Source organism: Noviherbaspirillum agri (assembly GCF_054780595.1).
The window spans coordinates 1-115,343 of record NZ_BAAGWA010000010.1 but is presented as its reverse complement, the minus strand read 5'-3'; the positions used below and the strand labels follow the sequence as shown (position 1 = coordinate 115,343).

At 61.5% G+C, this 115,343-nt stretch carries 95 protein-coding genes (1 of these 95 running past the window's edge); 50 read left to right on the top strand and 45 right to left on the bottom strand.

Annotated elements, in window-relative coordinates; genetic code table 11:
- From ACYVIA_RS16645 to ACYVIA_RS16635, 3 genes are all read right to left on the bottom strand, one after another.
- On the bottom strand, window positions 1-319 hold the beginning of the coding sequence (locus tag ACYVIA_RS16645; protein WP_460842735.1) for a hypothetical protein. The gene continues 347 nt to the left of window position 1, outside the view; 319 of the gene's 666 nt are visible here — the first part of the coding sequence; it begins with the start codon at window positions 317-319; the stop codon falls past the left edge of the window.
- 28 nt (window positions 320-347) lie between these two features.
- Window positions 348-1,436: an SGNH/GDSL hydrolase family protein gene (locus ACYVIA_RS16640; RefSeq protein WP_460842734.1), complete on the bottom strand. Its 1,089-nt coding sequence runs from the start codon at window positions 1,434-1,436 to the stop codon at window positions 348-350.
- 415 nt (window positions 1,437-1,851) lie between these two features.
- A complete protein-coding gene (locus tag ACYVIA_RS16635; protein WP_460842733.1) occupies window positions 1,852-4,674 on the bottom strand; it encodes an EAL domain-containing protein in 2,823 nt (940 codons plus the stop codon).
- Between the two features lie 310 nt (window positions 4,675-4,984).
- Between ACYVIA_RS16635 and dmeF the strand changes: the two genes are divergently transcribed.
- From dmeF to ACYVIA_RS16620, 3 genes are all read left to right on the top strand, one after another.
- Window positions 4,985-5,953 (top strand): CDF family Co(II)/Ni(II) efflux transporter DmeF, encoded by a 969-nt coding sequence (dmeF, locus tag ACYVIA_RS16630; RefSeq protein ID WP_460842731.1) that lies wholly within the window; start codon window positions 4,985-4,987, stop codon window positions 5,951-5,953.
- Window positions 5,954-6,142: 189 nt separating this feature from the next.
- Entirely contained in the window at window positions 6,143-6,943 is an 801-nt protein-coding gene (locus tag ACYVIA_RS16625; protein ID WP_460842730.1) for a dioxygenase family protein, read from the top strand.
- A 133-nt stretch (window positions 6,944-7,076) separates the two neighbouring features.
- On the top strand, window positions 7,077-7,685 hold the full coding sequence (locus tag ACYVIA_RS16620; RefSeq protein ID WP_460842728.1) for a trimeric intracellular cation channel family protein: 609 nt from the start codon (window positions 7,077-7,079) through the stop codon (window positions 7,683-7,685).
- A 74-nt stretch (window positions 7,686-7,759) separates the two neighbouring features.
- Here the strand turns inward: ACYVIA_RS16620 and ACYVIA_RS16615 are convergent, their stop codons facing one another.
- The 6 genes from ACYVIA_RS16615 to ACYVIA_RS16590 are packed head-to-tail and all read right to left on the bottom strand — an operon-like array spanning window position 7,760 to window position 13,299.
- Window positions 7,760-9,058 (bottom strand): hypothetical protein, encoded by a 1,299-nt coding sequence (locus tag ACYVIA_RS16615; RefSeq protein ID WP_460842726.1) that lies wholly within the window; start codon window positions 9,056-9,058, stop codon window positions 7,760-7,762.
- 27 nt (window positions 9,059-9,085) lie between these two features.
- Entirely contained in the window at window positions 9,086-10,858 is a 1,773-nt protein-coding gene (arsA, locus tag ACYVIA_RS16610; RefSeq protein WP_460842791.1) for an arsenical pump-driving ATPase, read from the bottom strand.
- A gap of 22 nt (window positions 10,859-10,880) precedes the next feature.
- Entirely contained in the window at window positions 10,881-11,249 is a 369-nt protein-coding gene (gene arsD, locus ACYVIA_RS16605; RefSeq protein ID WP_460842724.1) for an arsenite efflux transporter metallochaperone ArsD, read from the bottom strand.
- 23 nt (window positions 11,250-11,272) lie between these two features.
- Window positions 11,273-12,352, bottom strand: a complete 1,080-nt coding sequence (gene arsB / locus ACYVIA_RS16600) for an ACR3 family arsenite efflux transporter (protein ID WP_460842722.1) — start codon at window positions 12,350-12,352, stop codon at window positions 11,273-11,275.
- A gap of 45 nt (window positions 12,353-12,397) precedes the next feature.
- The gene (locus ACYVIA_RS16595) at window positions 12,398-12,898 is read right to left on the bottom strand and encodes an arsenate reductase ArsC (protein WP_460842720.1); all 501 of its coding nucleotides are present in this window, start codon (window positions 12,896-12,898) and stop codon (window positions 12,398-12,400) included.
- A gap of 47 nt (window positions 12,899-12,945) precedes the next feature.
- On the bottom strand, window positions 12,946-13,299 hold the full coding sequence (locus ACYVIA_RS16590) for an ArsR/SmtB family transcription factor (protein WP_460842718.1): 354 nt from the start codon (window positions 13,297-13,299) through the stop codon (window positions 12,946-12,948).
- A gap of 583 nt (window positions 13,300-13,882) precedes the next feature.
- Here ACYVIA_RS16590 and glgA point away from each other — a divergent pair.
- Window positions 13,883-15,430 carry a glycogen synthase GlgA gene (gene glgA, locus ACYVIA_RS16585; protein WP_460842716.1) on the top strand — a complete coding sequence of 516 codons (1,548 nt, stop codon included), beginning with the start codon at window positions 13,883-13,885 and terminating at the stop codon, window positions 15,428-15,430.
- A 192-nt stretch (window positions 15,431-15,622) separates the two neighbouring features.
- On the top strand, window positions 15,623-17,743 hold the full coding sequence (gene glgX / locus ACYVIA_RS16580) for a glycogen debranching protein GlgX (protein ID WP_460842714.1): 2,121 nt from the start codon (window positions 15,623-15,625) through the stop codon (window positions 17,741-17,743).
- A 59-nt stretch (window positions 17,744-17,802) separates the two neighbouring features.
- On the opposite strand, the gene ACYVIA_RS16575 is transcribed toward glgX (ACYVIA_RS16580), so the two are convergent.
- From ACYVIA_RS16575 to ACYVIA_RS16565, 3 genes are all read right to left on the bottom strand, one after another.
- Window positions 17,803-19,701, bottom strand: a complete 1,899-nt coding sequence (locus ACYVIA_RS16575) for a bifunctional diguanylate cyclase/phosphodiesterase (protein WP_460842712.1) — start codon at window positions 19,699-19,701, stop codon at window positions 17,803-17,805.
- Between the two features lie 353 nt (window positions 19,702-20,054).
- Window positions 20,055-20,543: a hypothetical protein gene (locus ACYVIA_RS16570; protein ID WP_460842711.1), complete on the bottom strand. Its 489-nt coding sequence runs from the start codon at window positions 20,541-20,543 to the stop codon at window positions 20,055-20,057.
- Between the two features lie 80 nt (window positions 20,544-20,623).
- The gene (locus ACYVIA_RS16565; protein ID WP_460842709.1) at window positions 20,624-21,064 is read right to left on the bottom strand and encodes an acyl-CoA thioesterase; all 441 of its coding nucleotides are present in this window, start codon (window positions 21,062-21,064) and stop codon (window positions 20,624-20,626) included.
- Between the two features lie 629 nt (window positions 21,065-21,693).
- Here ACYVIA_RS16565 and gstA point away from each other — a divergent pair.
- Window positions 21,694-22,305 (top strand): glutathione transferase GstA, encoded by a 612-nt coding sequence (gstA, locus tag ACYVIA_RS16560; RefSeq protein ID WP_460842708.1) that lies wholly within the window; start codon window positions 21,694-21,696, stop codon window positions 22,303-22,305.
- Window positions 22,306-22,557: 252 nt separating this feature from the next.
- Window positions 22,558-22,908 carry a DUF7668 domain-containing protein gene (locus ACYVIA_RS16555; RefSeq protein ID WP_460842706.1) on the top strand — a complete coding sequence of 117 codons (351 nt, stop codon included), beginning with the start codon at window positions 22,558-22,560 and terminating at the stop codon, window positions 22,906-22,908.
- A 222-nt stretch (window positions 22,909-23,130) separates the two neighbouring features.
- On the opposite strand, the gene ACYVIA_RS16550 is transcribed toward ACYVIA_RS16555, so the two are convergent.
- Both ACYVIA_RS16550 and ACYVIA_RS16545 read right to left on the bottom strand, forming a co-directional pair.
- Complete coding sequence (locus ACYVIA_RS16550) at window positions 23,131-23,664, bottom strand: hypothetical protein (protein ID WP_460842704.1); 534 nt, start codon at window positions 23,662-23,664, stop codon at window positions 23,131-23,133.
- Window positions 23,665-24,017: 353 nt separating this feature from the next.
- Window positions 24,018-25,568 carry an alpha-amylase family glycosyl hydrolase gene (locus ACYVIA_RS16545; RefSeq protein ID WP_460842702.1) on the bottom strand — a complete coding sequence of 517 codons (1,551 nt, stop codon included), beginning with the start codon at window positions 25,566-25,568 and terminating at the stop codon, window positions 24,018-24,020.
- Between the two features lie 398 nt (window positions 25,569-25,966).
- Between ACYVIA_RS16545 and ACYVIA_RS16540 the strand changes: the two genes are divergently transcribed.
- The 7 genes from ACYVIA_RS16540 (at window position 25,967) to treY (ending at window position 44,037) form a co-directional block, all read left to right on the top strand.
- Window positions 25,967-29,308 carry an alpha-1,4-glucan--maltose-1-phosphate maltosyltransferase gene (locus ACYVIA_RS16540; protein WP_460842700.1) on the top strand — a complete coding sequence of 1,114 codons (3,342 nt, stop codon included), beginning with the start codon at window positions 25,967-25,969 and terminating at the stop codon, window positions 29,306-29,308.
- 28 nt (window positions 29,309-29,336) lie between these two features.
- Entirely contained in the window at window positions 29,337-32,717 is a 3,381-nt protein-coding gene (gene treS, locus ACYVIA_RS16535) for a maltose alpha-D-glucosyltransferase (protein WP_460842698.1), read from the top strand.
- Between the two features lie 68 nt (window positions 32,718-32,785).
- Window positions 32,786-35,074: a 1,4-alpha-glucan branching protein GlgB gene (gene glgB / locus ACYVIA_RS16530; RefSeq protein WP_460842696.1), complete on the top strand. Its 2,289-nt coding sequence runs from the start codon at window positions 32,786-32,788 to the stop codon at window positions 35,072-35,074.
- Window positions 35,075-35,085: 11 nt separating this feature from the next.
- Window positions 35,086-37,245 (top strand): glycogen debranching protein GlgX, encoded by a 2,160-nt coding sequence (glgX, locus tag ACYVIA_RS16525; protein WP_460842694.1) that lies wholly within the window; start codon window positions 35,086-35,088, stop codon window positions 37,243-37,245.
- Window positions 37,232-39,034 carry a malto-oligosyltrehalose trehalohydrolase gene (gene treZ, locus ACYVIA_RS16520; RefSeq protein WP_460842692.1) on the top strand — a complete coding sequence of 601 codons (1,803 nt, stop codon included), beginning with the start codon at window positions 37,232-37,234 and terminating at the stop codon, window positions 39,032-39,034. The genes glgX (ACYVIA_RS16525) and treZ overlap by 14 nt, the downstream gene beginning before the upstream one ends.
- The gene (gene malQ / locus ACYVIA_RS16515; RefSeq protein WP_460842689.1) at window positions 39,031-41,172 is read left to right on the top strand and encodes a 4-alpha-glucanotransferase; all 2,142 of its coding nucleotides are present in this window, start codon (window positions 39,031-39,033) and stop codon (window positions 41,170-41,172) included. Before treZ ends, malQ begins: the two co-directional genes overlap by 4 nt.
- Window positions 41,173-41,175: 3 nt before the next feature.
- Window positions 41,176-44,037, top strand: coding sequence for a malto-oligosyltrehalose synthase (treY, locus tag ACYVIA_RS16510; protein ID WP_460842687.1), 2,862 nt, complete (start codon window positions 41,176-41,178; stop codon window positions 44,035-44,037).
- Window positions 44,038-44,092: 55 nt separating this feature from the next.
- Here the strand turns inward: treY and ACYVIA_RS16505 are convergent, their stop codons facing one another.
- Complete coding sequence (locus ACYVIA_RS16505) at window positions 44,093-44,749, bottom strand: TetR/AcrR family transcriptional regulator (RefSeq protein WP_460842685.1); 657 nt, start codon at window positions 44,747-44,749, stop codon at window positions 44,093-44,095.
- Window positions 44,750-44,932: 183 nt separating this feature from the next.
- Between ACYVIA_RS16505 and ACYVIA_RS16500 the strand changes: the two genes are divergently transcribed.
- Complete coding sequence (locus tag ACYVIA_RS16500) at window positions 44,933-46,609, top strand: acyl-CoA dehydrogenase family protein (protein ID WP_460842683.1); 1,677 nt, start codon at window positions 44,933-44,935, stop codon at window positions 46,607-46,609.
- A 113-nt stretch (window positions 46,610-46,722) separates the two neighbouring features.
- Here the strand turns inward: ACYVIA_RS16500 and ACYVIA_RS16495 are convergent, their stop codons facing one another.
- On the bottom strand, window positions 46,723-47,448 hold the full coding sequence (locus tag ACYVIA_RS16495; protein ID WP_460842681.1) for a Crp/Fnr family transcriptional regulator: 726 nt from the start codon (window positions 47,446-47,448) through the stop codon (window positions 46,723-46,725).
- Window positions 47,449-47,628: 180 nt separating this feature from the next.
- On the opposite strand from ACYVIA_RS16495, the gene ACYVIA_RS16490 reads away from it, so the two are divergent.
- Window positions 47,629-48,720 (top strand): sensor histidine kinase, encoded by a 1,092-nt coding sequence (locus ACYVIA_RS16490; RefSeq protein WP_460842679.1) that lies wholly within the window; start codon window positions 47,629-47,631, stop codon window positions 48,718-48,720.
- Between the two features lie 75 nt (window positions 48,721-48,795).
- Here ACYVIA_RS16490 and ACYVIA_RS16485 read toward each other — a convergent pair whose 3' ends face one another.
- Window positions 48,796-49,563 (bottom strand): Crp/Fnr family transcriptional regulator, encoded by a 768-nt coding sequence (locus ACYVIA_RS16485; RefSeq protein WP_460842677.1) that lies wholly within the window; start codon window positions 49,561-49,563, stop codon window positions 48,796-48,798.
- Between the two features lie 251 nt (window positions 49,564-49,814).
- Here ACYVIA_RS16485 and ACYVIA_RS16480 point away from each other — a divergent pair, with 251 nt between their 5' ends.
- The 6 genes from ACYVIA_RS16480 (at window position 49,815) to ACYVIA_RS16455 (ending at window position 56,772) form a co-directional block, all read left to right on the top strand.
- Window positions 49,815-49,937, top strand: coding sequence for a hypothetical protein (locus ACYVIA_RS16480; protein ID WP_460842676.1), 123 nt, complete (start codon window positions 49,815-49,817; stop codon window positions 49,935-49,937).
- A gap of 110 nt (window positions 49,938-50,047) precedes the next feature.
- Window positions 50,048-50,404 (top strand): hypothetical protein, encoded by a 357-nt coding sequence (locus tag ACYVIA_RS16475; protein WP_460842674.1) that lies wholly within the window; start codon window positions 50,048-50,050, stop codon window positions 50,402-50,404.
- Between the two features lie 784 nt (window positions 50,405-51,188).
- Complete coding sequence (locus ACYVIA_RS16470; RefSeq protein WP_460842672.1) at window positions 51,189-52,442, top strand: putative Na+/H+ antiporter; 1,254 nt, start codon at window positions 51,189-51,191, stop codon at window positions 52,440-52,442.
- A gap of 245 nt (window positions 52,443-52,687) precedes the next feature.
- Window positions 52,688-53,128 (top strand): universal stress protein, encoded by a 441-nt coding sequence (locus tag ACYVIA_RS16465; RefSeq protein WP_460842670.1) that lies wholly within the window; start codon window positions 52,688-52,690, stop codon window positions 53,126-53,128.
- Window positions 53,129-53,436: 308 nt separating this feature from the next.
- Window positions 53,437-56,028, top strand: coding sequence for a bifunctional diguanylate cyclase/phosphodiesterase (locus tag ACYVIA_RS16460; RefSeq protein ID WP_460842668.1), 2,592 nt, complete (start codon window positions 53,437-53,439; stop codon window positions 56,026-56,028).
- 480 nt (window positions 56,029-56,508) lie between these two features.
- The gene (locus ACYVIA_RS16455) at window positions 56,509-56,772 is read left to right on the top strand and encodes a DUF504 domain-containing protein (RefSeq protein WP_460842667.1); all 264 of its coding nucleotides are present in this window, start codon (window positions 56,509-56,511) and stop codon (window positions 56,770-56,772) included.
- Between the two features lie 186 nt (window positions 56,773-56,958).
- On the opposite strand, the gene ACYVIA_RS16450 is transcribed toward ACYVIA_RS16455, so the two are convergent.
- From ACYVIA_RS16450 to ACYVIA_RS16435, 4 genes are all read right to left on the bottom strand, one after another.
- Window positions 56,959-57,219, bottom strand: a complete 261-nt coding sequence (locus ACYVIA_RS16450; protein ID WP_460842665.1) for a hypothetical protein — start codon at window positions 57,217-57,219, stop codon at window positions 56,959-56,961.
- A 427-nt stretch (window positions 57,220-57,646) separates the two neighbouring features.
- Window positions 57,647-58,219: a hypothetical protein gene (locus ACYVIA_RS16445; RefSeq protein ID WP_460842664.1), complete on the bottom strand. Its 573-nt coding sequence runs from the start codon at window positions 58,217-58,219 to the stop codon at window positions 57,647-57,649.
- Window positions 58,220-58,448: 229 nt separating this feature from the next.
- Complete coding sequence (locus tag ACYVIA_RS16440; protein ID WP_460842662.1) at window positions 58,449-58,751, bottom strand: BON domain-containing protein; 303 nt, start codon at window positions 58,749-58,751, stop codon at window positions 58,449-58,451.
- 277 nt (window positions 58,752-59,028) lie between these two features.
- Window positions 59,029-60,159 carry a hypothetical protein gene (locus ACYVIA_RS16435; protein WP_460842661.1) on the bottom strand — a complete coding sequence of 377 codons (1,131 nt, stop codon included), beginning with the start codon at window positions 60,157-60,159 and terminating at the stop codon, window positions 59,029-59,031.
- On the opposite strand from ACYVIA_RS16435, the gene ACYVIA_RS16430 reads away from it, so the two are divergent.
- Both ACYVIA_RS16430 and ACYVIA_RS16425 read left to right on the top strand, forming a co-directional pair.
- Window positions 60,125-60,535 carry a hypothetical protein gene (locus ACYVIA_RS16430; protein WP_460842659.1) on the top strand — a complete coding sequence of 137 codons (411 nt, stop codon included), beginning with the start codon at window positions 60,125-60,127 and terminating at the stop codon, window positions 60,533-60,535. The genes ACYVIA_RS16435 and ACYVIA_RS16430 overlap by 35 nt on opposite strands.
- 416 nt (window positions 60,536-60,951) lie before the next feature.
- A complete protein-coding gene (locus tag ACYVIA_RS16425) occupies window positions 60,952-61,893 on the top strand; it encodes an L-lactate dehydrogenase (protein ID WP_460842657.1) in 942 nt (313 codons plus the stop codon).
- Between the two features lie 63 nt (window positions 61,894-61,956).
- On the opposite strand, the gene ACYVIA_RS16420 is transcribed toward ACYVIA_RS16425, so the two are convergent.
- Window positions 61,957-62,556 (bottom strand): type 1 glutamine amidotransferase domain-containing protein, encoded by a 600-nt coding sequence (locus ACYVIA_RS16420; protein ID WP_460842655.1) that lies wholly within the window; start codon window positions 62,554-62,556, stop codon window positions 61,957-61,959.
- 300 nt (window positions 62,557-62,856) lie between these two features.
- Here ACYVIA_RS16420 and ACYVIA_RS16415 point away from each other — a divergent pair, with 300 nt between their 5' ends.
- Window positions 62,857-64,011 carry an MFS transporter gene (locus ACYVIA_RS16415; RefSeq protein ID WP_460842653.1) on the top strand — a complete coding sequence of 385 codons (1,155 nt, stop codon included), beginning with the start codon at window positions 62,857-62,859 and terminating at the stop codon, window positions 64,009-64,011.
- A 52-nt stretch (window positions 64,012-64,063) separates the two neighbouring features.
- Here ACYVIA_RS16415 and glf read toward each other — a convergent pair whose 3' ends face one another.
- Window positions 64,064-65,215 (bottom strand): UDP-galactopyranose mutase, encoded by a 1,152-nt coding sequence (glf, locus tag ACYVIA_RS16410; RefSeq protein ID WP_460842651.1) that lies wholly within the window; start codon window positions 65,213-65,215, stop codon window positions 64,064-64,066.
- Between the two features lie 651 nt (window positions 65,216-65,866).
- On the opposite strand from glf, the gene ACYVIA_RS16405 reads away from it, so the two are divergent.
- On the top strand, window positions 65,867-66,367 hold the full coding sequence (locus ACYVIA_RS16405; RefSeq protein WP_460842649.1) for a hemerythrin domain-containing protein: 501 nt from the start codon (window positions 65,867-65,869) through the stop codon (window positions 66,365-66,367).
- A 213-nt stretch (window positions 66,368-66,580) separates the two neighbouring features.
- Here ACYVIA_RS16405 and ACYVIA_RS16400 read toward each other — a convergent pair whose 3' ends face one another.
- A complete protein-coding gene (locus tag ACYVIA_RS16400) occupies window positions 66,581-66,994 on the bottom strand; it encodes a bacteriohemerythrin (RefSeq protein WP_460842646.1) in 414 nt (137 codons plus the stop codon).
- 250 nt (window positions 66,995-67,244) lie between these two features.
- On the opposite strand from ACYVIA_RS16400, the gene ACYVIA_RS16395 reads away from it, so the two are divergent.
- From ACYVIA_RS16395 to ACYVIA_RS16385, 3 genes are all read left to right on the top strand, one after another.
- Window positions 67,245-67,709: a lysozyme inhibitor LprI family protein gene (locus ACYVIA_RS16395; protein WP_460842644.1), complete on the top strand. Its 465-nt coding sequence runs from the start codon at window positions 67,245-67,247 to the stop codon at window positions 67,707-67,709.
- Window positions 67,710-67,867: 158 nt separating this feature from the next.
- Window positions 67,868-68,086, top strand: coding sequence for a hypothetical protein (locus ACYVIA_RS16390; RefSeq protein WP_460842642.1), 219 nt, complete (start codon window positions 67,868-67,870; stop codon window positions 68,084-68,086).
- Between the two features lie 89 nt (window positions 68,087-68,175).
- Window positions 68,176-68,529, top strand: coding sequence for a DUF1294 domain-containing protein (locus tag ACYVIA_RS16385; RefSeq protein WP_460842640.1), 354 nt, complete (start codon window positions 68,176-68,178; stop codon window positions 68,527-68,529).
- A 42-nt stretch (window positions 68,530-68,571) separates the two neighbouring features.
- Here ACYVIA_RS16385 and ACYVIA_RS16380 read toward each other — a convergent pair whose 3' ends face one another.
- Genes ACYVIA_RS16380 through ACYVIA_RS16365 form a run of 4 tightly spaced genes read right to left on the bottom strand, consistent with a single transcriptional unit; the run spans window position 68,572 to window position 73,041 of the window.
- The gene (locus tag ACYVIA_RS16380) at window positions 68,572-70,194 is read right to left on the bottom strand and encodes an NAD(P)-binding protein (protein ID WP_460842638.1); all 1,623 of its coding nucleotides are present in this window, start codon (window positions 70,192-70,194) and stop codon (window positions 68,572-68,574) included.
- A 1-nt stretch (window position 70,195) separates the two neighbouring features.
- Window positions 70,196-71,203: a thiamine pyrophosphate-dependent enzyme gene (locus ACYVIA_RS16375; RefSeq protein WP_460842636.1), complete on the bottom strand. Its 1,008-nt coding sequence runs from the start codon at window positions 71,201-71,203 to the stop codon at window positions 70,196-70,198.
- Window positions 71,204-71,210: 7 nt separating this feature from the next.
- The gene (gene porA, locus ACYVIA_RS16370; RefSeq protein WP_460842634.1) at window positions 71,211-72,464 is read right to left on the bottom strand and encodes a pyruvate ferredoxin oxidoreductase; all 1,254 of its coding nucleotides are present in this window, start codon (window positions 72,462-72,464) and stop codon (window positions 71,211-71,213) included.
- Complete coding sequence (locus ACYVIA_RS16365) at window positions 72,457-73,041, bottom strand: 2-oxoacid:acceptor oxidoreductase family protein (RefSeq protein WP_460842632.1); 585 nt, start codon at window positions 73,039-73,041, stop codon at window positions 72,457-72,459. Before ACYVIA_RS16365 ends, porA begins: the two co-directional genes overlap by 8 nt.
- Before the next feature lie 415 nt (window positions 73,042-73,456).
- Between ACYVIA_RS16365 and ACYVIA_RS16360 the strand changes: the two genes are divergently transcribed.
- The 3 genes from ACYVIA_RS16360 to ACYVIA_RS16350 all read left to right on the top strand — a co-directional run bounded on the left by ACYVIA_RS16360 (window position 73,457) and on the right by ACYVIA_RS16350 (window position 75,184).
- The gene (locus ACYVIA_RS16360; RefSeq protein ID WP_460842630.1) at window positions 73,457-73,942 is read left to right on the top strand and encodes a hypothetical protein; all 486 of its coding nucleotides are present in this window, start codon (window positions 73,457-73,459) and stop codon (window positions 73,940-73,942) included.
- A 329-nt stretch (window positions 73,943-74,271) separates the two neighbouring features.
- Complete coding sequence (locus tag ACYVIA_RS16355; RefSeq protein WP_460842629.1) at window positions 74,272-74,547, top strand: YgaP family membrane protein; 276 nt, start codon at window positions 74,272-74,274, stop codon at window positions 74,545-74,547.
- Between the two features lie 259 nt (window positions 74,548-74,806).
- On the top strand, window positions 74,807-75,184 hold the full coding sequence (locus ACYVIA_RS16350; protein WP_460842628.1) for a four-helix bundle copper-binding protein: 378 nt from the start codon (window positions 74,807-74,809) through the stop codon (window positions 75,182-75,184).
- Between the two features lie 139 nt (window positions 75,185-75,323).
- On the opposite strand, the gene ACYVIA_RS16345 is transcribed toward ACYVIA_RS16350, so the two are convergent.
- The 7 genes from ACYVIA_RS16345 to ACYVIA_RS16315 form a co-directional block, all read right to left on the bottom strand.
- Entirely contained in the window at window positions 75,324-75,761 is a 438-nt protein-coding gene (locus ACYVIA_RS16345; protein WP_460842625.1) for a bacteriohemerythrin, read from the bottom strand.
- Window positions 75,762-76,174: 413 nt separating this feature from the next.
- Window positions 76,175-76,696, bottom strand: a complete 522-nt coding sequence (locus tag ACYVIA_RS16340) for a septal ring lytic transglycosylase RlpA family protein (RefSeq protein ID WP_460842624.1) — start codon at window positions 76,694-76,696, stop codon at window positions 76,175-76,177.
- A gap of 161 nt (window positions 76,697-76,857) precedes the next feature.
- On the bottom strand, window positions 76,858-78,105 hold the full coding sequence (locus ACYVIA_RS16335; RefSeq protein WP_460842622.1) for a metal-dependent hydrolase: 1,248 nt from the start codon (window positions 78,103-78,105) through the stop codon (window positions 76,858-76,860).
- Between the two features lie 229 nt (window positions 78,106-78,334).
- Window positions 78,335-79,516 (bottom strand): peptidase M48, encoded by a 1,182-nt coding sequence (locus ACYVIA_RS16330; RefSeq protein WP_460842620.1) that lies wholly within the window; start codon window positions 79,514-79,516, stop codon window positions 78,335-78,337.
- Between the two features lie 12 nt (window positions 79,517-79,528).
- A complete protein-coding gene (locus ACYVIA_RS16325) occupies window positions 79,529-79,795 on the bottom strand; it encodes a DUF5985 family protein (protein ID WP_460842618.1) in 267 nt (88 codons plus the stop codon).
- On the bottom strand, window positions 79,792-80,052 hold the full coding sequence (locus ACYVIA_RS16320) for a DUF5985 family protein (protein WP_460842616.1): 261 nt from the start codon (window positions 80,050-80,052) through the stop codon (window positions 79,792-79,794). The genes ACYVIA_RS16325 and ACYVIA_RS16320 overlap by 4 nt, the downstream gene beginning before the upstream one ends.
- Before the next feature lies 1 nt (window position 80,053).
- Window positions 80,054-80,443, bottom strand: coding sequence for a hypothetical protein (locus tag ACYVIA_RS16315; protein ID WP_460842614.1), 390 nt, complete (start codon window positions 80,441-80,443; stop codon window positions 80,054-80,056).
- A gap of 386 nt (window positions 80,444-80,829) precedes the next feature.
- On the opposite strand from ACYVIA_RS16315, the gene ACYVIA_RS16310 reads away from it, so the two are divergent.
- From ACYVIA_RS16310 to ACYVIA_RS16280, 7 genes are read left to right on the top strand one after another with little or no spacing between them, the layout of a single operon-like run.
- Complete coding sequence (locus ACYVIA_RS16310) at window positions 80,830-81,471, top strand: thermostable hemolysin (protein WP_460842612.1); 642 nt, start codon at window positions 80,830-80,832, stop codon at window positions 81,469-81,471.
- A complete protein-coding gene (locus ACYVIA_RS16305; RefSeq protein ID WP_460842610.1) occupies window positions 81,452-82,939 on the top strand; it encodes an AMP-binding protein in 1,488 nt (495 codons plus the stop codon). Before ACYVIA_RS16310 ends, ACYVIA_RS16305 begins: the two co-directional genes overlap by 20 nt.
- A 1-nt stretch (window position 82,940) precedes the next feature.
- The gene (locus ACYVIA_RS16300) at window positions 82,941-83,615 is read left to right on the top strand and encodes a TenA family transcriptional regulator (RefSeq protein ID WP_460842608.1); all 675 of its coding nucleotides are present in this window, start codon (window positions 82,941-82,943) and stop codon (window positions 83,613-83,615) included.
- Between the two features lies 1 nt (window position 83,616).
- The gene (locus ACYVIA_RS16295; protein WP_460842607.1) at window positions 83,617-84,414 is read left to right on the top strand and encodes an SDR family oxidoreductase; all 798 of its coding nucleotides are present in this window, start codon (window positions 83,617-83,619) and stop codon (window positions 84,412-84,414) included.
- 45 nt (window positions 84,415-84,459) lie between these two features.
- On the top strand, window positions 84,460-85,101 hold the full coding sequence (locus ACYVIA_RS16290) for a tetratricopeptide repeat protein (RefSeq protein WP_460842605.1): 642 nt from the start codon (window positions 84,460-84,462) through the stop codon (window positions 85,099-85,101).
- A gap of 48 nt (window positions 85,102-85,149) precedes the next feature.
- A complete protein-coding gene (locus ACYVIA_RS16285) occupies window positions 85,150-85,815 on the top strand; it encodes a response regulator (RefSeq protein WP_460842603.1) in 666 nt (221 codons plus the stop codon).
- Window positions 85,812-87,233, top strand: a complete 1,422-nt coding sequence (locus tag ACYVIA_RS16280) for a sensor histidine kinase (protein WP_460842601.1) — start codon at window positions 85,812-85,814, stop codon at window positions 87,231-87,233. The genes ACYVIA_RS16285 and ACYVIA_RS16280 overlap by 4 nt, the downstream gene beginning before the upstream one ends.
- A gap of 123 nt (window positions 87,234-87,356) precedes the next feature.
- On the opposite strand, the gene ACYVIA_RS16275 is transcribed toward ACYVIA_RS16280, so the two are convergent.
- Window positions 87,357-88,196 carry a universal stress protein gene (locus ACYVIA_RS16275; protein WP_460842599.1) on the bottom strand — a complete coding sequence of 280 codons (840 nt, stop codon included), beginning with the start codon at window positions 88,194-88,196 and terminating at the stop codon, window positions 87,357-87,359.
- 282 nt (window positions 88,197-88,478) lie between these two features.
- On the opposite strand from ACYVIA_RS16275, the gene ppsA reads away from it, so the two are divergent.
- Window positions 88,479-90,905: a phosphoenolpyruvate synthase gene (gene ppsA, locus ACYVIA_RS16270; RefSeq protein WP_460842597.1), complete on the top strand. Its 2,427-nt coding sequence runs from the start codon at window positions 88,479-88,481 to the stop codon at window positions 90,903-90,905.
- A gap of 92 nt (window positions 90,906-90,997) precedes the next feature.
- Here the strand turns inward: ppsA and ACYVIA_RS16265 are convergent, their stop codons facing one another.
- The 4 genes from ACYVIA_RS16265 to ACYVIA_RS16250 all read right to left on the bottom strand — a co-directional run bounded on the left by ACYVIA_RS16265 (window position 90,998) and on the right by ACYVIA_RS16250 (window position 95,348).
- The gene (locus tag ACYVIA_RS16265) at window positions 90,998-91,387 is read right to left on the bottom strand and encodes a CBS domain-containing protein (RefSeq protein WP_460842595.1); all 390 of its coding nucleotides are present in this window, start codon (window positions 91,385-91,387) and stop codon (window positions 90,998-91,000) included.
- 132 nt (window positions 91,388-91,519) lie between these two features.
- A complete protein-coding gene (locus tag ACYVIA_RS16260; RefSeq protein WP_460842593.1) occupies window positions 91,520-91,981 on the bottom strand; it encodes a CBS domain-containing protein in 462 nt (153 codons plus the stop codon).
- A 124-nt stretch (window positions 91,982-92,105) separates the two neighbouring features.
- Window positions 92,106-92,426 carry a hypothetical protein gene (locus tag ACYVIA_RS16255; RefSeq protein ID WP_460842592.1) on the bottom strand — a complete coding sequence of 107 codons (321 nt, stop codon included), beginning with the start codon at window positions 92,424-92,426 and terminating at the stop codon, window positions 92,106-92,108.
- A gap of 75 nt (window positions 92,427-92,501) precedes the next feature.
- Window positions 92,502-95,348, bottom strand: coding sequence for an AMP-binding protein (locus tag ACYVIA_RS16250; protein ID WP_460842590.1), 2,847 nt, complete (start codon window positions 95,346-95,348; stop codon window positions 92,502-92,504).
- A gap of 105 nt (window positions 95,349-95,453) precedes the next feature.
- Between ACYVIA_RS16250 and ACYVIA_RS16245 the strand changes: the two genes are divergently transcribed.
- On the top strand, window positions 95,454-96,773 hold the full coding sequence (locus tag ACYVIA_RS16245; RefSeq protein WP_460842587.1) for an MFS transporter: 1,320 nt from the start codon (window positions 95,454-95,456) through the stop codon (window positions 96,771-96,773).
- 32 nt (window positions 96,774-96,805) lie between these two features.
- The gene (locus ACYVIA_RS16240; protein WP_460842585.1) at window positions 96,806-97,849 is read left to right on the top strand and encodes a DUF2279 domain-containing protein; all 1,044 of its coding nucleotides are present in this window, start codon (window positions 96,806-96,808) and stop codon (window positions 97,847-97,849) included.
- An 89-nt stretch (window positions 97,850-97,938) separates the two neighbouring features.
- On the opposite strand, the gene ACYVIA_RS16235 is transcribed toward ACYVIA_RS16240, so the two are convergent.
- Window positions 97,939-98,421, bottom strand: a complete 483-nt coding sequence (locus ACYVIA_RS16235; RefSeq protein WP_460842583.1) for a flavodoxin family protein — start codon at window positions 98,419-98,421, stop codon at window positions 97,939-97,941.
- A 348-nt stretch (window positions 98,422-98,769) separates the two neighbouring features.
- Here ACYVIA_RS16235 and ACYVIA_RS16230 point away from each other — a divergent pair, with 348 nt between their 5' ends.
- Window positions 98,770-99,219, top strand: a complete 450-nt coding sequence (locus tag ACYVIA_RS16230) for an Hsp20/alpha crystallin family protein (RefSeq protein WP_460842581.1) — start codon at window positions 98,770-98,772, stop codon at window positions 99,217-99,219.
- 605 nt (window positions 99,220-99,824) lie between these two features.
- On the opposite strand, the gene ACYVIA_RS16225 is transcribed toward ACYVIA_RS16230, so the two are convergent.
- The 3 genes from ACYVIA_RS16225 to ACYVIA_RS16215 all read right to left on the bottom strand — a co-directional run bounded on the left by ACYVIA_RS16225 (window position 99,825) and on the right by ACYVIA_RS16215 (window position 102,164).
- On the bottom strand, window positions 99,825-101,123 hold the full coding sequence (locus ACYVIA_RS16225; protein WP_460842580.1) for an RNA polymerase sigma factor: 1,299 nt from the start codon (window positions 101,121-101,123) through the stop codon (window positions 99,825-99,827).
- A complete protein-coding gene (locus ACYVIA_RS16220) occupies window positions 101,123-101,536 on the bottom strand; it encodes a VOC family protein (RefSeq protein WP_460842578.1) in 414 nt (137 codons plus the stop codon). Before ACYVIA_RS16220 ends, ACYVIA_RS16225 begins: the two co-directional genes overlap by 1 nt.
- 271 nt (window positions 101,537-101,807) lie before the next feature.
- Window positions 101,808-102,164 (bottom strand): YciI family protein, encoded by a 357-nt coding sequence (locus ACYVIA_RS16215; protein WP_460842576.1) that lies wholly within the window; start codon window positions 102,162-102,164, stop codon window positions 101,808-101,810.
- A gap of 190 nt (window positions 102,165-102,354) precedes the next feature.
- On the opposite strand from ACYVIA_RS16215, the gene ACYVIA_RS16210 reads away from it, so the two are divergent.
- The 5 genes from ACYVIA_RS16210 (at window position 102,355) to ftsH (ending at window position 112,371) form a co-directional block, all read left to right on the top strand.
- The gene (locus ACYVIA_RS16210) at window positions 102,355-102,705 is read left to right on the top strand and encodes a hypothetical protein (protein WP_460842574.1); all 351 of its coding nucleotides are present in this window, start codon (window positions 102,355-102,357) and stop codon (window positions 102,703-102,705) included.
- Window positions 102,706-102,957: 252 nt separating this feature from the next.
- Entirely contained in the window at window positions 102,958-104,214 is a 1,257-nt protein-coding gene (locus ACYVIA_RS16205) for a metallophosphoesterase family protein (protein WP_460842789.1), read from the top strand.
- Between the two features lie 7 nt (window positions 104,215-104,221).
- Window positions 104,222-107,680, top strand: coding sequence for an AAA family ATPase (locus tag ACYVIA_RS16200; RefSeq protein ID WP_460842571.1), 3,459 nt, complete (start codon window positions 104,222-104,224; stop codon window positions 107,678-107,680).
- Window positions 107,681-107,784: 104 nt separating this feature from the next.
- Window positions 107,785-110,154: a DNA polymerase II gene (locus tag ACYVIA_RS16195; RefSeq protein ID WP_460842569.1), complete on the top strand. Its 2,370-nt coding sequence runs from the start codon at window positions 107,785-107,787 to the stop codon at window positions 110,152-110,154.
- 354 nt (window positions 110,155-110,508) lie between these two features.
- Window positions 110,509-112,371, top strand: a complete 1,863-nt coding sequence (ftsH, locus tag ACYVIA_RS16190) for an ATP-dependent zinc metalloprotease FtsH (protein WP_460842567.1) — start codon at window positions 110,509-110,511, stop codon at window positions 112,369-112,371.
- A gap of 169 nt (window positions 112,372-112,540) precedes the next feature.
- Here ftsH and ACYVIA_RS16185 read toward each other — a convergent pair whose 3' ends face one another.
- Window positions 112,541-113,344: a dienelactone hydrolase family protein gene (locus ACYVIA_RS16185; protein ID WP_460842565.1), complete on the bottom strand. Its 804-nt coding sequence runs from the start codon at window positions 113,342-113,344 to the stop codon at window positions 112,541-112,543.
- Window positions 113,345-113,467: 123 nt separating this feature from the next.
- Between ACYVIA_RS16185 and ACYVIA_RS16180 the strand changes: the two genes are divergently transcribed.
- Together ACYVIA_RS16180 and ACYVIA_RS16175 are read left to right on the top strand one after the other, a co-directional pair.
- Window positions 113,468-114,439 carry a GlxA family transcriptional regulator gene (locus ACYVIA_RS16180; protein WP_460842563.1) on the top strand — a complete coding sequence of 324 codons (972 nt, stop codon included), beginning with the start codon at window positions 113,468-113,470 and terminating at the stop codon, window positions 114,437-114,439.
- Window positions 114,440-114,696: 257 nt separating this feature from the next.
- The gene (locus ACYVIA_RS16175) at window positions 114,697-115,224 is read left to right on the top strand and encodes a DUF421 domain-containing protein (protein WP_460842562.1); all 528 of its coding nucleotides are present in this window, start codon (window positions 114,697-114,699) and stop codon (window positions 115,222-115,224) included.
- Window positions 115,225-115,343 lie beyond the last annotated feature (119 nt).

Below are 115,343 nucleotides of genomic sequence, written 5' to 3'. Positions count from 1 at the left end.
CGACATAGAACGAGAGGTCTCGTGTTGGGTCTGCATCCCCCTCCACATGTTCCGGCGCTTCTGCCGACGGATCCTGCGACGTGGGATGCACAGGGATGGGCGGGGGCGTCCAGGTGGCGAAGTTGTCGCGCTCCGACGAGGCGGGAGAAGAACTGGATGCTGCGGTGCCGTCATCCTCGGCGGACGACCTGAACAGGAAAAGAAGGCTGACTACGCCCAGCGCGAGCGCGATGGCGAGATAGCCGAAGGACGGGCGCCAGCCGCCCCGGTCTTCAACCGGGCTGGGCCGTTGCTTTCCGGAGCGGCGTGGCGTTTTCATGGATTACTGCCCCCTGATTCCAGACAGATTACGGTGCTGACGGATTGAAGGTCGACAGGCCCCAGCCAAGGCGCTCATGGCCGTACCGGTTCCATATCGGGTTCTTGCCATCGGTAAACGACGTGTAACGCGCCGCGCCCGATCCCGTGCTGCCGCCCCACAGGCCGGCCGTGACAGTCCCGCCCGTGTAGGTCGGATGCGTGTCATCGGACTGGATGTAGTCATAGCTGCTGGTGGCGGAGACGAAATGCGTGTTGGAGTCGCGGATCGTCGAACGCAATGCGGTGGTGATGCGATTCACGTAGTCTGCCTCGCTCTCGCCAGCGACGTAGCGCAGTGCCTCGGAGTCGATCTTGCCGTCGCCGTTGCTGTCGTAGTCCGCCCCCATGTACTGCGCAAACGCGTCTACGCAGGCAAAGCCCTTTTGCCGCGCGTAGTCGCACATCGCGAAGTTCATCTTCGCAATGTAGGGCAGCAGCGTGTTTTGCATGTTCACCGTCGCGCCGGTCGATGCACTCTTGCAGGAGCTTTGCACGTTGTCGGCGGCATAGCCCGGGTAGTGCAGGTTGGAGATCACCTTGAGCTTGGTGCCGGCATAGGCATTGGCATTGATGTAGTCCATCGCCCTCGCCACATAGGTCTTGCAGTTGTTCAACGCCGTATCCAGCACGCCGGTATTGCAAGTGCCAGTCTGGTTCTTGAACGCCGTGCGCGCCTGCAGGCCGTCGTTGCCGCACATCTCGAACGCCACCACGCGGGTCGCGCTGTGCTGCATGTAGGACCGTTCGGCCACGATCTTGTTATTGTAGACGTCGGACGCGACCGCGCCAGACTTGGTGCGGCGCACCTGCTCCATGTCCGCATTCCACAGCGCTGAAAGATACTCGGACTGCACCACGGGACCGGCATACTTTGCCGCGTTGCTGATCGAGCCGTTGTAGCCGGCGAAGATCGAGTCGCCGTAGGACACCACGCGGTACTTGGTCGTGGTGCCGGAGCGGTCGACGGTCCAGGAAGCGTTCTGGTTCAGCGTGTTCGCCGCTGCTTCCGATCCGACGGCGAGTAGTGCAAGGACAGGCATCATCCTGCGCAACGTAGTGCGCACTCTTTTGTTCATGTTTGTCTCCATTAGTTAAATTTTTCTTCAATACCTGAACGACCGGACCTCGCCATGACGCACCGCCGTCGATCAGCTGAACGGACAAGTGGTACTGAGGAGTTCCATGAACGAATATAAAGGAATGAAATTTGCGCACGATGAGGCCACATCATGTCGATGGAGTGCGGGTGATATTGATCAATTGACTTTGGAGAGCCAATTCGCCGACACGAGTGAAAGGAGGAGGCAATCAGTGGTATAGGCGTCTGCTGCGTCACAGCATGCGGGCGAGCGCGATCAAACCTGTTGGCGTGGTGCGACAGGATTTGGATCTCTGTTTGTGTTTTGTAAGCGCAGCGGCGAGTGCGCTTTTACCGTGCGCTCGCCACATACATGCCGAAGATTTCATCGCGGTGGAGAACGAGCACGCCTGTCAGTGATACAACTGGCGCGGGTCCGCCTGCCGATACCAGTCGACGAACTGGCCTGCGGTCATCGGCGGGCTGATCAGATAGCCTTGTCCGAGGTCGCAGTCGCGCTGGCGCAAGAGATCAAGTGCGTCTTCCGACTCGATGCCTTCGGCGACGACTTCGACACTGAGCCGTTTGGCGAGCGCGATGACGGTTTCCGCAATTGCGAGCGAGCGCTCGTCGGTGTCGATGTTGCGGATGAAGGACTGGTCGACTTTCAGTTTGTCGATGGGAAATTGCGACAAATAGCTGAGGCTGGAATAACCGGTGCCGAAATCGTCGAGCGAAATGCGCAGGCCGAGCTGCTTGAGCCCGGCGAGGGTCTTGGCCGCTTCCTCGACCTGTTTCATCACGGTGCTTTCGGTGACTTCCAGCTCCAGGTAGGACGGGTCGATCTCCGAGGCGGCGACCGCGTCTGCCACCTTCCGGGAGAAGTCGCGTGCGCGGAACTGGATGGGCGAGACGTTGACCGCGACACGGATGGGGGGCAGGCCCTGGCGGCGCCATTCATGGTGCTGGCGGCATGCTTCTTCAATCACCCACTGGCCGAGCTGGTTGATGAGGCCGCTTGCCTCGGCAGCCATGATGAATTCGCCCGGCATGATCACCTCGTCATTGACCTGCCGCCAGCGGATCAGCGCTTCTGCGCCGGAAACATGGCCTGACTTCGTGTCGATGATGGGCTGGTAGAACAGCTCGAAATTGTTTTCGTCGATGCTCTGCCGCAGCTTTTGCTCCAGCGTAAATACGCGTTGCGTATTGGTGTTGATTTCCGGTGTGAAGAATTGATAAGTGTTCCGTCCGTTGGCCTTGGCGTGGTACATCGCCGCGTCGGCGTGCCGGATCAGCACATCGACAGAGGATCCGTCGGTGGGGAAGACGCTGATGCCGATGCTGGGGGACGTACGCAGCTCGAGGCCGTTGACGTGGTAGGGCTCGGACAGCCGTTCCAGAAGATGCTTGGCGGCGCGGGCGATATCCTGTTCTTCCTGCACGTTGGTCAGCAGGGCGATGAACTCGTCGCCGCCCAGCCGGCCCACGAGGTCACTGCTGCGTACGCTGGTTTCGAGGCGTCGTGCCACTTCCTTGAGCATGAGGTCGCCGGTTTCGTGCCCGTAGGTATCGTTGATCGGCTTGAAGCGGTCAAGGTCGAAAAACAGCACGGCAATCTTGTGCTTGCCGCGTTTCTCCGAGGCGATCAGGTGTTCGCCCAGCTCATAGACCAGTGCCCGGTTGGGCAGTCCCGTCAGCGGGTCATGCCGGGCGGCGTGCAGCACTTGCTGCTCCGCTTTTTTCTGTTCCGTAATGTCGACCGAAAAAGAACAGATGCCGAATGGATCCGCCGTGTTCAGGTAGCTGACCGGAAATTTGATCGTGTGGTAGGTGCGTTGTATACCGTCCCGATGGCGCATTTCCTGTTCAAGATGGAGAGGGCCGCCGATTTTGAGGGCATCAAGGTCGCTGCTACGAATTTCCGCAGCGATGTCGGGGGCGTACAGTTCTGCAATGTTATGCCCGACCATGGGCGAAAGCGCGGCATCGGAAATCCGCTCCAGCACCTTGTTGGCAAGAATGACATTGCCATTCAGGTCGCGGATGGAAACGAGCACAGGCGAGTTGTCGAGAATGCTCTGCAGTTGCGATCGCTCGCGCAACAGGTCGTCCTCGATCTGCTTGCGCACGGTGATGTCGGAAACAAAGCTGACCGCGAGGCGCCCGGACGGCGTATCCGTCATGCTCAGGCTGGCCTCGATCGGGAAGACGGTGCCGTCATGGCGCAAGCCTTTCAGTTCCATACCGACACCCATCGGGCGCGGATAGCTTTCAGCAAAGTAGGCTTTGCGCTGATCGACATGGCGCCTGCGCGAACTTTCGGGGATCAGTATTTCGATCGGCTGGCCGACGAGGAAATCGCGCGTATAGCCGAACATGTTTTCCGCAGTCCGGTTGACCAGGCGTATCCGTCCGTCCTCGCCGATTCCGATGACCGCCTGCGTAGCGGATTCGAGCAGCGCGCGCGACGTGTGTTCGCTTTCCTCCAGCGATAGGTGCAGCTCATGTTCCTTCGTGCGATCGCGCGTGATTTTCGAAAAGCCGCGCAGTTTACCGGTGTCGTCACGCACGGCCGTGAGGCTGATTTCCGCCCAGAACCGGCTGCCGTCCTTGCGCACGCGCCACTCCTGCCGTGAGACATATCCCTGTCTTTCCGCTTCTTCCAGCAGTTGTTGCGGATGGCCGGCGGCGCGGTCTTCCTCGGTATAGAAGATCGAAATCGGCTTGCCGATGATCTCGCCCGACGTGTATCCGTTGATTCGCTCGGCACCCTGGTTCCAGCTCTCGATGCAGCCGCGGGGGCTGACAAAGAAGATCGCGAGGTCGCGCGCGCCCTGGATGACGAGCCGGAAGCGCTCCTCGCTTTCGCGTATCGCCTTGCGCGACTTGTCGACCCAACCGCCGAGCAGGCTGATGCATGCGCCGATCACGGAGAAGACGGCAATCCGCACGGCATCTGCCGGCACGAATCCCTTTAGCGTGAGCGCGGGCTCGATGAAAAACACAGGGCCGACCAGCGCCCCAAGCGCGGTAGCGAAGATTGCTGGCCGAAAGCCGCCATACATGGCAGAAATGGCGATCGGCAGCGTAAAGATCAGCATCGGCGCATTCGATTGCAGGACAGGTTGCAATAGATAGCGCGCGCCAGTGGCAGCGAGGACGAGAACGAAAGCCAGCAGGTAGGGATGGCGGCGGTTTTCGGGAAAGAGCGTTCTCAGGCTGGTAAGCGGCATCGAAGGGGTCTGGCTGGTTGTTTGTCTTGCACCAATCTCTCGCTTTGGCCGGAATCCGGGCGGTAGGTTCATTTTGTCAATGGAATCGCAGGCACATCCGCGATACGCGCAATCCGGTGACTTTTTCTGGATGAATGAAGTCCATTGATTGATGGGGCGCAGATGGGGCAGCCAATGCGTGTGCCACGCAGAAATGCGACAATCCCTGCCTGCGCGGCGGCCTGCCTCCGCTGTGCGCGATAGCCGCGACTAAGGTTGCTCCCGATGCCGTTGTTTTTCTTTTAACTCGTTCGTTCTTCAGGTTGTTCAAGTGCCTCCAGACAAACTTTCCCAATGGATCCACGACCACGTCTTCGACGAGGGCAGTCATGCAGCCGAGCGCAGCACGCGGCTGGTGATGTGGATCACCCTTGTAGCGATGGTCGTCGAGATTGCGGCCGGCTGGTGGTTCAACTCGATGGCATTGCTTGCGGATGGCTGGCATATGAGTTCGCATGCGCTGGCGATCGGGCTGAGCGCATTTGCCTATTCTGCCGCACGCCGCTATGCGCGCGACCCGCGTTTTGCATTCGGGACATGGAAGATCGAGGTGCTCGCCGGATACACAAGCGCGGTGTTCCTGCTTGGCATTGCCGCCATGATGGTGGTCGGTTCCGTCGAGCGACTGCTGTCGCCGCAGTCCATCCATTACCAGGAGGCGATGATCGTTGCCGCGATCGGCCTGGCGGTGAACGTACTCTGCGCCTTCATTCTCGGCGGTGCGCACGACCATCATCACGGGCACGGTCACCATCACGATCACGATCATCATCACGCTCCCCATGACCACGGTGGCCATCACCACCATGACCTGAACCTGCGCTCGGCCTATATACATGTGATTACGGACGCCGCAACATCCGTGCTCGCAATCATCGCGCTGGCCGGCGGCTGGCTCTATGGATGGGCATGGCTGGACCCGGCCATGGGGATCGTCGGTGCCGTGCTGGTGGCGATATGGGCAAAGAACCTGATTGCAGACACCGGCAAAGTGCTGCTCGACCGCGAAATGGACCATCCCGTTGTCGACGAAATTCGCGAAGCGGTTGAAACCGGGCAGGAGAGGAATGACACTCACATTGTCGACCTGCGCGTATGGCGGGTGGGCAAAAAGTCCTATTCCTGCGCCATCAGCGTGGCGACCGGCGACCGGACGTTGACGCCGGACGTATTGCGGAAGCGTCTTGCTGTGCATGAGGAAATCGTCCATGCGACGATCGAGGTCAACTACTGCGCGTGATACGGCAGACATGGCCGATACAGCAGATATTGATTCGACCGCGCTATGTTGAATTGTTCCCTCTCCCCCGGCCCCTCTCCCGCAAGCGGGAGAGGGGTGCGAGAGCGGGGCAAATTCATGGCGGATCAGTAAAACGTACGCGCCAGCGCGTCGCCGATAGTGAGAGTGAAGAGAGAAAGAGGAGATCGCATGTCAAGGATGCCCACACTGTTCATTTCGCATGGCTCCCCGATGCTGGCCATCGAGGACACGCCGGCGCGCGTCTTCCTGCAGGGGCTGGGCAAGACGCTGCCCCGGCCGCGCGCCATTGTGGTTTTCTCCGCCCACTGGGAGTCGATCGGCGCGCCGTCGGTCAGCCTCGCATCGCAACCGGAGACCATCCATGACTTTGGCGGCTTCCCGGATGCGCTGTATGCGATCCGGTACCCGGCGCCCGGCGCACCGGACGTGGCGATGCAGTCCGCTAGCCTCCTGGAGCAGGCGGGCTATGAGGTGAGGCGCAGCGACACCCGCGGCCTGGACCATGGCGCATGGGTGCCGCTGCGGCTGATGTACCCGACGGCGGACATTCCCGTCACGCAGGTTTCGCTGATCCGCAACGCCACACCGGCCGATCATGAAAAGCTCGGGCGCGCGCTTGCCAGCCTGCGCGACGACGGCGTGCTGATCATCGGTTCCGGCTCGCTCTCGCACAACCTGTCGGAGTTCCGCGGCCACCACGTCGATGCCGAGGTGCCGTCGTGGGTCAGTGAATTCAGCGAATGGATGAACGCGGCACTGTGCGAGGGTCGACACGCCGATGTGCTCGACTACCGCAGCAAGGCGCCGCATGCTGCGCGCAACCATCCGACGGAGGAACATCTGCTGCCGCTGTTTGTGGCGATGGGAGCAGGGGCCTTGGACGCCGCAACCGAGGGCGGCAAGGCGCAGCGGATCCATTCGAGCGTGGAATACGGTGTGCTGGCAATGGACGTGTACGCGTTCTCCTGAACAGCGGCAGCGGGTGTCATGCCGGCGGCGGCGCTCCCGCATGTCCGCAGCAAGAAACAGCAGGCACTAAACAATAAGAAACAAGTAATAAAACAGCAGAAAGGGATGCATGGCAATCGGGGTTCAGACGGGGATGAGTACCCTGTTGCAGGTAATCGAAGTAATGGGGATCGTGGCATTCGCCTTTTCCGGCTTTGTCGAGGCGCGCCGCAAGGACATGGATCTGGTCGGCGTATTCACGGTGGCCTTCATCACCGCATTCGGGGGAGGCACCTTGCGCGACCTGCTGCTCGACCGGCGGCCGCTGTTCTGGGTCGAGCACCAGGAGTATTCGCTGCTGGTATTCGGGCTGACGCTGGTGATCTCGCCGTTCGCGCGGCACCTGCAGTTTTCCTTCTCCGAGCGGCTGATCGTCGTTGCCGACGCGCTGGGGCTCGGCTTGTTCAGTGCGGTCGGCGCATCGCTTGCACAGGATTTCGGCATGCCGATCTTTGTGGCAGCGATGATGGGCGTCATCACGGGTATTTTCGGCGGCGTCCTGCGCGATGTGCTGTGCAATGAAATCCCGCTCGTGTTCCGGCGCGGTCATCTCTATGCAACCTGTTCCTTCATCGGTTGCTGGACTTACTTGCTGCTGAACCAGTTCGGCGCACCCGAAGTGGTGAGCCTGTTCAGCAGCATCTTCATGACCGTGGCACTGCGGCTTGCTGCAGTGCGCTTCAACCTGCGCCTGCCGGTTTGACGATCGGTGTCATCCTTGCCGAACAAGGCGGTGCAGGTGCAAACATGCTGCACTACGCGTTCTGGCAGGCGTTCTCATAAGGGTGCAAGAAACACCGGCGCAAAACCGCCGCCGGGTGTGCGGAAGTTGGTTGTCTGTCCTTCGTAGAGGCGGGCAGCGACCAGCTGGACGGTGTCCTTGTACACATAGGCGCGCACGTCGAGCTTCAGATCGACCTGGCCCTGGTCATTGCTGACCAGCCGCAGGCTGGGCGGCACCAGCGCCTGCGCGACATAGTTACCGGCGACGATCTCTTCCCACACACGCCGCGTGAGCTTGTCGCCACGATAGGCGGCCTTGCTGCCAAAGCCATGCGACGGTTTGAAGAAGAGATGACGCCGGCGCGTCCACAGCTCGTCGGCATGTTCCGGTGTGACTGGCTCGGTGCGCGGCACACCCGCCTGCAGAATTGCCCGGGTATCCGCGTCTGCGCCAAGTTGTTCGAGAAGCGCCTCGTCACTCAGCATCGCGAGGTTGCGCTTGTCCGCATACAGCGCGTGCGCATGCGGATGCGGCGTGACGACGACCGCGCCGGATTCGTATGCGCGGTGCAGCGCATCGTGCGATGCATCCTCCAGGTAGAAGTCGGTCACGCGGTTGTAGACCATGTCGATCGGCAGGCCGCCGTGCCAGAGGCGCCCGTCGCGCCATTCCAGCAGGCGTGCGTCTGCCACCACCGCCTCGATGCCGAAGCGTTCGAACAGGCGCGCGAAGAGTTGAAACTCGGGGTACAGGTATTGCTCGCCCGGCGCGTCGTCGATGATGGCGATGCGCGACAAGGGCGCATCACCGCGCTGCAGCCGCCATTCTTCGGCAAACATGTTCCAGATTGTGCGATCCGCTTGCGACAGGTCGCCAGTCGCCTGGTACAGCGCTTCCATTTGGGCGCAGCAGGCCTGCTGCGCGCGGGCCAGCGCGGTATTGAGCAACGCGCCGCCGGCATTGGTGTTGATCTCGATGAGCTGCGGTCCGGTTTCGCCGAGATGAAAGTCGTATCCCATGAAGACGCTGCGCGGGCCGTAGGCCGCGGCAGCAATGGCCGGCGCGCGTGCCAGCACCAGATCGCGGTACGCCGGCAACGCCACAAGCTTTTCCACTGCCGCGATGACGCCCTTGATCCGGTCAAGCTGCTGCGGCGACATGAAGACCGCCGTGCTCGAGAACAGGTGCGGGCGGCTTGTTGCAATCTCGTCGGACAGCCCGGCAAGCGAAGGTTCTGCCTCGAGCTGCCGGCGCAGCTTGTCCGGATCGAGGGTGCGGCAGGCGCACGCGCGATTCAGGCTTTCGGCTGAAACTTGGTGGGCGATGTGGGTTGCTTCTGTCACTTGTTCCATGTTGGCCTCGCGCGTGGTAGGGGTTCGCTAATCGCGAACGATCTGCTGCAATCCTTTAACACCAGTCGGCCGTTCAGCAAGCCACGGGATCAGTGCGCAGCGTGTTGCCAGTGCGTCGGCCACCTCACGTATATAGGGCTGTTCGTATCGCCCGCGTTCGGCAAGCACCGGATCGCTGCTGCCGCTGGCAAGCAGGCTCTGGTTGATGACCCAGCCGTAGGGATGAATGCCGGCGCGCTGCAGGTCCTGCTGCAGCCGTTGCGCTTCGTGTACCGGCGTTGCCTCGGGCAGCGTCACGATCAGCACATGCGTGGTGCTCGCGTCCCGCAGGCGGGGCAGCAGTTCGCGCACCGCCTCGGGGACGTCGCCGTGGGTGCGCAGCACCTCGCGGTGGTAGGCCTCGGCCGCATCCAGCAGAAGGATCGTATGGCCGGTCGGCGCTGTGTCGAGCACGACGAAGCCGTCGGCAGCGGCAGCGGCAGCGACTGCGCGGGCGAAGGCACGGAACACGGCGATCTCTTCCGTGCACGGCGAACGCAGATCTTCTTCGAGCATCGCGCGGCCGTTGGCATCGAGGTTCTTGCCCGCCTTGTCGAGGATTTCTTCGCGGTAGCGTGCGACCTCTGCAGCTGGATCAATGCGTGACAAGGTCAGGCCGGGGACCGTTTGCCCGATGGTGGCATCGATGTGCGCCGCCGGATCGGTCGTCGACAGCATGACCTTGTGGCCGCGCCGCGCAAGTTCCAGCGCGACTGCTGCGGCCACGGTGGTCTTGCCGACGCCTCCCTTGCCCATGGTCATGACAAGGCCGCGACCGGCTTCGGCGATTCCGTCGATCAGCGGCAGCATTCCACCGGGCAGGGCGGCATCCGACGTGCCGCTTTTCTGGCGAGCCGCTACATGCGTCGTGTCTGGTGCCGGCGGATGCAGCATCGCGCGCAGCGCATCAAGGCCGGTGCAGCCGCGTGCGATAAAAGGTGTCTCGCTGAGCGGCAGTTGCGCCAGTCCTTCCGGCATTGCGGTAAGCGCCTCCTGTGCACGCCGCGTCATGGCATCCGCAATCGCATCGCCCGGTGCGCCGGCATGGAAAACACCATTGATCGCCAGTGTCTGGTTGCGCAGTCCGAGCGCGGCCAGTTCTGCCCGGGTGCGCTCCGCCTCGCGCAGCGCGACGGCATCGGGACGGGCGACGAGAATGACTGTGGTCGATTGCGGATCGGCGAGACGTGCCACCGTTGCCACGTAAAGGCTCTTTTGCTTCTCCAGTCCTGCGAGCGGGCCGAGGCAGGATGCGCCGCCGGTCGTGGAGGAGATAAACTCGTCCCATGCCGATGGCAGCGTCAGCAGGCGCAAGGTGTGACCGGTCGGCGCCGTGTCGAAGATCACATGGTCGAAACCGGCGGTCGCCTGCGGGTCGCCCAGCAGCTTGGAGAATTCGTCGAAGGCGGCGATCTCCACGGTGCAGGCGCCGGAAAACTGTTCCTCCATGCTGGCGATGGCCGCTGGCGGCAGGATGCCGCGGTACGGGCCGACCATGCGCTCGCGATAGGCATGCGCTGCGGCCTCGGGATCGATGTTCAGCGCAAAAAGGCCGGGCGCACCACCCATTTCCGTCGGCGTCTGCGACAGCGGCGTGCCAAGCACTTCATCGAGGTTGGAGGCCGGATCGGTGCTGACGACAAGCACGCGCTTGCCGGCCTCAGCCAGCGACAGCGCGGTGGCACAGGACAGCGAGGTCTTGCCGACACCGCCCTTGCCGGTAAAAAACAGATAACGCGTCGAAACGCTTGGTAGTGCCATCATCGCCTCCGCAGCAGTCGGTTCAGCAGCAGCCTGATTTGGGATCGCAGCAGCCGCCGGAAGCCGCAACCTTGATCACGGGTTTGGCGGATGCCAGTCCAAGCTTCTGCGCTAGCTGGGCGCGGGTCGGGTAGATGCCCGTCATGGCAATCTGGCCATCAACGACGATCACCGGCAGGCGATCCATGCCGGCTTCCATTTCCTTGATGACGGCCGGATTGGCGGCGAAGGCCTGCGGTGATTGGGACAGGTTGTGGCGTTCGACGGTGAGGCCTTGTTCCGCCAGCCATTGCAGGTCCGCATTAAATTGGACCAGTGTCTGGTCGACGTCGACGCCGCATACGCCGGTCGGGCAGCACATCGCGGGTTCGAAGATTTCGAGTTTTTTCATGGTTGCTTCCTTGTTTTCATTAATCAGGATTCTGTTACTGGCGCTTCGTACCAGCCGCGCGTGCGGTTGACGATGTTCACGACCAAGAGCATCGCCGGCACTTCGATCAGCACGCCGACCACAGTGGCCAGCGCCGCGCCGGATTCGAACCCGAACAGGCTGATCGCCGCAGCAACCGCGAGCTCGAAGAAGTTGGAGGCACCGATCAATGCCGACGGACAGGCGACGGAGTGTTTCTCGCCGACCTTGCGGTTGAGCCAGTAGGCAAGAGCGGAGTTGAAGAACACCTGCAGCAGGATCGGGACGGCAAGCAATGCGATCACCAGCGGCTGGCGCAGGATGGCATCGCCCTGGAAGGCGAACAGCAGCACCAGCGTCAGCAGCAAGGCGGTGATCGACCATGGTTGGATGCGCGCCAGCGCCGCATCGAAGGTCGTCTGCCCGCGTGCAAGCAGCATGCGGCGCAGCACCTGCGCGATGATCACCGGGACCACGATGTAGAGGATCACCGACGTGATCAGGGTTTCCCACGGTACCGTGATGCTGGACACGCCGAGCAGCAGCGCCACCAGCGGCGCAAAGGCAAACACCATGATCAGGTCGTTCAATGCCACCTGCGACAGGGTGAAATACGGATCGCCGTCGGTCAGGCGGCTCCACACGAAGACCATTGCGGTGCACGGCGCTGCCGCCAGCAGGATCAGGCCGGCCACATAGGAATCGAGCTGTTCGGCCGGCAGGTAGGGCGCAAACCAGTGTCGGATAAAGATCCAGCCGAGCAGTGCCATCGAAAACGGCTTCACGCCCCAGTTGATGAACAGCGTGACACCGATGCCTTTCGCATGTGCGCGCACCTTGTGCAGCGCGCCGAAGTCGATTTTCAGCAGCATCGGGATGATCATCACCCAGATCAGCATCCCGACCGGCAGGTTGACCTTGGCGATCTCCATCGCGCCGACCGCCTTGAAGAGGTCAGGGAACGATTGCCCCAGCAGGATGCCGACGACGATGCACAATGCGACCCAGGCACTGAGGTAGCGCTCGAAAAAGCTCATGGATGCGCCCACCGCGCGCTTGGCGGTCACTTCACACTGCGCGGACATGGCGGACTACTCCAGTTGCAGAGTTGGGATTGCTATTACTGTGACTCATACGGCTGTTTCTCCGATGGCCTTGATCCCCTTCTGGATTGCGTTCTTTTCCAGCATGCCGATCGGCAGGTTCACGAAAGTGTTGACCCGGCCCATGATCTGGCGGAACACCTTGGAAAACGCTGCGCGCTTTTCTTCGTCCGTGCCCTCGACCGCAGCCGGATCCTCGAAGCCCCAGTGCGCCGACATCGGGTGGCCGGGCCAGTAAGGGCATTGCTCGCCAGCGGCGTTGTCGCAGACGGTGATGATGAAGTCCATCTGCGGCGCGCCGGGCGCCGCGAATTCGTCCCAGCTCTTGCTGCGCAGATTGTCGATCGGATAGCCGGTTGCCTCGACTTGCTCGATGGCGAAGGGATTGACCTTGCCGCCTGGCTTGCTGCCCGCGCTGAAGCCGCGGAAGCGGCCTTGGCCCATGGTGGTCACCAGCGCTTCGGCCATGATGCTGCGTGCGGAGTTGCCGGTGCAGAGAAAGAGAACGTTGTAGGTCTTGTCGGTCATTGTGTTGCCTTCGTTTTTTCCTGGTTGATTACGTACTTGGTGGCAAGTCAGGCTGCCTTACCTTTGGGAGGAGAATCCGGGGCGCATGCCGGCCCACATGGGGTTGCGACGCATGGGGTGCCGTTGCAGCAGTTCTCCGTGAGGAATGCCAAAAGCGCGTTCATCGTGTCGAAATTTGCTGAATAGATCACAAAGCGCCCATCCTGCTTGGGTGAAATGAGACCCGCGTGAGTGAGCTCCTTCAGGTGGAAGGACAGGGAAGAGGGCGCGAGGCCCAAGTGCTCGCCAATCTTGCTGGCGACCATGCCTTGCGGCCCGGCCTGTACCAGCAGGCGGAACACGGCGAGGCGGGATTCCTGTGCGAGAGCGGCGAGTGCCGAGATAACGTTTTTCGTTTCCATGGTTCGAGAATAGTGGAAATATCGAAATTAAACAACCCCGAGGGCTTATCTGCCTCGGCCAAAGCAGGAGCAGGTGCGGACACGCCGAGGCGCCATTTGCGCCATAGGCGCGACGCTCATGCGAATTGAGGCAAGTCCGGCAGTCAGACAAGGCCTTTCCGCCCTGGATTGGGGCGGTGTGCGACGAGCGCCAGACCGCCATGGCGGGGCGGAGTTGCGACCGTTTCACATCCGCACTGATAGCACACGCGTCCACAACCACGTCGTTTCCGTTCGGCCAGCCAAACGGCAGACAGAGCGCGTGTACCTGCAAACATGCACGACGCAGCGCGCAGCGGCACAACTCGACAGTGATGCGCCGCGCTTGTCATCGCATCATCAAATTGATTTTTCACAGGAGCCCGCGTCGTCGCAGGCCGTATTGTTGAGTCGCCTGCGGAATCGGCTGACTCAGCGCGATGCCGTCAGTGCGCTTCGCAATGCAGAATGCTTGCGCGGCCTTGCTGCGTGCATGCGCGAGCGAGGTCATGCGGAACGGCAAACCTGTGAATCTCGCCTATCCATCACTCCAGGAGCGATCACGTTGAACGCACGCGTTCTCATCGTAACGTCAGAAGCTGTTCCCTTGATAAAAACCGGCGGCCTTGCCGATGTCATTACTTCCCTGGCACGCACACTGCGCGCACGGGGCATCGATGCCACCGTGATGATGCCGGGCTATCCGGCGGCGCTTGACCAGGCAAAGGGCCTGCAGGATGCGGGCGTGTTCCCGGATCTGCCTGGCGGCCCCGGGCGCCTGATGCACGGCGTGATGCCGGACTCCGGCCTGCCCGTCGTGCTGTTGCGCACGCCCGGATTTGAACGCCGGACCGACAATCCGTATGTAGATAAAGACGGGGAGGAGTACAGCGACAATGCCTTGTGTTTCGCCGCACTGGCGCATGCGGCCGCGCGCATCTGCACCGGCCGCACGGTGCTGCCGGCGCCGCACGTGGTGCATGTGAACGACTGGCATGCCGGGCTTGTGCCGGCGCTGCTTCGCCTCGATCCGGGCAACAAGGCCGGTTCGCTGTTCACCATCCACAACCTTGCTTTCCAGGGAAACTATCCGTTGTCGCTCGCCGGCGTGCTCGGCATTCCGGATGCGATGTGCGAGGCCGACGGCATGGAGTTCTGGGGGCTGCTCAGTTTTCTGAAAGCCGGCCTGCGTTTTGCGGACCGCATCTCGACCGTCAGCGCAACCTACGCCCGCGAAATACTAACGCCGCGTTTCGGGCATGGCATGGAAGGATTGCTCAACGAGCGGCGCAGCGACCTGCTTGCCATACGCAACGGCGTCGACATTGGGACGTGGAATCCGGAGAGCGATGCGTTGATTGCGCGGCAGTTCAGCCTGGATGACATGCGCGGAAAACCCCACTGCAAGCGGGAGCTGCAGTTGCTGTTCAACTTGCCGCCCGATCCGTTTGCACCGGTGCTGGCCGTGGGCAGCCGGATCACGCACCAGAAGATGGCCGATGTGGCGCAGGCATCGTTGCCGGAAGTGTTGCAGCAATACCCGCGTGCGCAGTGCGCGGTGCTTGGCTGCGGCGACCATCGCTACGAAAAAGGATTTGTTGAGCTCGCGGAACGTTTCCCCGACCGCGTTGCCGTATATATCGGGTATGACGAACGCCGCGCGCATGCGCTGCACGCCGGTGCCGACATGTTGTTGCACGGCAGCCGCTTCGAACCTTTCGGCCTGACGCCGCTGTACTCCATGCGCTATGGAACGATTCCGATTGCGTCGCGCGTGGGCGGCATCATCGACACGGTGGTTGACGCCGGCCTGTCGGGCACGCCGCCGGATGATGCCAGTGGCATCCTGTTCGACGGCGAGGAGGCATTCGCCATGACAGCAGCGGTGAGCCGCGCTTTCGAGCTGTACGCCAACCCGAACCAGTGGCATGCGATGCAGCGCAACGCGATGTCCGCCGATTTTTCGTGGGAAGAGCCGACGGAGAAATATATCGCGGCCTATCGAGACATCGCGCCTGCAGCGGCCAGGGCACTGTTTGTTCCACGGCCCGTGCTGCAAGCGCATGAGGCCGCGGCGGCGAATGTGGCGGAGTACCTCCCGAAATCTGCCTGAGGGTGTGGCGCGCTCGCAGCAGCGTAGTTTTAGCGTTCGGTGACGGCGCAACTGAGTAAACAGAACAACGCAGAACAACGCAGAACAAGGCAGAGCAAAGCAGAAAACAAAGCAGAACGAAGGAGAACAACCGCCGCAGCATGCCGAGCGGGCAGGTTGCCGAGAGACGCGTAATGCAAGGAAAGCCAGGCCATGTTCTTTGAGATACCCGATCGCCTGTTGACCGGGCGACCTTTTCCGCTGGGCGCCACCTACGACGGGCAGGGCGTCAATTTTGCTGTGTTTTCCGCTAACGCCACGCGCGTCGACCTGTGCATTTTCGATGCAGCCGGACGCAAGGAAGTCGGGCGGCTGCCCTTGCCGGATTGCACGGACGAGGTCTGGCACGGTTATCTTCCGGAAGCAGGCCCTGGGCTGCTGTACGGTTTCCGCGCGCACGGCCCCTACGATCCGCACCGCGGACACCGCTTCAACCCCAACAAGCTTCTGCTGGATCCGTATGCCCGCCTGCTGAGCGGCCCCTTGCGCTGGTCGGATGCGCTGTTCGGCTATCGCCTCGGATCGCCGCGCGCCGACCTGAGCTTCGACCGTCGCGACAGTGCGCCGGCGATGCCCAAGGCGGTGGTGCAGGAAGAGGTGTTCAACTGGGCAGACGATCACCGGCCCTATGTGCCCTGGTCGAAGACCGTCATCTACGAGGCGCATGTGCGCGGCATTTCCATCCTGCGCAATGACTTGCGTGCGGATCTGAACGGCACGTTCGCCGCCTTGGGCAACCCGCGCTTCATCGAGCACCTGCACAAGCTGGGCGTGACGACGCTGGAACTGATGCCGGTCAACGCCTTCATGCAGGATCGCTTCCTGCTGGAAAAGGGCTTGCGCAATTACTGGGGCTACAGCCCGCTGTCGTTCTTTGCGCCGGAACCGGCCTATCTGTCACGCGGCGGCCTGAACGACATGCGCCTCGCGGTGCGCCGCCTGCATGCGGCCGGGATCGAAGTCATCCTCGACGTGGTGTACAACCACACCAGCAGCGGCAATGAGCTGGGGCCGACCGTCTGCTTCCGCGGGCTCGACAACGCCAGCTACTTCCGGCTCGTGCCTGGCAACGAGCGCTATTACATCAACGAGACGGGATGCGGCAATACGCTCAACATCTCGCATCCGCGCGTGCTGCAGATGGTGATGGACTCGCTGCGCTACTGGGCGGAGTCGTTCCGCATCGATGGGTTCCGCTTCGACCTCGGCGCAACGCTGGGCCGTGAAGGTACCGGCTTCGATCCCGGCTCGGGCTTTTTCGATGCGATCCTGCAGGACCCGGTCCTGTCGCGGCTGAAGCTGATTTCCGAGCCGTGGGACATCGGGCCGGGCGGTTACCAGCTCGGCAACCATCCGCCACGCTTTGCGGAATGGAATGACAAGTTCCGCGACGGCATGCGCCGCTTCTGGCGCGGCGATTCCGGCATGCGCGGCGACTTCGCCGCACGCCTGAGCGGCTCTGCGGATCTGTTCAATCACCGGCATCGCAAGCCCTGGGCATCGATCAACTACGTTGCCTCGCATGACGGCTTCACCTTGCAGGATGTTGTCAGCTATACCGAAAAGCACAACGACGCCAATGGCGAGAACAACAACGACGGACATTCGGAAAACTACAGCGCCAACTGGGGTGTGGAAGGACCGACGGAGGATGGCGCCATCCTCGACCTGCGCAACCGTGTGCGGCGCGCGATGCTCGCGACCGTGATGTTCGCGCAAGGAACGCCGATGCTGCTCGCCGGCGACGAGTTCGGCCGCTCGCAACAGGGCAACAACAATGCCTATTGTCAGGACAACGAGATCTCGTGGGTGGACTGGACGCTCGCGCAGTCGCCGGATGGCCAGTCCCTGATCGAGTTTGTCGGCAGGCTCGGCACCTTGCGGCACACCTTCAAATCCCTGCAGTCGCACCACTTCCTCAGAGGAGAGGATCTCGGCGGCGGCCTGCGCGACGTGATTTGGTACGACGAACGCGGCGTAGAGATGACGGCCGAAGCATGGCAAAACCCGGAAGCGCGTGCACTCGCCGTGCAGCGCGCCTGCATCAATGACTCAGGCCGGGAGGAACGGCTGCTGATGCTCGTCAACGCCGCGCACGAGCCGATCAGTTTCAGCATTCCGGAGCCGCAGCGAAGCTGGTTCCTGCTCCTCGACACGGCGACGGAAGAGACGGTGAGTCGCGAGGTGAAAGAGGCGGTGATCGAGGTACAGGGACGCAGCGTCGTGTTGCTGGCGAACTATGTGCCCAAGGCCCTGCGCAACGGCAGCTCCTGACGCTGTCACATCCGGAAAGACATCGACTTCGCGGTAACGACATGGCGACGCTGTAGCGATCAAACCGCCGCTGTGTGCACCTGAATCTGGTTGCGACCGGCCTGTTTTGCCTGGTACATCGCCCTGTCTGCGCAGCGGGTGAGGCTGGCCTCATCCTGTCCGTCGCTCGGATAGGTGGCGATGCCGAGGCTGCCGGAAATGTTCAGTGTGTGTCCGTCGATGTCGAATGGCGTATTCAGCTGGCGCAGGATGTTGTCCGCGACCGTGACGGCATCGGCCTCCACCGTAATGCTTGGCAGTAGCACGACAAACTCGTCGCCCCCGACGCGCGCGACGGTATCGGACTCCCGCAGGCAGCCACGTACCCGTGAAGCTACGGCCTTGAGCAGCAGGTCGCCCACCTCATGGCCGTAGGTGTCGTTCACCGGCTTGAACTTGTCGAGGTCGAAGTAAATCACTGCGAGCGAACCATTCTCGCGTCGTGCCTTGAGCAGTGCCTGCCGTAAGCGATCGTTATACAACGCGCGGTTGGGCAGGTCAGTAAGCGGGTCATGCTGGGCAAGGTGGCGGATCAGCTCTTCGCGCTCCTTGCGCTCGGAAATGTCGCTGTAGGTGCCGACCACGCGCTGCGGGTGGCCCTTCTTGTCGCGCTTGACCACCATGCCGCGCGCAAGTATCCACCTCCAGCTACCGTCGCTGCCCTGAGTGCGATGCTCGATGATGTAGGAAGGCGTCTTCCCATCCAGATGCGCACGAAGCGCCGCGCGGACGAGTGGAAAATCGTCCGGATGCACCAGCTGTTGCAGGGCCTCCACCGTCCCGGGAAGGAATTCTTCATCCCGGTGCAGGACTTCACGGCCGCGCTTGGACAGATGCACGATGTTGTTGTGGAGATCCCAGTCCCAGACGCCGTCACCCGAACCCTCCAGTGCGAAGTTCCAGCGCGCCTCGCTTTCCTTCAATGCCGCCAGTGCCTTCGCACGCTGCCGCGCGGCGTACACCGCTATGTATCCCAAAATGATGAGCAGCGCGGATATGCCAGCGCCGCCGAGCACATACATCCGTTTCTGCATGTGGAAGCGCGCCAATGCGGTGTCCATGGATTTGCCAACCACGACGACCAGCCCGTATCGCGGTAAGGTACGCCATGCATATAAACGTTCGACGCCGTCCATCTCGGAGGCGCGCCGGTAGTGGCCGGTGAGCAGTGAGTTCGCTTTCTCGAACTGGGGGCCGCTCAGGATCCTGCCGGTAGCATTGCCCTCTGGAAGTTGCGGCGACCGCGAGAGGATGATCCCACCTGAGCGCACGACAGCAATCGCCGCATCGGGCCCCAGATCGATCTGCTGATAGAAGCGCGAGAAATAACTCGGCGAGACGGAGACAACGATCACTCCATCGAATTCGCCGGAGGGAGAGTGGAGCGGGCGCGTGAACTGCACCGACCACTTATTTGATACGCGCCCCAGGATGGGCTCGCTGATGAACAGGCGGTCGGCGCCGCCGCTGAGTCGATGGATGCGAATGTGGTCTCGGTCACTGAGGTCGATCGGCTTTGCCTTCGGATCGGCGCTGGAGAAAACGAGCTTGCCTTCTTTATCAGTGATCGCAACCTGGAAAAAGATGTTGCCTTCAAGATGAGCGCGCAGGCGTTCGACAATGGTTCGGAAATCACTGCGGCTGAAGAGCCAATGCGTGCGAAGTCCGATCAGCGACAGGTCAATCGTGTTGACAGACGAATTGACTTCCTCTGCAAAGGCGTGTGCGAGATTGTGTGTATCCGTCTTGCTCTCGGTTTCGGCAATCGAGCGAAGATGCCCCACCTCGAAATAGACCATGCTCCAGACGAAGGGCAGCGTGAAAAGCAGAAAAACCGCAAGTTGAAGACTGAGCGGGAGGCGCAAGTAGGCCCGGGGTGCTGAAAACGGCAGCCCCCGGTGAGTTTTAAGAATCTTCATGAAGTATTACGGCGTGTTCCTTGCCTGCTTCCGGCATTGTTGTGGTTTTTGAAAGTGCCTGTGATGCGGCGGCGGGAAGAAAGCGAGGACAGTTATCTTATGGCAAGGATTCTAGAGGAATTTCAGGGATCGCGTCAGCGGGACAAGTCAAGAAAACGGCAATGGACGAGCGTGTAGTGAGGGCATGTGCTGCGGACAAAAGCGTGTGATAGAAGCCCGAGCCTGCCTTCAGCCTGTCGTGACGATAAGCCTCTTCGCGCCGGAGTTTATCGGAATGCAGGACGAGCCACAGGGCCTCCGCCCGGTGACTCTCTCAAGGTATTGACGTTGCCTCCACAGTCGCCGGGCAATGATTACGCGCCCCAGCCCTCGTTGATGCAGCGGATTCCAGTCACCGGGACTTTCTCGAAGCGCTCCGTCTCCAGGTTGACTTTGTAGGCGTTGCGTACACTGGTAAACCAGTCGGTATTCGTGATCTTCACGATCGCCAGGATCGCCTCGTCCTGCACGCCATTCTGTTCGCACAGACCATAAGCAATATCGTGGCCGTGCGGGATGTCCTTGATCGACATCTGGTCGGTCACCGTCCAGCGTGCCTTCTTCGGATCACTGCGGGGCGCCGCCTTGCCGAGGTACAGCAGATGCACACCGCGCTTGCGCAAGATGCCGATGCTGTACTGGCAGACATTCTTTTCTCCGACCGTTTTGGAAATGCATGCGCCTCCGCCATCCCGAAACCCGGTGGGATAGGGTGGCACGACGGAGCCGACAAGGTTTTCTGCCTGGCCCACACCGGTAATAAGCATCAGCACGACGCCGAGCAGGGTGGTCATTTTTCTCATGGTTGTTCTCCCGCTAATTGATCCACAATTTGTTTCGACAACGCCAGTCGTGCTTTCCTGCTGACTGCACCGTCGGCCGGTCAGTTGCCGGTTTCGGCCAGTGCCGACACATAGGCATCGATGAACTCCTGCGGCATCCGGCGCACGCGCCCGCTGCTCAGCTGGATGCAGACCAGCTCCCACCGGCCGCGCAGCACTGTTGCACCATCCGCCGGGCGAATGACCTGGAAGCGGCGTTCCATCGACACATTGCCTTCCTCGCCCACCAACCAGGTGCCGAGCATCAGCTCTTCGCCCTGATACGTCGGGAGCAGGTAGTCATACTCGCTGCGACGGATCGCCATCGCGCGGTCGAGGCGGCGATAGTCGTCCAGGTTCAGGCCGAGATGCTCGGAATGCGACCAGGCGACCTGTTCACACCACTTCACATAAACGGCGTTATTGGTGTGATTGAGACCGTCGATGTCGCCGGCTTGCGGCACGACGGTCAGGGTATGAGGGTTGGGGTAGTCCCAGTTCAAGGGAAGCTCCTGCAGTGGAGGCGGGCGGGGCACGCCGCGCGCCGTTAAGGAGCCGTCATTGTAGCCAATCGGAAAGCCGATCAGGCGAGGGTGTTGCAAGGCGGCATTTGCGGTGCAGGAAGCGCCCCGGCTTGTAATTGTGGCAAGCGCCTGAGAAAGGCTGGCCAAGCAACAGACATCGGTTGCAGGCAGTGGAGCGTCGCAGTCGTGCGCTGGAGCTGCAAGGTGCGCTGCTCAAAAAATCCGCCTGCCCTGGTGATGCGCAGTACGGTAGGGCGGAAAAGCGCAGCGCCTTCCGCCGCATGCGCAGCAGTGCGAAGAGAGAGTGACGGTAAAGAAGTAGACGTCGCCCATGCCGCAGTTTCGGCAGAAATCTGTCGTGAGCGGAGTGTGCCAAGGAGCCGCATGCGGCGGAAGGCGCTGCGCTTTTCCGCCCTACAGCCCTGTGACAGGCTGGCAGAACAGGTAAGACTGCACGGGCAAGACTGGAGGGAGGACATTGCGAGGCACGCATCGCAGTGGCGCTTGCCGCTGCAAGATACCGAAACGTCATTGCCAGTATGATGAGCCTTTTCCGCGGCGTCGTCCGAGTACCACACGTAACGCCGCCCCCCACTGAAAGGAAGGCCATGAAACTGTATTACGCTCCAGGCGCCTGCTCGATGGCGCCGCACATTGTGGCACTGGATGCCGGTCAGAAGCTCGATCTCGTCAAGGTAGATATCCCGAACAAGAAGACCGAGCATGGCGACGATTACTGGAAGATCAATCCCAAGGGCTACGTGCCTGCGCTCGTACTCGATAACGGCGAGGTCCTGACCGAAGTGCCCGCGATCTGCCAGTACATTGCAGACCATCATCCGGAGGCCGGGCTCATTTCTCCCTTCGGCAGCATGCAGCGTTACCAGGAAATGGCAGCTCTCAATTTTGCCGCGACCGAAGTGCACAAGCAGATCGGCGCGCTCTTCAATCCGGCGTTGACGCCGGACATGCGGAACGTGCAGATCGGCGCCATCTCACACCGTCTGAAAACCTTGGACAAGATGCTCGAGGGACGCGACTACATCATGGGCGACCGCTACACGGTGGCCGACGCCTACCTGATCACAGTCCTCAACTGGACCGGGTATCACAAGGTCGATGTCAGTCCATGGCCGAACATCCAGAAGTACATGTCGCGCCTGAATGGCCGCGAGAACGTGCGCAAGGCAATGGTCGAGGAAGGGCTGGTCAAGCAATAGGCTTTCGTACCGGACGCACCCGGCATCTGTTTCAGCAGTCAGCCGGTAGGGCGAAAGAACGCAGCGCCGTCTGCCGCTCATCATGCTCCGGCATGCGCCGCGCACGCGAGAGTGCCGCCGAAACTGCGTCCCGGTCGAGGCCTGCTTCTTTGCCGTCAATCTCCTTGGGGCGCTACACTTTTCCGTCCCCACGGTCCTGCATTGACGGTCCCCGGTGCGCAGAGCGCACCCTACATCTGCTGACGAGGTGACATGACAACGACCGATTCACGCATTCAACGCACCATTAGCCTAATACTGAACTGGCTGGTGGCAGGCGACTATGTGGCCATTGAACGGTTCACGCAAGGTGTGCGGTTGCCGACGTCAGAATTGCAACAGGCAATCGTCGACTACGGGCGGACACTCATCATGCCACCCGCGTCCGCGCTTGATAACCTCGACATCATCGAGATCGAGAATTCGTCTCCCCGCGCCTGGTCCGTGGTAGCCGATCTGTGGACAGAAGAAGAAGGCCGCAGCGATTTGTCGCTGGTATGCACGTTGATTGACCAGCCAGGCGACCTGCTGGCGGTAGAGGTCGACGATTTACGTGTCCTTTAACCCGGTAACCCGATAGGGCGGAAAAGCGAAGCGCCTTCCGCCGCATGCGACCCACTGGCTCATGCGGCTAACGTCGGAGTATTGTCGCAACTGTGTTCCGACCGGGACCCACTTCTTTATCGTCACTCTCATTGAACACCACAGCGCATGCGGCGGAAGGCGCTTCGCTTTTCCGCCCTACGGTCCTGTAAAGCGACGTCGGTTTGGGCGACTTGTTAGCCTTCAACCGTGCTCGACGCGGTAATCGCCGAGTTTCGGATCGTACTGCAGCCGGACCCAACTCGCTTGGTCTTCGGCGACCAGGTGAAAGATGCGTTGAATCTCAGGCACCGCCACACGGAAAATGGCCTTCTTCCTTTCAAAGTCTGAGCACAACAGTACGTGCGACCAATTCCGCGACTCATCTCGCTCCGCGTAGATTGCACCAGCATGGACAAACTGGTTAGAAATGAAGCCGAGCGATACGCTTGTATTTGAGCCTTGGTCAAAATGGTAAAGCTCGTCGACAAACGCAGCATTCAGAACGGTTATCTTCTCTCCATTCCACGGATATCTGGCCACTGGGATGCGGAGCTGCTGCAGCTTTGTGGACAACTTGTTCCGTTCTAGGAGCACTCGAACCATAAAGAATGAAATCATCAACTCTTTTTCGAAGTTGACGGCAGTCCTCTCAGTCCAGCGCTTGGGGGCGCGCACGGGTTGAAGGCGGCGAGCATGCGCCAGCAAGTCTTCTTTCCAGTAGCGTGATTCGATCATTGAAGGCCATCTGATTAATTAAACAGGCACCCGGTGTCCGATATACACCGAGCTCATCCGCTAAGTGCGGCGCTACACCCGCTGTAACCCTGCACGCAACGGTAATCTCCCCTTAACGCGGCGACATATACAGATATGACCAAACCGCGCTTTCCGAAAGCCTTTCGGCGCTAACGGACTGCCCGCAGTGTAAAGGCGGTTTCGACGAAATGTCTATATGGAAACTGGGCGCGCATTGAGCGACGTGCTTCGAGCGGAAGCGATATGCCGCACACGGCGAGAGGGGAAGCCATCACTGCCGGGCCCTTGAGGATACCGGCAGTGTGTGGTTCAGGAGAAACAGTGAAAGGGAGTTAACCCTGCAGGATGCAGAACCCGCTCACACCCAGCGATGCGGTGCCATCTTCGACACGAGCATGCTGCCCAAGCAGCATCTCTGTCATATGAACGTCCCGCACCATTTTCGGAAATACATCCATATTGAACAGGCAGACCAGCATGCTGCCTTCATGCGTGCGGGAGAAGGCAAGCACGCCTTCCGGTGCATCGAGCAGCGTGATCTTCCCTTTGCTGAGTTCCGGCCGTGACTTGCGCAGCGCGATCATGTCGCGGGCAAAGCGCAGCACGGAGTCCTGCCGCGCGTCCTGCTTTTCGACGTTCATGTCGATGTGGACGGGATCGACCGGCAGCCACGGCTCGCCTTGGCTGAAGCCGCCGTGCTTGGCGTAGGTCCAGGGCATCGGCGTGCGGCAGCCGTCGCGGCCTTTGAATTTGGGCCAGAAGGAGATGCCGAAGGGATCGCGGATGCGCTCAAAGGGGACATCGGATTGCGGCAGGCCGAGTTCTTCTCCCTGGTACATGCAGATGTCGCCGCGCATGCAGAGCAGCAGCGCGAGCATTTCCTTTGCGGTGTCGTCACGGTCGCGGCCGTTTTGCCAGCGCGAGGCGACGCGCGGCTTGTCGTGGTTGCTCATCGCGTAGCACGCGGAGCTGAAGGGATGGATATGTTCTTCCAGCGTGGCGATCACGTTGCGCACATAGGCGGCGCTGCTGTCCGGGCGCATCAGCGCAAAGCTGTAGGCGGAATGCAGGCGCCCGGGCTGCGTGTACTGGCCCATCAGCTTGAGCGGATCGACACCGCCGACTTCGGCGAGGCTGAATGCGCCGTAGGCGTCGAGCAGCTTGCGGATGCGTTCGAGGAAGGGAAGCATTTCCGGGCGGCCCTGGTCGTACACATGGACCTGGAAGCCGTAGGGGTGCAGTGCATCCCCCGGATTTGGCCGCGGCGGGTTGTTGCGCAGCATCTCATCCTGAAAGACGTGATTGCAGGCATCGAAACGGAAGCCTGACACGCCCATATCCAGCCAGAAATCCATTTCCGCCAGCACCGCATCCTGCACCGCCGGATTGTGCATGTTCAGGTCCGGCTGGCTGGACAGGAAGGAGTGGTAGTAATACTGCCGGCGTTCCGCATCCCAGCGCCAGGCCGGACCGCCGAAGACGGATACCCAGTTGTTGGGCGGGCTGCCGTCCGGTTTCGGGTCGGCCCACAGGTACCAGTCGGACTTGTTGTTCTCGCGCGCGCGGCTCAGCTTGAACCAGCTGTGCTCTTCCGAGGTATGCGAGATCACCATGTCGACGATGACGCCGATCTCGAGTGATTTCGCACGCTTCATCAGGCTCTTGAAGTCCGCCATCGTGCCGAAGATGGGATCGACGGCGCGGTAGTCGGCGACGTCATAGCCGAAGTCCTTCATCGGCGACTTGAAGAAGGGGCTGATCCAGATCGCGTCGACGCCGAGACTCTTTATATAGGGGAGCTTTTGCTCGATGCCGGCGAGGTCGCCGATGCCATCGTTGTTGGTGTCGAAGAAGCTGCGCGGGTATACCTGATAAATGATCATCTGCTGCTCACAATTGCAATTCGGCCCGGCCGGCATGGGCCGTGCCGGGCTTCAACGTGTTTCTTGTTTCTTTACAGAGAGCTTTCCAGGATGAAAGCACGTGTGACATGACTATCTGTTGATGCGCGGAATTTCGCAATGTCGGACAGGAAAGAAAACGCACTTTTGTGCACCGACAGCAACTGGCGCAGCGTCGCGCCGGTGATTTCATGAATCGATTGGCAATGCGTGCGAAGGGTAATGCAGCAGGCGCTTGCGAAATCTGAATGTCTTTTTGCGAACAAACTGCGACATTCGCTGCTCTATTGGAAAAGACATTCGCCCGCCGGCTTTGATGGCCTTTTATGGCGAGAGCGATTTTTCAGAAACAGCGTGCAGAACCGAGCCGGATACCAACAATGCCCAAAGCGACGCCTTTCCTGCCCCGGATTTATTACCTGGACCCGCAACTGGCCGATCCCGCAACAGAACTGGAAAGGCATCTCGAACGATGCGCGGCCATGGGCTTCGACCATGTGCTTGTCTCCCAGCAAACATCCGACGACATGGAAGTCAGCGCCGCAGAAGCATGCGCGAAGCAGGGGCTGCAGCTCCTGCTCGATGCGGACCTGCGCTGCACAGGCGCGGATCCCTCGCTGGTGGAGCGACACCCGGACTGGTTTCGGCCGACAAATGCCGACGACGACCTGCCCGACCCGCGCCGGCCGGTACGGCGCATGGCAGCGCGAGCGCTGCGCTTCGAGAGCCCGGAGGTCGTGTCGCGCATCGTGGAGCACTGGGCGCAGCTGCTGCAGGGGATGGCATCGGGCGGCGTCGCCGGATTCCGCTGCATCGGTCTCGCCGACACGCCACCATCGGTATGGGCGCAGCTCATTGACCGGGTGAGGGCGTCACATCCCGAAGTGCGCTTCCTAGCATGGACGCCGGGGTGCACGCCGGCACAGGTCGATGCCTTCGCCGGCTGCGGTTTCGATGCGACCTTCTCGTCCGGCGCCTGGTGGGATTACCGGTCGCACTGGCTGGCGGACGAACAGGTGCGCCTTGCGCGCATCGCGCCGCCGATCGCCTTTCCCGACAGCCCCGATGATGCGGTGATCGGTCGTTCCACCGGCAACGAGGAGGTGGCCATCCGGCGGCAGGTGTTCCTGCGCGCGCTCGGGCTGGCCGCAGCGGCGGGCAACGGCATCCTTGTGCCGATGGGATTTGAGTATGGGGCGTCCGGTCTGACCGCTGCAGCCAGCCGCGGCCGCTTCGACTGGAAGGAAGTGACCGGTGGCGCGCCGTTCGTCCTCGAGGAGGAAATCCGGCAGGCGAATGCCTTCATCGCGCGGCGCGGGGCAGCGTTCTACGGCAGCCCCGTCAGGATACTGAGCGGCGCGCATGCGGGCACCGCGGTGCTGTTGCGTGCTGCGGTGAACGGCGCGGCCGGAGCAGGTACAGGTGCATCGGCTGCAGCAGCGCAGGAAGCGTTGCTCATCGTCGCCAACGCCGACACGATGCGGCCCTGTACCGTGCATGAAAGCCAACTGCTGGAGCGCGCAGGCGGTTTCGTCCGGTCCGCACTTGCATGGCCGCACGAAGGCGATTCTGATGCGCTTGCCGACACAGCCGCCGAGACCGTGGCGCTGGCACCGGCGGCATTGCAGGTGTACCGCGCGCGGCGCCTGCCTCCGGTGCTGATCCCGCCGCCACGCGGCAAGACGGCAGTGACCGCCGGGGCAAAATCACCCCGGATTGCGATCGAGGCGGTGATGCCGACGGTCGACGGCGGCAAGTTTCCGGTCAAGCGTACGGTCGGGGAATCGGTGTCGATTGAAGCGGACGTCTTCGTGGACGGCCATGACAAGCTTGCCGTCGTGGCATTGTGGCGCGCGGCCGATGAAGCGGAGTGGCATGAGATCCGCATGCATCCTCTGGGCAACGACCGCTGGGCGGCCTCGCTGCCATTGACGCGCATCGGCCGCTACCTGTTTGCAGTGGAGGCGTGGCGCGACGTGTTCTCCACCTATCGCGACGAACTGGAAAAGAAGACGACCGCGGGCCTCAACGTCGCGGTGGAACTGGAAGAGGGGCGCCTGCTGGTGGAGGCGGCGGCGCAGCATGCGCACGAAAGCGAGCTGGGCGAGATCGCGTCTTCATTAAAGGAAATGGCAAAGTCGCTCAAGGGCTTGCCGAAGGCGCAAGCCAAGGACAAGGAAAAGATAGCGGCACGCGACGCCGAGCGCGTCGCCATCCTGCTGTCGGAGCCGCTGATGGAAGCGATGCGCATCGCGGACGCGCGGCCATTCGCGGTGCGCAGCGAGCCGGCGATGCGCATCGATGTGGAGCGGCTCGCCGCGCGGTATTCGAGCTGGTATGAATTGTTCCCGCGCTCGCAGAGCGGCGACCCGCACCGGCACGGCACCTTTGCCGATGTCGAGAAGCGCCTGCCCGCCATCCAGGCGATGGGCTTCGATACGCTGTACTTCACGCCCATCCATCCGATCGGCAGGAAGCACCGCAAGGGGCGCAACAACAGCCTGACGGCAGGGCCGGACGATCCGGGAAGCCCGTATGCAATCGGCGCAGAAGAGGGCGGGCATGACGCCGTGCATCCTGAGCTTGGCACGCTGGACGATTTCCGCCACTTGCGCGATGAAGCGGCACGGCACGGGCTGGAGCTGGCGCTCGACTTTGCGATCCAGTGCTCGCCCGACCATCCGTGGCTGAAGGAGCATCCGGACTGGTTTTCGTGGCGGCCCGACGGCACCATCCGCTATGCGGAAAACCCGCCAAAGAAATACCAGGACATTGTCAACGTCGACTTCTATGCGCCGGGCGCTGTGCCGGATTTGTGGATCGCGCTGCGCGACGTGGTGCTGTTCTGGGTGAAGGAGGGCGTGCGTGTGTTCCGCGTCGACAATCCGCACACCAAGACGCTGCCGTTCTGGGAATGGATGATCGCCGACATCCGCGGGCGCTATCCCGACACCATCTTCCTGTCGGAAGCGTTCACGCGCCCGAAGATGATGTACCGGCTGGCGAAGATCGGTTACTCGCAGTCGTACACCTACTTCACCTGGCGACACACGAAGCAGGAGTTCATCGACTACATGACGGAGCTGACGACGACGCAGGTGCGCGAGTATTTCCGCCCGCACTTCTTTGTCAACACGCCGGACATCAACCCGTACTTCCTGCAGCGCAGCGGCCGGCCCGGCTTCCTGATCCGCGCGGCGCTGGCGACCACGCTGTCCGGACTGTGGGGCATGTACAGCGGCTTCGAGCTGTGCGAGGGCACGCCGGTGCCGGGCAAGGAGGAATATCTCGATTCGGAGAAGTACGAGATCCGCGCCTGGGACTGGAACCGGCCGGGCAACATCATTGCCGAGATCACGCAGCTCAACCGCATCCGTGCGGAGAACCCAGCGCTGCAGACGCACCTGAACATCCGCTTCCTGCATGCGTCGAACGACAACATCCTGTTCTTCCTCAAGGCGACGCCGCCGGCGGGCGATTGCGGTCAATCAGTCCATTTTGGCGACAACGTGGTGCTGGTGGCGATCAACCTCGATCCGTTTGCCGCGCATGAGGCAGTGCTGGAGCTCCCGTTGTGGGAGTTCGGTCTGCCGGATGATGGAACGCTGGAAGTGGACGACCTGGTCAATGGTGCGCACCTGACCTGGCATGGGAAGCGTCAGCATCTGCGACTGGATCCGTTTGTCCAGCCCTATGCTATCTGGCGCGTACGAATGAAGTGAGTTTTTTATGGATCGCCGCACGACAACCATGGACCGCAGAACTTCCGCCCGCCGTACCTCCACGTCTTCCGCCTCGATGAAAAGCCGTCCGTTCAGTGACGACCCGCTGTGGTACAAGGATGCGGTCATTTACCAGGTGCACGTCAAGTCGTTTTTCGATTCGAACAACGACGGCATCGGCGACTTTGGCGGCCTGATCGAAAAGCTCGACTACATCGCCGACCTCGGCGTCAACACGATCTGGCTGCTGCCGTTCTATCCGTCGCCGCGCAAGGACGACGGCTACGACATCGCGGAGTACCGCGGCGTGCATCCCGATTACGGCACTCTGGCCGATGTCCGGCGCTTCATTTCCGAAGCGCACCGGCGCGGGCTGCGCGTGATTACCGAGCTGGTCGTCAACCACACGTCTGACCAGCATCCGTGGTTCCAGCGTGCGCGAAAGGCCAAGCCGGGTTCTGCCGCGCGCGACTTCTATGTCTGGTCGGACAACGACCAGGCCTACAGCGGCACGCGCATCATCTTCTGCGACACAGAAAAATCCAACTGGACCTGGGACCCGGTGGCGAATGCGTTCTACTGGCATCGCTTCTATTCGCACCAGCCGGACCTTAACTTCGACAACCCACAGGTGGTGAAGGCGGTGCTCGGCATCATGGCCTACTGGCTGGACATGGGTGTGGACGGACTGCGGCTGGACGCGGTGCCCTACCTGATCGAACGCGAGGGGACCAGCAACGAAAACCTGCCGGAAACCCATGCGATCCTCAAGCGCATTCGCGCCGAGCTCGATGCCGCCTACCCGGGGCGCATGCTGCTGGCCGAGGCCAACATGTGGCCGGAGGATGTGCGGCCGTATTTCGGCGACAGCGACGAGTGCCACATGGCGTTCCACTTCCCGCTGATGCCGCGGATGTACATGGCGCTGGCGCAGGAAGACCGCTTTCCGATCGCGGACATCCTGCGCCAGACGCCGGAGATCCCTGCCAACTGCCAGTGGGCGATCTTCCTGCGCAACCATGACGAGCTGACGCTGGAGATGGTCACCGACCGCGAGCGGGATTATCTGTGGGATTTCTATGCGTCGGAGCGGCGCGCGCGCATTAACCTTGGCATCCGCCGCCGGCTGGCGCCGCTGCTGGAACGCGACCGGCGCCGCGCCGAACTGCTCAACAGCTTCCTGCTGTCGATGCCCGGCACGCCGGTGCTGTATTACGGCGACGAGATCGGCATGGGCGACAACATCCACCTCGGTGACCGCGACGGCGTGCGCACGCCGATGCAATGGACACCAGACCGCAACGGCGGCTTTTCGCGCGCGGACCCCGCCCGGCTGGTGCTGCCGCCGATCATGGACCCGCTGTACGGCTTCGAGGCGGTCAATGTCGAGGCGCAGACGGCCGATCCGTATTCGCAGCTCAACTGGACGCGCCGCATGCTGGCCGTGCGCAAGCAGCACTGCGCCTTCGGGCGCGGCACGCTGCAGGTGCTGTATCCGGCCAACCGCCGCATCCTTGCCTACCTGCGCGAATACCACAGCAAGGAAGACGGCGAGATCCTGGAAACGATCCTGTGCGTGGCCAATGTGTCGCGCTCCGCGCAAGCCGTTGAGCTGGACCTGTCTGCCTATGCGGGGCGCGTGCCGCTGGAAATGCTGGGCGGGTCCGCCTTCCCGCCGATCGGCAAGCTGCCGTACCTGATGACCTTGCCGCCCTATGGCTTCTACTGGTTCCTGCTGGCGACCGAGGCAAGGATGCCGGCCTGGCATACCCCGGCGCCGGAACCGCTGCCCGAGCTGCAGACACTGGTGCTGCGCCAAGGCATCGCGGAGGTGCTGGAGTCGCCACGCCGCGAGCTGCTGGAAAAGGACGTCCTGCCGAACTACCTGCCGAAACGCCGCTGGTATGCGGGAAAGCAGGAAAAGCTGCTTGCAGCGCGCATCACACTTGCGACGATGCTGCCGGCGTCGGCAGTGCGCCCGCAGCTGATGCCAACCATGCTGGCCGAAGTGGAGACAACGACCGCGTCCGGCACCGACTGCTATCTCGTCCCGATCGGTTATATCCGCGAGGAAGACATCGTGACCGCACTGCCGCATCAGCTCGCGTTGGCGCGCGTGCGGCGCGGCCGGAATGTCGGCCTGCTTACCGACGCCTACGTGCTGGATTCGTTTGCCTATGTGATCGTCGAACTGCTGCGCGCACGCGCATCCATTCCATCTGCCGACGGCGAGATTCGTTTCCTGCCCACCGATGCGCTGGAGGCCGTGGACATTGACACCGAGCCGGCGGTGCGACGGCTGTCGGCGGAACAGTCAAACAGTTCGCTGGTGCTGGCCGACACCATGGTGCTGAAAGTGATCCGCCGCCTGCTGCCCGGCATGCATCCCGAAGCGGAAATGGGGCGCTACCTGACCGCACTCGGTTATGCCAACTCACCTCAGATGCTGGGCGAAGTGACCCGCATCGGCGCCGACGGCACGCGCCACACGATGATGATGCTGCAGCAGTTCATCCACAACCAGGGCGATGCCTGGCAATGGATGCTCGATACGCTGGCGCGCTGGATACAGCAGGCGGCGATGCCGGAGACCGCTGCCGCTTCAGAGACCTCGACCGACATTTCCGATCCGCAGGACGACCTCGTGCAGCTGTCGGCACGGCTCGGCCATCGCCTGGGCGAGATGCATGCCGCGCTGGCGACGCCCACCGACAATCCCGACTTTGCGCCGGAAGCGGCGACAGAGGAAGACACGCAGGATTGGGCGGAGATGGCACGCCGGCAGCTCGAGGCGGCCTTCGACGTCATCAGTGCCAGGACCGAATGGAGCAGCGACGCCGAGGCGCGCCGCGTGTCGTGGCTGATCGGCATGCGCGAGCAGCTGCTGCAGAAGCTGGATGAGCTCGCTGCCGCCGGCGTCGGTGCGCTGCGCATCCGCATCCACGGCGACTTCCATCTCGGCCAGGTACTTGTCGCGCATGGCGATGTCTATATCGTCGATTTCGAGGGCGAACCGGCCAAGTCGCTTGACCAGCGGCGCGGCAAGGCCAGCCCGATGCGCGACGTGGCGGGGCTGATGCGCTCCTTCGACTATGCGGCCGCGTTCGGCGGTGGCGCGGGGCCAGCCGACCTTGACGAGGCCGCGGAGCTGCGCAAGCAGGGCATCATCCGCAGCTTTGCGCCGATCTGCCAGGCAGCCTTCCTCGACGCGTATCGCGCCGCAGCCTATACGGGGCCGCTGAAGCTGGCGCCGGAGCAGGAGCTCTGCCTGCTGCAGCTGTTCGTGCTGGAAAAGGCGGGCTACGAGATCTGCTACGAGGCGGCCAACCGTCCGGCGTGGATCGCGGTGCCGATGAACGGGCTGGCCAAGATCGCCGACGAGCTGTTGAACGTCGCGGGCGGAGAGTAGCACCGGACAAGCTGCGTGATGCAGCCCATGCCGGATAACGCAAGAGGACAGTAAAGGAGAGCAGTCGCATGACCGAGCACACCGAGGAACTGACCGGAGTTGACCAGAAGACCATCGATGCGGTGGTCCATGGCCAGCTGGCGGATCCTTTTGCACTTTTCGGGCCGCACCGCGTGGGCGAAGGAATTGTCGTGCGTACCTTCCAGCCCGGTGCGCGGGCAGTCGATATCGTGTCCCGCGTCCCGGGCAACGATGCCGGCGGGGAGCTGCTGGAGTCGCTGTACAACGCCAACCAGAGCGGGCTGTTCGTCAGCGGCGCGCCGTTGCGCGAGCTGGACGATTACCTGTTACGCATTACCTGGCCGACACCGTCCGGCGGCGAGCAGGTCCAGTACACGGAGGACCCGTACCGCTTCGGCCTGTTGCTGGGCGACCTGGACATGCACCTTCTGCGGGAAGGCACGCACCGCGAGCTGGGCCGCTGCCTCGGTGCGAATCCGATGGTGATTGATGGCGTGGCCGGCACGCGCTTTGCGGTATGGGCGCCGAATGCGCGGCGCGTGTCGGTGGTCGGCGACTTCAACCTGTGGGACGGACGCCGGCATCCGATGCGGCTGCGGGTGGAGGCGGGCGTGTGGGAACTGTTCATCCCGCGCATCAAGAGCGGCACCCGCTACCAGTACGAGATCGTCGGCATCGACGGCAATGTCCTGCCGCTGAAGGCCGACCCGGTTGCGCGGGCGACGGAAATGCAGCCATCGACCGTGTCGGTCGTCGCATCCGACGTACCTTTCCGCTGGACGGACGAGGAATGGATGTCCGGCCGCGCAGCGCGTCATCATTCAGGTGCACCGATGTCCATCTACGAGGTGCATCCCGGATCGTGGCTGCGCGTGCTGGAGGAAGACAGCCGCAGCCTGAACTGGCATGAGCTGGCCGACCGGCTGATTCCGTATGTACAGGGCATGGGCTTCACGCATGTCGAGTTCCTGCCGATCATGGAGCATCCGTTCGGCGGTTCCTGGGGCTACCAGCCGCTCGGGCTGTTCGCGCCGACCGCGCGCTTTGGTCCGCCGTCAGGCTTTGCATCCTTTGTCGACCGCTGCCACGCGGCCGGCATCGGCGTCATCCTCGACTGGGTGCCGGCGCATTTTCCTTCGGACCTGCACGGGCTGGCGCGCTTCGACGGCACGGCGCTGTACGAGCACCAGGATCCGCGCGAGGGATACCACCAGGACTGGAACACGCTGATCTACAACCTTGGCCGCAACGAAGTGTGCGCCTTCCTGATCGCGAGTGCGCTGGAATGGCTGGAGCACTATCACGTCGACGGATTGCGCGTCGATGCGGTGGCGTCGATGCTGTACCGCGACTACAGCCGCAAGGAGGGCGAGTGGGTGCCGAACATCCACGGCGGGCGCGAGAACCTGGAAGCCGTCGCGCTGCTGCGCAACCTTAACGAGGTGATTGCGCAGCGTTGCCCCGGCACGCTGATGATCGCGGAAGAGTCGACCGCATGGCCGGGCGTATCCGCGCCGGTGGAGCAGGGCGGGCTCGGTTTCACGCACAAGTGGAACATGGGCTGGATGCACGACACGCTGCGCTACATGAGCTATGACCCGATCTACCGGCAGCATCATCATCACGACATGACATTCGGGCTGATCTACGCGTACTCGGAACGCTTCATCCTGCCGATCTCGCATGACGAAGTGGTGCACGGCAAGGGCTCGCTGCTCAATAAAATGCCGGGCGATGGCGGCCAGAAGCTGGCCAACCTGCGCGCCTATCTCAGCTTCATGTGGACGCATCCCGGCAAGAAACTGCTGTTCATGGGATGCGAGATCGGCCAGTACGCCGAGTGGAACCACGACGGCTCGCCCGACTGGGGCCTGCTCGACAATCCCGCGCACCGCGGCGTACAGCGGCTGGTGCGCGACCTCAACCGCATCTATGCCGGCGAGCCGGCGCTGCACCGCAAGGATTTCAGCTCGGAAGGTTTTGCCTGGGTCATCGGCGACGACAGCAACAACAGCGTGTTTGCCTACCTGCGCCGCGGTGACGAGGGTGACCCGCCAGTGCTGGTGGTGCTGAACATGACGCCGGTGCCGCGCGAAGGCTACCGGATCGGCGTGCCGGAATTCGGCGCAGCCGCCGGTGGTGCTGTGGCGGCATGGCGGGAAATCCTCAACAGCGATGCCGGTGTCTATGGCGGCAGCGGAATGGGCAACGGCGACGCCATCACACTGGAGCCGCATCCGGCGCATGGCATGGCGCAGTCGCTGGCGCTCCGGCTGCCGCCGCTGTCCGCGATCGTGCTGAAGCCGGTGCCGCCGCAGGCACAGGCCTCGCAATAGTCCAGTCGAGCATGCCGGCCCTGCATCTTCCCCTGCGTCCCGTCCAGCCAGGCTTGCCCTATCCACTGGGCGCGACGTATGACGGGACAGGGACCAACTTCGCAGTGTTTTCCGCGCATGCGACGGCGGTGGAGCTCTGCCTGTTCGACCCGACCGGCAGGCACGAGCTGGCGCGCTGCGCACTGCCGGAATGCACCAACGAAGTGTGGCACGGCTATCTGCCCGGGGTACATGCGTGCACGCTATACGGCTATCGCATGTACGGTCCGTACCAGCCGGAGCAGGGGCACCGCTTCAATCCGAACAAGCTGCTGCTCGACCCGTATGCGAAGCAACTGAACGGACAGGTGCGCTGGGCGGATACGCTGTACGGCTACCGCATGAATTCGCCGCGCGGTGACCTGTCCTTCGACCACCGTGACAGCGCACCCGCCATGCCCAAGGGCGTGGTCATGGATACCGGCTACAACTGGCATGGCGACAAGCCGCCGAACGTGCCGTGGGAAAAGACCGTCATCTACGAGACGCATGTGCGCGGCATGACGATGCTGCTCGAGCGCATCCCGGCAGCCGAGCGCGGCACCTTTGCCGGCCTGGCCAATCCTTTCGTCATCGATCACCTTGTCAGGCTCGGCGTCACCGCGGTGGAACTCTTGCCGGTGCATGCTTTCCTGCAGGACCGGCGGCTGGTCCAGCTCGGCCTGTCGAATTACTGGGGCTACAACACCTTGTCCTTCTTCGCGCCGGAGCCGCGCTATCTGTCGGGCGGCAACCCGGATGAAATGCGGCATGCGGTGCGCGAGTTGCATGCCGCCGGCATCGAGGTGATCCTCGACGTGGTCTATAACCACACCTGCGAGGAAAGCGAGCTCGGCCCGACCATTTCCTTCCGCGGCCTCGACAATGCCAGTTACTACCGGCTGCAGGCGGACAATCCGCGCCACAACGTCAACGACACCGGCTGCGGCAATACCCTCAACATGTCGCATCCGCGCGTGATCCACATGGTGATGGACTCCCTGCGTTACTGGGTGCAGGAGTTCCATGTCGACGGCTTCCGCTTCGACCTTGGCGCGACGCTGGGGCGCGAGCCGCACGGCTTCGACCCTGGCGCCGGGTTCTTCGATGCCTTGCTGCAAGACCCGGTGCTGGCGCGGACCAAGCTGATTTCCGAGCCGTGGGATCTCGGGCCGGGTGGCTACCAGGTCGGGAACCACCCGCCCGGCATTGCGGAATGGAACGACCGCTTCCGCGACGATGTGCGCAGCTTCTGGCGCGGCGACGCCGGATTGCGCGGCAAGATCGCGGGCAGGCTGCTGGGTTCGGCGGACCTGTTCAACCATCATCGCCGCCGCAACTGGGCGTCGATCAACTTCGTCACCGCGCACGACGGCTTCACGCTGCAGGACCTTGTCAGCTACAACAGCAAGCACAACGAGGCAAACGGCGAGGAAAACCGCGACGGCAGCAACGAAAACCGCGGCAGCAACTGGGGCGTCGAAGGGCCGACCCGTGACCCGAAGATCCTGGCCACGCGCGAGCGGCTCAAGCGCGCGATGCTGATGACGCTGATGCTCTCCAACGGCACGCCGATGCTCCTGGGCGGCGACGAGTTCGGGCGCACGCAGCAGGGCAACAACAATCCGTACTGCCAGGACTCCGACATTTCCTGGTTCGACTGGTCGCTGGCCGATACGCCGGAAGGCAAGGCGCTGTTGAATTTCACGCGGCGCTGCATCGCCGCCCGGATGGTGATCCCCACGCTCGGCAGCAACCGTTTCCTGAAAGCGTGGTCGAAGACGTTTCAGAGCATCCCGGACATCAGCTGGTTCGATGAGGCGGGCGTCGAGCTGACGCCGGAGCGCTGGAACAACCCGGAGGGGCGGCTGCTGGCGCTGCGGCGGGTGGCGATGGACGTCAATACCGGAAGGCTGTCGGCAGCCTTGCTGTTGCTGAATGCCTTTGCGGAAGAGCATGTGTTCATCCTGCCGGAGCCGCAGATGCCGTGGCGCGTGGCGCTGGACTCGGCTGAATCGGCTGAATCGGCCGACCTTTCGGACCCGGCGCATCCCGGGCAGCAGGACGCTTCGGCCCGGGTACCCGAAAACAACCGAATAACCGTCGGCGCGCATTGCGCCGTCCTGTTGGTAGCCGACAATGTCATTCTCTAATTCTTCATTCGCATTTTCCTTTGGCGCGCAGCTCGTCGCGCCCGGCCGCACGCGTTTCCGCCTGTGGGCGCCCGGCACGCAGCAGGTCAGTGTCGAGATCGATGGCAGCTCGCCTGTTGCGATGCAGGCCATGGACGGCGGCTGGTTCGAGGTCGAAGCGGACTGCGATGCCGGCGCCCGCTACCGTTACCGCGTCAGCGAATCGCTTGCCGTGCCGGACCCGGCCTCGCACGCGCAGGCGGGCGACGTACACGATGCAAGCATCGTCTGCGACCCGGATGTCTACCAGTGGAAGAACATCGTCTGGCGCGGACGGCCGTGGCACGAGACGGTGCTGTACGAGCTGCATGTCGGCGCGCTCGGCGGTTTCGACGGCGTGATGGCGCAGTTGCCGGCACTGGCCGAGCTTGGTATCACGGCCATCGAGCTGATGCCGGTCGCCGACTTTCCCGGCCCGCGCAACTGGGGCTATGACGGCGTGCTGCCGTACGCGCCCGACGCCTCGTACGGCACGCCGGACCAGTTGAAGGCGCTGGTTGACGCGGCGCACGGTCTGGGGCTGATGGTGTTCCTGGACGTGGTGTACAACCATTTCGGGCCGGACGGAAATTACCTTGGCGCCTATGCGCCATCCTTCTTCCGCGACGACATCCATACGCCGTGGGGGCAGGCGATCGACTTCCGCCAGCAGCCGGTGCGCGACTTCTTCACCGAGAATGCGATCTACTGGCTCACCGAATTCCGCTTCGACGGCCTGCGCTTTGACGCCGTCCACGCGATTACCGAAAAGGACTGGCTGGCGGAAATGGCACAGCGGGTGCGCGCCGTGATCCCGGCGGAGCGGCATGTGCACCTCGTGCTGGAGAACGACGACAACACCGCGAGCCTGCTGGAGCGCTCGCCGTCGCGGCTGTTTGATGCGCAGTGGAATGACGACATGCATCATGTGTTGCACACGATGCTGACCGGCGACCGCGAGGGCTATTACGCCGGCTACATCAACCAGTCGTCGGAGAAGCTGGCGCGCGGGCTGTCGGAAGGCTTCATCTACCAGGGCGAGGCGTCGCTGTATCCGGGCGGCGCACTGCGTGGCGAGCCGAGCGCGCACCTGCCGCCGACGTCCTTCGTGTTCTTCCTGCAGAACCATGACCAGATCGGCAACCGCGCTTTCGGCGAGCGCCTGACGACACTTGCCAATCCGCATGCACTGCGCGCGGCGGCGGCCTTGCTGCTGCTGTCGCCGCAGATTCCCTTGCTGTTCATGGGAGAGGAATTCGGTGCCACGCAACCGTTCCTGTACTTCACCAGCCACCTGACGCAGGAGCTTGCGGATGCGGTGCGGAATGGCCGTCGCGAGGAATTTGCACGCTTTTCCGCCTTCACCGATCCGGCGAAACGCGAGCAGATTCCCGATCCGAATGCGGAGCAGACCTTCCTCGATTCGATCCCCAAGCTGGACAGCGAGCTCGCACCGCTGTGGCGCGAATGGTGCAAGAACCTGCTGTCGATCCGGCACACGCATATCGTGCCGCGCCTGGATGGCGCAGCCTCGCTGTCCGCCGAGGTGCTGGGGAAGAGCGCGGTCAAGGCGCGCTGGCGCATGGGTGACGGAAAGGTGCTGATGGCAGCGATCAACCTTGGAGAACAGCCGGTCAAGATCGCCTATCAGCGGCTGGCGGACGGGCAGGGCGGCGCCATTCTCTTTGCAACCGAGGGCGTGGAGGGTGCGGTGTTGTGCGACGAGTTGCCGCCGTTGTCCTTCATCGCGCTGCTGGAGGACGCACCGTGAACGACGCAGACATTCTCCGGCTGGCCGCAGCGGCCGGCCTCGCACGCGAATGGACCGATGCTTTCGGCAAGCCGCAGCAAGTCAATCCGGATGCGCTGCGCACCATCCTGGAGGCGCTCGGTTTTCCCTGCACAAGCGACGCCGACTGCAGGGACAGCCACGCGCGGCTCGCCGCATTGCAGGGCAATCACGGACTGCCGGCACTCGTCACCGGGACGGTCGGCGAGCCGATTTCGGTCGGTGCGCTGCACAGCTTCGCAGGCAAGGCTTATCGCATCGAGCTGGAAGACGGGCGCAGCATCGACGGCCGTTTTCCGGACCATGTTGGCGGTGGCATCGCCTTGCCGGCGATCGACTGCTACGGCTATCACCGCCTCAAGACCGGCGATGCGGAAATGACAGTCGCGGTCGCACCGCCGCGCTGCTACGGCGTCGCGGATGCACTGGCGAGGAATGGTCGAGCGCGCGGTGGCGATCACGGTGGCACGCACGGTGGCGCTCATGCTGAGGCACGCCTGTGGGGGCTCGCCGTGCAGCTGTACTCGCTGCGCCGGACCGGCGACGGCGGCATCGGCGACTTCTCGGGCCTGTCGTCGCTGGTGCGGTCTGCTGCTGCGCACGGCGCTTCCGCAGTGGCGATCAGCCCGGTGCACGCGATGTTCAGCGCGGACGTCAATCGTTACAGCCCCTACGGTCCGTCCAGCCGCCTGTTCCTGAATGCGCTGCACATCGATCCGGCGCGGGTGCTGGGCCCGCAGGCAATGGCTGCTGCGCTGGATGCGCTGGGCAGCGACGCGGCAGCGAGGTATGCGGCGCTGGAGCAGCAGCCGCTGATCGACTGGCCTGCCGCCGCTTCCTTGCGCCTGTCCCTGTTGCGGCGGCTGTTCGAGCAGTTCACCGCCGCCGGCGGACACAGCGACTTCGAAGACTTTCGACGGCAGGGCGGGAGCGCGCTGCAGGACCATGCCCGCTTCGAGGCGCTGCATGCGTGGCGACTCGGCCATGGCGAAAGCTGCGACTGGCGCACCTGGCCGCAGGGCTTGCGCGATCCGCGCGGCGCGGAGGTGGACGAGTTCGCGCGCCGGCATGCGAAGGAAGTGGAGTTCCATCAGTTCCTGCAATGGCAGGCGGCGGTCGGCCTGGCCGGCGCGCAGCGGACGGCGCGTGACGCGGGCATGCCGATCGGCCTGATCACCGACCTCGCGGTGGGTGCCGACAACGACGGCAGCCAGGCGTGGAGCCGTCAGGCAGAGATCATCAATGGCCTGTCGGTCGGCGCGCCGCCGGACGTCATCAACACCCGCGGCCAGAGCTGGGGACTGGGCGCCTTCTCGCCGCATGCGATGAAGGCAAAGGGCTTCGGCGCCTACATCGAAATGCTGCGCGCGATCTTCAACTACGCGGGCGGTGCCCGCATCGACCATGTGCTCGGCCTGACGCGCCTGTGGCTGGTGCCCAACGGCGCATCGCCCGAGTACGGCGCCTACCTGCAATACCCGCTGCAGGACCTGCTGCGGCTGATTGCGCTGGAGTCGTGGCGGCATCGTGCCATTGTGATCGGGGAAGACCTCGGCACCGTGCCGGAAGGATTCGACAGGACGCTGGCGCAGGCCGGCCTGCTCGGCATACGGGTACTGGTGTTCCAGCAATTCGGCGGGCGTTTCTTCCGCCCCGATGAATGGTCGCCGCATGCGATCGCGACAACGACCACGCACGACCTGCCGACGATCTCCGGCTGGTGGCAGGAACGGGATATCGAATGGCGCACCAGGCTCGACCTGCATGCGCCGGGACAGTCGGAACACGATGCGCGACGGGATCGTGCGCGCGAGCGCACCGCCTTGTGGGACGCGCTGACGGCGTCCGGATGCGCGCACGGCGGCGAACCCGACCGCAACCACACGGATGTGGCACTGGACGCCGCGATCAAGTTCATGTCGTCCACGCCGGCGCCGCTGGCGATGCTGCCGATCGAGGATGCGCTCGGCCTTGTCGAGGCGCCGAACCTCCCGGGCACCGTCGACACGCATCCCAACTGGCGCAGGCGGCTGTCCGGCGAAGTGGACGGCGTCCTTGACGAACCGACAGTCGCATCGCGACTCGAGGCCATCAACCGTAACCGTTCCTTCCGGAAGTGACCGATGCCCATTCCACGCGCCACGGCCAGGCTGCAACTGCACAAGGATTTCACGTTCGACCAGGCGGCGGAAGTCGTGCCGTACTACGCGTCGCTCGGCATCAGCCATATCTACGCCTCGCCGATTCTCACTGCGCGCAGCGGCTCCACGCACGGCTACGACATCGTGGACCCGACGCGCATCAATCCGGAGCTGGGCGGCGAGGAGGGGCTGCGGCGCCTCGTGGCCGCGATCCGTGCCGCCGGCATGGGACTGATCCTCGACATCGTGCCCAACCACATGGGCATCGGTTCCGAGAACCCGTGGTGGCAGCACGTGCTCGAATGGGGAAGGCGCAGCCCCTATGCGCGCTGGTTCGACATCGACTGGCACCCGGCCGACGAGAGCCTGCACAACAAGGTGATGGCGCCATTCCTTGGCAAGCCGTATGGAGAAGCGCTCGCTGCGGGCGAGATAGAGCTGCAGTACAACGCCGCGCGCGGCAAGTTTTTCGCGGCCTACTATTCGCACTGCTTCCCGATCTCGCCGGCCGACTATGCGGGCATTCTGCGGGCGGCCAATTCCGACCGGCTGATCCCGGTAATCGCCACCTTCGAGGAGCGGCGCGGAGGAGGAAAGGGAGCAGAAAAAGAGGGCGCAAAGGAGGGAGCAAAGGAAGCCCTCACGCAGCAGAATGCCAACGCGGGCTTCGGATTGCTGCACGACATAGGGCGTACTGAGGAGGGCGCTGCGGATATCGCGACGGCGATCGAGGCATTTTCGGCCCGGACACCGCAAGGCATGGAGGCGCTGCATGCGTTGCTGGAGCGGCAGCATTACCGGCTTGCATGGTGGCGCGCTGCCGCCGACGGCATCAACTGGCGTCGATTCTTCGAAGTGACCGATCTTGCCGGCGTACGGGTGGAGCAGGACGACGTCTTTGAGGCGACCCATGCCCTGATCTTCCGGCTGTTCACCGAAGGGCTGATCGACGGTGTGCGCATCGACCATGTGGACGGGCTCGCCGACCCCGGCGCCTACTGCCGCAAGTTGCGCAGCCGCCTGGCCGCGTTGACCTCGCAGCGTCCGCCCGAGCTGCCGCCGGCTCCCGCTTACATCATCGTCGAGAAAATCCTTGCGCATCATGAGCAATTGCGCGCGGACTGGGACATCGACGGCACCAGCGGCTACGACTTCATGGACCGTGTCGGCGCGCTGCTGCACGATCCGGCGGGCGAAGCGCCGCTCACGGCAATGTGGAAGGACCTGACAGGCAATGAGCTGGATTTCGGCGACGAGGTGCGCCAGGCACGGCGGCAACTGCTGGCGGCAAACCTGTCCGGCGAGTTCGAGGCGGCCGCACGCGCACTGCATGCGGTGGCGCGCACCGACTTGCGCACGCGCGACTATTCGCTCGGCGCCATCCGGCGTGTCTTCACGGAACTGCTGGTGCACTTTCCGGTGTACCGGACCTACGCCGGCAGCAATGGCCATGATGAACTCGACCGCGAGGTGATCGAGCGCACGCTGGAACATGCCCGGCGCAGCGTGGATCGCACGGAAGTCCCCTTGCTGGACGTGATCGCGCGCTGGCTGGTCGGCGATGCGCCGCGCGATGCGGCCAACCCGAAGGTGCACGAGCTGCACCAGCGCGCCATCACGCGCTTCCAGCAGCTGACGCCGCCGCTGGCGGCAAAGTCGGTGGAGGACACGGCCTTCTACCGCTATGGCCGCCTGTTGTCACGCAACGAAGTCGGATCGGACCCGGCGCAGTTTGCCCTGTCCGTGGCCGAATTCCACGAGGCGAATGCGATACGCGCATCGCGCTTCCCGGCTTCCATGCTTGCCACTGCCACGCATGACCACAAGCGCGGCGAAGACGTGCGCGCCCGCCTTGCTGCCTTGAGTGAAATGCCGGAGGAATGGGAACGCACGGTGCGCGACTGGATGGAGATGAACGCGCCGCTGCGCACCGAAGTCGCAGGCGAAAACGATGCGTCGCCAGGGGCCGCGCCGAATCCGGCGGACGAGCTGATGCTGTACCAGATGCTGGTTGGCGCATGGCCGATCGGCCTTGATGCGACCGACGGCGACCGCGTGCGGCAGTTCGCCGAGCGTATCGAGCGCTGGCAGACTAAGGCGCTGCGCGAGGCAAAGCTGGTGAGCGATTGGGTGATGCCGAACGAGGAATACGAGGCCGCCTGTCGCAGCTTCCTGTTCAGCATCCTCGACGTCAATCCGGACAATGCCTTCCTGCCGCGACTGGCGGCGAGCGTCCGGCGCCTGACGCCTGCCGGCGTGGTCAACAGCCTCGCGCAAACCGTCCTGCGCCTGACTTCACCCGGCGTTCCCGATCTGTACCAGGGAACGGATTTCTGGGATTTCAGCCTGGTCGATCCCGACAACCGGAGGCCGGTCGATTACGAGGTGCGCACGCAGGCGCTGGCTCAATCCGAAGCGCCGGATGCGCGGCACGAACACCCTAGGGAGATCGCCGTCTGGCAGGACGGCTGCGTGAAGCAACATGTGATCCGCGCCAGCCTGCAACTGCGGGCGCGCGAGCCGGAGCTGTTTGCGCGCGGCGAGTACCTGCCGCTGGCAGTGGAGGGCATGTTGAACGGGAATGCCATCGGCTTCGCACGGCGACTGCAGGAGCGCGCCATCATCGTGCTTGCTACGCACCTGCCGGCAAAACTGCTTGCGCTTGCCGAGCAGCCGCTCGTGTCGCCAGCCGACTGGCGGGACACGGCCGTGGTCGTGCCGGTGCCCGGCGAATCGACATGGACCGATCTCTTCACCGGCCGTACATTGCGCGCACAAGCGGGGCGCATCAGGCTGGCCGATGCATTGGCCATGCTGCCGGTGTCGGTGCTTGTGCCGGCGTAAGGCAGCTTTGAACGGAATCGACCAAAGTCGCCAAAAATCGACCAAAAGGGCGCGTTCAGTCGGCAGCCGCTTGCACTTCGGTCTGCACGAGCGCGATGTCCTGCATCGCCACGGCACGCAGGCAGAAGGCCTGGATGGAGCGGATCAGTGTCTGTTCTTCAGTGATGGGCTGGTCGCCTGCCTGCCACGTCAGCGGCCCGACTAGCGCCTCGGCGATGACGCCGACGAGGGCTGCGGCCGACACTGATGCCAGTTGCGGCGGAAAGTCGCCGCTGCGGATGCCGTCCTCGACCAGTTGCTGGAAGATTTCCGCATAGGCATGGCGGTAGCGCAGGCGTTCCACATCTACCAGCGTATCGACAGGTTCTGCGATCAGCGCGTAGGCCAGGCGCCGTCCGCGGATGGCGCGTGCGGCGAACGCTTCGATTGCGTTCAGCAGTCGTCGCGTCGGCTTTCCCTCGGCAAGCGCGGTGTCGCGCACGACTTCAACTTCCTTCTCCGTGGCAAGCCGGAAGACCTCGGTGCAGAGTTCCGCCTTCGATTCAAAGTGCTTGTACACCGCGCCGGTGGCGATGCCGGCCTGCTGGGCGACCGCATTGATCGTCAGTGCGCCGAAGCCGCCGCTCGACACTTGCCATAGCGCGGCATCGAGGATCTGCTGCCGCAAGGCAGCCTTGCGCGCGACGGTTTTTTCGGTCGGCCGGTAAGCCATGAATAAGTCCCTGTGTCAATTTTTGCAAGCCAGTGTACCCGCCGCTCCCATGCCCGGCAAGACAGTTCTTGACGCCGCCCGAAAGCCGTGATTAACTCCTTTTCAATAAAGTGAACCGTAATTCACGGTATTGATGCATTCATGCCGTTCCTGCTCCCAAATCCGAACGCAATGGAGACAACCATGCTCGACACCTCGCCAAACAACCGCTTTTTCGCAGACACCCATGAAGTCAAGAACCAGCCGAAGCCGCTGGAAGACTACAACCTGTACGGCGAGGACACAGCCCTGCAGGAAGCCGTGCGGCGCGAGGGCGGTGATTGGGCGCAGGAGGAACTGCAAGCCTTCGGTGCGCTGACCGGTTCCCGCGAGCTGATCGAGCTTGGCTTTCAGGCCAATGACAACAAGCCCGTGCTCCATACGCACGACCGCTACGGCAACCGTGTCGATGAAGTCCGATTCCATCCCGCCTATCACCGCCTGATGCAGATCTCCATCGAGCATGGGCTGCACAGTTCGCACTGGAGCGACCCGAAGGACGGAGCACATGTCGCGCGTGCCGCCAAGTTCTACATGCAGAGCCAGGTCGAGGCCGCGCACTGCTGCCCGATCACGATGACCTCTGCGGCGATTCCCGCGCTGCGTCTCCAGCCCGACGTCGCTGCCCAATGGGAGCAGAAGATCCTCGCGCGGCATTACGACTGGCGCAACGTGCCGGATGCGCAAAAGGAGGGCGTCACCATCGGCATGGCGATGACCGAAAAGCAGGGCGGCTCCGACGTGCGCGCCAATACTACGCGTGCTATTCCCCTGGGCAGCGGCGGTCCCGGGCAGGCGTACGAACTGGTCGGACACAAGTATTTTGTATCGGCACCGATGTGCGATGCCTTCCTCGTGCTGGCGCAGGCGCCGGGCGGGCTGTCGTGTTTCCTGCTGCCGCGCTGGCGCCCGGACGGCAGCAAGAACCCGCTGCAGATCCAGCGTCTGAAGAACAAGATGGGCAATGTCGCCAATGCCTCGTCGGAGACGGAGCTGCGCGGCGCCTACGCGGTCATGGTTGGCGGAGAAGGGCGAGGCGTAGCCACCATCCTGAAGATGGTGTCGATGACGCGTTTCGACTGCATGATCGGCTCCTCGGCCGGCATGCGGCAGGCGGCGGTGCAGGCGCTGCATCATTGCGCGCAGCGCAGCGCATTCGGCAAGCTGCTTGCGGAACAGCCGCTGATGCAGAACGTACTCGCCGACCTCGTGATCGAACATGAAGCGGCACTGGCGATGACGATGCGCATTGCCCGCTCGCTCGACCGCAGCGACCACGATGAATCCGAGAAGCTGCTCATGCGCATCGGCACCGCCGTCGGCAAGTACTGGATCTGCAAGCGCACGCCGGGCCATGCCTATGAGGCGATGGAATGCATCGGCGGCAGCGGGGTGATGGAAGACAGCATCATGCCGCGCCTGTTCCGCGAATCGCCGGTCAATGCGATCTGGGAAGGCAGCGGCAACGTGCAGTGCCTCGACATGCTGCGCGCGATGCAGCGCGAACCTGCCTCGCTGGAAGCCTTCCTGCGCGAAGTGCGGCTTGCAGAAGGTGGCAACCAGCACCTCGACCGCTACGTCGCGCAGCTCATGCGGGAATTCAGCGACCTCGCGGATATCGAGTACCGCGCGCGCACCGTGGTGGAGAAGATGGCGCTCGCCTTGCAGGGTTCACTGCTGGTGCGCGATGGCCATCCTGCGGTCGCGGACGCGTTCTGCGCCTCCCGGCTTGCCGGAGAGAGCAGCGGCCTTGTCTACGGCAACCTGCCGCGCGGGGTGGATTGCGCAGCCATCATCCGGCGCGCGACACCGCAGTCGTAAAAGGGAAGGTCGGAAAAAAGAAGGTCGCGAAAGGGAAGGGGGCATAAAGCGTGTGCTATGCGCACGCTTTTGATCTCTGGCTGCTTGAGCAACATGAGCAACGCCGTAAAAACCTAACCGATCGGCTTCCCCAGCACCCGCGCGTACTGTTTCCTGACCGCCGCATAGCACTCGCAAGCCGCCTCTTCAAGGCCGTCGCGGTCCAGGATCCTGACAATGCCGCGACGATAATCAAGTAACCCCGCCTGCTGAAACCGTCTCGCAACCAGCGTGACATTCGGTCGATGTACGCCCAGCATGTCGGCCAGGAACTCCTGCGTGAGCTGAAATTCGTCCCCATGAACCCGGTCGTGGCTGGCAAGGATCCATCGTGCAAACCGTTCTTCTGTCGTATGCAGGCGATTGCAGGCTACGGATTGCGAGACGTGGCTCAAATAGGCCTGCAGGAAACGGTAGGACATTCGCCGGAGTTCTGTATTTCCTTCAATCGCGCGCAGGAATTTTTCTGTCGACATCCGCAGGCTGTCACCCGGGATCTGGCAGATCGTGGTCTCGGTTGCGATGACGCTGCCGGTCAGCACGTCGACGGTCGACAATCCCTCGTTTCCCACAGTGCCCACTTCGACAGCGGCGCCGTCTTCCATGATGGCCAGCACGGAATGGCAGCCACTCAACGGAAAATAGACATGCCGGATCTCTTTGTCTCGCTCATACAACACGGTGCGCAGCGGGGTCGGAAAAAATTCGAGGTCGGGCAAGAGGGCCTGATATTCGGCGTCCGGAAGGCTCGACAGAATGAGGTTGCTGCATTTCGATGCGACGGTAGGGGCTGTCGTCATGACTTCTCCTTCGTTGTGCTTCACGTTTCTTGATCCGCAGCCATTTGCCAGGCAGCCAGCTACGTACAATTTTGTACGGACAGCGTCATCCACTCGGGATAGATTCCGCTTCCAAAAATCATGAAACAGCTTGTGCTGCGAGCGCTAGACATAGCGCAAGCAGCTGTCGGAAAGGCATTAATGCGGTTATCGGAATTTATCCTGGAAAACATGGAGCGGATCCTGCAGGCGTGGGAGGACTTCGCCCGCAGCATCCAGCCATCGCATCGCTCGATGGACGTGATCGAATTGCGCGACCATGCGAAAGAAATTCTCGAGGAGATCGCGGCCGAGCTTGCCGGTCGGGACGGGGATCGCCAATTGGATCTTCAAGGCAATACACCTGGCGAGATTCATGCGGATCTGCGCGCGGAGTCAGGATTTTCGGTCGACCAGCTTCTTGCGGAGTATCGTGCGCTGCGCGCCAGTGTGCTGCAGCTGTGGGGACAAAGGCAAAAGACTGCGACATGGTTCGAAGTCGAGGATATGACGCGATTCAACGAAGCCCTCGACCGGGCCTTGGCCGAATCCGTCGCGCGGTATTCCGAGGCGCAACGCCAGTCGCAGGACCTGTTCCTGGGCGTGATCGGACATGACCTGAAATCGCCGCTCTCGGCAATCCATCTGGGGACCACCTATCTCATGCTCGCGGAAAATGCCGACGCCAAGGTGATCCAGCTTGGATCGCGCATGCATAACAGCGCAGTGCGCATGCGAGACATCATTGAAAACCTGCTGGATTTTGTCCGTAGCCGCAATGGGCTCGGCATTCCGGTCTATCCAGGCGACGTCGACCTTGCTGCGATTTCCGAGCAGATCGCCGAGGAATTCCGGATGTCCAATCCTGACGCCATTATCCGCACGGAAGTAGCCGGCTGCGTGACAGGCCGATGGGATGGCGCACGGATCGGGCAGGTGTATCAGAATCTGATCGGTAACGCGATTCAGTACGGCTCGCAGGCGCCGGTCACCGTACGCACGCTTGAGGCAGACGGTCAGATCGTGCTGTCGGTACATAACGAAGGGCCGGCGATTCCCTCGGCGATACGACAACATATCTTCGACCCGTTGCGGCGCGGCGAAAGTGACCCAAGGCAGTCGGCTCGCCACAAGAATATGGGGCTCGGCCTGTATATCGTCCGCGAGATCGTCACCGCCCATCATGGGGCTGTTGAGGTCATTTCGTCTGATGAGGCAGGCACCACGTTCACTGTTCGCCTCCCGAAACAATAAAAAAATAACTAGACTCCGGGACGATAGGCGAGTTCTGGCCTCTCCCAAGCTCCTTCCGGGGTGCATGACAACCTGCTAGATGTAGTGATGCCTCATTCCTGCTTGCGCCGGCAATTCCCGGCCGTGTGGAAAGCCGAACAGGCGCTGGTACTGCTTGCGTACGGCGGCATAGCATTCGCAGGCTGTTTCTTCGAGCTTTTCCCTATCCAGGATCTTCATGTGGCCACGGCTGTATTTGATGAGGCCCACTTGCTGAAACATCCCGGCAACGAGGCTGACGCTGGGGCGATGGACGCCCAGCATGGCTGCTATGAACTCTTGCGTCAGGTTGAATTCATTGTCCTGCACGCGGTCGTGCGTCACGAGCAGCCAGCGGGCGAAGCGCATCTCGACGTTGTGCAGGCGGTTGCAGGCAACGGACTGGGAGACCTGCGTCAGGTATCCCTGCGCGCAGCACTCGGCGAGGTGACGTAGCGGCGACAAGGTGCTGGTGGCCTCCCTGAAATCACCTACCTTCATGCGCAGGCTTCGCCCGGCAATCTGGCAGACGATGGTCTCCGTCGCATGCGTTGCACCCAGCAGCACTTCAACATTGGTATGACTTTCGTTGCCGATGGTGCCGACTTCAACCATGCTGCCGTCTTCCATGAGCAACGTGCAGGAATGCGCACAGTTGCAGGGGAAGTAGACGTATTCGAAAGGACGGCCCTGCTGGCACAGGACATCTTTCACTTTGGTCTGAACCAGGTCGAACAAGGGCAATAGTCGCTGGTATTGCTCGTCGGAGAGTCTGGCCAGCAGACGGTTCTCGCACTGCTGTGCCTGGGCAAGGGTGACAGTCATGTCGTTTCCTTTGCTAGAGCCGTTTTAGTCTGACTGGCCGATTGAGGTCGTGGCGAGTTGCCTGCGGAACACGGGGCCCGCCGAGGGGCGCGGCGACGCGTCGTAGCGGGCTCGGTGCCCCCCCGGGCTACGGCAAGGAGGCCTCGACGGCCCCCACGCAACACCGTGCCGAGGGGAAGGCGGCCGGCATCAACGGTACAGTCAGGCTGCAACGGCTCTAAAGGTGAAAACGGGGCAAGAGGAAACGGACAGTGACTGCGGCAGCAATCAGCGATGGTTTCGACCTGGGCAGGTCTTTAGAGAAAGGTCGATGGAGTCTGCTGTCCATCGACATGGCTGAAAAGAAGATGAAGGCAAAAGGAAGCACCTTCTGACTGAATGGATACTGCTTGGGGCCGATAAGTTCAATTCTGACATTGACCTTGTGATAGCCCGGCAACGGCGATGAGATGAATCAGGCGCAACGGTTCGATGATTGCCGGCGGTGCTGTTTCTCATCATCAATGACTTCCTGCCCCCGAGCGTTTTCCGGTATTCGCGCGCGTTGTGTCAGGCATCGAACAGAAGTCTGGTGAGTTCAAGAACACAATTCATGCATGATCTGTTTTGGACGGGAGGCATCATGCTCACATTTGGTGCGACAAGGCCGGTGCTGATTGGACAGTTGGCGGTCTATGCGCCTGATCTCGACACGGCCAGACAGGCTTATGCGGTCATTGAATTGCAGGCGCAAACACAAGGTTTCGGGACCGTGACGCTGGACAACGGAGAGCAAATCGACTGGGTCGATATGCGGCGCGCAGTAGGGCCGTCCTATGAAGAATGCAGGGATGAAAAATGAACGAGCTCAACGAACGCAAGCTCAACGATCACAGCATGGCGGCGGTCATGCGCTCCGATGCCGTTGAATGTGCGACTGGCTGGCGTTGTCGAGGGGGCGGATTAAGTTCGTGCAGGAGGGAACGGCCCTGCGGGCAGCGCAGATCCTGATGCGCACCTATGCGGGGAACGACCAAAGTCCACGAAGTGGTCGATCGCTGCCTCCTGCCTCCTGCGAGCCACTGCACTTTCCGAGGGCAGGTCGATGCGTTAAGGAATGAACTCTAGGTAGGCATCTATACGTCCTATGGACAGCGTCGCACGCTTGTCCGTATGAGACGGTTGTGGTTAGCATCTTCGCAAACGCGGTATACTGCCCGACGGGTGCTCACACTTAGAGCCTGCTTGAAAACTTACTGCACAGCCCGATTTTGGCACTGCGATGCTCGTCGTACCTCACGTACGACTGCGCTTCTCCAACCAAAGTCGGACCGCTCGCTACAGTTTTCAAACAGGCTCTTAGTGTGGCAGGTTTAGCGACGGTCGGGCCGCCTCGCGGTTTTCTGCCGACCAAATGACTGCACCTGCACTCGTTCCAATCACTCTGACTGTACTGGCATTTCAGCCAGGTCCCGATTGCGCCTCCGGTTCGTGCCGGGCTCCGCCACTGCGCAGTCGCTGTCAGTCCAAAAGCAAACCGCTTCCCCTCGTAACATCAACGGCCAGCATTGGCCTTCATTGGCGGTCGATCCACCGCGCAAGTGGGGTTTGTCCTCGCATGCCATTTAAAAAATAGAACGGTTCTCATGACAGACATTAACTTCATCGCAGCCTTGATCTTCGGCCTCGCGCTTGTTCACACCTTTAGTGCCAAGTCTTTTGAACGCATTGCTGACAGGAGCCCCCGCCATGCGGGCCTGTTTCACCTGCTCGGGGAGATTGAGGTCGTGTTCGGGTTCTGGGCTTTCATTTTCATCGCCGTCATGGCGCTCGTTTCCGGGGGCGACCAGGCCATCGAGTACCTGGAATCCCGGCACTACACAGAACCTCTATTCGTATTCGTCATCATGGTCGTCGCGGCCTCGCGGCCGGTGCTCGAAGCGGTCAGGTCACTTATTTCCGCTATTGCCAGACTGGCGCCTGTCGACACCATGGTGGCGCAGGTATGGCTTTGCCTCGCCCTGGTTCCATTGATCGGCTCATTGATCACCGAACCGGCGGCCATGACCCTTGCTGCATTGATGCTGGCGCCACTCGTATTCCGCCCCGGCCTGCCGGAGTGGCTCAAGTATGCGGCGCTAGGTGTCCTGTTCGTCAACATCTCCGTAGGCGGCACGCTCACTTCGTTTGCCGCGCCGCCGGTGTTGATGGTGGCCGCAACCTGGCAGTGGGACAGCGCCTTCATGGCAGCAAATTTTGGCTGGAAGTCCGCGACCGCAGTCGTGATTAATGCGACAGGCATTACATGGCTTCTCCGCAAGCACCTTAAGGGTACAGCCGCCCCGGCCGAGGCTCCAGGACAAGTTCGTGTCCCACTGATAGTGATGCTGGTGCACCTGCTTTTTCTCGGTGCGGTCGTCGTGTTTGCGCACCATCCGGTCCTGTTCCTCGGCGTGTTTCTGTTCTTCCTGGGGTACACCCAGGCCTATGCGCAGTATCAGAACGCGCTGATTCTCAAGGAAGGGCTGCTGGTCGGATTTTTCCTTGCCGGGCTGGTCGTGCTGGGAGGGATGCAGCAATGGTGGCTTCAACCCATCGTGTCCAGCCTCGAGCCCGTCGCCTTGTTCTTTGGCGCATTGGGGCTGACGGCGATCACTGACAACGCTGCCTTGACCTACCTGGGATCATTGATCGAAGGTATTTCCGACCAGTCGAAATACATGCTCGTTGCCGGTGCAGTCGCAGGCGGCGGCCTCACGGTGATTGCCAATGCGCCGAATCCTGCGGGCGTTGCGCTTCTTCGCAATGGGTTCAATGACGGCAGCATCGGCATCGGCGGCTTGCTTGCTGGTGCCATACTGCCGACCGTGGTCGCAGCAGGTTTTCTGTTGCTGCTCTAGGCCGTGTTTGACAAGCCACTGCGCGGCCCGGATTGATGTCTGCGGTGCTCGGCGTACCAGTCGTACGCGTGCGCTCCTCGACACCACTCCGAACCGCTCGCTACGCTTGTCAAACACAGCCCAGCAGACTGTCGAAAAACGACTGCGCGGACCGGTCCTGAAGGCTGCTATGTTTTTCGGCAAGCCACCAGGTCAGCACGGCAGTCGAGAGCCTTTTCTTCAATCACACAATGGATGGTTCAACTATGTTCAAGTGCATTCTCGTTCCCACGGATGGGTCACCTCTCGCAGAGAAGGTGTTTGATTCGGCGATCGATGCCGCCAAGGCGAACAACGGCAAGATCGTGGGCATTTCCGTCGCCAAGCCTTACACCCATCCGCGTCCGACAGCGGGATCGCCCATCCCGGACTACGGCAGACAGTACGAAGAAGCGTCGATGCGGCTCGCAGAGCAGAACGTGCAGAGACTGGCCGAGGCTGCCGGGAAAAAAGGAGTGCCGTGCGAGACGATCACCCCTTGCTCGCCCGATCCCAGTGGTGAGATTCTTGCGACTGCTCAGCGCTTCGGATGCGACGTCATCTTTATCGCCTCGCATGGACGACGGGGAATCAACAAGGTTGTCCTCGGCAGCGAAACCCAGCGAGTGCTGGCAGACGCAACCATTCCTGTCCTCGTGTTTCGCTAAAGCACGCCGTACCGGCAAGGGGGCGATATAGCTGTGGCTCATCGGCAAGGGGGGCAGCGAGGATTCAAACCTCCGGTCGTCTTCGTCACATTACTATGAGTTAGCGCAATGGCGAAAAGGACTTTTCACCGGCATCTGATGTCGTAACGAAGCAAAGGACGCCACGGTGGCGCCAATGCCGGGACGCGCAGATGGCAGCGAGCGAAGATGACCCTCACATAAGTTTTCCCGCCGGACAACGGAGCGCGGGTGCTCTCCGTAAACGTCTCTACTGGCGGGTTTTCCTCTGGCCTGTCGGCGCGCTGGTCTTGATTGTTGCCGCTTGGCTGGCGTTGTTGGGGGAGCTGGACCGGGACAAGCGCGTCCACGAGGAGACGGCTCTGCGGGAGGCGCGGATCCTGTCGCGCACCTATGCGGGACACCTGCAAAAAACCCTTGAAGCGGTCGACCGGATTGCCTTGTATCTCCGGCATGCCTACGCACTCTCCGAAGGCACGTTCCGGCTTGAGAATATCGATGAAGCCGGCTTGTTGCCCAACAATGCAGACTTCGTTGCCGCCATCCTCGACCGCGACGGCACGGTTGTCACTACATCACGCCCTGCGGCGCAACCCGGCGATCTTTACGAGGAGCCATTCTTTCTTGCGCAAAAAGAGTCGCTGAAGGACGAGCTCTTCATCGGGCCGGTGCGATACGGCATAAGTACTCGGCGCAATGCGGTGCATTTCTCACGGAAACTGGTGGATGAAACGGGAGCATTCTCCGGCATTGTCCTGGTCTCCGTCGTGCCCGACTATTTCATTGCTGGTTACGAGGAAATCGCATTGGCGAAGACGGGGCTGCTTGCCATCCTGGGAGTCGACAGGAGCATTCGCGTGACGCGCATCGGAGACACCGTGTACTCCCCGAATGCGCAAGCGCTTCTGAAGCCGCTGCCACCGACCGCTGCCGCATCGGGAAGCGTGTTTCTCGACGGTGAAGAATGGTTTTCCGACAGGCGCAACCGCTATGTCGGCTGGCACACGACGGATGCCTACGGAATGGTCACCGTCGCAGGCATCGACCAGCAACAGGCGCTTGCACCGTACGCCGAGCACCGGCAAACCTGGATAAGCCACGCGCGATGGGCATCTGCCGGCCTGGCTGCGTTTTCCCTGATTGCGATGTGCCTGTCCTGGCGCCTGCTTGACAAGCAGGAACAGATCGAGGGACTGCGCGCAACCTACCGCGTGGCCACGGAAGGCGGCAGCGAGGGGTTCTATATCGCGCGTACGGTGCGCAACCAGGAAGGGCATATCTGCGATTTCAGGATTGTCGACTGCAACCATCGGGGCGCGGAACTGTTCAACCGCCGCAGGGAGGAGATGGTCGGCAAGACGATTACGGCGATCTACGGTAACGACACGGGCAAGAGGGCACTGGACGTGTTGCGTGAGGCTTGCGAAAAGGGCGTGTACGAAGGCGAGCAGGAGCAGACGCCCGATGGACCGGTGAAGGCGAAATGGCTGCACTTGCGGGTGGTGCGTGCGGACGGCGATCTTGCAGTCACGCTGCGTGACATCACCGGCCTGAAAGAACACGTGATTGCGCTGGAGCGGCGCGGAAACGAAGATGTGCTGACCGGCTTGCCAAACCGGAACTGGGTCAAGGATTACCTGCCCGGCGTCGTCAGGAGCGCGCGGGAGAACGGCAAGATGCTGGCCACGCTGTTCATTGACCTCGACGGCTTCAAGGCGGTCAATGACACCATGGGGCATGATGCCGGCGACGAACTGTTGCGCAACGCGGCGCGCCGGCTCAAGGTGGCGGTGCGCCCGCATGATCATGTCGTGCGCCTCGGCGGGGACGAATTCGTCGTGATACTCGAAACGATCGAGCACAAGGGGGACGCAGCGCACGTTGCAGAGCGCATCCTGGCGGGCTTCAGGGAGCCTTTCCGCCTGTCGAAGGGCGCGCATTCGGTGGGCACATCGATCGGCATCAGCATTTTTCCGGATGATGCGCAGGACGCGGAAAGCCTGCTCAAGCATGCCGACGTGGCCATGTATTCGGTCAAGTCTGCCGGCAAGCGAAGCTATCGTTTCTTTGACCAGAAATTCTATGATGCCGTGCGCGTGCGGCACGAGCAGGAAGCCGAGCTGCGCCATGCGCTGGAGCAGAACGAGTTCATCGTCTTTTACCAACCGCGCGTCAATATGGCCACCGGTGCTGTCTCCAGCATGGAGGCACTGGTGCGCTGGACGCATCCGGAGAAGGGAATCATCGAGCCCGCGGAATTCATTCCATTGGCCGAGGAGACCGGGCTGATCGTGCCCCTGGGGGCAAAGGTGATCGATGCGGTCTGCGCCCAGCTCGCGTATTGGCAGAAACGCGGCGGGGACCTGGTGCCGGTGTCGATCAATGTGTCAGCGCGGCAGTTCGAAAGCGGCGAGCTTGTCGCAGAGCTGCGCAGGGCCCTGGCGCGGCACAGGCTCGATTCGAAACTTGTCGAGCTTGAGATTACCGAGTCGTCGATGATGGCAGACAGCGAAGCCGTCGTCGAAACGCTTGCAGCGCTGCGCAAAATGGGCGTGAAGCTGGCCGTCGACGACTTTGGTTCCGGACATTCCTCGCTGTCACGGTTGCAGAAGCTCGATCTTGATGTGCTGAAGGTCGATAACGTATTTACCGCCGGGCTGGAAAAAACCGGCGAGGGCCGCATTCTTTTCAATGCGATTGTCACGATGGCGCATTCGCTGGGGATGCGGGTTGTCGCCGAGGGGGTGGAGAGCGCGGAACAGCTGCAGATGCTGAAGGCGCTCGAATGTGACGAGGCACAGGGCTTTTATATCTCGCGGCCGCATCCTCCGTCCGAGGAGCAACTGGGGGTGCCGGGGCTGCCGGCGACGGCGCTTATCTAAGTAAAGCTTTGCGAAGTCGGCTTGTAGGATTCATCTGACTCACTTGAGGATTTATCTCTAAGTCTTTGTAACGTAAAGAAATTTTCTGTTAGTCCACAATTCCTGTGGATAACTTTGTGAGTAACCTTGCTTTACGGACTCGGAAGCCCGATTTTCCGGGCTTTTCTATAAATTGCTTAAGAAATAGGCAAAATTAAATATTCTGAAAAATCAAGGTGTTAGACGAAACGTAGCGATTTGCGGTTACCGCCGTTGTGTAATTCTCGTTTCCGTTTCATGCCATTTACACATTGTGCATAACTGTGGTTTCTTTCAGTCTGTCAAGCCCATTTTTCACACTTTTTTGCTGCATGGCAGATTGTATTTTGCGGCCGATCATGCTTGGCGAACTGGATCAGCGGGAGAGAGCGGCACCACCGTGAGGCCGGCACCATGGGCTTGGTCACACGACAGGCCGATTCATTTCCCAGCCGGCGAACAATGATTCCGATACAAGATCTCCTTCACCGGATTCAATGGGATCCGGCCTTCGGTAACGCGACGTTCACGATCGGTTATTACGACCGCATCGACGCCGGCATCGTGCGCGTGCCGTTCCGTCGCGTTCACCTGGCGCGGGGCGAGCATTTCTCATTTGATGTGGAAGATGAGGACGGCGGCGTGCATATGGTGCCGTTTCACCGTGTGCGGGAGGTGTGGCGCAATGGGGAATTGATCTGGCAGAGAATGCCGCGCGATCGTTGAGGGCGGGCGTGCACGCGCAGCGCCCGTTTCCTGGCGCTTACTCCGTTCGGCTTCTTAAGAGCCTGTTTGAAAACTTACTGCGCAGCCCGATTTTGGCTCTGCGATGCTCGTCGTACCTCACGTACGACTGCGCTTCTCAAGCCAAACTCGGACCGCTCGCTACAGTTTTCAAACAGGCTCTAAGGCCTACTGCTTTGCGCGGCGCACGGCTTGCGCCTTGTACGGGCCGACGCAATATTTCCGCATCTGGAAGTTGGCGATGGAGCAAAACACCAGGACGCCGATCAGCGGCATGAAGAGGAGCGGCGAGGCGGAGAACAGGGCGCCGCCAAAGCCGAAGACGCTGCAGACAGCGATGACCACACCGAGCTGCCGCATGCCGACCTGCCAGGACTGGTACGCGCTGTCGAGCGTGATCAGGAGGAAAAAGACCGTCAGCAGGATCATGGCTCGCTCCCACATTGCAGGTGCACCTGCTGCGCGCCAGTCGCGTCGGTATTGCGTTGTGTCTCCATGTTGATGCCCTTTTGTCATTGATTGTGGTGGCCACGGCGGGCACCACCAGCATGCATCGGAAGGGAGTTGATCCCGTTGTATGGGGATCATGCCTTGCGATATTTACACGTAGCTGACAAACCGAGGGCGGAGAAAGGAGCCCGCATCAACACTTGCGCGGGGCTTTCACAGGTGGATGACTTCCAGGAGCGCCAAATTTGCAGTGCTCTGGTTCACCTCTCCGCCCGCGGGAGAGGGAGTGGTCCAACAACACGCGGCCGAATCAATGGTTCGACAGTTCGGGAGGAGAAGCCAACGGTAAGCCGATTCCACCATGCCACGATGCATGGAAAGGTAACTGCGGGCGACTGCGCCGGTTTCAGGGCTTGCCGACGGTCCCGGCCAGCACGCTTGCCACGACAGGGTGCGCGAGCAGCGAGCGCAAGAGTGCTTTCGCCTCGTCCTTCTGCTCGGCCGGAAATGATGAATCGTCAATCGCTTGCGCGAGCAGTTGCAGGGACAAAGGCAGGCACTGCTCGGACGCGGTGAGCTCGGGGAAACTGGCGAGAGCGTTGGTGGCGCTGGAGTTGATGTCAGGCCGCAGCGCTGACCGGTCGTCCGTGGCGCCATGCGCATGCGGCCCTTGCGCAGCAACGAGCTCCGCTACCCTGATCGCATAATGCGCCGGTACATTGCGCGAGCCTGCGTTTTGGGAACACCCCTCGACGCGATAGGCGCGTTCAGTTCCATCTGCCATTGGCCGGATGATGTGGTCCCCTTCCGAAATCGGAAGATCATCCTGGAAAACCATCAGCGTGCCGCTGCCGAACTTTGTCTTGAAAGGGCCGCTCCGCACCCCATGCCGGTCCTCGACAAAGAACTTGTCGGTCATCATCCGCGCCAGATTCATCGCATACCCGCCAAAGAAAACGAACAGGCGGGATTGTCGCATTGAATCAGTTGCAATGAGTCGGTCGCAATGAGTCGGTCGCAATGAGTCGGTCGCAATGAGTCGTCACACGAAGCGTTGCGTCCACGCAGCGCGTGAACTCGCAGATGTGCCGCCGGAAGAACGCTGCAAAAGCGCAGCAAGGCATATCCCGGCGGCATTGCGTGCCGCCGGGGCTGGTGCGTCACCGCATCTGTTCACCCGTGTCGTTGCGCCGTGTACGGGCGCGGCATTACTCGCCGGATGCCGTTCCTTGGTTGCGTACCTTGATGTTGTTGAAGACCTGCTCCACGCCGGAGACCTTGAGCGCGGTCTGTCCTGCTTCATAGCGCTGCTTTTCGTTATCAATGAAGCCCGACAGGATGACGACGCCTTTGTGTGTTTCGACATTGACCGACTTCGCGCCGCCGATGCCTTCTGTCTGGGCAATTTCCTTCTTCATCTGCGCTGCCAGTTGCGCATCAGGCGACTTCGGCGCAGAAGAGCAGGCGCCGAGCAAAAACGCTGCGCTGAGGAAAAGAGCTGTCGTTCTCATCGTGATTCCTTTCTTCATTATCATTCTTGGTGGCGGGAAGAACCGTTGCGCACCGCGCTGGAAAACGGTTCCCCTTGTAATACAGTTTTTTGCGCGCACAGTTCCCCGCGCGGCATGCGCTTTGCACATGGTTACTGCATCAAGGAAAAAGTTGTGGCGTCGTGTGCGCACATGTGCCGCGCGGTCCAGCCAGACCCGTATTGCCCGAAGAGAGCGGAGCGGCAGCGGCGCCGCTCCGTGCAAACGAACCGGCGACGCAGGTGCCGCGACCTTCTGCTTACATCGGATACATGCGGATCCAGGCGCTGCCGCTGATCCCGGCGCCGCTCACCGGCGGCTGCGTGTTGACCGTGATCGTTTCGCCGATAAGATCCTTTGCCGGCACCGCCGGGAACTCCGAGGTCGCCGCAGCGGCAGGGCGCACGATGGTCCCGACGTGCGAGAGGGTGACATGCATCGTGAAATGACCCGCGATGTTCTGCAGTGCGGCCAGCCTGCTGCCCGCCTGGGAGAAGCCGGTTTCCAGGTCCATGAAGAGAATCGTGCTGGTGGTGTCGCCATAGCCGTCGGGGATCTGCTCCAGCGGCAGCAGGCGCACCGTCCCGGCCGGGGCAGGGATGCTTTCCCTGACTTCAGTGCCGCTCGCATTGCGCCCATACACATGGATCTGTGCACCGTCGCGCATGCGCACCGTGCTGATGCGGCCGTTCTGGTCCGTCGCCATTTCGACGTTGTCGATCACAAAGCGCATGATCTCCGGCACCGAGCCGCCGCCGACGCCCGGCGAGCCGGGCTGCTCCGTCAGGTCGAATGCGATGCGGCCGACGACAGTCTGGTTGCCGACCTGCTGTCCGGCGGCGGAAGGCAGCACATGCGTGCCCACGCGGATGCCGAATGCAGCGACTGGCGCTGCCGGTGCGGCGGCGGCAGGTTGGACGCCGCAGGTGCCGTCCACCGCAACGCTGCATCCCTCGGCTTGCGCCTCGGCGGCGAGGTTGGGCAGGTAGCTCACCGGGCTGCCCGAGGCGATATCGACGATGCCTGTCGGGCCTTCGAACACGCTCATGTTGATCGGCAGGTAGATCACGCGGTTGGTGCGGATGTACAGGAGCTGGTTGGCGACCATTTCCATGTGCCCGTTGAACTGCTGATCGGCGACAGGGGTGGGCGCCGGTTCGGATGGCGGCGTGCTGCCGGGCGTGGAAGGACTATCGCCGGGTGTGGCAGGCGGCGTGTTCCCGGTCGGCGTGGACGGTGTGGATGGTGTCGATGGTGTATTTGCCGGCGGTGTGCCGGTATCGGTGCCGGCGTTGCTGGTGGCAGTCGGCGATCCACCGCCGCCACCGCCGCAGGCGGCCACAAGCGCCGATGCGATGATCATCGACAGCATTTTCGTTTTCTGCATCATTTGGTCTTCCTCCTGGGTTGGTTTGCGAGATGTGCCGGAGCCGCTTCAAGCTGACGGGCTCTGGCAAGGCCGAGACGATTTGCGGCACTGGCCAATAAATTTCGGAATGCATTGCTATTGCGTTGATCTTGCGGGGCACGGAGGAGGTGCCCGCAGACAGGCCGTCGGCAACAATGCTTGTGCGGATTGCTGCCATGTCGGGAATGCGGCCGGGCTTGCCATTGCCGGTTCGCAGATGGGAACCATTGTGTATTTCGAAGGAGCAGGTCCGGGTACGCTGCAGGACTGCATTGCTTTTGCATTCATTCGGCGCGTGCGCGGGCACGACTTGGGTATTGCGCAATCTGCGGAACTGTCTCACCGGCTCTCCACATAAGCATGACGCATCGCCTGTTCCGTGCAGTGCACGAAACAGCGCAAAGTTCATGAAGGAAGATGCTGCCCGCGGCAGGTGCACGCCACCTTGTGGTGGCGCAAAGACGCACAGGCGCCGTGGAGCAAGTCAGATATGGGTCAACAGCGCAAAACTATCCACGCTGTTTGCTGTCGAAATTTTTTCGTTGACCAGTTGCCGGCGTGGTGAGCGGCACACAGCAGGATGGATTCAATGCGGCGGGCAGCATGTAGTGATGCGTTTTCGCTGATTGTTGCAATTGCATTGCATGCTGTCCGGCGCGCTTTTATATCGGTGCGCCTTCATTCATTCCCGATGTCAGCTGCGTTTCCTTAACGCTTTCTGCACCTTTCGTGCACCAGTCCAGGATCCTTCTTCGACTTGTTTCCTCTACGCTCATGAAGATCGGTATTGTCGGCGTTGGCAATGTTGGTGCAACGGCAGCCTACTCACTGGCGCTGCAAGGCGTCGGTACGGACCTCGTGCTGGTCGACCAGGATGCGCATCGGGCAGAAGCGCATCGCATGGACATCCTGCATGCGACACCGTTTGCGTTTCCCGTGCGCGTGCATGTCGGCGACCTGTCGGACCTTGCGGGATGTGGCGTCGTGATCCTTGCGGCCGGCGTTGCCCAGTTGCCGGGGGAATCGCGCCTGCAGCTCCTGTCGCGCAATGCGGCCGTTTTTGCGCAGCTCGTGCCCCAGATCGTGCGCCATGCGAGCGATACGATCCTGCTGGTCGCAACCAACCCGCTCGACATCATGACGCACGTCGCCACGGTCCTCTCCGGCCTGCCGCCCTCGCGCGTGCTGGGGTCGGGCACGATCCTCGACACGGCGCGCTTTCGTTCACTGCTCGGCGAGCACTTCTCTGTGTCGCCCAGCTCCGTGCATGCGTATGTACTCGGTGAACACGGGGATTCCGAAGTACTGATCTGGTCCACGGCGCAGATTGCCGGCGTGCCATTGCAGCAGTACGCAGCCGCTTGCCGGGGGGCGGGAGCGGCTTTCGATGCAAGCACGATGGCAGATATCGATGACGCCGTGCGCAGGGCGGCCTATCGCATCATCGCCGGCAAGGGGGCGACTTACTATGGCATCGGCGCAGCGCTGGCCCGGCTGGTGCGTGCTATCGAACATGACGAGCGTTCGGTGTTCACTGCGTGCGCCATCACCGAGGAAGTGGAAGGCGTCAAGCACGTTGCACTTTCCCTGCCGCTGGTGATCGGCCGCGACGGCGTGCACCAGCAGGTTCCACCGCAGATGGATGCGGCGGAAGCGCAGTCGCTGCGCATCAGTGCGCAATTGATCAAGCAATGGACTTCCAGCCTCGGTTACTGAAGCGCCGCGCCCAGTGTGCGGGTCGCGGGGAGCGCGCCGAACTCCCCGGCGGTGAAAGCTTCGTCAGCTTGATGCAATCCCGACCGCGTGTTCGTCCGGCGTGCCGCGCAGGCTTGCCTGCATGCGCAGGGCGATCACTTCAATCATCTTGTCGTTGAACGCCGGGATATCCTCCGGCCTGCGGCTGCTGATCAGGTTGCCATCCACGGCGACTTCCTGGTCAACCCAGTTTCCCCCGGCGTTGCGGATATCCTGTTCAAGATCGGGATAGGCGGTCAGTGTGCGCCCCTGCACCAGGCCGGCGGAGACGAGCAGCCACGCGCCATGGCAGATGACCGCAATCGGCTTGTTGTCTTCATCGATGTTCTGGATGAAGCGCTGGGCCTCCTCCATGTTGCGCAGCGCGGCCGCATTCACTTTGCCCCCGGGCAGCAGCACGGCGTCGAATGCTTTTGCATCGGCCTCGCGCAAGAGCAGGTCCACGGTGAATTCGTCGCCGGGCTGATCGTGATGCATCCCCCGCACCTTGTCGAATTTGTCAGAGACGATGGTCGTCAATGCGCCTTGTGCCTCCAGCGCCTTCTTTGGTTCGGTCATTTCGACCTGCTCGAAACCATCGGTGACGAGGATGGCGATATTCATGCCATTAACTACTGGATCCACGGTTTATCTCCTGCCAGAAAATCATGTTGATTGATTGGCACGAAAAAAGTTCGTCCGTACAGCCTTCAATGCAGTCAACCCGGCAACAGCACGCGTGAGCGATCGCCTGTCGGTTGCTTCCTGCCTTTCCTGTTTCGCATTCACTGAATCGTTCGCCTTGCAGGGCAGAGAGCCGTTTCCGCACTGTTGCCAGGTTCGCACTGCCAGAAACGTTTTCTTTCAAATTGCTGCTGCAGCGCAGAAACTATTCCCGCAGAGAATCATCACAGCGTTCCTTGAAGAAAAATTCTCCTGATCAAGATGAGCACTGCGATACTCTCCCAACGCTTTCCGTTTTTTCAAACCCGACCCCAGCTGGCTCTCCCCATATTGTTCACGGTTTTTGGCGTGATGATGGGTTCATGGGCCGGTCGCATTCCCGCCTTGCGCGACGCGCTGCAGTTGTCGCATACCGCCTTGTCGATGGTGCTGCTCTGCGGCGGTCTCGGCGCAGTGATTTCCTATCCGCTGACATCGCGTCTAATGGCGGCCTTTGGCGGACGGATCACGACGTATTCTTCCGGCCTTGCGCTGCTCGCAGTTTTGCTGTGCATCGGCAGCGCGCCGAGCGTGCCGCTGATGATGCTGGCCGTGCTCTCGCTTGGCATTACCGCGAGCTGCTTCGATGTCGGCGTCAACTCCCTCGCCACCCAATATGAAAAGAGCACCGGCAAGTCGGAAATGTCAAAGCTGCATGGCTGGGGCTGCGCCGGCGGCCTGGTCGGCGCAACGCTGGGCAGCGTGATGGCATCGCTGCAGATTCCGCCGCTGTTGCACTTCCTGATGATTGCCGCGCCGGTGGCTTTCTTCCTGTGGATGGGTATTCAGTGGCTCGACGCCGATGCTCCGTCCACCAAAGTGGAGCGCAAGACCTTTGCCTTGCCCCGCGGGCCACTGGCACTGCTCGGCGCGCTTGGCTTCCTCAGCGCGATGTCCGAAGGGAGCATCGCCGACTGGAGCGGCGTCTTCCTGAAGGATCACTTCGGCGTCACTGACGGTTTTGCCCCGTTGGCACTGACGGCGTTCTCCGTGATGATGCTGATCGCCCGCCTGAGCGGCGACCGTCTGAAGGAACGCTTCTCTGCGCGCAGCCTCGTGCGCGCCAGCGCAAGCATTGCAGCAATCGGCCTGTTCTTTGCTGTGCTGGCGCCGAATGCCTATCTGGCATTGGCCGGTTTCGGCATTGCCGGCCTGGGCCTTGCACTCGTGTTTCCGTTTGTGTTCAGCGCAGCAGGCAAGGAAGGCCCGGTTGCACTAGCGGGCGTCGCCACCATGGCCTACACCGGCAGTCTGATGGGGCCGCCAGTGGTCGGCTCGCTCGCGCATGGCCTTGGCATCCAGGCCGCGATGGGTTTCGTCGGCGGACTGAGCGTGGTGATTGCGCTGGTCGCGAGCCGGAGCGCGATGCTGAAATAAGGTCAATGGACCAACGAGCCCACGCGGTATGCACGCCCCGTGGGCTCTTTTTTTATCCAAGCGGATTGACCACAAAAACCGGCATCCGCTCGCCGCTGGAGCGGCAAGCAAGGAAGCGCTCCGCCACGTCGAGCGCCTCTCCGATCGTGACATGCATGTCGAGGTAACGATAGGTGCCCAGCCGGCCCACGAAGGTGGCATGCCGTTCTTCATTGGCCAGCTCGATATAGCGCTTGAGCTGCGACTTTTCCTTCGCAAGGCGGATCGGGTAGTAGGGCGTGTCGTTCTCTTCACAGAAGCGGCTGTACTCCTTGAAGATCACTGTGCCGTCATGCGACTCCCACGGCGAGAAATGCTTGTGTTCCGAGATGCGCGTCCACGGCACTTCCTCGTCACAGTAGTTGATCACCGGGTTGCCCTGGTAGTCCCCCTGATGGCGTTCTGACGCGAAGTCCAGTGTGCGATAGCCGAGCCGTCCCTCGCTGTGGCGGAACCACGCATCGACGGGGCCGCTGTAGAACACATGCTCATACTCGCCCGCCATGTCGCGTTCGAACTTCGTGCCAAGGTGGACCTTGATGCTGGCATGGTCCAGCATGCGTGCGACGATCTCCGTATAGCCATTCTTCGGCATGCCCTGGAAGGTGCTAGCGTAATAGTTGTCGTCGTAGTTAAAGCGCACCGGCAGCCGGCGCAGGATGCTCGCAGGAAGCTCCGACGGATGCATGCCCCATTGCTTGGTCGTGTAGCCCTTGAAGAAAGCCTCATACAGCTCACGACCGACAAAGCGCAGCGCCTGCTCCTCGAAAGTCTGCGGATCGGCGATGCTTTGGTCCCCGAGCGAAGAAAGAAAGGCTTCTGCTTCCCTCGGATTGAATGTCTTGCCAAAGAATTGGTTGATCGTCAGCAGATTGATGGGAAGCGAGAACATGCGCCCCTTGGTGATGGCTTTCACACGGTTGGTGAAAGGCATGAACTCGTCAAATTGCCGAACGTAATTCCAGACTTTCTCGTTACTGGTATGGAAGATGTGCGGACCATAGACGTGCACCATCACACCCGTTTCCGCGTCACGTTCCGTATGACAATTGCCCGCGATGTGCGGGCGGGTATCGAAGACATCGACTTGATAGCCGGCCTTGGCCAGCTCATGGGCGATCACGGCGCCCGAAAATCCTGCTCCTGCAATGCCGATTTTTTTCACGTTGCGCCTCTTTTTATTCTGGGGGTTCGGTCATGTTGCGCTGCCGACGCTGCGCTGATGACTGCCGCGATGGCGCGGCATTCCTGTTCATTGCTCGTCGGTCAACACCGAAAAAATCCCGCCCGAAGGCGGGATAAACTGATCAGGAGACTACTATCAGGCAGTAAGCCTGACCCTACAGTAGCAAGTCCCATGCCGCCGTCGCTCAGCATGTGACGTGCGTCGTGCATGACACATGTTGCGTGGCATCGAGACGAGAATGGGTGCTGCTTCGTGCACCTGTTTCACAAGCGTTTTCAGAGGGGAGAATGTGCCTTGTCGCGGGAAGCGCGGAGAAATGGCTTGACCTGTACCGAGGCGTATTTCATGTAATCAGCATGGAGATATGTACAAAGCGAGTGCACGATGTGCACGCTCCTTGCGGTGGCGTATGGCGACCTTTGCCCACATCCGCTCGTACGTTTTGAAAGAAGACTGCCAAGCCGCAATGCGTAGTATGTTGCAGCCATGCACGGAGGAGCGGCGACCAATGATTCCTTTTGAACTTCGCCAGCTGCCTTCCGTCGAATTTTGTTATCGGCGCGTTCGTGCAGGACGACACGACGCGGGGAATCGGGGTACTGAGCCAGCCACTGAGAAACGGAGCGAGAAATGGATACCGATACGATGGAGAATCGCGGTGCATTCCCGGTCGACCGGCCGATCGAAGCGCTGCTGAGAGACCACAACACGGCTCGCAAGCATGCTGAAGTGCTTGCCAACACGCAGGATCCCGCAGTCAGGAAGCTGGCTTCATCGCAACTACTGCAACTCCTGGAAGTGCACTCGCGGCTTGAAGAGACGGTTTTCTATCCGGCCGTGCGCAACGTCGATTCCGCAATGATCGGCCACTTCGAGGAAGAGCACCAGAAGACCGATGAATTGCTGCAATCACTGAAGTCGATGTCAATGGACGACCCGCAGTTCGAACAGATACTGCGCCAGCTCATCTCCATGACCATGCATCATATTCACGAAGAAGAGGACGAGTTTTTCCCCAAGCTCGAACAGGCAAACATGGACATGGCGCCCATTGGCCTGCAGATGCAGGCCTTCGAGGCAAACCTTGTCCATGCACAGGCACAAGCCTCACAGCAGGGCGCACGGCCGTAGTCGGTCGACGGCACCATTACGCTTGGGAAGGGAGGCGACCATGTCCGCATCTGCAGCCTGCACGTCTTGAACACTTCAGTTTCGTAGTGCGGTTTGCAGCGATGCTGGTTGCCGTCGGTTCTCTCGCCATTCTTACCAGGCAAGAGGAATGGGCGGAAGCTTCCGCGATCTGCGTGGCCCCGTCCTGCATTGAGACGGAGCTGCAGAGACTGCTCAGGCGACCGTTACGCCACGCTCTTCAAAGAACGCTCCATATTTGCGATCCACATTCTGGATGTGGTTCACCAGCCAGTTCTTGACGAGGTCAAGCACCTCGTTGCCCAGGTCGGCGCCATCCTCGAACTTCATCAGATGGTCCATCACCGCCGCGCTGAACTTGTCGTGCAAGGCCTTGTGCGCCTTCGCCTCGGGATACTCGTAACGCTCGAACAGTTCCTCCTCGATGATGAAGTGATTCATCGTGTAGTCCATCAGCCCCTGGAGGAATTCCTGTATCGCGGCGCGGTCCGCCTGCGGCTTTTGCAGCTCGCGATGGAGCTTGTCCGTGGTATCGAACAACCAGCGATGCTGGTCATCGATGGTCTTGATGCCAATGGCGTAGTCGTCGGACCAACTCGTTTGCGTCATGTCTTTACTCCCAAATGGATGCTCGTCGCGCTGCCTTCAGCCGTGCCTGCAGGTCTTGGGCTCGTTGGGTAAACGCCGTAGCAACGGATATCTCTGGTTTCTGAATAAAACCGCTTTTGAAATTGCAGACTGGAAATAGTTTATGACAAGATGAGGCGTTTTTGTACTTTTGGTATGTGTCGTACGCATACATACCTTCGTCTTAACTGCCCTGTAAGCGAGCCCGATAATTTAGAGTCGTCCTCATCTGATGCGCATTATTCTTACTTCAATAGCACTGTTTTTCTTCCCTCTGGTTGCGACTGCAACCGAGGATCGCGTTGTCGCCGTAATGTCCAAGGCGACGGGCTTCACTGAAGCAGAGATTCGGCAGCATGGTGAAAAAGGCTGCGAGAGCGGAGTGCAGCTTTACATGACGATTTGCGCGCTGTACCACTATTACGAGAAAGATGTCGAGCTGAATACCACCTATCAGACGCTGGTTAGCAAGCTAAAGCACAAGAGCATCCGGGAGGATCTGCGTACGGCACAACGAGCATGGGTGACGTATCGTGATGCTGAATGCAAATTCAATACTGCGCTGTGGGAGGGGGGAAGTATCCGACCGATGGAGAACGCATTCTGTCTCATGCGTATAACGGAAGAGCGAACGAGGCAGCTGAACGACCATTTGAACTGCGAAGGGGAAGAGTGCCCTGCATTCAATGAGGAATGACCGGACTCGTGGCGAGGAAATGGGCGTTAGACTCGGATGGTCAAGGGCTTCTACTCCCTTTGTGGCCAGCTCTCCTTGGGGCGCCGGACGGAGGGCTTGCAATGAATTTGCTCACTGCAAGCGACCTCAACGATTCATCATTCACTCCAAAGAGATATATGCGTAAACTCCTGGCTGGTTTTCTGTTCGTCGGCGCTGCAGCCTCCCTGTTTTTCCGGGCATGGCTGTTCGGGTTCATCTTGCTGGTCATTGCGCTAGTGCTCATGTCGAGCGGTCAAAGCGGTGCTCACGGAATCGGCAGTTCGGGCGAGTCGTCCGGCATCGACAACGACGGTGACAGCGGTGGTGATGGAGGCGGGGATGGCGGTGGGGATTGATCTGATCATGCGACGCAGGCGTAATCGTCTCGTCCGCGCGAAGGCCGTGACCTGCCCAGTCATGGCTTAAATCCGGATAACGTCGTCACATGATCCCCATCCTTTTCCTTGTCGCTCTTGCTGCGGCAGTCAGCTTTGGATTCGTCAACGCCTACGTGCTGTGGCTTTATCTCGCAGCAAGCGTGATCACATTCTGCGTCTATGCTGCAGACAAATCGGCCGCACGCAATCGCCGGCGGCGGACGCCCGAGAACACGTTGCACATGCTGTCATTGTTGGGTGGCTGGCCGGGCGCGATGGCTGCGCAGCAGACGCTGCGCCATAAGTCGAGCAAACGCTCTTTCCTGATGGTTTTCTGGTTGACCTTGATCGCTAATCTTGCCGTCCTGGGCTTCGTTCTGTCACCGCATGGAGCGTGGCTTTCCGTAGGCCTGAAGGCGTGACGGCCTTGTCCGTCCCCGATACTTACCGTTTCTCTCTGCGCGTCAGATCCTCTCCGGTTCCGTCCTGATCGCTCCACACGGGCATTCTGCGACGCAGATGCCGCAACCCTTGCAGTAGTCGTAATTGATCGCGAAGCGTTTTCCCGGCCCGAGTTTGATCACCGCGTTGTCGGGGCAGACGCCGTAGCAGTTGTCGCACTCGAAGCAATTGCCGCAGGACAGGCAACGCCGCGCTTCGAACTGCGCATTGCTTTCGTCCAATCCGCCGAGCACTTCGTCGAATGTTGATTGGCGGCGGATGATGTCGAGCACTGGTTGCACGGTCTTCGGTGCATCGGCGTAATACCAGGTGTTGAGCTTGTCGTAGGTGGCGACTTCGTGCTTGGGCGTCGGTGCGTAGGTCGTGCCGCGCAGCCAGCCGTCGATGTTGCGTGCCGCCTTTTTCCCATGGCCGATCGCGACGGTGACAGTACGGTCTGCCGGCACCATGTCGCCGCCGGCAAAAATGCCGGGATGCGAGGTCATCATGCCGCGGTCAACCTGCACGACGCCATCCTTCATCGCCAGGTCCGGCACATTGGACAGCAGCGACAGGTCCACGTCCTGCCCGAGCGCGAGTACCAGTGAGTCGGCCTCGATCGTCTCGAACTCGCCGGTCGGCTGCGGGAAGCCGTTGGCATCCAGTGCCATCTTCTCCACGGTGAAGGATGATTCGCCGGCCTCCTTGATGGTGGACAGCCATTTCATCATCACGCCTTCCTGCAGCGCTTCCTCAACTTCGAAGTCGTGCGCCGGCATCTTGTCGCGTGTGCGGCGGTAGACAATGATGGACTCTTCCGCGCCCAGACGTTTGGCGGTGCGAGCGACGTCGATCGCAGTATTGCCGCCGCCATAGACCACCACGCGACGGCCGAGGAGGGGCTTGTCTTCGCCTTCCATGCTGCGCAAGACAGATACCGCATCGAGAATCTTGCCAGCGTCGCCGGCGGGGATATAGGCGCGCTTGGCGACATGTGCGCCGACGGCGAGGAATACGGCGTCGTATCCGCCTTCCTTCATCGTTGCGAGCACATCATCAACCTTGCGATTGAGGCGGATCGTCACACCCATGTCCTGTATGCGCTTGACTTCGGCATCGAGCACGTCGCGCGGCAGGCGGTACTTCGGGATGCCGTAGCGCATCATGCCGCCGGTGTACGGGCCGGCTTCCATGATGGTGACCGCATGGCCGAGCAGGCGTAGGTGCCACGCGGCAGACAGGCCGGACGGGCCGGCGCCGATCACCAGCACATGCTTGCCGGACGATGCGCCCGGTTCGACTTTCCAGCCTTGCCGGACTGCTTCGTCACCGAGGAAGCGCTCGACCGCATGGATGTTGACCGCCTCGTCGAGCTGGCCGCGGTTGCAGGAGGATTCGCACGGGTGGTAGCAGACGCGGCCCATGATGGCGGGCATAGGATTGTTCTTCACCAGCTCGCGCCAGGCGGCTTCGTAGTCGCCGGACTCGGCATGGAACAGCCATGCCTGGATGTTTTCTCCCGCGGGGCAGGCGTTGTTGCAGGGCGGCAGGCGATCGACATACACCGGACGGCTGGTGCGCCAGGAGCCGGTGCGGTTGGCGAGCGAGGAACCGACGTCGAGGGTAATTGCAAACGGCTTGTCCATCTCAGCGGTCCTCCAGCAAACCAAACTTACGGATGTTCTTGTCGGCGATGCCCTGGATGCGGGAGATGGTTTCAAGTGCAGGCTGTTTGCCGAACAGATGCGCAAAGCGCTTCTGCAGCTTCAGGTATTCCTCCACCGGTTCGCGCCGGCGGATCTTGGTGGAGTTCGTGATTTCGCCATGTTCCGCCTCGAACAGCGGGAAGAGGCCCGTTTCGACCGCGAGGCGCGCAAGCTTGATCGTGTCCTGTGACGCCGCGCCCCAGCCGAGCGGGCAGGGCACGAGGATATGGATGTAGCGTGCACCGCGTATCGACATGGCCTTGGTCACCTTCGCCTCCAGGTCGTGCAGGTACGCGACCGACGCGGTGGCAACGTAGGGAATTTCATGTGCCATCGCAATCAGCGGAACGTTCTTTCCCTGCCCAAAGGAGGCGCCCGGTTCTGCGCCGACCGCCATCGTGGTGGCCGTGCGCGCCGCACCCGGTGTGGCGGACGAGCGCTGCACGCCGGTGTTCATGTAGGCCTGGTTGTCGTAGCAGATGTAGAGCACGTCATCGTTGCGCTCGAACATGCCGGACAGGCAGCCAAAACCGATATCGGTGGTACCGCCGTCGCCACCTTGTGCGATCACGCGCACATCCTTGCGGCCTTTGACCTTCATCGCCGCTGCCACGCCGGTCGCGACCGCGGCGGCATTGCCGAACAGGGAATGGATCCACGGGATCTGCCACGAGGTTTCCGGATAAGGGGTGGAGAACACTTCGAGACAGCCGGTGGCATTGGCCGCGATGACCTGGTTGTTCGCGGCGCGCATGGCCGCATCGATGGCATAGCGCGCGCCGAGCGCCTCGCCGCAGCCCTGGCAGGCGCGGTGCCCGGAGTTGAGCGAGTTGGTGCGCGTCATGTTGGCCTGCACCGAGCGCTCATCCGGCGCGAGCAGGCGGTTGCCGACCGTGAAGGTACCGGTCTGGTAAAACTTCACGGGTTGCTTTATGTTTTGCTTTTCCATGATGGCCTCAGCGGATTCTGGCGGCGACGGTGCCGATCTGCCGCAGTACGTTCTCGGCAGTCGGGCCGGAGCGGCGGTGCTGCCTCTCGCGTTCCAGCTCGCGGTGGACGACCTCGTGGTTGAGGTCGAGGAAGGTCAGCGCTTCGAGCGCGTCCTGCTGTGCCTTTTGGAACAGCGTGCGCAAGCTGGACTTGGTGATCGGCCGCCCGCCGAGCCCGGCGATGACGGTGTAGGCGCGGGTCGATGTCCCGGCCAGCGCCATGTGCAAATCGTGGGACACGACGCCGCCGATACCGAGCGACAGCGACTTTTCCAGCACCACGATGCGATCCGCATGCGACAGCGCGTCGTGCAGTTCCTGCGTCGGGAAGGGGCGGAAGGAGCAGATCGAGAGTGCGCCGATCTTGTCGCCCTGATCGCGCATGTCGTCGACCACATCCTTGATCGTGCCGATCACCGAGCCGAGCGCAACGACGATGGTTGTTGCATCTTCCGTGCGATAGGTCTTGATCAGTCCGCCGGAGTCGCGGCCGAACTGCGCCTTGAATTCGGAAGACAGTTGCGGCAACAGTTCCAGTGCCCGCATCTGCTTCTGGTGCGCGAGATAGCGCACTTCCATGAACGCGTCCGGTCCGACCATTGCACCGATCGAGACCGGATCGGACGGATCAAGGATCTGGCGCGGCTCGAAGGTCGGCAGGAAGGCATCCACTTGCTCCTGGCTCGGGATGTCGACACGTTCGTAGGCATGCGTGAGGATGAAGCCGTCCACGCAGACCATCACCGGCATCGACAATTCCTCGGCAAGGCGGAAGGCCTGGATGTGCAGGTCGATCGCTTCCTGGTTGTTTTCCGCATAGATCTGGATCCAGCCGGCATCGCGCATCGACATCGAGTCGGTATGGTCGTTCCAGATATTGATCGGCGCGCCGATCGCACGGTTACCGATGGTCATGACGATCGGCAGACCGAGGCCGGCGGCGTTATAGACTGCTTCCGCCATGAACAGCAGGCCCTGGCTGGCGGTCGCGGTATAAGTGCGAGCCCCGGCAGCGGACGCACCGATGGCGACTGAGAGCGCGGCAAACTCGGATTCGACGTTGATGTATTCGCAATCCTGCAGCTGGCCGGACTTCACGATCTCGCCGAGGCCTTCGACGATGTGCGTCTGCGGCGTGATCGGATAGGCACAGATGACTTCCGGACGGCACAGCGCGATGGCTTCCGCCATCGCATGGGAACCTTCGGTTTGCTTAAGCATGGCTTGCCTCTTTCATTTCATCCAGCACGAAGAGATACGCTTCGCGTGCGGCAGCGATGTTGCCGTCGGCGATCTTCGGGGGGAATTTGTCGCGAATGGCATCGCACACCGAGTCGATTTGCGCGATGCCGCTGATCGCCGCAAAGCCGCCGAGCAGCGCGACATTGGGCAGCGGGCGGCCGACATGTTTCATCGCCAGTTCAGTTGCAGGAACCGTACACAGGCGTTCTGGCCGATAGCCTTTTACGAATTCGCCGATGCCCAGCTCGTCAAAGTTGCGCGTGGAATTGATCAGGATGTAGCCGTCGGAGGCCACGCCGGAAAACAAGTCCACCTGATGCAGCAGCGTCGGGTCCTGGATGATCAGCGCGTCCGGATGCATCACCGGCTCGCGCAGGCGGATTTCCTTGTCGTCGATGCGGCAGAACGCCATCACCGGTGCGCCCATCCGTTCCGAACCGAAACTCGGGAAGGCTTGCGCGTGCTTGTTTTCGAGGAAGGCAGCGACGGACAGCATCTCGGCTGCGGAGACGACACCCTGGCCGCCACGGCCGTGGATCCGAACTTGAAAGAGCATGGGAGGTCCTTTTTCAGTCTTCTGTCTTCGATTTGGGCGCTGCCGTGTCGAAAACCGGTGCCCGGTCCTGCACGCATTCGCCACCATAGTCAGGCCAAATGCGCCGCGCTTTCCTATGCTGCATTGGAGCGGAGTCCGATGACATTGACTCAAGTCAATCAACGCCAATACGGTCTGCGAACGGTTTAATTGCGTTGCAGTGCGGCCGGAAACAGGCCGTTGACGCAAGTCAAGCGCCGCTGTGGTTCGGACCTGCTACTGCCCGACGAGGGGATTATGCTGCGCTGCATTGCCATGGTTGAATTGCCGAACCGGCGTGATGCAGGACAGAGAGTCGCGGCGATTGAGGAGCCGTCGAGGCGATTTTGGTGAGGCGATTTTAAAAGCAGGATTTCAATTTCAGAAAGGAAGCGCGATGGATACCGGACCGGATTACGAACTGCTCAAGGATGCTTACGCGATCATCGATGGCATTCCGGAAGCGGCAATTGAACTCGACAGGCTTGTGACCGCGCGCGGTGAGGCGCTCGACCGGGATACCGTTTGTTCACCCGCGGCATGGCTGGCGCAGCATCCGGCATTCAGGGCGCGCGGCCTCGGCGTGGCGGACGACGACAGCCAGCTCACGTTGAACGGCCAGCGCGTCGGGGCCGACTCTGTCGCGGAGGTGATGGCGCGCGTGTTCGCCTTGCGCCAGGTCGATGCGGAACGCCTGTTTGCGGATCGCCGTACCTATACGCTGGGAGATGATTCCGGACTGAGCGACAAGCGCCTGTGGTTGCATGAGATGCGCGACTTCCTGCGCGAACACGAGCAGCTTTCCGATGACTTCGAAGAGCGCCTGGAAACGCGCGGACCGTTCGCCGAGCCGCCGAACCCTGCCGAGATCCGGGCGATCTGAGCGACGCGGCGTGCCGGCAAGCTCCGCAGGCGGCACCGGCCTAGGCTGTGTTTGACAAGCTACTGCGCGGCCCGGATTGATGTCTGCGGTGCTCGGCGTACCAGTCGTACGCGTGTGCTCCTCGACACCACTCCAAACCGCTCGCTACGCTTGTCAAACACAGCCTAGCCTTGCAGGCAAGGAGTAGAACTTTCGACAATGCATGGCTGTCACATTGACATGGTTTGGCTGCGGTTTTGCCGAGCGTTGCAGCAGGCAAGCTCAGATAAGCCGAAACCTGGTCAAAGCGGGCGCAGGTCTGTCTTCGATTGAAATTTGCGCTGATCCCTATGGCGCAGATCCGGCCAGAAGAACGCGTACAGGCGATCGGGCTGGAAGGAAAGGTGATCGTCATGGATATCGAAAAGAATGTCGGCGGTATGGACAAGGCTGTTCGCATTGTGGTGGGCGTGGTCATGGTCGCGGTCGCCATGTTCGCGGAGCTGACGACGGGATGGCGCATTGTCGCCTGGGTGGTGGCAGCCGTTTCCTTCCTGACGGCCGTATCCGGTTTCTGCCCGCTTAACAAACTCCTCGGCATCAATACCTGTCGCCACAGACTGTGACGATCCTGCGGGGCGCCGCAGCCTGTCGCGACATGTAAGCCCGCTTTTTGCGCGAGTGCCGCATCCAGGCACCGTTCATCTCGATCTGCCCATCATTGCGGGAAATCCTGGTCCGACCGCACAAGTAGCTCTGCTCCGCGAACTAAATTGGTATAAATCTTCTCTAGCGAAGTACGGTTTTAACAAGCCTTAACAAGGCCGTTACGACGCTCAAGGAGGATGCGGTGGGCCATCTAACCCAACATTGAGAGGAAGAATCATGGCACACCAACAGTACCAATCCTGCATCGAAGCCTGCTACGACTGCGCCGCGAGTTGCGATCACTGCGCAACGTCCTGCCTGCAGGAACAGGATGTAAAGGCAATGGCACGCTGCATTGCACTGGACATGGATTGCGCGCAGATTTGCCGCATGGCCGCGGCCTACATGGCGCGCGGAAGCGAATTTGCGACCGCGATCTGCCAGATGTGCGCCGATGTATGCGATGCCTGCGGCGATGAATGCGCTAAACACCAGATGAACCATTGCCAGGAGTGCGCACAGGCATGCCGCCGCTGTGCCGATGAATGCCGCCGGATGGCGGGGATGGGGCAGGGAGTTCAAGGCACCACTGGCGCGGGAGCTACTGCACACTGATGCCAATTGCGCCGGGCCATGCGGAAACTGCTCCGGCGCTGTTCCGAACTTTGCTTACGGTATGCAGTGCCGTCAAACACGCGGCCTGCGCAAGGGCGCAACGAGAAAAGAGGTGTAGATAGAGCGTTATGCTGTTGCGCTATTTCTCGCCGTGCATGTGCCGGCCGATTGCTGTATCCGATTGCAGGATATGCGGCACCATCGCGCGGCGCAGAAATTCATAGACCTCGGCCACGACATCGCCGCGACCGTCCATGAAGCGCCGGTGCAGGGTATTGACCTTTTCCATCAAGGCCTTGTGCTCGAGTCTATGTTGCTCGAGATGCGGGAACTGGACGGCTTCCATCAGCGCTTCTTCCCGTTCGAAATGCCCTCCCGTGTGTTCAATCAGTTCAACCAGCACGGCACCGACGATGGAGTGCTCCGGTTCTTCCCCGGCCATTTCCTCCTGAAGGCGCTTGGCAATACCGAAAAGATCCTGGTGATCGGCATCGATGTCCTCATGCCCGATCGCAAGTGCCTCCGACCAGGAGAAAAAATGCAAATCGAATTGCTGCGTCATCGGTAAGCCAGACATCGGAAAATCTCCACTGCGGAACGGGTACTGCAATGGGTTGGATTTAACCATGGAAACAGTTTTGCGCTGGATGAGAGATTTGGATACGTTGATTGGGGTCAAGACAGAACGATGGAAAAAGGAGACGGCGCAAAAGAGACGCCAAGCCGAATGAAGCTTTCGAGGAAATGACGCGGCCAGTGCTCGGCGTAACAACGCACCAAATGAGCGAAGACGTGCGATTGATTGCGGCCGGCAAGGTGTGGCTGGCGAGGTGCGGCCGGCGAGGCGCGGCCGCTGTGGTGTGCGTTGTCGCCACAAGATACCCAAAGTGGGAAATTCAGCGCCGTTGGATATCTGCGGAACTTGTCAAAAAATCACGCGGCGCCGACATGGTACGTACAGGCACCGCATGGTGTGGCGCGTTGCCAGCCTTATTGACCGGAGCTAGTCTCCGTCGTGGGTGCGCCGGTGCCAAGCTTGACGCTCCCGTCCGGTTGCGGCACTTCGATCGGCTTGACGACCACCGGTGCAACGCCGGCTTCTTTCATGTCGAGTTTTTCTGCAACCTTCGGCGAGACGTCAACGATCCGCCCATCGACATACGGACCTCGGTCGCGGATCTCGACGACCTCACTTTTGCCGTTCTCCAGGTTGGTTACCTCTGCTTTCGTCCCAAGGGGCAGCGTTCGGCTTGCGGCGATATTGGCGTCGGGATTCATCGGTGTGCCATCCGCCATGGTTTTCCCGTGGAATTGCTTGCCGTAGAAAGACGCCTTTCCGGTGCGCGCTGCGCCGCTGCGGTCAAGCGAAGGCTTTTTTGATGACTGGCTGGCCGAACCGGATGACGCCGGTTTGGCCGGTTCATGCGCCCAGGCAGATGTGCCGAGACAGCAGGAGAGGGCAAGAACGGCTGCAGTACGCTTGCTTATTGATGTTTTCTTTGTCGAACTCATGCGGATCTCCTTCGGAGGAATCAGATCAGGATGATTTTCGTCGCCCGTACGCAATGCTCGTACGCGCGATTTCTTCTACGATGGCCGCTCACCGCCGAAGTTTTCGGGAAAGTGTGACTGATTGTTTCTTCTTCCCCGTCGTCAAGATCGCAAGTCGCTGGTCAATGCGAAGGAGCACCCTGCGGCATGAGCAGGTCGGCGCGAGGAAAGTCCCATTGCGGCACGGCGCGCGGGCATTCGCGGTCGCTGAATTCTGCAAAGTTGATCGTAGTGAAATTTTTCCGCAACGTGGAGCGGAAGCGAAGATCGGATGCATCGTCAGCGGTCACCATCGGTGCGCGTGCAAAGCGCATCCACGCAGCGAAATGGCAGTTCTCGTCCTTCAGTCGCCGCAGCGACGCCAGGCTGCCTTGCTCCGCCAGGACGAATGCAATTGCGGGCGTCGCGGCGTCCGGTGGCACGTGTTCGGCCAGCGTGGCCGGGCATCCGGCGGCCGGCACCACGTCCGGCGCGAGGCTCAACACACCGCGCCGCAGCCGGTAGGTTCCAGCACCTTCATTGCTCTCGACGGAGACGAACGACCAGCACAAGGGATTGGTCGGGAACGAGGTCATTGCCGAGTCGAGCATGCGGCTGTCCGGATCGAGCCTGTGCAAGGCGTCGGCGACGACATTGGTGCCGTGGCGCGATGCCGCGGCCTGCACGCCGACAAAGCCGAGGCTCAGCACGAACGCGACGATCAAGCCACGCCTGCCGGATGCGCCAGCCTTGTGCTGGATCACGCCCATCAGGACCGCGGCCGCAACCAGTACCGCCAGCGAGCCGGGCGCAAGAAAACCCTTGAACGTGAAGAAGACCTGGGCGAGGACGAGCGCCGCGAGCAGCACCGTTCTCAATATGACGTTCGGCACCATCATTGCCAGCGGCACACCGAGCAGCATCCAGAACATCGGCTCGATGATGAAGACCATGTCGCCATACAGCCAGCGTGAGTCGAATGGATGGAAGGGATGGATGCCGTAGGAATTCAGGTAATCCATCGCCATGTGCAGCGTGAAACCGATGAATCCCGCGAGGAAAAAACCGAAGCGCGCGCTGGTGCTTTCCTTCAGCAGCCTGCGCGCGGCCGGCCACAAGACCCAGAGCAGCGCCCACAGGAAGAGCGCTTGCGGAATTGCATAGAGAAGTGTGTGCGTATGTCCGCGATGGTGAAGCAGATAGCCGAGTGGTGCCGGGAGCAGTGGTGTGAGGACAAGGTCAAGATCCGGAAAACTGCTTGCAGCCCAGCACGTAACGAGCAGCAGGCGATGGCGGGTCTTCTGGCGATCGCTGTCGGGTTCCTGCCGCAGGCTGCGATGCACGAGTTCGCCGACTGCGAGGCCGGCTACCGAGTGAGTAAGGTTATCCATGGCGCGATCTTACCTTGGTTCAGATGGTGTCGCCGCGCAGCACCATGCGTAAAGGCTACGCTGAACAAGTCCCGCAATGGCGCGTGGCGCGCGCCTGAATTCGGGATGGGGCGCAAGGCGCAGACCACAGCCATGGTGTGACCATGGCGAGGATGTGCAACGCTGCGGACCGCCCGAAGTCGGGATGCGCGGCGCGCGTGAACTTGTTCAGCGTAGCCTTTACGCTCGCTCAGGGCAGGAGCGGCAGACCATGCTTGCGCTTCATTCCGATGGTCCGCGCGACCTGGGTGATGACGGACAGGCGGTAGGCGGTGGAGGGATGCAGCGCCGTATGACTGTTCGGAGCCTCGGCCGAGTGCTCTGTCGCGAGGCGTTTCCAGAAGGCGGATACGTCGGCGATGTCGTATCCGGCGCGCACGAGCAGGTACAAGGCAATCTTGTCGGCAGTGGCGTCGAGCACCGGCGTGAACGGCGTGATGTCCGCAGCGAGCGGCGGCGGCGTGCTGGCGGCATCCAGCGTGCGCAGGTCGTCGATGACCGCGCCCATGTCCGCGCGCGGCGATGTCGTCAGCACGTTGTGTGCGATTTCCCGTGCCAGCGCATAAGCCAGTTCTTCGTCGCTGCGGGCGAACGCAAGCATGCCGCGCGTGATCATCAGCCGGTGGCCGTCGGCATAGCTGCTGACGCTGTCGGTATTGCCAAGGTCGACGACCATCGCGCAGGCCGGTGTCAATGGCACGTCCAGCACGAGCCGCTCGTCGTTGCGCAGCACGGTGAGTTTCAGTTGCGTGCTTCCCTGGACCTCGGAAGCAATCAGTGCGGCCGCGTTGCGCTCCGCATCCTGGCCTTCCGGCAATGGTTCGATCCCGGCCACCAGCAGGATATCGCCCGGCTGCAGGCCTGCCTGGGCGGCGCCGCTTCCGGGCAGCACGCTCATCACTTTCAGGCGATCGTCCAGGCCCAGCACTTCCTCGGCGGCGTCGACGAAGTCATCCGAATAGGAGTATTTGGTCTTCGCCGTGAAGCCGAGCAGGTTGCGGGCATGTGCGGGACAGAGCTCGGTGTTCTTCACCAGCAGCGGCGCGGCGACACGATAGAGCCGGTCTTGCTGCGCAACCCATGCACGCAGCGTGGCCGCCTTGTCGATCGGCGGCAGCGAGGGCGGTGTCTCCACCGGAATTTCTGTCTGCTCCGGCGGCGCCGGCGGGATGGTGTCAGGAGAGGCGGCTTGTGGGACGGTTTCGGGGGCGGCAGAGGCAGCCTCTCCGGCACGCACGGCGGGTGCCGGAGCGGTGACGGAAGAAGGTGGCGCGGCGCACGCGCCCAGCATCAAGGCTCCAGTCGCAATGACAAGGCGGGCAGCCAGCGCGCGGAGGGGACAGGAGCGATGTTTGGTCGTCAAAGACTTCATTCTTTTGTTCTTCTATTCTTTTGGCCGGCGGTTTTTCTCGACGATGGCAAGCAGGATCAGTCCATACGCAACCAGCCTGACCATGTAAAAGAGGGGCTCGTCCTCGCTGGGCGAATGGCTCGTCGCAAGCGCGACGCGATTGGCCGCTTCCAGCCCGAATGAAACGGCGAAGTAAAGGAAGAAGCGGTCCCGCGTGGTCCTCCAGAAACTGATGAAAAACAGCGCGGCCGTAGCCGAGGCCATGGCGATGGCGCCGGCGAGGAGCAGGTTGACGTTCATTCTCCTTCCTCCAGAATCAGCCCGTACAGCAGCGGGAGCAAGGCGGCCAGTGCAGCCACGAGGCGCCATGTCGCGAGATCGGCTTCGGTAAAGATCAGCCTGTCGAAGACCAGCAGCAGGTTGTTGAGAAACATCCCGGAAAAGCAGAGCCCGCTCCAGAGCAGCAGGCGGTGCCTTTGTCTGAAGTAGCTGCGCAGGAGCAGCCCGGCGCACGCGAAAGCGGTGAGTGCACAAAGAATGTAGACGATGGCAGCCATGTCAGGTGTCCTTTCGCCAGATGAAGGCGTCAGCAAAAAGCTGCGCTTTCTTGTTCGCCTTGGAGTGGATGAGATTGGTGACGCCGATCAGGTCCCTGGAGTAGGCTTCCGCGACGCGGGCGATCATCTGTGCGAGGTCCGCGGTTGGAGGCTGATAGCGGTAGAGCAATAACTCCGGGTCGGCAATGGTGACGACGCCGCCTGCGTGCAATTCAGCGAGCAGCGCCTGCGCCGCCTTGTCGCCAAGATAGAGCTGTCGTGCGAGCTGTTTGTAGTCCCATGGGTGGGATGGGTCGCGCCGCAGCAGGAGTATTGCCTCCAGGTACGGCACGGAGGGGATGGCCAGCAGGATGAAGCGCGACACATCGTCGGGGATGGGGACCCGATCCATAGTTCCTCTCAAGTTTGTGAATTTTCCCCGGGACGTCGCGGGCGTGGGCACGTCCGAGGATATGAAAACAGCACAGCAGGTACGGGGTAAGACTGAAGTGAATATGCCGCTGTCGACGCCGGCTTATTGTCCACGCGCATCGCAAGACACAAGCAACGGTTGACGGGCTGATAGACTTTCTTCGCTCAAATATATTTGGCCGAATATAACTTCGCCCAAATCAAATGGCAAGCCGGGTGTTGCGTGCCTGACATCGTCTTGCGGGAATGGCATCTATCTAAATTGCAATTCGTTACAAAGCTCGAAAGTATGCCCTCGGATACTTAATCTCACCTTAATCTTCGGCTCCTAGTCTTCTCCCATTGCAACAACGTTGGGAGGTCTGAATGGCTATGCCACCCGCAGTACTTTGTCACAGCTTTCCGTCTGCTACGGCAGGTGCGGAGGTGCATGACGCTTCCGACGATCCTGCATACCGCATGGAGTGGGTCGGGCCTGGGCACCCGGAGCGCGCGTCGCTGCAACAGTTCATCGCCGACACTTTCTTCAAGATGTACGGTGCGCAGGTCAGCCATTTTTCCCGCACGCTCGTCGGCTGCAAGGACAGTTCCGGCCAATGGGTGGCTGCGCTCGGCTTTTCACTGGCGCGCGACGGCAGTACCTTCCTTGAGCAGTACCTCGACGGACCGCTCGAGTGCGAGATTGCCGGCCGCACCAATACGCCTGTCAGCCGCCACCACATCGTCGAAGTCGGCAATCTCGCGGCGACGCACGCCGGCGCCGCACGCGAACTGATCATCTGCATGACGTGGTACCTGCACCAGCAGGGCATGGTATGGGTTGCCTTTACTGCAACACGCGCACTGCTCAATTCATTCATCCGGCTGCGCCTCAAGCCGACCGCGCTCGCAGCGGCCGATCCCGCCCGGCTGCCCGACCACGGCGAAAGCTGGGGCAGCTATTACGACACCAAACCCCAGGTCATGTTTGGAGATATCCGCGCAGGCTATGCACAACTATCAAGATAACTTTCCCGATTCAGCCTCCATCACAGCCGGCGCCGGCGCGTCATGGAGCCGAGCGACGCTCGACCAGCGCGTGCGTCATCTGTGCGAAGCGTTGAAATCGCGCCGCCAGCCGGGCGCACCGGTTGCAATCCTTGCGGACAATTCACCGGAGTGGATTGCCGCCGATCTCGCCACACAGGCATTGGGCATCACGCTCGTTCCGCTGCCGTCGTTCTTCACGCCGGCACAGTGGATGCATGCGATCGGGGCAAGCGGCGTACAGGCCCTGTTCTGCATGCAGGCGAGCCACGGCGCCGCCCTGGGATTCACGGAAGCCGTTCCATGCGACGGCAGCCTCCTGCTGCGCGAGCTGCCGCAGGAAATAATGCACCAAAGAGCGCAGGAGAAGTCCCGTCCCGACCTGGCGAATGTGCAGAAGGTCACCTTCACATCCGGCACCACGTCCGAGCCAAAAGGCGTATGCCTGAGCAGCGAGCAGCAGTGGGATGTCGCGCATGCCTTGCACGCGCGCCTGGACAGTCTGGGAATCAAGCGGCATCTCTGCCTGCTGCCTTTGCCGGTCCTGCTTGAGAATATTGCAGGCGTCTACACGGCCCTGCTGTCTGGCGCGACGACGATTTGCCCGCCGCTGTCGGAGACCGGCCTAAGCGGAGCCGCGCAATTCGATCCGCATGCATGCCTCGACGCGATCCGGCGTTACGAAGCCGAGAGCGTCATCCTGCTGCCACAGATGCTACAGGCGCTGGTCGCAGTCGCTGCGACGAATGACGAGCGCATCCGCACCCTGAAGTTCGTGGCGGTGGGCGGCGCGAAGACACCGGCGGCACTGATCAGGACCGCGCGCGACAAGGGTTTTCCGGTCTATGAAGGCTACGGCCTGTCGGAGTGCGGCTCGGTCGTCTCGCTCAACATTCCCGGCGCGGATCGCCCGGGCAGTGCCGGCATCCCCTTGCCGAATCGCCTGGTGCGGATTGCTGCCGACGGTGAAATCGAAGTCGGCGGAAAGGGCATCGCGCACTACCTCGGCGAAACGCGCCGGCAGCGCGACTGGCTGCCGACGGGGGATATCGGCCATCTCGACGCGGCTGGATTCCTGAACATCAGCGGACGCAAGAAAAACATCCTGATCACGGCTTTCGGCCGCAACGTCTCGCCCGAATGGCCGGAAGCCGCGCTGATCGGCACTGGCCTGGTGGCACAAGCGGTGGTTTTCGGCGATGCGCGCCCGTATCTGGTCGCGGCGATCGTCCCCATGTCAGCACAGGTGCCGCCTGCGGCATTGCAGGCGGTAATTGATCAGGTCAATGCCCACCTGCCTGACTACGCACAGGTCCGGCGCTGGATCGCGGTCGAGCCGTTCACTCCGGCCAACGGACTTGTCACTGCAAACGGCCGCCCCCGGCGCGACGCAATCTGGCAGCGCCACCAGCAACAAATCGAATCCCTGTACGACAACTGTGGAGAATGAAATGAGTTTTTTCCAGCAACTGCAACAACGTACCGAAGACAGCCGGCAAGAGCTCTTCAGTGTGCCGGTCATACGCGATGCGCTTCGCGGCGACATCGTGACCGGACAATACATCGCCTTTCTCGGACAGGCCTACCACCATGTAAAGCACACCGTCTCCTTGCTGATGGCCTGCGGCAGCCGGCTCACCGGCCGGCATGAATGGCTGCGCAAGGCAATCGCCGAATACATCGAGGAAGAGATCGGCCATGAGGAGTGGATCCTGTCCGACATCGAGGCCTGCGGCGGCGATGCCGACATGGTGCGCGCATCGCGTCCGCATGCCGCGACCGAGCTGATGGTCGCGTACGCCTATCATCAGATCGACCGCGGCAATCCGATCGGATTTTTCGGCATGGTGCACGTGCTCGAAGGCACAAGCACGGCGCTGGCGACCAATGCCGCCGGGACGATCCAGGGTGCACTCGGCCTGCCTGCCAATGCGTTCAGCTACCTGACGTCGCACGGATCGCTGGACCTTGAGCATGTGCGCTTCTTCGAGGGATTGATGAACCAGCTGACCGACGTCGACGACAAGGAAACGGTGATCCATTGCGCACGGATGTTCTACCGGCTGTATGGAGACATTTTCCGCAGCTTGCCAGCCAAGGAAAAGTTCTTTGAGACGGAGGCCTGAGATGTCGGTCAGTTTTGCAGATGCGCCGCTGCGCGCCGTGCTGACGGGCGCCAGCGGCGGCATAGGAAAGGCCATCGCGCGGGAGCTTGCGCCGCATGCGGAGTGGCTGGTCCTAGTCGGGCGGAACGTTGCTGTGCTTGAGACATTGAAGAAGGAGCTTGGGGCGCACGTGCACATCGTGGCCGGCGACGTCACCGAACAGCCAACGCTGCTTGCAATCGAGGACAAGGCGCACCAGCTCGGGGGCATGAACCTGCTTGTTAACAATGCCGGTGCCAGCGATTTCCACGCCTTCGACACCCAGGATGTGGACGCGATCCGCAGACTGCTGGACACCAACCTCCTGGCACCGATGCTGCTGACACGGCAGTTGCTGCCCCTGGTCCGGCGCGCGCCTGCGGCACAAATCGTCAACATCGGCTCGATCTTCGGCTATGTCGGTTATCCCGGCTTTGCCGCGTACTGCGCGAGCAAGTCCGGGCTGCGCGGCTTCACCCAAGCGCTGCGCCGCGAACTGTCCGACACGTCGATCAACGTGCGCCATTTCGCACCGCGGGCGACGTCAACGGCGATCAACAGCGCGCCTGTCGAGGCGATGAACCGCGAGCTGAAGAATGCGCAGGACACGCCGGAGCACGTTGCACGGCAGTTCCTGCAGTTCCTGCGCGGGACGGCATGGGAAACGAAGCTCGGGGCGAAGGAATCCTTCTTCGTGCTCATCAACCACCTGTTGCCGAAGATGCCGGACAAGGCGATCTTTTCCCAGCTGCCGGTCATCCGCAAGCACCTGCCCAGGTAAACAAAATAAAACGAATTCGATCAAAGTGAGGTTCATATGAATGCAATGAAAAAACTGTTTGTCGCGATGCTCGCGGCAGCATTGCTGGCCGTGAATCCGGCGCTGGCTTCGGTGGACGACGACGTCGCCAAGCTGCAGCACGAGTGGGAGCGCGTGAAATACCAGATGCCGGCCGCAGAGCAGGAGAAGGAATTCGGCCGCCTTGTCGGCGAGGCGGCGAAGGCCATTGAGCGCAATCCCAACCGAGCAGAAGTGCTGATCTGGCACGGCATCATCGAAGCCAGCCAGGCCGGCGCGAAGGGCGGTCTTGGTGCGCTGTCGCTGGTAAAGGATGCAAAGAAATCCTTCGAGCGCGCGCTCGAGATCAATCCCGACGCGCTGGCCGGCTCCGCCTATACCAGCCTCGGTTCGCTGTACTACCAGGTGCCGGGCTGGCCGCTCGGTTTCGGCGATGACAAAAAGGCATTCGAACTGCTGAAGAAAGGTCTGGCAGTCAATCCGGACGGCATTGATCCCAACTACTTCTATGGTGATTTCCTGTTCCGCTCGGGCGACCTCGACAACGCAGAGAAGGTCCTGCGCAAAGCGCTTGCCGCGCCGGCAAGACCGGGGCGCAAGCTGGCCGACGAAGGCCGCCGCAAGGAAATCAACGCGCTTCTTGAAAAGATCGCAGCCAAGCGCCGATAATGCGCACAAGCGCCCATTACGCGCATACCAGGGAAACGGCACAGAAAATTGCGAATACTTCTTGTAGAAGATGACCAGCTGCTGGCCTCCGGCTTGCTGGTGGCGCTGCAGCGGGCGCATTACATTGTCGAGCATGTGCAGGACGGCCCGTCGGCCGTCCGCGCAATGACTGACAATCCCTTCGGCCTCGTGATCCTTGACCTCGGCCTTCCGAAGATGGATGGCACCGAGGTGCTCAAGGCGGTGCGTGCCGGCGGCAATTCCGTTCCCGTCCTCATCCTGTCGGCGCGTGATGCGACGCGGGACCGCATCCTCGGCCTCGACCTTGGCGCCGACGATTATCTTGTCAAACCCTTCGAACTCGACGAACTGCTGGCGCGTATCCGCGTGCTGGAACGGCGACGCAGCGGGCTGCCGGTCAACCAGCTGCAGCTTGGCGGACTGGTGCTCGACCTGGCCAATTTTTCTGTCCTGTGGAAAGGCGAACCAGTGGAGCTGCAGCGACGCGAGTTCATGCTGCTCAAGCGCCTGATCGAAAACCCACAGCAGATTTTCAGCCGTGCCCAGCTGGAGGAATCACTGTATGGCTGGGGCGAAGGGGTGGAAAGCAATGCGATCGACGTGCATGTGCACCACATCAGGAAAAAGATCTCTGCCTCGGTAATCCGCACGATACGCGGTGTCGGTTATCGCATCGGGCAGGTGGATGCATGAACACGCGCCGCTATTCGATCCGGCGACGGCTGGTCACCGGCACGCTCGCCTGCATGGTTCTCATCCTTGGTGCTATCGGCGTTGCGGTCAACGATGTGGCGCGGCACGAGTCGGAAGAAATTTTCAGTGCCAGGCTTGCGACGTCGGCCCGCGTGCTTGAGGCACTCGTTGCACGCCAGGTCGAGTTGGCAAGCATCACGCAGCCCATCATCATCAGCCTGCCGAAGGAACTGGAATACGCCGAAGGCGACGAGCCGGAAGACTACGGCCATCCTTATGAAACGAAGATCGCTTTCCAGATATGGGATGACGAAGGCCGTTTGCTCGTGAAGTCCGCGCTGGCGCCGGAAACGGCGCTCGGCCCGCTTCAGGCAGGATTCAGCAGCAATACGATCGGACCGGATGTGTGGGAAGTGTTTACGCTGCGATCCGGCAACGTCTGGGTGCTGGCGGCCGAGAAGGAAGAGGTCCGCCACGAACTGGCAAGCGAATTGGGCGCCTCGATCCTGCTCCCGCTGGCAGCCGGCGGCTTGCTGATGCTACTTGCCGTCAATTTCGTGCTGTCCTTCAATACCCGGTCGCTGCGCGAACTTGCCGATCGCATTGCCAAACGCGAGCCGGAGTCGCTGGCAAAGATCGAGCTGACGGACACGCCGGCAGAACTTGCTCCGATCGTTCATGAGCTTAACAACTTGCTCGACCGGGTAAAGGCGGCTTTCGAGCGCGAGAAGCGATTCATCGATGCTGCCGCGCACGAGATCCGCACACCGATTGCCGGACTGCAGGTGCATATCGAGAATGCGAACCGCGCGCAGACCGCGGAGGAACGCAAGAAATCCCTTGAGGATGCGCTGGTCGGACTGCGCCGCACCACGAAGCTGGCGGAACAATTGCTCGCTTTCAGCCGTATCACGGCCAGCGTGGACGATGAAGCGTTCCGTCCGGTATCGCTCAACGAAGTATGTTGCGACGTCATTACCGCGCAGGAACCGTTGCTCGCACGGCGCGGGCAGAGCATCGGGTTGGATGCATCGGAGGAATATACGGTGCAGGGCGCCCCGTATAAGCTGCAGCGCCTGGTGCAAAACCTGGTCGACAACGCTTCACGGTATGGCACGCCGCACGGCGAAATCCAGGTGGAGATTGCCAGGGAAGCGGACGGGGTCATGCTGCGCGTCTGTAACGACGGCGATCCGGTGCCGGAAGAGGAAATGGAAAAGATCTTTACGCCGTATTACCGCATTCCGCGCAAGGAATCCGCAGATGGGGACCCCAGTGGCTCGGGCCTTGGCCTTGCTATCGTCAAGGAAATCGCCGAACAGCACAAGGCAAAGGTCAGCGTGCAGCGAAAGAAGGACGGGCAGGGTACGGTCGTTTCGGTGTTCTTTCCCGGGGCTGGCGTGAAGAAGGGCGCGTAGACCGCGTTCCGCCGGTCTTCAGTGACCATATGCAAGAAGCAAGGGCGCCTCGAAAGCGCCCCTGTCCCTTTTCACCGACCTGCAGGCGGTGACGAGGCTTGTGCGGAGGGTGGTGTGAGACGCTTAATGCGCCGTCAACACCGGTATCGTCATGGTCTGTAGCACGGTCCGGGTCGGTCCGCCCAGCAAGACTTCGCGGAAGCGTGAATGGCCATAGCAGCCCATCACCAGCAGGTCGGCGTTCTGGTTTGCCGCCAGTGACAGCAGTGCATTGCCGATGTCAATGTCAGTGCTTTGCTCGAGCACATTCACCTTGATGTTGTGGCGTGCCAGATAGAGCGCGATATCTGCCCCCGGCTGTTCGCCATGCGCGCCGGCTTCCGAGCGTGCATTGAAGACGACAACATCCACGTTCTTCGCGCGGCGCAACAGCGGGATTGCGCTGTGCACTGCTTTCGTCGCTTCCATGCTGCCATCCCAGGCAATCATCACGCGCTCGCCGGCGCTCGCGAATGTGCCGGTGTAAGGCACGATCAGCACCGGGCTGCCGCCGTTCATCGCCACATACTCGGGCAGGTCGGCGTAGGTCGACGGAGCATTACCGTCCGGATCATACTGTCCTACGATCACCAGATCGCTATAGCGCGCCTGCAGGCTCAGACCGCCGGCCGCTTCATCGTCGGTCATGCGCTTCTCAAACGAACTGACGCCGACACGGCGCGCAATGGTTTCGAACGGCGTGAGCTGGCGCTCGGTGCGCTGGCGGATCGTGTCAAGGAACGGCGCGATGCCGGCGGTGCCGGCATCGGCGGACATGGTTTCGAACAGGAACCGGGAGACGCCGGTCATGGCCGAGCCGATCAGGTGTGCGTCTTCGGCCTTGGCGAGACGGGCGGCGAGTTCGATGCGGGCTTCGGCATTGGCGGCGTCGTCAACGTATACCACGATGGTCTTGTAAGTCATGGATGCTCCTTTTCTTATCGTAATCAGGCCTGACCATCTTAACTTAGTACGGCGCTGCTTTCGAGCCCCATGAGCGCCGCCTTCCGCCCCCTGTGCGACGGTCTCCGGCCGACTGCTCCGGGCAGTGCGGAAAGTGCCGGTGACCCGCATGCGGATCAAGTTATTTGAACGCGGTTAAGCAAAAGCAGCAGCGCGTGGAGTAACCTAGCCGTGATCGTTCTGCCCCGTATGCAACCCTTGGCGCGTTGCTTCCAGTGCGCCTGAAACTTCATGGAGCCTGACATGGCAAACAGCCCCGCATCCTATGTCCGCTGGTTTTCCGAATTGGGTATTGCCGACGTGCCCCTGGTGGGCGGAAAGAATGCTTCCCTGGGCGAGATGTACCGGGAGCTGACGCCGAAAGGGGTGAAGGTGCCGAACGGTTTCGCGGTCACGGCCGAAGCCTACCGCTATGTGCTGGACAAGGCAGGCGGCTGGGGCCGGCTGCGCGAGGCGTTGGACGGGCTGGACGTCAATGACGTGGACGACCTTGCGCGGCGGGCACGCCGGGCGCGGGAAATCATCTATGCCGCGCCGCTGCCGGACGACCTGGTATCCGAGATACTCGAGGCCTACGCGGCGCTGCGGCAGGAGTACGGTCCGGAGCTCACCGTGGCCGTGCGCAGTTCGGCAACGGCAGAGGACCTTCCCACCGCCAGCTTTGCCGGGCAGCACGAAACCTTCCTCAACATTTCCGGCGAGGCAAAGCTGCTGGATTCGGTCAAGCACTGCTTTGCCAGCCTGTTCAAAGACCGTGCCATTCGTTACCGCGTGGATAACGGCTTCGATCATCTCAAGGTACTGCTCTCTGTCGGCATCATGAAGATGGTGCGCGCCGACCTGTCCGCGAGCGGCGTGATCTTTTCGCTTGATACCGAGACCGGTTTTCGCGATACGGTTTTCATCACCGGCGCCTACGGACTTGGGGAGAACGTGGTGCAAGGCACCGTCGATCCGGATGAATTCTATGTCTTCAAGACGACCTTCAAGGCGGGCAAGCAATCGGTGCTGCGCAGAACGCTCGGCGCCAAGAAGATCCGCATGGTCTATGCGAGTGCCGCCGGACGGGAGACCACGCGCAATGTGCCGACGCCCAAGGATTTGCAGCGGCGCTTCTGTATCGAAGATGATGAAGTGCTGCAACTTGCACAGGCGGCCATGATCATCGAGGAGCACTACAGCGAAAAGGCCGGGCATCCGGTTCCGATGGACATGGAGTGGGCCAAGGACGGTCTCGACGGGAAGCTGTACATCGTGCAGGCGCGCCCGGAGACGGTCGCCTCCCGGAAGGAATCCGGCATGCTGGAGGAGTATGTGCTGGAAGGGAAGGGCAAGGTGCTGGCGCGCGGCCGTGCCGTCGGCGGCAAGGTGCGTACCGGCGTGGCGCGCGTCGTCACCGATGTGTCCCAACTGAACCAGTTCCGTCCGGGAGAAGTGCTGGTTGCCGATACCACCACGCCCGACTGGGGCACCGTCATGAAGACCGCGGCGGCGCTGGTGACCAACCGTGGCGGGCGCACCTGTCACGCGGCAATCGTCGCGCGGGAAATCGGCATGCCGGCCGTCGTCGGTTGCGATACGGCGACGGAAAGCATCAAGACCGGCGATGTTGTGACGATTTCCTGCGCGGAGGGCGACACCGGGCGGGTGTACGAGGGAACGATTCCGTTCAAGACCATCCGCACCGACCTGTCCACACTGCCGCGTCCGCAGACGCACCTGATGGTCAACCTGGGCAATCCCGATGTTGCCTTCAAGACGAGCTTCCTGCCGGCGGATGGCGTCGGACTGGCGCGCATGGAGTTCATTGTTGCCGAGCACATCAAGGTGCATCCGATGGCGCTGGTGCACCCGGAGCGCATCGACGACGACAAGGTGCGCGAAGAAATTGCGCGCCTGACGCGCGGCTTCGCGCGGCCGGGGGATTTCTTCGTGCGGCAGCTGTCGGAAGGCGTGGCCACCATCGCCGCCGCCTTCTATCCGCGGCCGGTCATCGTGCGTATGTCGGACTTCAAGACCAACGAATACGCCAGCTTGCTGGGCGGGCGCTGGTTCGAGCCGAAGGAGGAAAACCCGATGATGGGTTTTCGCGGCGCATCGCGCTATGCGCACCCGGCCTACGCCGAGGGATTTGCGCTTGAATGCGAGGCGATGAAGCGCGTGCGTGACGACATGGGACTGACCAACGTCAAGCTGATGATCCCGTTCTGCCGTCGCATCCAGGAGGCGCAGACTGTGCTTGAGTGCATGGCGAAGAACGGCTTGCGGCGCGGCGACAACGGCTTGGAAATCTATGTGATGTGCGAGATTCCGAACAACGTGATCCAGATCGACGGTTTCTCGCAGCTGTTCGACGGCTTCTCGATTGGCTCCAACGACCTGACACAACTGGTGCTCGGTGTGGATAGGGATTCCGAGATCGTCGCTTTCGACTTCGACGAGCGGGATGAGGGCGTGAAGACGATGATCCGCATGACGGTGGAGGGCGCGCGGCGGAACCAGCGGCATTCGGGCATCTGCGGCCAGGCGCCATCCGATTACCCGGAAGTGGCGGAGTACCTGGTGGAGCTGGGCATCGATTCCATCAGCCTGAACCCCGACACGCTGCTGAAGACGACGCGGCATGTACTGGAGGTGGAAAAACGGCTTGGACGGCCGCCGCGCAAGTAGGCTCCGGAGCGACGGGACGAAGTCGCGGGTATTACCGGGCAGAGCAAGGCGGGCATTACCGGATGCTATTGCTCAGCGCTGGCGCGCACGCCTTACTTCCCGTTCTTTTCGAGAAAGAGCCGCACAAAGTCCAGTGCCGAAACGATGCCTTCCATGCGTTCGTTCTCCATCACGACGACATGGTGGATGCGATGCGTGAGCATCAGGTCCGCGACTTCGGAAATCGGGGTGTCCGGCCGGACTTCAACCGGACGGTAGGTGCAGATTTCCCATGCCTTGACGTTCTTCGGGTCCCTGCCTGTGGAATGGAACTTCACGAGGTCGGTGGACGTGATGATGCCGAGGATTGCACCGTCGGCATCGTAGACCGGCGTCGAAGAAATCCGGTGGGTCTGCATCAAGGTTTCCACATCCTCCACCGTGTCGTCCATGCTTACGGGACTGACGATGCGATGCATGATCGAGGATATCGGTTTGCTCATGGGTGTCACCCTGATCAGTTCAATGTCAACATCGGCCGGGCGTCGTCCCGCAAATCTCTCCGCATCGTGCATCGCATTGTGCAGCGCATAGCGTCACTGGATATCGTCACGCTGACAGGCTGGCGACAATGGTTATACGCGGCTGCGCGCCTCGTGCCTCGCTTCGCTGGCAATCGCCTGGACGAAGCCCTGCATTTGCTCGGCCATGATGCCAAGCAGGTCGTCGAGCGTGACGATGCCCACGAGGACGCCTTTGTCCGTGGTCACGGGAATGCGGCGCACGCCACGCTGGCGCATCAGGTGCATCACCTCATGCATTGAATCACTCTCGTGCGCGGTGGCCGGTTCGGCGCTCATGATGTCGCCCACGCGCAGCGTTTGCGGGTCAAAATCACGCGCCATCGCCACGACGGCAATATCGCGATCGGTCAGCATGCCGACGACGATCCGCCCCAGCTCTGCCTCCCGCACCACAACCAGGCTGCCGACGTGCTGGTCGCGCATCAGTTGCGCGGCCTGTTTCAGCGGCATGTCCTCGGTGGCAAAGACCACTTCACGGTTGCAGATTTCGCCGATATCCAGTTTTTCTGCCATACCTTGTCTCCATGTGTAGTGATGAACGAGGTATCAGTGTGTGCTCCGTGGCGCGGGCCGGATTGAGCGGGCTCAAGGCGGCATGGGCGCAGGCTGCGAACGATCGCTTCAGGAAAGGCGAAGGCTATACCAGACCGAGGATCCGGCCGATCTCGGCGATATAGGGGCTGTCGCGCAGCACTTCGCCCTCGACCTTGGCGGTCACGTCCTGCAAGCCGTTATGCAACGAATGCAATCTTTCCCGAACCCAACCTTCCTCCCGTCGTGGCGATGCCAGCAGCTGCTTGAGCCGGTCAATTTCTTCACGCAGGTCGTCTGCCTGCGGCAGGTCGGCGCGGGACAGTTCCTCTTCCAGGTCGGCGACGAGGCGGCTGATCCGCTCCATGCTGAAGTCCTGGTGCTGCGGTGTCTGACGGGTGGTGTCCGTCTCGATGGGGGCGTTCATGTTTCACGTGTCCTTCGGTAATTGAAAACCGCATAGTTTCGATTGGATCGCCAATCAAATGTTCCGGGGAATGATTTACTCCGGCCAGGCGAACTCCCCGGACAGCTGTGCCATTGTGGCACGTGCGACGGCGCTTGCCGACACGATGTCGCGCCATTCTTGACCTGGAGCCGGGTGCAGGGCGCCGACGTCGAACGCCAGTGTGGTGCGGCGCGGCCACCAGGAGCCGGAGCGCAATGCCGACCGGGTGCCGCCCAATCCGGCAACCGCCAGCGGAACGCCAGCCTTGGCCGCGGGGACAAAAGCGCCGGAGCGGAAAGGACGCAAGCCGGCCGCCCGGGTGAAGGTGCCTTCCGGAAAAACCACGAGGTGTTGTCCCGTCTTCAGCGCGGCGACCATCTTCTCGACATCCTCGGTGCTGCGCGTGGTGTCGATGCGCTCGATGAACAGGGTGCCGAGCGCCTGCAGCAGCCGTCGCATCAATGGTTGCCGCACAAATTCGCCCTTTGCTGCAAAGACATAGCCGGGACGGTCAGGCAGTACCGCCGTCAGCACGATCGCGTCCAGATAGCTGGAGTGGTTCACCAGCAGGATGTGTGCTTGCTTCGGCAGCCGTTCCATCCCGCTGACGCTGACTGGCATCGCCGTCAGCTGCAGCAGCAGACGCGCACCATGGCGTGCGAAGCGGCGCGCAAACGGCGGATTGCGCAGCAGAAGCAGCAGGGCTCCGCACGGCAAAGCCAGCAGCGCGAGTACGGCCCACGCGTAGGCGCCGTAGCAAAAGGCCGTGCAGCGGCGTGCAAGGATCGTTGTCCGCGCTAGTGCGGTGCCAAGCGCAAGATGCATCCCGTGCCGCCACGGCGCATCCGCAGGTTCTGCCGCTTTTCCCTGCTCGTAGGCGTCGCGGCACGCCTGGCGACGGATCTTTCCACTCGAGGTCTTGAGCACGGAATGCGGCGGCACCAGCACGATATCGTCCGGCGCTATGCCGGTCACATCGACCGCGACCTGCGCAAGAGTCTGGCGCAGCTGCGCGCGCTTTGCGTCGTCGCGTTCCCGGGTTTCCGCCATGACGACCAGCCGCTCTGTGTTCCCTGTGTCGCCGGTGCCCGCTCTGCCCGCTGCGCCAGCCCAGCCGCCTTTGTCACCCGGAGCCTTGCGGCTGCCGAAAACGGCAACACAACCCTTGCGTATGCCCGCCACGTTGCCCACCGCCTGTTCCAGGTCATACGGGTACAGATTGCGTCCGCCGCGCTTGATAAGATCCTTTACTCGTCTGGTAATGAAAATTTCGCCGTCCGACATATAGGCAAAGTCGCCCGTATCGAGCCAGCCGTCACGGATCAGCCTGGCCGTGGCATCGGGATTGCGATAGTAGCCGGCAGTGGAGGAGGGGCCGCGGAATTCGACACGCCCGATGTGCCGTTCCGGCAGTTCGACGCCCGTCTCGTCCACCACGCGGATCTCATGGCCGGGCAACGGCCGGCCGCAGGATGGTATCGACAACACCTCGGTTTCTTCCGCGCCTGCCGGTACTGCAAGCCGGTCGCGGCTGAATGATTCTCCTCGGATCGCATCGATGCGCGGTCCGCGCAGCAGCGGCGGGAATGCAAGCCCGACCGAGGACTCGGCTAGGCCGTAGACCGGCGTCAGCGCTTCTCGGCGAAATCCACAGCGAGCGAATCGCGACGCAAATGCCTGCAGCGTGCCCGGATTGACTGGTTGCGCGCCATTGAGCGCAAGGCGCCAGCTGGAAAGGTCGAGGCCTGCCATCGCGGCATCGCTGATATGGCGCGTGCAGAGCTCGTACGCAAAGTTCGGCGCGGCGGAAATCGTGCCGCGATGGCGGCTGATCGCCTGCAGCCACAGCACCGGCCGCGAGAGGAAGGCCAGCGGGGACATTAGCACCAGGGGAATGCCGTGGTACATCGAGCCGAACCAGGCGCCGATCAGCCCCATGTCGTGATAGAGCGGAAGCCATGACACGAAGACATCCTCCGGCGTGGCCTGCGCGGCCTGGCCGAGCGCACGGACATTCGCCAGCAGGTTGGCGTGCGTCAGCTCCACGCCCTTGGGATCTCCTGTGCTGCCGGAGGTGTACTGGATGAAAGCAAGGTCGCCAGCGTGCGGTTGAAAGCGTGGCAGCGCGGATGCATTGCGCAGCTCGTCGGGCGTGACGATCGCCTTCAGGCTCGGGACTGCGGCCTGCAACATCACCGCCACCGGTTTGGCCTGTTGCACAGTGATGATCAGCGCCGCCTGCGCGTTGGAGAGAATGCGCGCATGGCGCTTCAGGTGTTCCTCGATCTGCGCGATGCGCGCGGGAGGATAGATCGGTACCGGCACACCGCCGGCGATGATGACGCCGAAGAAGCAGGCAAGGTAGTCGAATCCGGTAGGCAGCATCAGCGCGACCGTCTGGCGCAGCTGCAGTCCCTGTTCCGCGAGCCCTCCGGCTACAGTGCGCGCAGCCTGCAGTAGCTCGCGATAGCGGATCGCCTGCTCCTGATGCTGCTCTCCGTGCAGCAGGATGTGCATACGTTCCGGCTGCTGTTGCGCATGCCACTCCAGGACGTCGAGCAGGGTCGCCGCCTCATGCGGCAAACCCGCTGCGCGCCCATCAGGGAACGACGTGCCTGCGGACGGTGTCTGCTCCGAAGGCGCCTGGCCCAGCAGCCTCAGCACGGCGTCCGGTGTATCCGCCTCGGAGAGCGCTTCGGGAGGAAGTTCGATACCGAAAGACTTGCCGATGCGCAGCATCAGCTCCACGCGCGCAAGACTGTCGAGCCCCAGGTCCCGTTCAAAGGAAGTGCGAAGGTGGACCTTGACGGCATGGCCGGGATGCGTTTCAGCCGCGAGTTGCTGTACGATTGCCAACAACTCCTCCGCAGCGGGCTTTCTGGCGGCGACAGGTTCGTTCACGGCGGCCTCTGCAATGTGGGTATGGCCACACCTTAGTAGTTCGCAATCGCACTTCCTTATTGCCGGTCAATCGCGTTCATTGTTGTACCAAGATTCAACAAGAACATGTCGACATCGAGAAACATTGCCGTTTCAGAGAAAGTGCGCCCGTTTGCCGCCGGCGTTTCCTGGCGAGAGGTCTGGGGTTGGACGATGTACGACTTCGCCAACTCGAGCTACACCACGGTCGTCATTACCGCCATTTTCAACACCTACTTCGTCGCCGTGGTGGCCGAAGAAAAATCCTGGGCAACGCTGGCATGGACGGCCGCCCTGGCGCTTGCCAATGTCTTGCTGATGGTGCTCGGCCCTGCCATCGGCGCGTACGCCGACCTGCGCGCCAACAAGAAACGCCTGCTGCTCATTTCAACCGTCGGCTGCGTCGCCACCACGGCGTCCTTGTCGCTCGCCGATCCGCAGACGCTGTGGCTGACGATGCTCCTTCTCATTCTGTCGAGCACCTTCTTTGGTATCGGGGAAAATCTCGCCGCCGCCTTTCTCCCTGAACTCGCACCTGCGCAGCACCAGGGAAAGCTGTCCGGCTGGGGCTGGAGCGTCGGCTATGTCGGCGGGCTGCTGTCGCTGGGGCTTTGCCTTCTTTACGTGAACTGGGCAAGTGCCGCCGGGCATGAAGCGCGGGAATTCGTGCCGATCACGATGCTGATTACCGCGGCGATGTTCGGCACCGCAAGCCTGCCGACTTTCCTGTTTCTGCAGGAGCGCGCCAGGCCGCAAGGGCAGGGGGCGGTAAGGCATGTCATCGGGCAGGCCGGAATGCGACTGTGGGAGACAGTACGCCACGCACGGCATTACATGGACTTGCGACGCTTCCTTGTTTGCATCGTGATCTACCAGGCCGGCATACAGGCTGTCATTGCTCTGGCCGCCATTTATGCGCAGCAGGCGATGGGTTTCTCGACGCAGGACACGGTGATGCTGATCATCGTCGTCAATATCACTGCCGCAATCGGTGCATTTGCCTTCGGTTATGTGCAGGACCGGTTCGGCCATGTCCCCACGATTTCCGCCACGCTGGTCGGGTGGATTGTGATGATTGCGCTTGCATGGATGGCACACGGTCCGCTGCTGTTCTGGATCGCAGCCAATATTGCCGGCCTGTGCCTTGGCGCTAGCCAGTCGGCGGCGCGGGCATTCGTGGGCGTGCTCAGTCCTGTTGCGCGTCGCGGCGAATTCTTTGGCCTGTGGGGCATGGCTGTGCGGCTTGCGTCGATCGTCGGTCCGCTCACTTACGGATTCGTCAGCTGGATCTCGGACGGAGACCACCGGCTGGCGATGCTGATCACCGGCAGCTACTTCGCCGCCGGATTGTTGTTGCTGTCAGGAGTTAACGCGGAGCGCGGGATCAGGGCTGCGCGTGACGAGTGATCCTGGCTCCGTTCCTGTTAGAAAGGAGAGAAATGGACCGCAACAGATTCGCCGCCTGCTTTCCATGGCAACTGCGCCGGAGCGCTCTCCCTGTGCTGTTTGTGTACTTCGTACTTCAGCTGTTCGTTTTGCTCGCATTGTCGCCTGCACCTTTATGGGCGCAGGACAGGGAGGCGCAGGCGGCAACCGATACGGGCGGGGCCTGGCGTCCAGCCTACGCGGCAAATCCTGCATGGGGTCCCGAGACGCGCCAGGTTCGCGAAACTGCATCAGATGACATGCAGGGAGAGCTTGAGCGCCGCCGCCGGACATGGGGCATCATCGCCGGCAATTCGCTGGCTGTTGCCTTGTACGGCAAGGGAAACTGGTGGGAGGACGGATTCAATTCAACTTTCCGGTCGCAGAAGGAAGGCTGGTTTGGACAGAATACGTACAGCGGCGGCGCGGACAAGCTCGGCCACTTTTACATGAATTACGCCGGCACGCGCCTGTTTTCGCGCGCATTCGAGTGGGCCGGCAACACGCCGGAGCAATCGCTCGAAATGGCCGGCTGGCTGATGCTCGGCACGTTCACTGCCGTCGAAGTGCTCGATGGTTACTCGAAGGAATGGCGGTTCAGCCGCGAAGACGCCGTCATGAATGTGGCCGGCATCGGCGCGGCGATGCTGCTCGAGAAAAATCCGAGGCTCGATCGCCTGATTGACCTGCGCTTTCTTTACCAGCCGAGCAGTGGACGCGGCTTCGAGCCGTTCGGCGATTATTCCGGGCAGACTTATCTCCTTGTCGCGAAGGCGAGCGGCATTCCGGTACTGCAGACCCATCCCTTGTTGCGCTATCTCGAATTCGCCGTGGGCTACGGCAGCCGCGGTTATTCGTCGCGCCGCACGACTACCGACGAGCCCTCGCGCAATGTTTATGTCGGGATCTCCCTCAATCTCAGCGAGCTGCTCAATGCCTCTGTCTTCAAGTCGTCGGCTGAAGCGTCGCGGACGCAGCGCGTGACGAACACCGCCCTGGAGTTCCTGCAGGTACCGGGAACTGCCGTATTCAGCAAGACCCGGTTGCGCCCGGATTGACGCATGTTGCCCTGCGCTTATGCATCGTTTTCCCGAGGGCAGCCGATCGCGTTGTCGATCGGCAGGTACATGAATTACTCAAAACAAGATCACTTTTGCTGGACGAGCAATCGTTCCGAGAACGCGCGCACCTTGTCTCGGCTTCGCCCCTTGTTGATTTCCTCATCGGTCAGGACAAGCCGCGCGAGCGGCGTCTTCCCCGTCAGGGCTGCCATCTCGTCCAGCGCCTTGTCGCCACCGGAGCCCATCATGGTGCAGAAGAATGCCAGCTTGTTGAAGTGGCCGGCATTCTGGACGATGTAGCTCCTCATCGGTGCACAGACGCTGGACGCCCATACCGGCGTGCCGAGGATCAGAGTTTCGTAATCGCCCGGATCCCTGGAGGACGGAATGATCTCTGGAACTTTCTTTGTCACCGCCTGGTAACCCGAGAAGACATAACCCTTGAGCCCGCTTCGATCGGTTTTCTCGAGGATCGGCTCCAGTTCGCAACCGCAGGCGGCAGCGATTTCCTCGGCGGCCCTGCGTGTCATGCCGGTACGGGAAAAATAGACGACGAGGCAAGTCTGCATGTTTCGCACTCCTTTTTGTCGGGTGGCGAGATGATCCGGGGCAGGGCATGAGATGTCGGCAGGCCGAACAACCTGAAGTTCACATCATCGATTTGACAAGGTCCGGCGCATTGACGTCGATCATACCGGGCGGGGCATGCAGTCATATGATGGCTTGTGAGCGGCGCGGGACTGGCTTGCTTTCGCGATACGTGGACGAATGCGTGGACCAACGCCTGGATCGTGCAGACAGCCCCTGGAGGCGCAATGGTGTCCTTGCTGACCAGCGAGGGCAACGGGCGATTATTTACCTGTTACTCACCTGTTCATCACCCTGTTTCATCTCACCCCTTGTACATGGAGGCAAATATGGCTGGAAACCTGACGCGTTTTGACCCGTTCAAGGAAATGATGCGTTTCGATCCCTATCGCAATATGGAAGACTTTTTCAAGGAATTTTCCATGATGCCGTCTCTGCACGGATATGAGGCCGAGCCGCGCATCCGCATGGACGTTTCCGAGACCGACCAGGCCTATCAGGTCAAGGCGGAAATCCCCGGTGTAAAGAAGGATGACATCAAGATTTCCGTCGAAGGCAACAAGGTCTCGATCGCGGCTGAAGTAAAGCAGGAGAAGGAAGAAAAATCCGGCGGCAACGTTGTCCGGAGCGAGCGCTACTACGGACAGCAATATCGGAGCTTCATGCTGCCGCAGGATGTCGACGATGCGAAGGTGGAGGCGAAGTACCAGGACGGCATTCTGAGCCTGACGTTGCCGAAGAAGCCGGGAACGGCGGGCAAGCAGATCACGATCCAATAGAAGGCGATCCGGTAGAAGACTTCGCGGCTTGCAGGGGGGAATTGATCCAGCGCTGATTGATCAAGGCTGATCGGACTTGTTCGAGTGCTGAAAATGCGTCGGTCGCATCCGGCCAGTGGTAACCGGATGCGACCGATGTCGTTTTAGCAACGGCCTTTCTTGGCTTGGCCAGGAGGGCAATGGCCCGGTGATACAACAACCGCTTTGCCGCTGGAGACGACGACATGGGCAGAAGGTGTGTCCGGAACGACGACACAGCCGGAAAGAACTAGGCTGAGCGCGGATACAACAAACAAAATTTTCTTCATGGAACCTCTGGAAGAAATATCGCTATGTCGCTTAGCTAACGACAGTGGCCCTTGGGGAGTGACCGGGTGCGAAGTTACGCGCAATATTGCCTTAGATCAACGAATGTAAAACTCTGTTACAGGTTTCTGGGAACTTTTCCCGAAAACTGACTTCATTGACCGTCCCATCGGTGCGGGCGCCGTTTTGCTTCCGAACATTTGCAAGTATTGCAAGAGGCTCTTATCAAACATCCACCCGCGGCGGAAACCGCCTTCTAACGGAAATGCATTCTCCGTCATGGTGAAGGGAAAGCCGCACTATATTTCGCCGTGCTTGGGCGCGATGCACGCGCGCATCGCCTCGGCGCGCTTTTGCAGCAGTTCCCTCTCCCGCGTGTTTGCGGCAAGCGCCGCAGCGCTTTCAAATTCCTGTTGCGCTTCCCGATATCGTCCCAGCTTGGCGAGCAAGTCGCCACGCACGCTCGGCAGCCACTGGTAGCCTTTCAATGCGGGTTCATGGCGAATCCCGTCAACGATCTGCAGCCCCGCCGCAGGGCCTTCTGCCATCGCCACGGCCACCGCACGATTGAGTTCGATGACGGGAGAGGGCACAGCCTGTGCAAGCAAGGCATAGACATATGCAATCCGCGCCCAATCCGTTTTTTCGGCGGTAACGGCTCTGGCGTGGCATGCTGCAATCTCTGCCTGGAGCCGGTAAGGGCCGGCTGGTTCCCCGAGTGCATCCGCCCGCTGCAAAGCGGCAAGGCCGCGGCGGATGAGGAGCTGATCCCAGCGGCTGCGGTCCTGGTCGAGCAGGAGCACCGGCTGGCCGGAGGCATTTGTCCGGGCTTTTGCGCGGGAAGCCTGCAACTCCATCAGCGCCGCCAGCGCATGCGTTTCCGGCTCCGCCGGTGCCAGCTCGGCGAGAATGCGTCCAAGGCGGAGCGCTTCTTCGATCAGCGCGGGGCGCAACCAGTCGTCGCCGGCTGTCGCCGTATAACCTTCGTTGAAGATCAGATAAACCACTTCCAACACCGATGCCAGCCGCTCGGCGAGGGCTTCTCCGCGCGGCACTTCGAAGGGGATGCGCGCCTCGCGCAAGCTGCGCTTCGCACGCACGATGCGCTGCGCAATCGTCGGTTCGGGCACCAGGAAGGCGCGGGCGATTTCGTGCGTCGTCAGGCCGGCAAGCAGTTTCAGGGTCAGCGCCACGCGTGCCTCCATCGACAGCACCGGGTGGCAGGCAGTGAAGATCAGCCGCAGCAGGTCGTCACCGATTTCGTCAGCACGCGCGGCATCGAGCTCGTCCACGAAGTCGGGCACGACCAGCGCCTGCTGCGCATCGAGCTCATGGCCGAGCTGCTCCAGCTTGCCGTCGACAAGCTTGTGATGGCGCAGCCTGTCGAGGGCGCGGTTCTTCGCGGTTCTCATTAGCCAGGCACCGGGATTGTCCGGTATGCCTTGCGTCGGCCAGTGCTCGAGTGCCGCAACCAGCGCATCCTGCGCGAGTTCTTCCGCCAGGCCGATATCGCGCACCATCCGTGCGACGCCGGCCACGATCCGGGCGGACTCCATCCGCCAGACCGCATCGATCGCCTGATGGACCGCCGAATGCATTAGGTCGGGGCTGTTGTCGGTACTTCTGAGCTCATGTACACCAGCTCCCAGATGTGCCCGTCAGGATCCTCGAAGCCATGGCTGTACATGAAGCCGTGGTCCTGCGGCGGGCGCGGCGCCTTGCCGCCAGCCGCTATTGCCTTCGCGACGAGCTCGTCAACCTGCGTACGACTGTCGCAGGAGAGGCAGGTCAGCACTTCGGTCACTTCGCGGGCATCGGCGACGCGTTTACTGGTGAACGTCTGGAAAAAGTTTTCCGCCAACAGCATCACGTAGATGTCGTCGGAGACGACCATGCACGCGCCTTGCTCGTCAGTGAACTGCGCATTGAAGACAAAGCCAAGGCTGCTGAAGAAGGCTTTGGATCGCTCCAGGTCCTTGACGGGAAGATTGACGAAAATCTGTCTGCTCATGGGATTCCTCTTGTCTCGGTGTCGTTGTGTTTATCGATTTGGTCGTGGTACGCGGCTATTGCGCGGATCGGTCCCTTGCCAGGCGTGATGTGGCTTGTTGGAAGCTGCTGTTGTCTTCACCAGGATCGTGAATCGCATGATGGTTTCTCCTTCGCATTGGACAAGGGGCAGGTACGGGACAGTCTGTCTCGTTTTAACCCGGCCCTTGTCTCTACGACGAGCGGAAGTCGCCTGAATCGACACGTGACGGAGAATCTTTTTGCAAGCGGATTCAGTCCTCGTAACAGGGGGCAAGGCTGCGCACTTCCACCGTGCACCACTCCGCGGCAGGGCATTGCGCAGCGATACTGATGGCTTCTTCGCGGACCTCGGTATTGACCAGAAAGAAGCCCCCGATCATTTCCTTCGCCTCCGCAAACGGCCCGTCTACGACACGGCGCTGGCCCGCCTGCACCTGTACCCTGGCGGCGCTGGAATGGGAGCTGAGCGATTCCGCCGCAAGCAGCAGGCCGCGTGATTGCAGATCGTCGGCAAAGCGCAGCATCCTTTCATAGACGGCCTGGCCTTCGGCCTCACTGCGCGTCTTGCGTTGAGCAGGCGGCTCGAGAATGAGCAACATATAAGGCATGGCATTTCCCGATTGTTAAGAGAACCTGATTCTAGCGAAGCTGCCCGTTACAGGCTTGAGCGTGGTTGGCAGAGCTGTGATATCGCTTTGAGAATTGCCGGAATCCAATTAATATCCGTGATCCGTCACAAAAATGCAGAGTTATTTATTGTGACGTATCACAATAAATAACGAGAAAGAGACGGCACCCATGCAGAGGAAGGCTGCACCTGAAAAGCGACTGCCAGAACCCGCAAAGCGCGGTCGCGGCCGGCCACGCAAGGCCGATGCCTTGACGGATGCCCAACGCGCAGCGCGCTACCGTGCCAGGAAGAAAGAGAAACTGAAGGCGGCGCAGAAAGACTCCACGGATCAGGCGCAGGTACATTCGGCTGCCTCATCCATCAGGGAAGATGTCCTCGCAAAAGAACTGGACAGAGCCGACAAGCGGATCAACGATCTCACGGGAGCCTTGGACGTGGTGGTGTCGATCGCGTCGAAAGGAAAGTTGATTCCCGCCGATGTGCTGGCCGGGCTTTACCGATTGCTGTCGAGCAGATAGGGGATGTTTTCACCCGGCACGGTTCTGCAGCGGGGCTCGGGCAACAGCAGGCTCTGTATTGTTCCCGGGTTTCCTGTTTCCGCTGCTTGACTTCTGTCGACGCGCACAGGCGGTTTGATTTAAGATCGCAGCCCATCAGCGATGCTCCTGCCTGCAGGCCCGATCGCTTTCCTTGATACCATCCTTCCCTTACCACGCTAATCCAGACATGACGCTCGATGCTGGTAACAGAGCGCATTCCATGTACATATGATGAGATTCATCCATACGGCGGATATACATCTGGACAGCCCCTTGAGCGGGCTCAGTGCCTATCCGGACGCACCGGCAGACATGCTGCGGAGCGCGACACGCGACGCATTTACCAACCTGGTCAACGAAGCCATCGACCAGCAGGTCGACTTCATGGTGATTGCCGGCGATCTATACGATGGCGGCTGGAAGGACCACAACACCGGCATCTACTTCTGCCGCGAGATGGGGCGGCTGAAGAAGGCCGGCATCCCGGCCTATATCAAGTTCGGCAACCACGACGCCGAAAGTGAAATGACAAAGAAGCTGCAGCTGCCGGACAACGTGTTCACGTTCGAGTCCCGCAAGCCGAGCACATTCATCATCGACCATTTGAAAGTCGCGCTGCACGGGCGCAGCTTCAAGCTGGCCGCCACGACGGAAAACCTCGCTGCCGGCTATCCGGCGCCGGTAGCAGGCATGTTCAATATCGGCGTGCTGCACACGGCACTGGGCGTGCAATCCACCCATGCAAACTATTCGCCGTGCAGCCTCGACGAGCTGCATGCGAAGGGCTATCACTACTGGGCCCTCGGTCATGTGCACGAGTACCAGATGTGGCAGGGGCCTTCGACCGTCGTTTTTCCGGGCAACCTGCAGGGACGGCACATCCGCGAAACCGGCCCGCGCGGTGCGGTGCTGGTGACGGCAGACGATGCGGGCGTGCAGCAGGTCGAGCGGCTGTTCGTCGACGTGCTCCGCTGGCACAAGCTGGACATCGACGCGAGCAGTTGCGCAACGATGGCGGAGGTGGTGCGCGCCATCGGGCGGGAACTCGACGCCGTGGTGCAAGCCAGTCCCTCGCACATGCCATGTGCGGTGCGCGTTGTCGTATCGGGCAAGACGTCCGCCCATGGCGAACTGTTCGGCATGGAAGCGCAATTGCGTGCCGAGGTACTGGCGCTGGCCGCCGCCATTGCGCCCGACCGCCTGTGGATCGAGAAGGTCAAGACAATGACTTCCGCGGCAGACGATGGAGAAGCCATCCGCGCCCGTGGCGATGCGCTCGCCGATCTGCAGGAGTTGCTTGAGAAGGCAGAGACCGATCCCGACTTCCTCAAAGGCCTGCAGGACGACCTGATGACGCTGGTGGCAAAGGCGCCCTTGGAGCTGCAGGAGGCGGTTCCTTATTTCAGTGACATCCGCTCCGGGAACCTTGCCGCGCTGGTGCGCGAGGTCCGCCCCGGCCTCGTGTCGCAACTCGCAGGAATGGAGTAGGCGGGATATGCGATTTCAACGACTCGACCTGCTCAAGTACGGCAAATTTTCCGGCCGCTCGCTTGAATTTCCCTCGTCAAAGCGGGACTTCCACCTGATCGTCGGCCCCAACGAGGCCGGAAAATCGACGACCCGCTCGGCCATCCTCGACTTGTTGTTCGGCATTCCCGCGCGCTCTGCAATGGGCTTCGTATATCCGCTGAACGAGCTGCGCCTGGGCGCTGCCATTGCCAACAATGCCGGTTTACTGGAATTTCACCGCGCAAAAGCGCAGAAGCAGACATTAAGGACGCCGGTTGATGCCGTCCTGCCGGATAACGCGCTGGTGCCGTATCTCGGCACGGCGGACCGCAACTTCTTCGACCAGATGTTCGGCCTCGACCACGGGCGCCTGGTCGCGGGTGGCAACAGCATCCTGAACGCGGAAAACGACGTCGGACAGGTGCTGTTCCAGTCGGCTGCCGGCATTGCTAGCCTGGGCAAGATCCGCGATGCATTGCTGGCGGAGGCGGACAAGCTGTGGGCGCCGAAGAAGGCAGCGGCCCGTGCCTATTACAGCGCCGCAGAAATGCTCGAAAAAGCGAATGCCGCACTGAAGGAGGCAACGGTCCGCCCCAAGGTATGGGCAGAAGCCCATTCCCGGCTCGAGTCCGTCATGGAGGAGCTGGACGCGGTGGGCAAGCAGCTGCGGCAGCTCGACGTCGACCGCAGCCGGCTTGAAAGAGTGCGCCGGGTTGCGCCGTTCCTGCACGTCGTTCGGGAGATCGAGCGCCAGCTCGACCAGCCAGGCGCGATCATCGAACTGCCCGTCGATGCCGCCAGCACCCTCGCGGCTGCCACGCAACGTATTGCCACCGCAGAAAAGCTCCAGGAACTGCACCGTACTGAAGCGGAAAAGGCCAACCAGGAGCTGGGCGCGATACACGTCGACGCCGCCATTCTGGCGCTCGCCGCGGACATCACCTCGCTGGAGGAATGCAGGCTCCGCTTCAGCGCGCACGAACATGACATCGGACGACGGGAAGAAGAAGTCGGGGCTCTGTTGGCCGATGTGCGCAAAGCATGCATGCAACTGGGTTGGGACTGCGGCTCGGTCGACGCGCTCAAGTCACGTCTGCCGTCCCTGCTTGTCCGTCGTGAACTCTCACGCCTGTCTCGCGCCCAAAGCGGATTGGCACAAACGCTGCGCGCGGCCGAGCAGGCCGAACACGCAAAGGCAGCGGAGATCCGGCAGTTGTCACAAGAGCTGGACGGGGTGCATGTGAACGAGGTGAGCCCGGCACTGCGCGTCGCACTGAACAATGCGCGGAGCCTTGGCGACCCCGAGCCGGTCTTGCTGAAACACGACAGCGAGCTCGCAAGAGCAAAGGCTGCGCTCGCCGAGATGGAGCGCGGGCTGGGGAAGTGGAACATGCCGGTGGCCGAACTGGCGGCACTGCAGTTGCCCGGACCGGAAGGGCTCGTGCAGGTAACGCAGGACAGGAACACGCTCGTTGCCGACAGGCGGGCACTGGGCAAGCGCATTCAGGAGCAGGCTGAAGTTGTCTCGCTGATTGAACTGAAAATCGCCCAGATCAGGGACAAGCACCTTCCGACGCCGCCCGAAGCGGTCGCGCAATCGCGGCAGGAGCGGGATGCAGCATGGTCTGCGATCAAGGAGGGCACCGTCAGCCTGCAGCAGGGCGCGGGCGAGTTCGAGACCAGGCTGCGTCGTGCGGACGAGCTGGTGGACAAGCGGCTCGATAACGTCGAAGTCGCGGCCGCACTGCAGAACCAGCAGCATCAGCTTGAGCAGGCCATGCTGCAGCAAACCATGCTTGGCGAACAGATGTCGCGCCTGAAAGAAGAAATCGCGCAGTTCGACAACATTTGGAACGAGACGGCCACGGCAATCGGTCTGCCCGGCATGCGGCTTGACGACATCGCTGACTGGATGGCCAGGCGCGAGAAGACGCTCGCCGCGGCAACAGCGTACCAGGAGGCGCAGGAACGGGCCGACCAGTTGGCGCGCGCGTTGAACGACGCAAGGCAGTCGCTGGCAAAAGCGCTTGCTGATGCCGGCTTGCAGGTCTCGGACACGGATACGCTTCCTGCCGTGCGCGTCCTGGCAGAAAACCATATCCGGTCAATGGAAGCCGCCGGCGTGAAGCGTGAAACGCTGGAAGGGCAGCTCAAGGCCGCGCAATTGCAGATGCAGGCGCTGCAGCAATCAACCGCATCCGCCAGGGCCGAGACCGACCGCTGGAAACAGGAGTGGATGGCAGCGCTGGACATCGCCGGCCTTGCAGCCGAATGCACGGTCGGCATGGTGGAAGGCGCGCTCGAGCTGATTGCGCAGATTGAGGAACAGCTGGAGAAAGTGCGTCAGATCCGCGTCGAGCGGATTGATGCAATGAAGGCCGACCTCGACAGGTTTGCAGCGCAGGCAGACCGGCTCGCACAACATTTCGGCACCGGTTTCGACGGCTGCACACCGGAACAGATCGCACGGGAGCTGGTAAAGCGGCTCTCGGATGCGAAGGCGGCCCAGGCGGAAGCCAGCCGGCTGCAGGAAGCGCTCCGGGCCGCCAATGCGGAGGCGCGGCGCTCCCAGGAGACGATCGAAGCAGCGAACGCCAGCCTGAAACCGCTGATGGATCGTGCCGGCACCGAGTCGCTGGCCGCACTTTCCGAGGCGATTACGACTTCCGATGCGCGGCGCCAGCTGCTTTCCGCCCTGGACAATGCGAGAAAACAGCTCGCCGAGGGCGGCGACGGACTTAGCCGCGAGCAACTGGAATCCGAGGTGAACGCTGTCGATTTGTCGCAGTTAACGGCGGAACTCGAACACACGACAGCCGAACACGCTGCGGCCGTGCAGCGGCAGGCAACACTGTTTGCGGAAAAAGAAAAGGCCTGCAGCGTGCTGCAGGCGATCGGCGGTTCCGAAGCTGCCGCGCTCGCCGAAGCCCGGCGGCAGGAAGCCCTTGCCGCGATGGCGGACGCTGCCGAGCGCTACGTCAAGGTCTATACCGCTGGCCGGTTGTTGCGCTGGTCGATCGATCGTTACCGCGAGGAGAAGCAGGGGCCATTGCTTGGGCGCGCCGGTGCGATTTTTGCAAAACTGACGCAGGGCGGCTTCCAGCGACTCGTGGTCGATTTCGAGGCGCAGCCCATGGCGCTGGAAGGACAGCGCGCGGATGGAAAGCTGGTTCCCATCTCCGGCATGAGCGACGGCACCCGCGACCAGCTCTATCTGGCGCTACGGCTCGCCGCGCTGGAGCTGCACCTGGAGCAGGCGCCGCCGCTGCCGTTCATTGCGGATGACCTGTTCATCAACTATGACGACGGCAGGTCCGCGGCAGGGTTTGAAGCGCTGGCGGCGTTGTCGGAGAAAACACAGGTCATCTACCTGACCCACCATGAGCATCTTGTCTCGCCGGTGCGGGAAGTGTTTGGCAGTGAGGTTTCGATCATCCATCTTTGACTGGTTTTCAAGAGCCTGTTCGAGGCGACTGTAGGACATCGTTTCACGAAGCAGGGGCGGGCATTGTCGGTGCCCGCGACCGTATGTACGTTAAAGGCAGAGCGTTGGAGCAGGCAAAACAGGGATTTCTCCTGACCCGTCATTGGCAGGACACGGCCGCCGGCACGGAGGTCGCATTCTGGCTGGCGACTGACGACGGCCCGCGTCAATTGCGCCTTGCGCCGCAGCCGTCCGTCGCCTTCATCCCGGCCGAGCAGGGCGAGCAGGCAAAAGCGATATTGCGAAACGAACGCTCCTGCGAGCTGCGCCCGCTAGCCTTGAGTGACTTCCATCGCCGCCCCGTCATCGGCCTGTATTGCCGGCAGTATCGCCAGCTGTTGAAGCTGGAAAAGCGCCTGCGGGAGCAGGGCATCGATGTCTACGAAGCCGATGTGCGCCCGCCCGAACGGTATCTGATGGAGCGCTTCATCACCGCTCCGGTGTGGTTTGACGGCCAGCCAGTTTCCGGAAACGAGAGCCTGCTGCTCGACGGGCAGATGAAACCCGCCCCCGGCTACCGTCCGCGTCTGCGAATGGTATCGCTGGATATCGAGACCAGTGCTCGCGGTGACCTGTATTCGATCGCGCTCGAAGGATGCGGGCAGCGCCAGGTATATATGCTCGGTCCGGCAAACGGAAGCGAGCCTTCTCTCGACTTTGACCTGCAATACTGCGACAGCCCCGCGCAGCTGCTGGAACGACTGAACGAGTGGCTTGCCCGGCACGACCCCGACGCCATCATCGGCTGGAATCTGGTGCAGTTCGATCTGCGCGTGCTGCAACGGCATGCCGAGCAATACGGCGTCCCACTGCGCCTTGGGCGGGATGGCAGTCCGCTGGAATGGCGCGAGCACAGCCGGCATCAGCACTACTTTGCGGCCGCAGCCGGTCGCCTGATCATCGACGGCATTGAAGCGCTCAAGTCGGCGACCTGGAATTTTTCCTCCTTCAGCCTCGAGCATGTCGCGCAGACACTCCTGGGCGAAGGCAAGGCCATCGACAATCCTTATCAGCGCATGGCGGAAATAGAGCGCCGTTTCGCCGAAGAGAAGCCGGCACTGGCGCGCTACAACCTCAAGGATTGCGAGCTGGTGACGCGCATTTTCGAGAAGACCGAGCTGATGAGCTTCCTTCTGGAACGTGCCAGTGTGACCGGCCTGGCAGCCGACCGCAGTGGCGGCTCGGTTGCCGCCTTCGAACATCTGTATATGCCGATGATGCATCGCCAGGGCTATGTCGCACCCAACCTCGGCGATGTCGTCGGAGAGAACAGCCCCGGCGGCTTCGTGATGGATTCGCAGTCCGGACTGTACGACTCGGTGCTCGTGCTCGACTACAAGAGCCTTTATCCGTCGATCATCCGCACCTTCCTGATCGACCCGGTCGGGCTGGTCGTCGGCACAGGCAGTACAGACCAGGATGCGATGGTTCCCGGTTTTCGCGGTGCGCTCTTTTCGCGCGACAAGCATTGTCTTCCTGCCATCGTCACGCAGATCTGGCAGGCGCGCGAGGCGGCCAAGCGCGAGCGCAACCAGCCGCTGTCCCAGGCGCTGAAAATCATCATGAATGCGTTCTACGGTGTGCTCGGTTCCAGCGGCTGCCGTTTCTTCGATCCGCGCCTGGCTTCGTCGATCACGCTGCGCGGCCATGAAATCATGCACCGCACGCGGGAACTGATCGAAGCGCAGGGCTACGACGTGATTTACGGCGACACGGATTCCACGTTTGTGTGGCTCAAGCGCGCGCACTCGGAGGAAGAAGCGCTCGAGGTCGCCGCAACGCTGGTCGATCATGTCAACCGATGGTGGAAGCAGCGGCTGCGCGACGCATTCGGCCTTGAAAGCGCCCTCGAGCTCGAGTTCGATACCCATTACCGGCGATTCCTGATGCCGACGATACGCGGCTCCGATGAGGGCAGCAAGAAACGCTATGCTGGACTGGTCGCCACGCCGGACGGCAACGAGGAAATTGTCTTCAGGGGAATGGAGTCGGTGCGCACGGACTGGACGCCGCTGGCGCAGCAGTTCCAGCAAGGGCTCTACCTGCGCATCTTCAAGGGACAGGCATACCGGGACTACCTGCGCGATTATGTCGACCGCACCCTGAGCGGCGAGCTGGATGAGTTGCTCGTGTACCGCAAACGGCTGCGGCGGCCGTTGGTGGAATACCAGCGCAACGTGCCGCCGCATGTGCGCGCCGCACGTGTTGCCGACGACTACAATCGCGCGCAGGGGCGACCCTTGCAATACCAGAGCGGCGGCTGGATCCGGTATGTGATGACGGTTGCCGGGCCGGAGCCGCTGGAGAATCGGCGCGCACCAATCGATTATGACCACTACGTCAGCCGCCAGTTACAGCCGGTGGCCGATGCCATCCTGCCATTCCTTGATGACAGCTTTGCAACGCTAATCAGTCCTCAGCAGATTCTGTTCTGACGGGTAATAATATGGTTCGCACGCGACTGAACCCGGAGAGATATTTTTTGCCTAAACTCATGCACTTCGCGGACCGTACTGGCGCCAACCGCTTAACCAAAGTGCTCGATGCTCAACGTGGCTCACCGTATCTCGATAGTGCTGTGCTTCTCGACCGACCGTGGCGCAAATACATCCAGGTTCGAGGCGCAGCAAAGACTTTGGCTCTTTTCTCCACTTTATCCGAAGTAAGCATCCGAAATTATTCGGTTTATCACGGGGCTTGCCATCTGTAGAATCGCCCCAAAGTTGTAACTAAATCCCCGCTTTACATGGGGTTGCAATCCCGTCACTGGGTTTTTCAAAGGAACGTTAGTGAATCCCAAGCATATCCGCCTCATTATTTCCGCGATCGCTGCATTTTTCGTTTTCACGTTCATCAGCCAGCAGTTCAACTCCGCTGGCCAGTCGGGTGCCTCCGTTGCCTATTCCGACTTCCTCGATCAGGTGAAGGCCAAGGCCATCCAGGAAGTCGTTATCGAGGGCACAAAAGTGTCCGCCGTGACGACTGATGGCAAGAAGCTCACCACGAATACGACCTTTCTGGACCGCGGCTTGGTGAACGACCTGATCGAGAACGACATCAAGTTCGACGTGCGCAATCCGGAAGGGCCGTCGTTCCTGTCCCAGATCTTTATTTCCTGGTTCCCGATGCTGTTGTTGATCGGCGTGTGGGTGTGGTTCATGCGGCGCCAGCAGGGCGGGAAGGGCGGAGGCCTGTTCTCGTTCGGCAAATCCAAGGCACGATTGCAGGACGCAAACTCCAATACCACTACGTTTGCCGACGTAGCAGGCTGCGAGGAGGCACGCGAGGAGCTGGACGAGATCGTGGAGTTCCTGCGCGAGCCGCGTAAATTCCAGCAGCTCGGCGGACACGTTCCCAAGGGTGTGCTTCTGGTCGGCCCTCCGGGAACCGGTAAGACGCTGCTTGCACGCGCCATGGCGGGCGAAGCACGCGTGCCGTTTTTCACCATTGCCGGCTCGGACTTTGTGGAAATGTTTGTCGGTGTCGGCGCGTCGCGCGTCCGTGATCTTTTTGAAAACGCGAAGCAGCATGCACCGTGCATCATCTTTATCGACGAAATCGATGCCGTCGGTCGTGCCCGCGGAAGCGGCATGGGCGGTGGCAACGACGAACGTGAACAGACACTGAACCAGATGCTTGTCGAGATGGATGGCTTCGAGCCGAACTCCGGCATCATCGTCGTTGCTGCCACCAACCGTGCCGACGTGCTGGACAAGGCGCTGCTGCGCCCGGGACGATTCGACCGTCAGGTCATGGTCGGCTTGCCGGATATCCGCGGCCGCGAAAAGATCCTTCGTGTTCACATGCGCAAGGTACCGCTCTCACCCGATGTGCAGGCTGACATCCTCGCGCGCGGCACGCCGGGATTTTCCGGTGCCGAGCTGGCGAACCTGGTCAATGAGGCAGCGCTGTTTGCTGCTCGCCGCAACAAGCAGGTCCTGGACATGCAGGACTTTGAGGATGCCAAGGACAAGATCATCATGGGTCCGGAGCGCAAGTCAGCCGTCATGCGGGAAGAAGAGCGCCGCAATACCGCCTACCACGAGTCGGGTCACGCGGTGGTTGCCAAGCTGCTGCCGAAGGCTGATCCGGTACACAAGGTCACGATCATGCCGCGTGGTTATGCGCTTGGCCTGACCTGGCAACTGCCCGAGCATGATCGCGTGAACATGTACAAGGACAAGATGCTGGAAGATATCGCCATCCTGTTCGGTGGGCGCATTGCGGAAGAGATCTTCATGAACCAGAAATCGACTGGTGCATCGAACGACTTCGAGCGGGCAACCAAACTTGCCCGTGCGATGGTGACCCGCTTCGGCATGTCCGAGACGCTTGGCACGATGGTTTATACCGATGAGCAGGATGGTTTTGGCATGAGTGCGCGCACGGTTTCCGAGGAGACCCAGCAGAAGGTCGATGACGAAATCCGCCGCCTTCTCGATGGCCAGTATGCTTTGGCGCGTCGGTTGCTCGAAGATAATCGCGACAAGGTCGACATCATGGCGAAGGCGCTGCTCGAGTGGGAAACGCTCGATGCAGACCAGGTCAACGACATCATGGCGGGAAGCGCGCCGCGCGCACCGAAGTACGTCACCGAGAGAAAGCATACGTCGGGTGGCGGAACGGGGCCGGTTGTTCCGGCAGTGGCTTAATGCTTGATTCGTGAACGCGTCAGGGGCAGGCGAACCTGTCCCGAGCGAAATCAGCTTTCCAAGATGTTGAAACGGCAGCTTTTCCAGCTGCCGTTTTTTTATGCCGCACGTCGGTCACACGCTGTTTCTTGGCATTAGCGATGCGTGGTCAGTCAGCAGCGATATCTGATCATGAAGCAAGCCGCTGCCTGAAAAAGCAAAGGATCTCGTCGCGGGCGGCAATCGTCGGCTGGCCGGCTTCGTCAATGAGGTGGGCTGTCACCACGCTATGCGGCCCGCCTACCACTTGCTGAAAGAATGGTGGTACGTCGCGGTTGGCCGCGCTGTCGGGCAGCACCCGCGGAATGAAGCGATCTCCGAGTGCTTCGGAGTACGTGGCGAATCGCTGCGCCGTGCAGAACCTGTCTCCCTGAAAGCGATAGGCCATCACCGTCAGGTTTTCCCGGTCGAGGCGTTGCCGCACCGCCTTCAGTTCGTCCGGAGCGATCTCCAGACCTGCAGGATCGTCGAGCGGAAGAGAGGGTTGCGCGAGTACCGGCGCAAGCATCGCAGGTTCAAGCATCATTGTGAGCGCGAAGTTTCCGGTAAAGCACATCCCAATGGCGCCGACGCCCGGACCCGTGCATTCCTGATGCGCCAGTCGCGCGAGCGCGCGCAGCCAAACAGTCACCGGACTGGATTTGTTTGCGGCAAAGGCGCGAAACTCCGCACTGACGCATGCCCGCTTGAAGATGACCACGCCTTCCTCGGCACTCGGCACCGCACCATCGCGCCCGAATAGCGAGGGCATATAGACAGTAAATCCCGCATCCCGCACCCAGCGACTGAAGCGGGCGACATGCGGACTAATGCCCGGCATCTCCGTCATGACGATCACCGCCGGCCCGCGTCCGGCGACGTGCACCACCTTTGTCACGCCGTCGAGAGTGATTTCGCGCGGTACGAAATCGTCGAGCGTATCGTTCAAATTCATATTCTGTTGCGACATCGGCCGGCCTCCTTCTGATTGAATACTTGTGGGTGAGGCACCAGTCTGCCGCGTCCGGCAGAAATGAAGAATAGTCGCTTATGACGTTTTCCATGCCAAAATGGACAAATGAAAACCATCCTCATTCTCGCACTCGACGGCGTGATGGATTCCAGCCTTGCCATCACGATCGATACGCTCAAGGCCGGGCAGGCTTTTCTGTCCGCGGCAAAGAAAGCCGGCCAGATACGGATCCTCGTGGCCGGCTACCGAAAGCAGGTACGCACCGGCAACGGCCTGCAGCTGAAGCCGGACCTGACGTTCTCGGAAGTGATCAAGGGAGCACACTGGCCGGACTGGATCGTTATCCCCGGACTTGGCCTGGTGTCTGGCGACGCACTCACAGCGCGTTTCAAGCAGAAAGATGCGGCGGCTGCCATGGAATTGCTTCGAAGCGCACGCGGCCCGGTCCGGATCGGAGCGTCGTGTTCCTCCGTATTCCTGCTCGCACAGTCAGGACTCCTCGCCGGACGCAGAGTCACCATGACTTGGTGGCTCGCCCATCTCTTCAGGGAGCGGCATCCCGAGGTGATGCTCGACGAGACAAAGATGCTCGTCCGCGACGGTCCGTACTTGACTGCGGGATCGGCTTACTCCCAGCTCGACCTGATGCTCGCCATTGTCGCCGACACGATGGGCACGGCAACGGCGCATCTTTGCTCGCGTTACCTGATCATCGACCAGCGCCCGTCACAGGCAAGGTACATGATTCAAGCCCACAACCAGCATGCCGATCCGACCGTCATCGCCGCGGAACGCTGGATTGATGCGCATCTTTCCGAGCCGATCAGCATTACCGGACTTGCCGCAGCACTGGCCGTTTCCCCGAAAACATTGGCGCGGCGCATCGATGCCACGACGGGAGTGTCTCCGATCAAGTTCATTCAACGGCGCCGGCTTCTGCACGCGTCCCATCTTCTTGAAACGACTTCCATGTCCATCGAGGCTGTCGCCGCCAAAGTCGGCTATCAGGATGGCACCGCACTGCGCAAACTGATCCGGCGGGAGTTCGGCACGACACCGGCGGCACTGCGCGGTTAGAGTGGCTTCGTCGCGCTGATTCATGACGTACCGCTGGTTTTTTCAAACACGCTGGTTGCAGTGCTGTCGAGCGACGCGACTGATGTTTTTCTGCTGCGTCGACACCTAACGCGACGATAGGACCGATTCTTGCAGCAGTCCGCGTCGTGCATTGATCGCAAAATCTTCTCGCTGCAAGCATTACGGTTGTCACGCTCTACGTCGAAGACGTTGGAGCACCATGTAATTTTTCGCGGCGAATAAGACTGAGGACTGCCATGCTGTTTGACAGCTTTAACGATCTGTTTCGAATTGCGGCCATAGGACTGCTCGCTTACGCGGGGACGGTGTTTCTATTACGCGTGAGCGGAAACCGCACACTGTCCAAGATGAACTCCTTCGACCTCGTGGTGACGATTGCCTTCGGCTCCACCTTGTCGAGCGTCCTGATTGACAGTACGGTAAGCCTTGCGGACGGCCTCCTTGCGATCGCAATGCTGGTCCTGTTGCAGTTCGCCGTCACCTGGACATCGGTGCGCTATGCGTTCGTTAACCGGATCATCAAGACGCAACCCACCTTGTTGGTGTTAGATGGAAAGTTCATCCGCAACGCGATGCGCAAGGTCCGCATTACCGAGGACGAAGTGAGGTCAACAGTACGCCAGCACGGATTAGGGAGCATGGATCAGGTTGCAGCTGTCGTGCTGGAAACCGATGGCAGCATGTCGGTTATCAGCGACCGGTGCCGCGGTTCACTCGAGGCATTGCAAGGTGTACGGAACGATGGCGAAAGGAAAGTTCCGTAACCAATGGGTTCCTCCTTCCTGCGCATATTTACAACCGCTTTGTAATTCGTATTTGCCCAAATTTTTTTCTTGACCGTGCAGCATGTCGGACGCTGCGGCGCCACCGCTTGCGGTGTTTG

Coding starts and splice junctions, on each gene's coding strand:
- ACYVIA_RS16640 (WP_460842734.1), bottom strand. CDS start 1,436: ATGAACAAAAGAGTGCGCACTACGTTGCGCAGGATGATGCCTGTCCTT.
- ACYVIA_RS16635 (WP_460842733.1), bottom strand. CDS start 4,674: ATGCCGCTTACCAGCCTGAGAACGCTCTTTCCCGAAAACCGCCGCCAT.
- ACYVIA_RS16625 (WP_460842730.1), top strand. CDS start 6,143: ATGTCAAGGATGCCCACACTGTTCATTTCGCATGGCTCCCCGATGCTG.
- ACYVIA_RS16620 (WP_460842728.1), top strand. CDS start 7,077: ATGAGTACCCTGTTGCAGGTAATCGAAGTAATGGGGATCGTGGCATTC.
- ACYVIA_RS16615 (WP_460842726.1), bottom strand. CDS start 9,058: ATGGAACAAGTGACAGAAGCAACCCACATCGCCCACCAAGTTTCAGCC.
- arsA (WP_460842791.1), bottom strand. CDS start 10,858: ATGGCACTACCAAGCGTTTCGACGCGTTATCTGTTTTTTACCGGCAAG.
- arsD (WP_460842724.1), bottom strand. CDS start 11,249: ATGAAAAAACTCGAAATCTTCGAACCCGCGATGTGCTGCCCGACCGGC.
- arsB (WP_460842722.1), bottom strand. CDS start 12,352: ATGTCCGCGCAGTGTGAAGTGACCGCCAAGCGCGCGGTGGGCGCATCC.
- ACYVIA_RS16595 (WP_460842720.1), bottom strand. CDS start 12,898: ATGACCGACAAGACCTACAACGTTCTCTTTCTCTGCACCGGCAACTCC.
- ACYVIA_RS16590 (WP_460842718.1), bottom strand. CDS start 13,299: ATGGAAACGAAAAACGTTATCTCGGCACTCGCCGCTCTCGCACAGGAA.
- glgX (WP_460842714.1), top strand. CDS start 15,623: ATGTTCTTTGAGATACCCGATCGCCTGTTGACCGGGCGACCTTTTCCG.
- ACYVIA_RS16575 (WP_460842712.1), bottom strand. CDS start 19,701: ATGAAGATTCTTAAAACTCACCGGGGGCTGCCGTTTTCAGCACCCCGG.
- ACYVIA_RS16570 (WP_460842711.1), bottom strand. CDS start 20,543: ATGAGAAAAATGACCACCCTGCTCGGCGTCGTGCTGATGCTTATTACC.
- gstA (WP_460842708.1), top strand. CDS start 21,694: ATGAAACTGTATTACGCTCCAGGCGCCTGCTCGATGGCGCCGCACATT.
- ACYVIA_RS16555 (WP_460842706.1), top strand. CDS start 22,558: ATGACAACGACCGATTCACGCATTCAACGCACCATTAGCCTAATACTG.
- ACYVIA_RS16550 (WP_460842704.1), bottom strand. CDS start 23,664: ATGATCGAATCACGCTACTGGAAAGAAGACTTGCTGGCGCATGCTCGC.
- ACYVIA_RS16545 (WP_460842702.1), bottom strand. CDS start 25,568: ATGATCATTTATCAGGTATACCCGCGCAGCTTCTTCGACACCAACAAC.
- ACYVIA_RS16540 (WP_460842700.1), top strand. CDS start 25,967: ATGCCCAAAGCGACGCCTTTCCTGCCCCGGATTTATTACCTGGACCCG.
- treS (WP_460842698.1), top strand. CDS start 29,337: ATGGACCGCAGAACTTCCGCCCGCCGTACCTCCACGTCTTCCGCCTCG.
- glgB (WP_460842696.1), top strand. CDS start 32,786: ATGACCGAGCACACCGAGGAACTGACCGGAGTTGACCAGAAGACCATC.
- glgX (WP_460842694.1), top strand. CDS start 35,086: ATGCCGGCCCTGCATCTTCCCCTGCGTCCCGTCCAGCCAGGCTTGCCC.
- treZ (WP_460842692.1), top strand. CDS start 37,232: ATGTCATTCTCTAATTCTTCATTCGCATTTTCCTTTGGCGCGCAGCTC.
- treY (WP_460842687.1), top strand. CDS start 41,176: ATGCCCATTCCACGCGCCACGGCCAGGCTGCAACTGCACAAGGATTTC.
- ACYVIA_RS16505 (WP_460842685.1), bottom strand. CDS start 44,749: ATGGCTTACCGGCCGACCGAAAAAACCGTCGCGCGCAAGGCTGCCTTG.
- ACYVIA_RS16500 (WP_460842683.1), top strand. CDS start 44,933: ATGCTCGACACCTCGCCAAACAACCGCTTTTTCGCAGACACCCATGAA.
- ACYVIA_RS16495 (WP_460842681.1), bottom strand. CDS start 47,448: ATGACGACAGCCCCTACCGTCGCATCGAAATGCAGCAACCTCATTCTG.
- ACYVIA_RS16490 (WP_460842679.1), top strand. CDS start 47,629: ATGCGGTTATCGGAATTTATCCTGGAAAACATGGAGCGGATCCTGCAG.
- ACYVIA_RS16485 (WP_460842677.1), bottom strand. CDS start 49,563: ATGACTGTCACCCTTGCCCAGGCACAGCAGTGCGAGAACCGTCTGCTG.
- ACYVIA_RS16470 (WP_460842672.1), top strand. CDS start 51,189: ATGACAGACATTAACTTCATCGCAGCCTTGATCTTCGGCCTCGCGCTT.
- ACYVIA_RS16465 (WP_460842670.1), top strand. CDS start 52,688: ATGTTCAAGTGCATTCTCGTTCCCACGGATGGGTCACCTCTCGCAGAG.
- ACYVIA_RS16455 (WP_460842667.1), top strand. CDS start 56,509: ATGATTCCGATACAAGATCTCCTTCACCGGATTCAATGGGATCCGGCC.
- ACYVIA_RS16450 (WP_460842665.1), bottom strand. CDS start 57,219: ATGATCCTGCTGACGGTCTTTTTCCTCCTGATCACGCTCGACAGCGCG.
- ACYVIA_RS16445 (WP_460842664.1), bottom strand. CDS start 58,219: ATGCGACAATCCCGCCTGTTCGTTTTCTTTGGCGGGTATGCGATGAAT.
- ACYVIA_RS16440 (WP_460842662.1), bottom strand. CDS start 58,751: ATGAGAACGACAGCTCTTTTCCTCAGCGCAGCGTTTTTGCTCGGCGCC.
- ACYVIA_RS16430 (WP_460842659.1), top strand. CDS start 60,125: ATGATCATCGACAGCATTTTCGTTTTCTGCATCATTTGGTCTTCCTCC.
- ACYVIA_RS16435 (WP_460842661.1), bottom strand. CDS start 60,159: ATGATGCAGAAAACGAAAATGCTGTCGATGATCATCGCATCGGCGCTT.
- ACYVIA_RS16425 (WP_460842657.1), top strand. CDS start 60,952: ATGAAGATCGGTATTGTCGGCGTTGGCAATGTTGGTGCAACGGCAGCC.
- ACYVIA_RS16415 (WP_460842653.1), top strand. CDS start 62,857: ATGAGCACTGCGATACTCTCCCAACGCTTTCCGTTTTTTCAAACCCGA.
- ACYVIA_RS16405 (WP_460842649.1), top strand. CDS start 65,867: ATGGATACCGATACGATGGAGAATCGCGGTGCATTCCCGGTCGACCGG.
- ACYVIA_RS16400 (WP_460842646.1), bottom strand. CDS start 66,994: ATGACGCAAACGAGTTGGTCCGACGACTACGCCATTGGCATCAAGACC.
- ACYVIA_RS16395 (WP_460842644.1), top strand. CDS start 67,245: ATGCGCATTATTCTTACTTCAATAGCACTGTTTTTCTTCCCTCTGGTT.
- ACYVIA_RS16390 (WP_460842642.1), top strand. CDS start 67,868: ATGCGTAAACTCCTGGCTGGTTTTCTGTTCGTCGGCGCTGCAGCCTCC.
- ACYVIA_RS16385 (WP_460842640.1), top strand. CDS start 68,176: ATGATCCCCATCCTTTTCCTTGTCGCTCTTGCTGCGGCAGTCAGCTTT.
- ACYVIA_RS16380 (WP_460842638.1), bottom strand. CDS start 70,194: ATGGACAAGCCGTTTGCAATTACCCTCGACGTCGGTTCCTCGCTCGCC.
- ACYVIA_RS16375 (WP_460842636.1), bottom strand. CDS start 71,203: ATGGAAAAGCAAAACATAAAGCAACCCGTGAAGTTTTACCAGACCGGT.
- porA (WP_460842634.1), bottom strand. CDS start 72,464: ATGCTTAAGCAAACCGAAGGTTCCCATGCGATGGCGGAAGCCATCGCG.
- ACYVIA_RS16365 (WP_460842632.1), bottom strand. CDS start 73,041: ATGCTCTTTCAAGTTCGGATCCACGGCCGTGGCGGCCAGGGTGTCGTC.
- ACYVIA_RS16360 (WP_460842630.1), top strand. CDS start 73,457: ATGGATACCGGACCGGATTACGAACTGCTCAAGGATGCTTACGCGATC.
- ACYVIA_RS16355 (WP_460842629.1), top strand. CDS start 74,272: ATGGCGCAGATCCGGCCAGAAGAACGCGTACAGGCGATCGGGCTGGAA.
- ACYVIA_RS16350 (WP_460842628.1), top strand. CDS start 74,807: ATGGCACACCAACAGTACCAATCCTGCATCGAAGCCTGCTACGACTGC.
- ACYVIA_RS16345 (WP_460842625.1), bottom strand. CDS start 75,761: ATGTCTGGCTTACCGATGACGCAGCAATTCGATTTGCATTTTTTCTCC.
- ACYVIA_RS16340 (WP_460842624.1), bottom strand. CDS start 76,696: ATGAGTTCGACAAAGAAAACATCAATAAGCAAGCGTACTGCAGCCGTT.
- ACYVIA_RS16335 (WP_460842622.1), bottom strand. CDS start 78,105: ATGGATAACCTTACTCACTCGGTAGCCGGCCTCGCAGTCGGCGAACTC.
- ACYVIA_RS16330 (WP_460842620.1), bottom strand. CDS start 79,516: ATGAAGTCTTTGACGACCAAACATCGCTCCTGTCCCCTCCGCGCGCTG.
- ACYVIA_RS16325 (WP_460842618.1), bottom strand. CDS start 79,795: ATGAACGTCAACCTGCTCCTCGCCGGCGCCATCGCCATGGCCTCGGCT.
- ACYVIA_RS16320 (WP_460842616.1), bottom strand. CDS start 80,052: ATGGCTGCCATCGTCTACATTCTTTGTGCACTCACCGCTTTCGCGTGC.
- ACYVIA_RS16315 (WP_460842614.1), bottom strand. CDS start 80,443: ATGGATCGGGTCCCCATCCCCGACGATGTGTCGCGCTTCATCCTGCTG.
- ACYVIA_RS16310 (WP_460842612.1), top strand. CDS start 80,830: ATGGCTATGCCACCCGCAGTACTTTGTCACAGCTTTCCGTCTGCTACG.
- ACYVIA_RS16305 (WP_460842610.1), top strand. CDS start 81,452: ATGCACAACTATCAAGATAACTTTCCCGATTCAGCCTCCATCACAGCC.
- ACYVIA_RS16300 (WP_460842608.1), top strand. CDS start 82,941: ATGAGTTTTTTCCAGCAACTGCAACAACGTACCGAAGACAGCCGGCAA.
- ACYVIA_RS16295 (WP_460842607.1), top strand. CDS start 83,617: ATGTCGGTCAGTTTTGCAGATGCGCCGCTGCGCGCCGTGCTGACGGGC.
- ACYVIA_RS16290 (WP_460842605.1), top strand. CDS start 84,460: ATGAAAAAACTGTTTGTCGCGATGCTCGCGGCAGCATTGCTGGCCGTG.
- ACYVIA_RS16280 (WP_460842601.1), top strand. CDS start 85,812: ATGAACACGCGCCGCTATTCGATCCGGCGACGGCTGGTCACCGGCACG.
- ACYVIA_RS16275 (WP_460842599.1), bottom strand. CDS start 88,196: ATGACTTACAAGACCATCGTGGTATACGTTGACGACGCCGCCAATGCC.
- ppsA (WP_460842597.1), top strand. CDS start 88,479: ATGGCAAACAGCCCCGCATCCTATGTCCGCTGGTTTTCCGAATTGGGT.
- ACYVIA_RS16265 (WP_460842595.1), bottom strand. CDS start 91,387: ATGAGCAAACCGATATCCTCGATCATGCATCGCATCGTCAGTCCCGTA.
- ACYVIA_RS16260 (WP_460842593.1), bottom strand. CDS start 91,981: ATGGCAGAAAAACTGGATATCGGCGAAATCTGCAACCGTGAAGTGGTC.
- ACYVIA_RS16255 (WP_460842592.1), bottom strand. CDS start 92,426: ATGAACGCCCCCATCGAGACGGACACCACCCGTCAGACACCGCAGCAC.
- ACYVIA_RS16245 (WP_460842587.1), top strand. CDS start 95,454: ATGTCGACATCGAGAAACATTGCCGTTTCAGAGAAAGTGCGCCCGTTT.
- ACYVIA_RS16240 (WP_460842585.1), top strand. CDS start 96,806: ATGGACCGCAACAGATTCGCCGCCTGCTTTCCATGGCAACTGCGCCGG.
- ACYVIA_RS16235 (WP_460842583.1), bottom strand. CDS start 98,421: ATGCAGACTTGCCTCGTCGTCTATTTTTCCCGTACCGGCATGACACGC.
- ACYVIA_RS16230 (WP_460842581.1), top strand. CDS start 98,770: ATGGCTGGAAACCTGACGCGTTTTGACCCGTTCAAGGAAATGATGCGT.
- ACYVIA_RS16225 (WP_460842580.1), bottom strand. CDS start 101,123: ATGCATTCGGCGGTCCATCAGGCGATCGATGCGGTCTGGCGGATGGAG.
- ACYVIA_RS16220 (WP_460842578.1), bottom strand. CDS start 101,536: ATGAGCAGACAGATTTTCGTCAATCTTCCCGTCAAGGACCTGGAGCGA.
- ACYVIA_RS16215 (WP_460842576.1), bottom strand. CDS start 102,164: ATGCCTTATATGTTGCTCATTCTCGAGCCGCCTGCTCAACGCAAGACG.
- ACYVIA_RS16210 (WP_460842574.1), top strand. CDS start 102,355: ATGCAGAGGAAGGCTGCACCTGAAAAGCGACTGCCAGAACCCGCAAAG.
- ACYVIA_RS16205 (WP_460842789.1), top strand. CDS start 102,958: ATGAGATTCATCCATACGGCGGATATACATCTGGACAGCCCCTTGAGC.
- ACYVIA_RS16200 (WP_460842571.1), top strand. CDS start 104,222: ATGCGATTTCAACGACTCGACCTGCTCAAGTACGGCAAATTTTCCGGC.
- ACYVIA_RS16185 (WP_460842565.1), bottom strand. CDS start 113,344: ATGAATTTGAACGATACGCTCGACGATTTCGTACCGCGCGAAATCACT.
- ACYVIA_RS16180 (WP_460842563.1), top strand. CDS start 113,468: ATGAAAACCATCCTCATTCTCGCACTCGACGGCGTGATGGATTCCAGC.
- ACYVIA_RS16175 (WP_460842562.1), top strand. CDS start 114,697: ATGCTGTTTGACAGCTTTAACGATCTGTTTCGAATTGCGGCCATAGGA.